The sequence below is a fragment of the Agrobacterium sp. Ap1 genome, from assembly GCF_017313375.1.
GTDB classification, from domain to species: Bacteria; Pseudomonadota; Alphaproteobacteria; order Rhizobiales; family Rhizobiaceae; genus Neorhizobium; species Neorhizobium cellulosilyticum.
On sequence record NZ_JAFLMY010000006.1, the window covers coordinates 1 to 111,450 of the forward strand.

Below are 111,450 nucleotides of genomic sequence, written 5' to 3' on the forward strand. Positions count from 1 at the left end.
CAGGTTCTCTCCGAAATGCAGAAATACGCACCGGCAGTGGCCGATGCTGCGACAGCCTCCGTTGCCAAGGCGCAGAAGGATCTCGACTTCGTGCGGCTCGATGCCGAGGCCTTTGGCAAGGCGACCGACATTTCCATCGACTACGCAATCATGGAAAAGACGGCCAATGCTGCGGTCGTCCCCTCCTCCTTCTCCTGGTCGGACATGGGAAGCTGGGATGCCGTATGGAAGCTCGGCAAGCAGGATACCGACGGCAATGTCGCGCTTGGCAATGCAACGGTGGTCAACACCCGCAATTCGCTCGTGATGTCGCGCACCAGCCATCTCGCAGTTCAGGGATTGGATGGCGTTGCCGTTATCGCCAGCGAGGACGCCGTTTATGTCGGCAAGCTGGACGAGAGCCAGAGTGTCGGCTCGCTGGTCAAGCTTCTGGGATCGACCAAGGGCACCGCAGCACTGACCCAGACCCATCCGACCTCCTATCGCCCCTGGGGTGGATATACGTCGATCCTCAACGGTGACCGGTTCCAGGTGAAGCGGCTGTTCGTCACACCGGGCAAGAAGCTGTCGCTGCAGAAGCATCATCATCGGTCCGAACACTGGATCTGCGTCAAGGGTACGGCGGAAGTCACGGTCGGCGACGAGATCAAAATCGTGCGCGAAAACGAGTCGGTCTACATTCCACAGGGCGAAGTCCATCGTCTCGCCAATCCCGGCAAGATCATGCTCGAAATGATCGAGGTTCAGACCGGTTCCTATCTCGGGGAAGACGACATCATCCGCATTGTCGATGAGTTCGGACGCGGGTAATAGCTGCTCTAACAAGAAGCCTAGCCGGCACTTATGTTGCCGGCTGCGGTGTCATCGATCTGTCGGCGAAAAGTCTTATCGATCGATTGGCATGATTTGATAGGAAGGCAGCTTTATGCGCATCGTCATGGTTGGCTCGGGTTATGTCGGGCTTGTGTCTGGGGCCTGCTTTGCCGATTTCGGTCACAAGGTGATCTGCGTCGACAAGGCAGAAGAGAAGATCGAGGCGCTGAGGCAAGGCATCATCCCGATCTTCGAGCCGGGCCTCGATGCGCTGGTCGAAACCAACGTCAAGGCAGGCCGTCTCTCCTTTACTACCGAGCTTGCGCCGGCTGTTGCCGAAGCTGATGTCGTGTTCATCGCTGTCGGCACTCCTTCCCGCCGTGGCGACGGCCATGCCGACCTTGGTTATGTCTATGCCGCTTCGAAGGAAATCGCCGAGGCGATGAAGGGCTTTACGGTTGTCGTCACCAAATCGACCGTACCGGTCGGCACCGGCGACGAGGTCGAGCGGATCATTCGCGAAAGCAATCCGGAGGCCGATTTTGCTGTCGTCTCCAATCCGGAATTCCTGCGCGAAGGTGCAGCAATCGAAGACTTCAAGCGGCCGGACCGTATCGTCGTCGGTATTTCCGACGAGCGTGCCCGTCCGGTGATGAACGAAGTCTACCGGCCGCTCTATCTCAACCAGGCACCGATCCTTTACACCAGCCGCCGCACGTCCGAGCTGATCAAGTACGCAGCCAATGCCTTCCTCGCGATGAAGATCACCTTCATCAACGAGATTGCAGATCTGTGCGAGCGGGTTGGTGCGGATGTACAGGATGTCTCGCGCGGCATCGGGCTTGATGGCCGTATCGGTTCGAAATTCCTGCATGCCGGTCCGGGTTATGGCGGCTCCTGCTTTCCGAAGGATACGCTGGCGCTTGCCAAGACCGCGCAGGATTATGAAAGCCCGGTTCGCCTGATCGAGACGACGATTGCGATCAACGACAACCGCAAACGGGCCATGGGTCGCAAGGTGATTGCAGCCGCAGGCGGCGATGTGCGCGGCAAGAAGGTTGCGATCTTCGGCCTGACCTTCAAGCCGAATACAGACGACATGCGCGACAGTCCGGCGATTGCCATCGTCCAGACGCTGAAGGATGCCGGTGCGATCGTTGCCGGCTACGATCCGGAGGGCATGGACAACGCACGTCAGATGATGGAGATCGATTTCGCCACCGATCCTTACGAGGCGGCCGAAGGCGCGGATGTCGCGGTTCTCGTGACTGAATGGAACGAGTTCCGGGCGCTCGATCTCGACCGGCTGAAAACGATCATGGCGACACCGGTGTTCGTCGACCTGCGCAATGTCTATCGCGCTCATGAGGTCGAGCCGCATGGGTTTACCTATCACAGCATAGGCAAGAACAACGGCTGAGAAGGCCCATATCGGCCCAAATTATAACGGTCAGAATGCGGTTTCCTGAAATTGTCGGCATTTTGGTTGGCTATTGCTAACCATTTCGGTTCACGTCGCGCAAACTTTCAAATGGCACATTGAGCCTTCATTCAAGAGGTTCAGATGTCGTCTCGTCTTCGCAATATGATCGTGGTGTTCGCCGTCTCGATTCTGATGTGGGCGGGCATGCTGCATGGAACTCTGGCGCTTTATGCCGGCCTGACCGGCGCGTCGACTGATGGCATGACGACCGCAAGCGTCCGCTAGGAGTTCTCAGCCTAGAAACCTTGGGCGCTCGGGTGAGCGAAAACGCCGGGCGAGAAATCCCGCCCGGCGCTAATGTTATGATCAGACCAGATCGAAACGGTCTGCGTTCATGACCTTGACCCAAGCGCTCACGAAGTCTCTGACGAACTTCTCCTTGGCGTCCGACTGAGCGTAGACTTCGGCGATAGCGCGAAGCTGCGAATGCGAACCGAAGATGAGATCGACGCGCGTGCCGGTCCATTTCAGTTCGTTCGAATGACGATCGCGCCCTTCGTAAACGCCGGTCTCGCCAGCCTTTGGAGTCCAGACTGTCGCCATATCCAGAAGATTGACGAAGAAATCATTCGTCAGTGCTTCCGGCTTGTCGGTGAAGACACCATGGGTTGGTGCACCGGCGTTCAATACGCGCAGACCACCGAGCAGGACGGTCATCTGCGGCGCTGTCAGGGTCAGCAACTGCGCCCGGTCGACGAGAGCTTCTTCAGCCTTGAGGAACTGAATGCGCCCGGTGTTGACGTAGTTGCGGAACCCGTCAGCACGCGGCTCCAATGCGGCGAAGGACGCAACGTCGGTCTGCTCTTGCGAGGCATCCGCGCGACCAGGCGTGACCGGAACGACGATGCTGTGACCTGCTGCCTTGGCGGCCTTTTCCACGCCGGCAGCACCAGCCAGCACGATCAAGTCAGCCATAGAGATCTTCTTGCCCGCCGTATTGGCGGAATTGAAGCTCTGCTGGATGCCTTCGAGCACACCAAGTACCTTGGCGAGCTGTTCTGGCTGGTTGGCTTCCCAGTTCTTCTGCGGCTCCAGACGGATACGAGCACCGTTTGCGCCGCCGCGCTTATCGGAGCCACGGAAGCTCGAAGCAGAGGCCCAGGCTGTCGAGACCAGTTCCTGAACGGAAAGCCCGGTCGCCAGAACCTTTTCCTTCAGGCTGGCTATATCGGCATCATCGACCAGTGGATGGTCGACGGCCGGAATGACATCCTGCCAGATCAGATCTTCGGCCGGCACTTCCGGACCGAGATACCGGACCTTCGGTCCCATGTCACGATGGGTCAGCTTGAACCAGGCGCGGGCAAAGGCGTCAGCGAACTCGGCCGGATTTTCGAAGAACCGGCGCGAGATCTTTTCGTAGATCGGGTCGAAACGCAACGAGAGGTCGGAGGTCAGCATGGTCGGGCGATGCTTCTTTGCACCGTCGAACGCGTCCGGCACGGAGGCATCCGCATCCTTGGCGACCCACTGATGCGCGCCGGCTGGGCTCTTTGTCAGCTCCCACTCGAAACCGAAAAGGTTTTCGAAGAAGTAGTTGCTCCACTGCGTCGGCGTCTGGGACCAGGTAACTTCAAGACCGCTGCCGATGGCATCGCGGCCAACGCCACTGTTGAACTTGCTCGACCAGCCGAGGCCCTGGGCCTCCAGTTCGCCGCCCTCGGGATCGATGCCGACAAAGGACGCGTCACCGGCACCATGCGTCTTGCCGAAAGTGTGACCGCCGGCGATCAACGCGACCGTTTCCTCGTCATTCATCGCCATGCGGGCGAAGGTATCGCGGATATCGCGCGCCGATGCGAGCGGATCAGGATTGCCGTTCGGGCCTTCCGGATTGACATAGATGAGACCCATCTGCACGGCGCCGAGAGGCTCTGCCAGTTCACGCTCGCCGCTATAACGCTCGTCGCCCAGCCAGGTGCCTTCCGGCCCCCAATATAGTTCTTCCGGCTCCCAGACGTCGGCGCGGCCGCCGGCAAAACCGAAGGTCTTGAAGCCCATCGATTCCAGCGCGACATTGCCGGTCAGGATCATCAGGTCGGCCCAAGATATGCTGTTGCCGTATTTCTGCTTGATCGGCCACAGGAGACGGCGAGCCTTATCGAGGTTGACGTTATCGGGCCAGCTGTTGAGCGGTGCAAAACGCTGCTGCCCCATGCCGGCGCCACCACGGCCATCGGTGATGCGGTAGGTGCCGGCCGAGTGCCAGGCCATGCGGATGAACAGGCCGCCGTAGTGACCAAAGTCAGCCGGCCACCAGTCCTGGCTATCGGTCATCAGCGCGTGGAGATCCTGCTTCAGCGCGTCGAGATCGAGCTTCTTGAACTCCTCGGCATAATCGAAGGACTTGCCCATCGGATCGGCAAGCGACGAGTGGGTGTGAAGGATCTGTACGTTCAGATGGCTGGGCCACCAGTCACGGTTCGAACGTCCACGCGGCGTGCTGCCGTGGGCGACGGGACACTTACCACTGTTTTCGCTAGACTTGGCATCCATGACGATCTCCTTCCGGTCATTGTTATATCTTGGCGAAGGACGGGATCGGGTGAGATCGCCCTCGCGCTCCATTGTGTTGCATGAGGTTAAGCTGGTGCAGATCCTCTCTTCGGCAAATCAAATAAACGGATTTCCCGATAGTTTTAAGTTGGATTTAAATATAATATCGATAGGAAAAAGATATCGAAATAAAGGATTGCCGATATGCGAGAGGAACGCATGGCGCACTTTGAACTTACTGAAATTCAATGATATAAGTATGGCGAGGAGATTTTCGTGGCAAACGTTTCGGCCGCGTCGGATCCGAACCCGCAACTTCACCCCGAGCCATGGATCCAATGGCCCCTCGTCCTTACTCCCGGATGGCCGCTTCACCACCTAGACCGGCGAAACGCTGGCCCCTGATCGTGTTGATGCTTGCGGTTATCGGCGGGGTAGCCGCAACCGTGTTGTTTGCCAACGATCAACGAAACCTCAAGACGCTTTCTCTGTTTCTCGGCATTCCCCTTCCGGTACCGGCAACAAGCGTAGCGACGGTATCAACCTCGAGTGAGGTGGCGAGGATTTCGAAACCCATCTCCCGGTGGCCTTGGCCCGGGTTTACTACGGCGCCCGGCCTTATAGAGGCCAACCCTACCCCGGCGGATATGTGCAGCAGACAGGCGGCAGGCGCGCAGGAAATACCGGCTTTTGCCGAATCGGAGCAACGCGGCTGGGAATGTTCTATGCTGCGGGATGGTCTCGGAGCGAACCGCTCTGCCTCACTTTTCCTGCAGGCCCGTGGCCTTATGCATGAACCAGCAGATAATATTCGCGTGAAGTTCAATCTCGCCAGCGGCAAACTGGATGGTGAGCTTGCGACGCAGGCTCTCGCCTTTTTCCGTCTGGCTGCCGCCATGCCGCGCGACCTGGCTCTTTCCGAAACCCTGACGAAAATGCTCACGACCCAGGCGGACTTCTACTTCTACGCAGGCTATCAAGGCCTGACGTTTCGACAGGAACTCGGCAACCCGGGTCGATATAATCTGATCGGCACAGACCGGGCATCGAAAATCCCGGCGGATCATCCAAGACTTTGGCCGACAAAACAAGAAACGGGCATGCCCACACAGGCAACGAAGACGGCAAGGGTCCCGCGTCTCTTAACCCTGCCTGCAGTAAACGATTGAAGACAGCCTGATTTGCGAATATCGACAGTATGTTAACCCTCCTTTAGGGGCGGGTTCCCATTGTCTATGGGACTTACCTGTCTGTGATTGGCGGCACTAAATGCGCAAACTTATTGGCTGGATGAAGGGTCGCCCGATGGGCCAGCCTTCTCCGCCTTCCCGACGCCGGATAGATCTGGGTGACGAACCCGCAAGCTATCCGATCTACGCGATCGGCGATGTGCATGGCTGTCTGAAAGAACTCCAGGAAGCCGAAGCCCGCATCGCAGCAGACATAGGCAGAACCGGCCGCCCCGGCCTGATCGTATTGCTTGGTGACTATGTGGACCGTGGACCAAGCTCCTATCAGGTGATCGAACATCTGCAGAAACCCAGTAATCTGGGCCTGCGCAGGCTTGCGCTCTGCGGCAATCACGACGACATTTTCAGCAAGTTCATCGAAGAACCCGAGCTTTATACCGACTGGCTCAGCCTTGGCGGCGAACAGACATTGATCTCCTACGGTATCGATATCCATCATCTTACCGCCAGGAGAAAAGGGCGATTGACCGATCTTAAAGGGGTACTTGCCGAGGCCATTCCGGCAAACCACAGACAGTTCCTGGCTAACCTGCCCATATGCCTGAAGATCGGCAATATCGTTTTCGTCCATGCGGGTCTGCGGCCAAGAGTGGCAATGGAAAAACAGAGTGACGAAGACCTGATGTGGATCCGGGAACCGTTTCTGAGCCAAGGCCCGGGTCAGCCGTTGCTGATCGTTCACGGACACACGCCGCAACCGACGCCGGATATCGGCATGGGCCGCATCGGCATCGACACGGGCGCCTATTACTCAGGCAAACTGACCGTGCTCAAGATAGATGGCAGCCAAAAGGCTTTCGTCTGAGGGTGACGGCTCTTTGTCCTATCTGCCCAATCTCAGCCGATACCAGATCTCGACAAATGGTCTTGCGAGAGGACCAAACAGGGCAAGCGCTGAGATCGACGCCGTGAAATAAACATGAGCACTGCGTCGGTCGATGCCGGAAACGAGTCTTTCCGCAATCTCTTGCGCTTGTCTCGGCTTGATACGACCCATCAGCAACTCAGCCTCCTTCGGCCGGCTTTCAAGCTCACGGGAAAGCTGAGGCGTGTCGGTATCGGGAGGGAAACAGACGCCGACCGTTACACCCTTCGGCACTGCTTCCAGTCTGAGGGAATCCGCAAACCCCACCAGGGCTGATTTTGAGCTGCAATAGGCGGCGTAGGCAGGGATGCCGATAAAGGCAGCAGCTGAGGAAACGATCATGATGCGCCCTGCTCCGCGGCTTCTCATGCCCGCATAAACGGCCCTCACGGCGTTGACCACCCCCACGAAGTTGGTCTGCCATTGGCTCTCGAACAGGTCAGGCGCCAGCTCGTGGAACCAGCCCGGCTCCACCACGCCGGCCGAGGCGACAAGAATATCGCATGGCCCATTGGCTGCCTCGCAGGCCATGATTGCAGACGACATCTCAGTGCAGACAGCTGCGTCGGCGGCCGCAACAAAGACCTTTGCCCTTCCGCCGGAAGATTTCTCTATCTCGCTGCGCGCAGTTTCCAGACGATCGAGGTTGCGGGCGATCAATGAAACGGACGCACCACGCCGGGCGTATACCTTCGCAACTTCAAGTCCGATGCCGCTCGATCCCCCGGTTACGACGACATGCATGGCCGTGCCCCCGAAGTCAGCTGTTGGGCGATTGAAGCAGTGGTGAAAGCTGCATCATCTGCTCCATGTTCAGCGATGCCAGACCGAAATTACGTTCCTGCAAGGCCTTCAGCCGACGCGCAGTTGCTTCAACGGCGTGTCTAATCTGATCGTCAGTGTGGTTGCAGGTAATGAAGAAACGCAGGCGCGCCTGCCCTTCCGGTACAGCCGGATGGATGATCGGCAGTGCGTTGACGCCATCTTCCAGAAGCTCGTTAGACAACTGCACTGCCCTAAGCGAGTCGCCCACGAGAACCGGAACAACCGAAAATCCGACGCTGAGACCTGTGTCGAGGCCAGCCTTCCTGGCTTCTTGCAGAAACAGCGCGCCGTTGCGGTGAAGCTTTTCAGTCCGCTCCGGCTCGCTGCGCAGAATGTCGAGACCAGCCTTTGCTGCTGCTGCCAAGACAGGTGCGAGCCCGACGCTGTAGACGAATCCTCCTGCCTCGGCCTTGAGGATATCCGCAAGTGCCTGCGAGCCGGCAATATAGCCGCCGCAGCTGGACGTCGTCTTGGACAGCGTTCCCATCCAGATATCGACTTCCTGCGGATCGACGTCGAAATGCTCGAACGTGCCCCTGCCCGTCTTGCCCAGAACGCCTAGCGCATGAGCCTCGTCCACCATCAGCCAGAAACCGTAACGACTGCGCAATTCCAACAGTCTCGGCAGGTCAGCAATATCGCCGTCCATCGAATAGACGCCCTCGACGATGACGAGGACCCGGCGGAACTCCGAAGACAGCGTCTTCAGCACGGTTTCGAGATTATCGACATCGTTGTGACGGAAGAGCCGGCGCGTTGCACCCGACTGCTTAATGCCTGCAAGCGCGCTATTATGGATGAACTCGTCATGCACTACGAGATCCTGCGGGCCAACGATGCAGCTGATGGCTGCAACATTGGTCAGATAGCCGCTGACGAAGCAAACTGCCGCCTCGACGCCATAAACCTCGGCCAGTGTTGCCTCAAGTTCTGTGTGGACGGGACGCTCGCCGGCAACGAGACGGCTGGCGGAAGCGGAAATGCCGTAACGATCGATCGCTTCCTTGGCTCGGCTCGTGACCTTCGGATCCGTATTCGTCCCGAGATAGTCGTAAGAGGCGAAGTTGGCAAAGTTCCTGCCAGCCATGACGGTGGTGGCACCAGCCGCCACGTCGTGGGACCGATAGAAGGGATTGTCCACCCCGATCACTTCCCCGACCTTCCGTTGGGTCAATACCCGCTGGTATTCGGGAAGCTGATCGAATTTCAGGCTCTGGCGAAGCGGAGCCTGTGGTTGACGGTTAAGGCGCGCTTCGCGATTGCGGCCGGACACTTCACTGGTCTGCCGCATTTTTTCCAGAAAACCAAGCTTCGCGCCCCCCGCGGGAGGCACTGTCGTTTCCGGCTTGTCTTTCTCTGTCACTGAGCAGCTGCTTTCTGGCTTTGGGTCGAGTGGCTCTTGACCAGACGGTCGAGCACCTCGTCCTGCGGAGCCTCCTCCTCCCCGCCACTACGTTTCGAAACCCTTTCGCGCAGGCGCGTGACAACGTCACTTACCGTCGTGTCCTCACCAACACCGCTCAAGGGAATATCAAATCCGGTCTTCTGCTGGAAGCTCATACCGAGTTCCATCGCCATCAGGCTGTCGAGGCCGACATCCTTGAGGACCTTTTCCGGCGTGATACTGTCTTCGGTAACACGAAGGATCGCGGCGATCTCCGCAGCCACGATCTTGTGCAGGATAGACTGAGCCTCATCGGCGGACTTGCCGTGGATCAGCGCTTCGAGATCTATCTGATCGCCATCGGCAGATGATTGCGCATTGCCAGCGGCCCGCATTGCGGTCTCAAACACGCTTGCCGTCGCGATCGGCAGCATGCGGACTGCGTTCCAGTCCACTTCCGCGATCATTACCGCCGCACCATCGATGCTCCCAGTCTCGCTCACCAGATAGTTCTCGACCTGCTCGAGCGCATCGCGCGCCTTCATTGCGGTCTTGCCTATCCTCTTCGAAAGAAGCTCGTTGACCTCAGCGTTGCGAGCGAGGAAACCAGTATCGGCAATCGCACCGAAACCGACTGCCAGAGCCGGACGGCCGGCCGCGCGGCGCATGCGTGCAAGCCCTTCGAGGTAGCCGTTTGCGATAACATAGTTGGCCTGTCCGGGGTTACCGAGCATGGTCGTGGCAGACGAGAACAACAGGAAAAGCTCAAGATCATCGTCACGGGTCAGCTTGTCCAGCAGTTCAGCACCGCGAACCTTGACGTCCACAACCGGTCGATTGCGGTCATCGGTCAGGTTCGACAGCAAGGCATCGTCCAGCACCATGGCGGCGTGGATGATACCCTTGATCGGAGCCGCGGCGCGCAATTCGGACAGAAGAGCGGAGAGAGCCTGCTCGTTGGTGATGTCGCAGGCATGCAGTGTCGCGACGACGCCGAGGGCAGCCCACTTCTCAATCGCCTTGATCGTCGCCTCATCGGCGATACCACGGCGGGAGCAGAGCGCAATGCGGCGCGCGCCCCTGTTGACGAGCCAATCGGCTGCAACGAGGCCGAAACCACCGATGCCACCAGCAACGAGAAAGCCACCCTCGCCACTGAAGCGCAATGTCCGGTCGCTGGCAACAACCACCCGATCCTTGCCACGAACTGGCGGACGAATGACGATCTTGCCGATCTGGCCGGCATTCTGCATCAGCCGGAAGGCACTGCCGATCTCGTCGTAACCGAAGGCACGATAAGGCAGAGGCACAAGTTCGCCGCTCTGGAACAGTTCACCGATCTCGGCGAAGATCCGCTTCGTGATCTTCGGCAAATTGACCAGAAGCTGATCGGCATCGATGCCGAAATAGCTGATGTTGCGGCGGAACGGACGCAGGCCGATCTTGCGGTCGGAATAATAGTCGCGCTTGCCGAGTTCAAGGAAGCGGCCGAAGGGCTTTACCAGCTCGAGGCTTCGCTCCATCGCTTCGGAGAAGAGCGAGTTCAAGACGAGATCGACACCTTCGCCATTCGTGACCGCACGAACGCGAGATACGAAATCCAGCGAGCGGCTGTCGAAGATATGATCTGCGCCGAGCGCTTCAAGAAAGCGGCGTTTTTCGACCGTACCGGCCGTGGCGATGACCTTTGCACCTTTCAGCTTAGCGATCTGCAGCGCGGCAAGACCGACACCGCCGGCAGCACCGTGAATGAGGATCGTCTCGCCCGGTTCGATATGGCCGAGCTGGACCATGGCATAATAGGCTGTCAGGAACGCGACGGGTACAGTTGCGGCGGCGGCAAAATCGAGCCTATCCGGGAATTTCGTAACCCCATCGCGGCGGACACGAACATGGGTCGAGAAAGCGGCCGGGCCGATGCCCATTACGCGATCGCCGGGCTTCAAGTCCGCGACGGCTGAGCCGACGCGCTCGACGCGACCGGCCATTTCCATCCCGATCGTCGCTCCGGCAAAACCGTCTTCAAGCGCTTCTTCAGGCAACAGGCCCATGGACCACATGACATCTCGGAAGTTGAGACCAGCAGCCTCAACAGTGATGATGACCTCGTCCGCACCAGGTTCCTGAAGCGCGCAGCTTTGCCAGATAATGCTATCGACGCGACCGTTGGTGAGCTGGTGGATGGTCGCAGCCTCGAAATCGAACGTGGTTCCATCGCGGCCAGCGGACGGGCCGGAGGCCGCGCGGATTTCCAGGAGGCCATTTTCACCCAGAAGCCACTCGCGATTGGCGCTTGTGAGCGTGGCGATCCGATCAACAAGGGCAACCGCTTCATCGCCTTCGGCATCGATCATGTGAATGTCGACGGCATCATACTCGTTCTGCAGAACACGCGCGAATGTCCACAAACCGGCGTTAGCCGCATCACTGTTTTCTCCCGCAAGCGGAGAGCCACCCGGTGCAAGCACGATAAGCCGTGGCCTGCCCGTAGAACCATTCGCCTGTCGCGTCATACCCTCGGCAAGAGCCTTGAAGCGCGATAGTCTTGCAATCTCAAGTGCCGAAACGGCCTGCTCGATGCCGCGATCGGCAAGATAAACCATGCAAACGGGTGATTTAGAGTCTTCCGGCACCAGTTCCAGCGCACGTTCAGCCTCGGTCGCCTGAACGATAGCGGCATCGACAAAGGAAGACGCCAGCATCTGTTCGGATGCCTGTTCGGCAACAACGATCAGCCTGCCCCTATCCGCTTCCGCCAGCACAGCCTCGGTTTTGGCGCGGGATTGGGCAATGGCGAGGACAAGAGCCCCCTCGTCCACCTGCATATCCTTCACCGACGCAGCCTCAAAGCCGAGATCAGACAGAAGTGTCTCGACCTGCGCTGCGGTGGCAAGTTGACCAACGGGGAAATCCGCAGACTGACTTGCCGCGAACCATCCGTCCGACAACCCGAATGCGAAGTCGTTGAACGCCGAGGGAGCGCGATCGGCGAAAACGATCGCTGCTCCTTTTGCTGCAGCGGAACGAAGAGCCTGGCGAACATCTTCGTCACCGGTCAACATAAGCTGGCTGGACAAGCCGCCGGCAACGATCAGATCAACGCGCTCAAGGCTGGCGAGAGCCCTAGGTTCCACAACGGAAACATGCACATTCCGCTCGAACGCCAGTTCGAGCATGCGACGCGAATTTTCCTTCGGTTCAGCGATCACCAGCGTCGCGCCGATGGATGCCGCCAGACCGGCAAGCCGTGTGCTGGCAGACTGGCTGGTTGTGCCGAGTTCGACGATAAAGCTGATTTTCCCGTGGTTCTCTTCACAGAAACGCTGCGTCAGATCGAAGCCGGTTTCAGCACGGCGATGACCGAGCGGAGAGTGGACGAGAACGTGATCCAATGTTGCTTCGCTGACATTGTGCGCATGTTCGTCTTCAGCATCGACTGATTTTCCGGACAGGGAAAGACGTTCGAGCGCATCACGGTAGACGTCGTTGACCAGGACGACCTCAGCGACACGCGAGGAGTCCTCCCGGTAGATTTCCTGGATCAGTTCTTGGATGCTCGGGAAAGAGAACTCCCTGGGCACCGTCCAGCCTTCTCCGGAGGAGACCGCGATACCCGCATCCTCCAATGTGAACAGGCAGGATGTCAGGAATGCACGGAAATCCGTGTCTCCCGGCAAAGTGGCAGAAAGGAGCGTCCCATTGTCACCGGCGAGCGACAAGGCAATCTCGTGGCATGCCCGATAGATGGCTGCATCGATCATCAACGATGCATTGTCCTTCGCATCCGAGGATGCAAAATCGGTCAGGGCCGGCAATTTTGTAGCTGGCGGTTCGGATATTGCAAGAAGCGCGCTCGGGACGGCGTCGAAATGGAAAGCGACGGTATCCAAAGTATGATGACGACGCAGAGACGTGCGGCGGAAACGGCAATCCGAGAGGATGGCAATCTGTTGACCGGCAGCGTCGAACAAGCGGAAATTCACCTTGATCGAGAAGCTGCTGAACCGTTCAATCTCTATCCTTGCCCTGGCAATCGCTCGTCCCTTGCCCGTGACCCGGATCGAGCCGAAGCGAACCGGAATATAGGGAGAGCCAGTCTCCGTGCCGGAAAGCCGGTCAAACAGTGCAACAAGGCCATGGAAGGCGGCATCGACAGAGAACGGATTGAGGTTGTAGCCGATATATGGATGCGCAGGTTCTGCTGCTTCTCTGAGTTCAACGTCGACAACGTTATCGCCCAAAGCCACAGCTCTCGACAGAAGCTGGAAGCGAGGCCCATATTGCAGGCCGAAGCGTTCGGCTGTTTCATAAACCTGAACAGACGAGAGGCGATCACCGCCTTCGGCAGATGTCGCGATTTCAACCTGATGGATTTCTTCATCCACCGGCCGCCGACAACGGCCGACAGCATGAATGGTCCAGTCATCACTGCTCAACCGTTCGCGGGAGCGGATCTCGATATTACCGGTTTCCGGAGAAAGAAGCGTCGAAAGCTCCAGCATCCGATCTGGGCGTAGCTCCAATGGCCGAACGATTTCCATATTGGAAACCTCGACCTCGTCGGTGCCGAAATGGGCTTGGGCAGCGGTAACCGCAATCTCCAGGAACCCGGCTCCCGGAAGGATCGCACGGCCATCGACCACATGTTCCGCCAGATCCGGGAAGAGCAAGGCGTCGACATGGTTCTTCCAATGCGAACCGTTCGGATCATTCCGCCAGCCGAGCAGCGTGTAGCTGTTCTTGAAATCCCGACCGAAAATGTCGATCTCATCCGTGGTGGCCGGCACTTTCAGCTCGGTCGGTTCGAATGGCAACGGCGGCAGATCGATGATGGGGCTGCGTTTCCCCGAATGTCTGGATTGTGCAGGAACCGCGCCGTGGGCGATGGCGCGGGCGAACGCCCGAGCGATCGGATCCCGCCCCTCGACAAGCGTTTCGCGCTGGAGCGAACCGATTACCGTGGCGGGCTGAGCCCTACTCTTGGCGATTTCCGAGACGTAGTTCGACAGGATCGTGCGCGGTGAAATCTCGATGAACAGATTACAGCCGAGATCGAGCGCAGCTTCTGTCGCCGAGCGGAAGAGCACCGGTTCGCGCACATTGTGCCACCAGTATTCGGCATCAAGGCCACGGCCATCATATATTCCACCTGTAACGGTGGAAATGAATGTGCAACCGGCCGCCTGCGGCTCAATCGCCGGCAGTTCCGAAAGGAAACCTTCACGGGCGCTGTCGATGATCGGATGGTGAAACGGATAATTGATATCAAGAATATGAACGACAGTCTGAGACTTGCGAGCAGCATCCCGAAAGGCCTGAATTTCCGTGGCCGGCCCAGAAATCGTGACCGAATTCGGCGCATTTATCGCCGCCACATGAATGCCGTCCAAGCCGTGATTCTTGGCGAAGGCCACAGCCGCCTCTTCGCCCATTACGGCCGCAGCCATCTTGCCTTGCCCGGCAAACAGATGCTGTGAGTGTGAACGCTTGGCGACGATCGCAACGGCTTCGGCAGCCGTCAACGCCTTGGACGCATAGGCCGCAGCAATCTCGCCGACGGAGTGACCGAACACAACATCGGGCCTGATACCGTAGGCGCTGAGGCTGTCCGAAAGCGAAGCCTGCACGGCAAACAGCAGCGGCTGCGCAATCGTCGCATCAGCCAAACGAACCCCGAGATTGTCCGCGACGATGAGGTCCGTCAGCTTTTCACCGAGGTGGTATTCGAACAAGGCGCTAAAGGACTGGAAATACTGGCGGAAATGAGGGTTTGCGCGGTAGGCCTCCACACCCATACCGGCCCATTGCGCACCGTTTCCGGAAAACACGAAGGCAATTTTGCCAAGCAGGGACGGAGCTTCGCCACGTTCCCCATCGGAAGCATCGCCGGCAAGATGCGTCTTGATCGCATCGAGAACGCCACGCTCGCCTCGAGTATCGACTGCAAACCGATATTTCAACGCATCACGGTTCGTCGTCGTCGCGGCGATGATGCGGCGTGCTTTTTCGGGCGTGGCGGCGGAAAGACGTGCCTGGTAGTCCTTTAACAGGCTTTCGAGCGCACCTGCGCTGTGCGCGCTCGCCAAGAACAGGAGATTGTCGCCCTTGGCCGGCGAATCCGCCTGTGTTGCAGGCTCTGGATCACCGATAACGACGTGTGCATTGGTACCACCGAAACCGAAGGAATTAATCCCCACGAGCCGCGCTTCCTTTGCCGGAAGCAGTTTGATGGCGGATGTGTTGACCCTTACGTTGAGTGCATCGAAATCGATGTCCTCATTCGCCGTTTCAATATGCAGCGTCGCAGGAAGATAATCGTTCTCCAGAGCCAGCATGGCCTTGAACAGACCAAACAAACCGGAAACCGGCTCAGTGTGACCGATATTCGACTTGATCGAGCCGATCGGAAGCGGAGCGCGGCGTTTCTGGCCGATGACATTACCGATTGCCCAGACCTCGGCGGGATCGCCGACCCGCGTTCCGGTTCCGTGACCTTCGATGAAGGCCACGCGGTTCACGTCAATGCCGTGGCCCTTGTAGATGGAATTGAGCAGGTCGGCCTGTGCCTCACGCGACGGAAGACTGATGCCGTTGGTGCGGCCGGAAGAATTGACGCCGGTCGCGTGGATTCTGGCATAACTGCGATCATGCTGCTGACGCGCGACATCGCTGCGGCGAAGAACGATGGCAGCGCCGCCTTCGGCACGTACATAACCTTGACCGTTGGTGTCGTAAGCACGGCAGAGGCCTTCCGGCGACAACATGCGTGCCTGAGCGAAGCCGACGAAGGAAAGCGGATGGACGAGAAGGTTAACGCCGCCAACAATTGCCGTGTCGATATCGCCACGTTCCAGCGCACGTGCCGCCTGGTCCAACGCGACCAGCGAGGAGGAACAGGCCGTATCGATCGTCATGCTCGGGCCGTTCAAGCCAAAAACGTGAGAGATGCGGTTGGAAACAATCGAAAGCGTATTGCCCGTCATGAAATACGGGCTGCCGGAAGCGGGATCTTCCGCCGAAAGGTTACCACTGTCCAGGCTTGAGGCTCCGATATAGACCCCAACCTTCTGCTTCGAGAGCGTGCTTACCGGCAGGTTAGCATCCTCAAGTGCCTTCCAAACAAGCGTCAGCAGGATGCGCTGCTGAGGATCCATCTGCATGGCCTCACGCTGCGAAAGACCAAAGACAGCGGGATCGAAATCATAGACCGCGTCGATGACACCAGCTGCAAAGGTGTAGGTCTTCCCGGGTGTCCCTTGAGTAGGATGCCAGAAACGAGCCAGTTCCCACCGATCAGCTGGGATTTGCGTGACGGTGCAACGACCGGTTCGGAGAACTTGCTGCAACTCTTCGATGGAGTTGGCACCGGGCGCAACGCAGGCTCGGCCAATTACTTCTATCGTCATCGTCACTCTTACGTTCGTCATAGCTATAATAGCTATTGCAGATTAAGCCGACACCGACTTTAACAACATACTTGCCCGCGCTTGTCACCAAAAAAGCAGAACAAACCACTACTTCTAGATGACAATCCGGACTTGTTACAATCAACAATCTCGGCGCGTATACGCCCGGCTTTACACTTAGTCACTCAGATTGGTGGAAATCGCTGCCCCCTGAACGGCAATCCCGACAGGGGCGCCGATGACTCGCAGGAACTTCGTCAAGTCGACCGCTGGATGGCGAGACGCGTAAATCACGTCACGACTTTTCACCGGGAAGGTCTGGCCGACAAGCATGCTGTCAGCATGGCTCATATCGAACCGGTAGACGATCGGATAGCGGCCATTCTTATCAGGCTGCATGCCCTTTCGTGTGAGCTCGTCGAACCGGCGCTTGCCTAGAAGCCCCACAACCACTTCCGGATCTTCGTAGCGAAACAGGAAGTAGCCCTTCGCATTGACGGCCTCGTCATTGCCGCCACGGCCGAGCGCGACCGCTTCGAGAAGGTTCAGGTCGTTGGCGCCGAATTCGATGCGCGAATTACTATTGACGGCTCCAAGCAGCGTAAAGGTCCGCGGATCCTGGGTTACGAAAATCTGGTCGCCGGGCTGGACATAGATGTTTTCCGACGGGTTCTCGATGATAGACTTCATGAGCGCCGTGCCCGTGCGCTGGCCGCGAACGAGTGTGACATAGGTCTCGTAAGGCTGCGCGGTCGGGCCGCCTGCCTTGGCGATCACATCGGAAATCTGCTCGCCATTCAGATTGAGCGGGATTTGCGCCGACTTGCCGACCGCGCCGGCAACGGTGACCGAACGGGATGGCGTATCGCCCATGGCAATGATGACATCCGGCTCGACAGCCTTGCTCTTCAAAGAAGACAGGATTTCCTGACGTGCCTGTTCGAGAGTACGACCGGCGAATCGCACTGTACCGACATAGGGTATCGCGGCAGTACCGTCCGGCTGCACGACGACATCTATTCCGGTCTGCTTTCTTTCGGTGGTCGAGAAGAGGCCATCCGCACCGGCTTCAAAGATCGTGACCTTCAACTGATCACCGATACCGATCACCGCCCTGCCCGGACCACCACCGATGCCGAAGCGACGCTTCAATGCCGTCGAAACATAATCCGAGACCAGTCTTGCCGTATGATTGTCGACCTCGACAATATCGAAAACAGCGGCATTTACACGGCCGATCTCGACCGGAGACCGACCTGCATCCTTGTTGATCGCGGAGGCCAGAGGCCCTTCCCCCGGAACCGCCTGACATCCAGCCAGGGCAGCACAGATAACGATCGCAGTTACTCGAACCAAATCTCGATACTCCAGTCAGGACCGCACGAGGCCAGAGCCGCCCCAGTTTGATCCGAAATTTGATGCCCTTGAAAGCACACCGGACGACGAACGACAAGCTGCATGGCTCGGGCTTCCCGGAAAATAAAATCCGGTGCGGTTTTAAAGCCATAGTCACCAGCGAACTGATATTCAAAAGCGAAACTAAAAAAGTTGACTTAAATGCTTACTAATTAATGTGGTTAACGGCGCTTCCGAATTTGCGTGACTGATGTGAGGAGGGCGCTTCCCGTTCACCATTGTCGCGAATCATACTTGGACACGAACCTGTCCAATATGCCAAAGCTTGTCGGCATATCGACTTGAAACGGAGCTATTTCCTTGGCGGACAAGGCGGAACTCTTAACGCCTCTGATGCGCCTTCGAAGACGGCATCGAGCAGCAAAGGCATTCGGCACCTTGCTGGCCGTCGGCCTTGCGCTGCTGTTTGGTATCGTTCTTTCCGTCAATGACGGACGCAACTACCAACGGCTGGTGACATGGCTTGGAATGGACAAATACCTCGCGCGGCCTTTTGCCGCTTCACCGCCGCCTGCTTTGCGCGCGCGCCGCACGACGCTGCTCATCGATGCGCCGCCGCGACTCATCCGGCCCGTTGCCGGCCTGCGCGACCGGCTGCGTATACTCCCGCATCGGACAGCCCACGAGCGATGCGAGCGTCTGGGTGAGGATGGCTTGGCCTCCAGTTTCCAGGCAGCCGGAGGTGATTGGGAATGCCTGTTTTCGACGCAACGCGGCACAACGCCGGAGCCTTCGGTGCTATTCATCCAGGTCAAGGGAGCATCGTCCAGCACATTCCGCACGTTTCGTCTCAAGCTCAGCCTACTCGACCCAGGAAAGGACGATGAAATGTTCAAGCTGGTGGCCCGATCAATCGATCGTTTCGGGCTCGAAATGGCGCCCGAAAACCTACATTACCTCTATGACCGGATCAGAACGGGTCTCAGCTTTTCGTCGCGATTCGACGGCTACCGTGTCAGCTACGAGCGTGAGAGAGACGATGATCGACGTTTCAACCTTTTGATCACGCAGTTGCCCGAGACCTCGACATGTGGCCAATCGGCAGTGTCGTCGAATGGTGCGTCGATGCACTCCTCGATCGTGCACTTTCCGATCGAATGCCTGCCTTTGCAGCAACGGACCTTGTCACGCCCGATCCAGCCTAACTAGATCAACATCATCGCCCAGTTCACGCCGCGCGGTATCCATCAAACTCGTCTGGTGGGTGAATAGGATCGACTGGAACGCGCCACTCGATTCTGCCAGCGTCCGAAGGCCAGCTGCCGTACGTTCATCATCGAATGTCTGGAAGATGTCATCCAGCACGAGCGGCGCCGGTTCATTGCGAGCGCAATAGTCCTGGAGGAACGCAAGACGAAGCGCCAGATACAGTTGATCGCCGGTTCCCTCACTCAATCCGGAAAGCGGCACCTGCTCGCCGGTCTTGCGCTCGACAACCAGTTGCAGCTCATCGTTATCATCATAGACCTGAATGAGGCGAGCGAACCGGCCGCCCGTCAAATCGGAAAACACCTCACCGGCGCGTGTCATGACAGGATCGGCCTGCTGCTGGCGGTAGGTTTCCATCGAATGGGAAAGCAGTGACCCTGCGAGCTTCAGCACCACCCAGCGACGGGCGAGCTCCTTGGCTTCCTGCTCGGCTGCCAGTTTTTCGAAGACGGCGCGTTCGGCGCCGGTGCCCTTTTCCAGCTCCTGCCTGCGCCGCAGGTTGTCCGCCTCGCCGGCGCGTAGGTCGGCAAGGCGATTGACCTGCCTGCTGTCCTCGGCCTCCAGCCGCTCGATTTCGACAACGGCGGATATCCTGTCAAAATCGACCAACGCGGCTCTCACCGCCTCTTCGTCCAGACCATCCGCCTGCTCGATAAAACGATTGCGGCAGAGTTCCTCGCTGGCGAGAAGCTTTCTGCGCTCCACAAGGTCCACAAGCACCGCAGTGAGTTGATCCGGCTGAACGGAAGCGGCACCTGCCAAGTTCTGCCGTTGGGCATCCAGCCCGACTGCCTCGGTGATGTAACGGGCATGGGCAAGCTCGTTGCGCTCCAGAGCAGTCGTCAGCGTCTTGCGCTGGTTATCGGCAGCGCGCGCCTTCGTCACACGGTCATTCAGCATGCCAGCCGCAACATCTGCCGGGATGGAGCAGAGATCCGGCGCAAGCGAGCCCGACAGGGTGGCTACCTCTCCCTCGAAGGCTTCCATGTCGCGGGCCATGCCGCGCACACGCCGATTGCGGTTCTGTCTCTCGGAAAGAAGGTCCGGCAGCGTGCGCCAGATATCCAACGCAGCATTGGCCATATCGATCGTCGCATCTTCGGCAAGCCCGGCTGATGCGGCAGCGGCAGCGGCAGCGAAACCGGATCGCCAGAGATCGACCTTTTTGCGCAGATCCGTCTTGTCGGCTTCCAGTCGTGCCAGCGTCTGGCTTGCCGTATCGCGCATCCGCTCGATGGTGCGTCCCTCGCTCCACTGACGGCTGATTTCCTCCAGGCGAGTCGAAATTTCCCGTGCAAGGCTACGCGGTGGCAGGACACCGGAGGATGCGCCCGTAGCGTCAGCCAAAGCGTCCAATGCCGGCCGCAACGCCTCTTCCCGTGAACGCAGGATCTCGTAGTCGTCTTCCGCGGCATTCAGGGTGGAGGAAAGCGCCAGCAATCCATCGACCATACGGCGCCATTCGATCATGCGCTCGGGCGCGCCGGGCGTCACCGGAACGGCGTGGAAAAGATCTTCGAATTCGGTGACCACATCGGAGGCAGCAATTGCTGCCTCTTTGGCCACGCGTTCGGCTGCGGCAATCGCATCGGCGACTTTACGCTGTTGAAGTGTCAGTTGTGCATGACGCGAAACGCGCTCGGCATCAGAAAGCGCCATATCGGCTAGCCGATCCGCGTCCTGCACGGAAGACTTTGCTGCCTGCAAAGCCACGTCTGAAGGGTTGGAGGCCAGAGCCTCGATGAGGCCATCGCGTTCCTGTCGTGCAAGCTCAATCGTGTCGCGCGAAACGATCCTGCCCTCGCCTTCGAGAAGCGCAAGCTGGGCCTGAAGCTCATCCGCGTCACCCTTCAGACTTAAGAGCTTTTGCACTGCCTGCGCATTTTCCTGCCTTGCAGCTTCGATCAGGCGGCGATGATGAACAAGCGTCTCCATGTCCGGCAGCGGAACGGATAGAAGAAGGCCCAGATCCCGCACAGGAGGATCAAGGCGTGCTGACGCTGTATCGAGATCGCTCCTGGCGCGGGCGGCGCGTACTTTCAGCGTTTCGAGATTGGCGAGTTCCTCGATCTCGGGACGCAGGGCGGCAAGCTGGTCGCTCAGCGGCTTGGGGTCGACAATGCGGGCGAGCGGCGCATCGGCTTCGAGCTTGCGGAGCGCATCGGCTTCCTCGTCGATGCGCTTGCGGAGCTGCCGCATCTCGCGATCGAGTTCGCCGCCCTCTTCCACCAGTTGGCGAAGGCGGACAAGATCGGCATCGGCCGGCTGCATGCGCTCAAGATCGGAAAATTCCCTGAAGCCGAGACGGCGCGAAGCCTGCAGCAGTTTCTGGTCAAAATCGTCCACTTCGGCACGAACCCGCGCGATGTCCTCCCTCGCCTTGAGATAGACGCCGCTGCGGCCATAGGCTGCCAGAATGTCCGGTGCAGCGACGAGTAGCGCGTCATCCACCTTGATGGCGTCGATCTCTTCACGAAGCCTTGTCAGCTCGTTTTCGGAGGCAACAAGCGCGTCGGCATTTTCCTGCCCGGCTTTAAGCGTCGTCGCTAGCTTTTCCTCGAAACCATCCGGCAGGCTGGCCAGCTCCTCGTGCTGCGCCAGAAGCGCACGTTCGCGGTCCAGTTCGCGTAATAGAGGTTCAAGCGCGATTTGCCGGCGCAGACGGTCGAGCGCGCGCCTGGTCTCTTCGCGCCCGTGCTGGAGCGTGTGGATCTCGGAGCCGAGTTCCGCCTCCTCCTTCAGCAGCGCCTTCCAGTCGCCAGCCTTCAGCTCATTGTCGCGTTCAGCCTTGCGGGCCACATCATGGGCATCGAGAGCCTGATAAAAGCTGCGGTCCTTCGACCGGCGCTGAGAATAGATGGCGTCCGCATCCGCATCCAGCGACTTGCGCAGGCTGGACAGGCCGGTCAGGCCCGAGGCGGCGGAGAACAGCAGGCTGCCGATCTCGCCGCCGCTTTTAAGCATGGCCTCGCCACCGGCGCGAAGCGAATCCGAATTGAGGCCGAAAGCCCGTTCGAACACGTCGTGGGAGAGATTTCCGAGATAGGGTGCGAGCGCATCGTCAGCGAGGTTCTCTTCCGCATCGGAATGTCCGAGCAGCGTGTTCTTGCGCCCCTTGCGGCGGCGGAAGGAGAGCTCCTGCCCGTCGCGTGCAGTCAGCTGCGCTCCGATGCGCAAGGAACCGACATCATGCAAGAAACCGTAAGTCGAGCGTTCGGGAAAACCGAAGAGCAGATCGGAGATGGCCGAGAGCGCGGAGGATTTGCCCGCTTCGTTCGGTCCGTAGACGATATGCAGCTTGGCGCCGGGGCGGAAGACGAGCTGGCGGTCAGTGAGCGCGCCATAGCGCAGGATGTCGAGACGATCGAAACGCATGGTCAGCCGGCCTCCGCCGCGCGGGAAACGAGAAGGTCACGCGCCTCGGCAAGAAGCACATCGATATCATCGCCAAGCGGCAGATCCCCTGCCCCGCTGCCACCCGGCAGTCTGGCGGCGATTTCGGCTATGCGGGCAGACGCCTCCTCCAGAAGTTCCGGCGGGAAGCCTTCCATGGTCAGAAGGCCATCGAGGCCAAGCGTGCCGGTGTTGCGCTCGGATGTTCGGTCATCGGGCTCAAGACGCAGGTCGAGCTTTTCGAGCCAGATATCGGCATGGCCGCGATGGCAGGCGGCCTGCACTTCATCGCGAAAATCCTCGGCCTTCGACAGGAGCTGCTTTCGAACACGGCTCTTGCCGGTGATGCGGACACGCAGCGCCAGCGGCCGGCCTTCCATGGCATCGGCGATAGGCTCGATTGCATCCTCGATACGGCGCAGCAGGGCTGCAGCCGTGTCGTCGCTTTCCACTGCGATCGTCAGTTCGGCAAAGCGGGCGCTGTCGGTGATCAGGCGCTCATAGGCAATGCGGCCATCCTCGACCGTCACGAGCACGGCGCCCTTGGCTCCGGTCTCGCGGATCGAGCGGCCCTGCAGGTTGCCCGGAAAGACCACGAGCGGGTCTTCCGCGACGATTTCGAAATCATGGACATGGCCGAGCGCCCAGTAGTCGTAACCGCGCGAGCGCAGGTCTTCCACGGAACATGGCGCATAGGGCGCGTGCGGCTCACGGCCGGTCAGCGACGTGTGCAGCACGCCGATATTGAACCATCCGGCCTCGGGCCTTGGATAGGCGAGCGCAAGATTTTCATTCGCCGAGCGTTCGGCGAAGCCTTGTCCGTGCAGCGCGACCTTCAAATGCTCCAGCCGGAAGGTGCCGGGCTTGCCGGTCGGGAACTCGCTAACATTCTTCGGCAGCGTGATGGTTCTGGTGATCACACTCTCGGCGTCGTGATTGCCCTTGAGCAGAAAGACCGGGATGCCGGCGCGTTCCAGCCGCGCCACTTCGCGGTTGAAGAACAGGCCGATCTTGTTGTCCTTCCAGTCGCCGTCATAAACGTCGCCGGCGACGATAAAGAAATCAACCTTGCGTTCAACCGCCTCATCGACAAGCGCCGAAAAAGCTTTGCGGCTTGCCTCGACAAAAAGCTCGGCGAGATCGGCATCCTTGAGGGCCAGTCCCTGGAAAGGGCTGCCGAGATGCAGGTCTGCGGCATGGATGAAGCGGAAGGAACTCATCGAATCGTCTCATGCGAACACATCAGGAACGCCAGACTTAGGATATGCACTTCAAATAAAAAAGGCCGGGTGCGCAAACACCTGGCCTTTTCTGTTGAATACGGCGGACCGTTTAGTTGGTGACCTTGAGGTTGACCGGCAGGAACAGGGTTTCGCCGGATGAATCGTCGACACCGTCATTGTCGGTGACCATGAAGGCCTTGCCGGACTTGTCGAAGGCAAAGCCTTCCAGCTTGTCGAGAACATAGCCGTTGGTGGCGTTCTTCAGGTCCGGAAGGAAGTCATGGACCTCTTCCTTGGCAACGAGCTGCAGTTCACCGCCGATCTTGGCAGGCTTCATGTCCTTGAGCGAAACGCGGTAGAGCTTCTTCAGCTTGGCGGCGTCGCCGATCAAGTTGTCGCGTTCGACGATATAGAGATGGTCGCCATTGGCGGTGATTTCCGAGAGACCGACCCAGCCCTTTTCAGCCTTTTCGAGCGGATAACGGACGGCGGCCCATTCCTTCGACTTCGGCTTGTAGGAGAGAAGCTTTACCTGGCCCTTCGGATCATCCTTCCATTCGCGCTGGATTGCCATCCAGAGCGTCAGGTCGTCGCCCGAACCGGTCGTGGTGATGCCTTCGAGGCCGTAACGGCTTTCGCCGGCCAGAAGTTCGGCAGGCAGGCCGATCTCTGCCTTGATCTCGCCCTTGGCATTGACGTTGCAGATGCCGTGGCCGACCAGCTTGGCGCTATCGCCTTCCGATGCCAGCCAGAAGCCGCCCTTGCCATCGAGCGCGATGCCTTCGATATCGAGCTTCTGGGCCGGCTGACCGTTGCGGGTGATGCGGACGACATTGGTGATCTCGGCCGGCTTGCTTGTCGTGTCGATGGTGAAGATCGACGGCTGCATGGCATACACGGAATCGTTCACCGCATAGAGGATGCCGTCCTTCTCGGCGTCACCAACGAGACCCGACAGCGCGCCCCAACCGATCAGCTTCCCATCGACATCCTTGGAAACGATGGTCGGATAGGCCTTCTTGCCTTCGGCAAGCTCATAGATCATCACATGCGAGCGGGGGCCGCCGTCTTCGCCGAGATCGGCTTCATTTGCGGATGCAAGCAGGTTGCGGCCCGGAATGGCGACAGCGCCTTCAGGCGATACGCCCGACGGCAGAAGCTGCACGAGCTCCGGCTCGCCACCGGTATCCTTGTAGACCGCAATCATCGAACCGCGCTCCGAGAGCACGAAGAAATACTGCTGGCCATTGAAGATCGCGGCTTCCATGCCTTCCGGCTCGATGCCCTTGTTCTTGGCGCGCTTTTCCGGGAAATGACCGTGGCGGGCAATCTCGTGCTCGAGCGTCATGCCCGCATCGTAGAGAACCTTCCCGGTACGGTCGAAGATGGTGAAGCCGCGCGAACCGCCCTTGTAATCGCCTTCATTGGCGATGACGAGGCGATCGGTGCCGAGCCACTTGACGGCGTCAGGCTCGCGCGGAACAGCGGTCAGCTTGCCCGAAAAATTCAGCGAACCATCGGTCTTGGCATCGACGCCTTCGAGATCAACCGTGCCGGCGGAGAAGTGGCTGGTGACCTTGGCTGTCTTGCTGTCGATGATGATGACGTGGTTGTTTTCCTGCAACGTCAGGGCGATCTCGCCATTGGCGTTGATGTTGACAAATTCCGGCTCCGGATCTTCCGGAGCGACTGTTGCAAGGCCGGTCACGTCAACACGCTTGATGCTGTCGCAGGCAGGAACGCCGTTTTTCAGCGATACGATCAGCAGTTCGCCGGCCGGAAGCTGTGGCAGCGCGCCATCGTTCAGGTCTTCATCGCGCTGGTTTTCAATGGCGATGGCAGCGAAGGAGCCATCGGGAGCCACAACAACGCTGTCGGGCTGGCCACCAAGATCACAGCTCGCCTCAAGCTTCTTCGAGACGATGTCGATAACGCCGAGCTGACCCGCCGGCTTGGTCAGGTCTTCTGTTTTGTCGATGGTGATCAGAACCTTCGAGCCTGCAGCGGCAACCGAGTTCGGTTCGCCGTCAATGGCGATCGAGCCGCCCGCCTTCGGGGCCTTGGCGTCAGTGATGTCGATGAAACCGATCGTGCCGCCCGGCGCGTCGGAATAGATCAGTGTATTGCCGTCAGCGGTCGCAGTGATGATTTCCGACGACGTTGCCTTATCCTTGCCCTTGGGCAGGTTCTGGGCGACCGGGAAAGAAGCGATGCGATTGAAGACCTGCTCGGCGCTGGCCGGTACGGCGACCGAGGCCAGAAGGATTGCCGTCAAGGCGGCGCGTGTCGAGAATGTCATGGGGGAGCCCTCCGTAAAACCACAAGTGGGCTTTTGAGGCAGTGGCGTGACAAGCAGATGACAGTTCCGCCATCCGGAACGCATCTCGAGTTGCATTGACTGCGGATGATCAAAAACAAAAAACCCCGGAGACGATCCGGGGTTTTGAGACCATGGCAGGGATACTGCCCGGTGAAGTCTTACTTGCCGTTTACGGCGTCCTTCAGGCCCTTGCCGGCCGAGAACTTCGGAACGTTGCGAGCCGGAATATCGACTTCTGCGCCGGTCGACGGGTTGCGGCCCTTGGAGGCTTCGCGGCGGGATACGGAGAAGCTGCCGAAGCCAGCGAGGCGAATGTCGCCGCCGTTCTTCAGTTCGCCCTGTACGGTTTCGAATACTGCGTCCACGGCGGATGCGGCGTCAGCCTTGGAGAGACCAGCCTTTTCGGCAACTGCGGAAACCAGCTCGTTCTTGTTCATGTTTCCATCCCTTTCTACGGTTTTGGAACGACTCGATTAGTCGGCGCCGACAATAGTTTTGCGTCGGTGCTTGGCAACCCAAAAGCTCTGAGATCGCCTGAAAAACAAGGGGTTTCATGCATTTTTCACAAAAAAAGCCGGCTTTCGCCGGCTTTCTCCACAATTCAAACTCGGTTGACCCGAGGGATCGCTCAATGGGCGATGCCTGTCACACCGTCCTCGGCCCCCTCGACCGTTGCGATAACGGGTGTCTCAACCGTACCATCCCACTCGATCGGTTCAGGACGACGAACCAGAGCATGCTTGATCACCTCGCCCATGCGGGACACGGGGATGATCTCCATGTTGTTCTTCACGTTGTCCGGAATGTCGGCCAGGTCCTTGGCGTTTTCTTCCGGGATCAGAACCGTCTTGATGTTCCCGCGAAGGGCTGCAAGCAGCTTTTCCTTCAGGCCACCGATCGGCAGGACGCGACCGCGCAGGGTAATTTCGCCTGTCATGGCGACATCCTTGCGAACCGGAATGCCGGTCATGATCGAAACGATCGCCGTTGCCATACCGACGCCGGCAGACGGGCCGTCCTTCGGGGTGGCGCCTTCCGGCACGTGAACGTGAATGTCCGACTTGTCGAAACGCGGCGGCTCGATGCCGAAATCGACGGCACGGGAGCGGACATAGGATGCCGCAGCCGAGATCGATTCCTTCATCACGTCCTTCAGGTTGCCGGTAACGGTCATGCGACCCTTGCCCGGCATCATGACGCCTTCGATGGTCAGGAGCTCGCCGCCGACTTCCGTCCACGCGAGACCGGTGACAACACCGACCTGATCCTCACCTTCCGCTTCGCCATGGCGATAACGCGGAACACCGAGGTAATCCGAAATGTTGGCAGCCGTGATGGCGACCGACTTCGTCTTGCCCTTTATGATCTCGGTCACGGCCTTGCGGGCGAGCTTCATCAGCTCGCGCTCGAAGGAGCGAACACCGGCTTCGCGGGTGTACTGCTGGCTAATCGCCATCAGGGCATCGTCGGAAACCGAGAATTCGTTCGGCTGCAGTGCATGTTCCTTGATCGCCTTCGGCAGAAGGTGACGCTTGGCGATCTCGCGCTTTTCATCTTCGGTGTAACCGGCGATGCGGATGATCTCCATGCGGTCCATCAGCGGACCCGGGATGTTGAGCGTGTTCGCCGTGGTGATGAACATCACGTCGGACAGGTCGTATTCGACTTCAAGATAGTGATCCATGAAAGTCGAGTTCTGTGCCGGATCCAGGACTTCGAGCAGTGCCGCCGACGGATCGCCGCGGAAATCCGAGCCCATCTTGTCGATTTCATCGAGCAGGAAGAGCGGGTTGGACTTCTTGGCCTTCTTCATCGACTGGATGATCTTGCCAGGCATCGAGCCGATATAAGTGCGGCGGTGACCGCGGATTTCGGCTTCGTCACGAACGCCACCGAGCGCCATGCGCACGTATTCGCGGCCGGTCGCCTTGGCGATCGACTGGGCGAGCGACGTTTTACCGACACCCGGAGGGCCAACGAGGCAGAGGATCGGGCCCTTGATCTTGGTGGCACGCGCCTGAACCGCCAGATATTCGACGATACGCTCCTTGACCTTGTCCAGACCGAAGTGATCCTGCTCGAGGATTTTTTCGGCGTTGTTGAGGTCGGCCTTGATCTTCGACTTCTTGGCCCACGGAATACCCAGCAGCCAGTCGAGATAGTTGCGCACGACGGTGGCTTCCGCCGACATCGGGCTCATCTGGCGCAGCTTCTTCAGTTCGGCATCCGCCTTTTCGCGGGCTTCCTTGGAGAGCTTGGTCTTGCCGATGCGTTCTTCCAGTTCGGCCATCTCGTCACGGCCTTCTTCGCCGTCACCGAGTTCCTTCTGGATCGCCTTCATCTGTTCGTTCAGGTAATATTCGCGCTGGGTCTTCTCCATCTGGCGTTTTACACGCGAGCGAATGCGCTTCTCGACCTGAAGGACGGAAATCTCACCTTCCATGAAGCCGAGCGCCTTTTCCAGACGCAACTTGATCGACACCGTTTCCAGCATTTCCTGCTTTTCGGTGATCTTGATCGACAGGTGCGAGGCGACCGTGTCAGCAAGCTTCGAGTAGTCCTCGATCTGGCTGGCGGCGCCGACGACTTCCGGCGAGATTTTCTTGTTCAGCTTGACGTAGTTCTCGAACTCGGAAACGACCGAGCGAGACAGGGCTTCAACCTCGACGGCGTCCTCTTCAGGCTCGTCGAGAATGTCGGCCTTGGCCTCGTAAAACTCCTCGCGGTCCGTATAATTGCTGATCTCGGCACGTGCTCGACCTTCGACCAGAACCTTGACCGTGCCGTCGGGCAGTTTCAGGAGCTGCAGAACATTGGCGACCGTGCCGATTTTGTAGATCGCGTCCGGCTCCGGATCGTCGTCGCTGGCATTGATCTGGGTGACGAGCATGATCTGCTTGTCGGAGCCCATAACCTCCTCAAGCGCGCGGATGGATTTCTCACGTCCGACGAACAGGGGAACGATCATATGCGGGAAGACCACAATGTCGCGCAATGGCAGGACCGGATAGGTCGCAGAGCCGGATGCTGCAGACGTTGAACTTGTCATCTTGTTTCCTTTCCATCGTCCCGTTTCCGGGATGGCTTGAGCAATTACCCAAGCACTTCACTCCCGCTCAAGGTGGAGTTTTCCTATGTCATTTTCAAGCCTTGCAGCAGCCCAGTCGTCGCCAACATGACAGGGATATTACAAAGCACTCGCATAAATGTTTGACGTTGCCATTATCCGCCGGACCAGCCCCGGCCATCGACGGAAACGTGAATCGCATTCAACTTCGCACAGAAGCCGAAAAACCGAAGCAGCGAGAACAACCATGATCTGCGTGCTTCACGTCTAAAGCAAGCTGAATATCGCGCAACCGTCCGCATTGGGAATTTCCCCAGAACGCAGCGAGCACCACAGCTTACCTACGAAAAGAGGCCCCAATACGGGGCCTCGATCAAATCTATACTACTTGTCCCGGATCAGGCCGAAACATTGGCTTTCTCGTCCTGGCGATCCGCATAGATGTAAAGCGGACGGGCATTGCCCTTCACCACATCGTCGGAGATGACGACTTCGCGGACGCCATCGAGTGCCGGAAGCTCGAACATCGTGTCGAGCAGGATCTTTTCCATGATCGAACGGAGGCCGCGGGCGCCGGTCTTACGCACGATCGCCTTGCGGGCGATCTCGCGAAGGGCGTCCTCGTGGAAGGTCAGTTCCACGTCTTCCATCTCGAACAGGCGCTGATACTGCTTGATCAGTGCGTTCTTCGGCTCGGACAGGATCTGGATCAGCGCATCCTCATCGAGATCCTCGAGCGTTGCCAGAACCGGCAGACGACCGATGAATTCCGGGATGAGGCCGAACTTGACCAGATCTTCCGGTTCCAGTTCGCGCAGCACTTCGCCGACGCGGCGGTCGTCAGCAGCCTTGACGGATGCACCGAAGCCGATCGAGGTCTTCTCGCCACGGGCCGAAATGATCTTGTCCAGACCAGCGAATGCACCGCCGCAGATGAACAGGATGTTCGTCGTGTCGACCTGCAGGAATTCCTGCTGCGGATGCTTGCGGCCGCCCTGCGGCGGAACCGAGGCAACCGTGCCTTCCATGATCTTCAGAAGCGCCTGCTGCACGCCTTCGCCAGATACGTCGCGGGTGATAGACGGGTTGTCCGACTTGCGCGAGATCTTGTCGACTTCGTCGATATAGACGATGCCGCGCTGGGCGCGTTCGACATTGTAGTCGGCGGCCTGCAGAAGCTTCAGGATGATGTTTTCGACGTCTTCACCAACGTAACCGGCTTCGGTCAGCGTCGTTGCATCAGCCATGGTGAAGGGAACGTCGATGATGCGGGCGAGCGTCTGGGCAAGATAGGTCTTGCCGCAGCCGGTCGGGCCGACGAGCATGATGTTCGACTTCGCAAGCTCTACGTCACCGCCCTTGGAGGCATGCGCGAGGCGCTTGTAATGGTTGTGAACGGCGACCGACAGGATGCGCTTGGCCTGCTGCTGGCCAATGACGTACTCGTCGAGAACCTTGATGATGTCCTGGGGCGTGGGAACGCCGTCGCGGGACTTGACCATCGAGGTCTTGTTCTCTTCGCGAATGATGTCCATGCACAGTTCGACGCATTCATCGCAGATGAATACTGTCGGTCCTGCAATCAGCTTGCGGACCTCGTGCTGGCTCTTTCCGCAGAAGGAGCAGTATAGGGTATTCTTGGAGTCGCCGCCGTTGCCGCTGCTGACTTTGCTCATATCACTTTCCTTCCAGCACTCTGCGCTCACGTAAAGACGGGCGCAGTCCACTCAACCGCTGCCGGCACGTGACACCGACGGGCTTCACGTGCCTGCCCTGTTCCGGGGGTACTCTACCGGTCCAGATAACGGTCCGGCGGCAACGAAACCCCTAAGAAACGAATGCTATGTCATAAAAGTTCAACACAGCATTAATAGTTACTAATAGCGCTTTCCGGTCGACTTGAAACCCCTTTTTGCTCACAACAGGGTTACAGTGACCGAAAGGCTACAACCCGATCAGCCTTCCGAGCCGCCTTCGAGTTCCTGGCGCGAGGTCAGGATCTTGTCGATGACACCCCATTCCAGGGATTCGTCGGAGGTCATGAAGTGGTCGCGATCGAGGGTCTTTTCGACTTCCTCGAGGGTGCGGCCGGTATGCTTCACATAAACTTCGTTCAGGCGGCGCTTCATCTTGAGGATGTCGCGGGCATGACGCTCGATGTCGGACGCCTGACCCTGGAAGCCGCCGGACGGCTGATGCACCATGATGCGGGCATTCGGCGTTGCAAACCGCATGCCCTTTTCACCTGCGCAAAGGAGCAGCGAACCCATCGAGGCTGCCTGGCCGATGCAAAGCGTCGAAACGGCTGGCTTGATGAACTGCATCGTGTCGTAGATGGCCATGCCGGCGGTGACCACGCCACCCGGAGAATTGATGTAAAGCGCGATTTCCTTCTTCGGATTTTCGGCTTCGAGGAAAAGCAGCTGGGCGCAGACGAGCGACGCCATGTGATCTTCCACCGGACCGGTCAGGAAAATGATGCGCTCCTTCAACAGGCGCGAATAGATATCGTAAGAGCGCTCACCGCGATTGGTCTGTTCGACGACCATAGGCACCAGGGCCATTGCGGTATCAACTGGATTTTTCATGTCCGTCCTTTGTCAAATGCCTTGCCGAAGGCAACGTGGCGCTCCGGAATCATTGGAATGGGTCAATCCCTACATAGAGTGTCAATGCCCGGTACTTCAAGACGGAGAGCCCGATATCCTTAACTCACGATCGTCCTGCCACCCATGCCGGGCTGATCGCATCTGCGCTGTCGCGAATAAATCGCTTCGGCTCAATGATACGGCGGCCCTGCCCACCGCCTTTTTTACCGCCAAGGTAAAGCGAAGGTAAATCACACCGGACAATATCGCCCCACGCCAACTATAACGCCAAAAGCGAGCGCCTGGCGCAAACCCGACCTTAAACTTTCGAGGTTATACACACGCCAAGCCGAGGTTCGGCGGGGAGTATTGCGTTGGATATTGTAACGGGTTTCATGATCTGGGCCGCAGAGGCTAGTACGATCGGTGTGCTTTTATGGACACGCTGGTTTTACGAACGCCAGCCGTTTTACTTCACCTGGGGAACCGGCTTCCTCTTTCACGGCATCGGCGTCGGCATGGTCGCGCTGCGCGGCACCCTGCCCGATTTCGTCTCGATCGAGATTGCCAATGTCATGGCGCTTAGCGGCATCGGGCTTTGGGTTGCCGGAATGCTGCAATTCGACAAGCGGCGTGTGGAAGCGTTTATCGCCATTCCATCACTGATCTTCGTCGCCGGCATGCTGCTCGAGCCGGTGCGGACCAACTTCAGCTATCGTGTCGCCCTGTTCCATGGCGCTGCATCGGTAGGATATCTGATGCTGATCGCCACCGTTCTTTGGGGCGAGAACGGCCGCTCGCAGACCCGCAGGGTTTTCGCCGCATGTGTCGGCGTCCAGGTTCTGTCGAGCACGGTAGTCGCGATATTTGCCCTGATCAGCAAGCCGCAATCCTTTGCGGCAGGCAACAATTCCTTCCTGCTGCTTCTCGTCGCCGCCTTGTGCTTCATCGCCGCTATCATGAGCGGCAGCAAGCTCATCAACGAGCGCAATGAAGCCAAGCTGAAACTGCTCGCCGTCACCGATCCACTGACCAACCTTCTCAATCGCCGCGGATTGATCGACCAGTTCCACACGCTGAAGCGAATCCACTCGGGCGAAGGCGGATTACTGGCTCTGATCCATCTGGACCTAGACGGTTTCAAGCAGATCAATGATCTATACGGCCATCAGGCTGGCGACGAGGTGCTGGTCGCCTTCGCAAAAATCGGCACGGCCGCGCAGCGGGGACGCGGATCATTCGGTCGCATGGGCGGCGAGGAATTCGCATCAATCATGTATGTCGCCAACATGATAGAGGCCGCAAGCGTCGCAGAGGCGATCAGGACTACGCTGAAACAGCAGCCGATCAACGTCGGAGACCATCAGATACCCGTCACCGTCAGTATCGGCATTGCGCTGGCGGAAATCCGATCGGCCAACCTGGACACGCTTCTCAGCACGGCAGACCGCGCACTCTATGTTGCCAAGACAAACGGCCGCGACCGCACGGCGATCGGCACCGAGAGTGATGTATCGATCGTTCCCGCGATCGACCACGCTGATACGCAGGATGCCCCGGTCCAGGCCAGCATGACGCAACAGGTAGCTGCACTGAGACGGATCGTGGCGATCGGCAAGTAAGCGTTATGCATCGAAGGAGGCGGCTCCGTTTTTCGGCGCCGCCCTCTTGTCTTCGTCTACCCGATCACCCAAATCCCTCCCACACAAAGATGAGAGAGCGGGACATGGCGAAAACACTTTACGGGGCTGTGGTCATCAGCCTGCTATCGATTTCGTCCGCACCTGCGCAGCAGGCCTCCGACACGGTTGCCCCCGAGAAAGCCACCGGCACTGCAAGCGCCAGCCGCGTGGAAGCGCGAGACTTCATGGTCGCAGCCGCCAATCCGCTGGCAGCGCAGGCGGGTCGTGAAATTCTCGCCAATGGCGGCAACGCCATTGATGCGATGGTGGCGGTGCAGGCCGTGCTCGGCCTTGTCGAGCCGCAGAGTTCCGGCCTCGGCGGTGGCGCTTTCCTCGTCTATTACGACGCGGCCGCGAAACGGCTGACCACATTCGACGCCCGCGAAACGGCGCCGATGGAGGCGACGCCGAAGCTTTTTCTCGACGATGCAGGACAGCCGCTGAAGTTCATGGACGCCGTTGTCGGCGGCAGGTCGGTCGGCACGCCCGGCACGGTGCGGCTGCTGGAGGATGTCCAGATCCGCTACGGCAAGCAAAGCTGGCCGGCCCTCTGGAAACCCGCCGCCAAGCTGGCCCGCGAAGGCTTTGCAGTCTCCCCTCGCCTCGCTTCGCTGATTGCGACGGAAGGCGACGCGCTGAAACGTTACGAAGGTGCAAGGAACTATTTCTTCGATGAGACCGGTGCGCCGCTGAAGGCGGGGCACATCCTGAAAAACCCCGAATATGCGAAAGCGATTGAGGCGATTGCGACGGGCGGTGCCGATGCATTTTATCGCGGACCTATCGCCGAAGATATCGTCAAGACGGTGCGCGGTGCGCGCGACAATCCCGGTATTCTGTCCCAGACCGACCTTGCCATCTATCACATCAAGGAACGGGAGCCGGTCTGCTTTACCTATCGCGCTCTCGACATCTGCGGCATGGGACCACCGTCTTCGGGCGGAATTGCTATCGGTCAGATGCTGGGCATGGCAGAGAATTTCGACCTCAAGGGCCTTGGTCCGGAGAATGTCGAAAGCTGGCGGATCATCGGCGACGCACAGCGCCTCGCCTTTGCCGATCGCGAGCGTTACGTCGCGGATACGGATTTCCAGCCGCTGCCGATCAAGGGGCTTCTTGAGAAGACATATCTCGGCGAACGGGCAAAGCTTTTGGATGGCGACAAGGCGCTTGCCAAGGATGCCGTCAAGGCAGGCGAACCCGAATGGGATCACGCCATGCTGCTCGGCCGGGATGCCGCGATCGAACTGCCGTCCACCAGCCATTTCGTCATCGTCGACAAGGAAGGAAACGTCGTCTCGATGACGACGACGATCGAGAACGGCTTCGGTTCTCGGCTGATGACGCATGGCTTTCTGCTCAACAACGAGCTGACCGATTTTTCCTTCAAGACCCATGATGGTGCACTCGCGGTCGCCAACCGTGTCGAACCCGGCAAACGGCCACGCTCCTCCATGGCTCCGACGATCGTGATGAAGGACGGCAAGCCGCTGCTCGCCATCGGCTCGCCGGGCGGTAGCCAGATCATCGGCTATGTGGCGCAGGCGCTGATCGCCTATATCGACTGGGGCATGCCGGTGGAACAGATCGTCGCCCAGCCCCATCTGATCAACCGTTTCGGTACCTACGACATCGAAGCGGGTACGACAGCCGAGAGGTTCGCCGAGCCACTGAAGGCGCTTGGCTATGAAGTCAAACCGGGCCAGATGAATTCCGGGCTGCATGCCATCGAGATCACCGGCACCGGACTTGTAGGCAGTGCCGATCCGCGTCGCGAGGGCGTTGCTCTCGGCGAATAACGGCAACCAGCTTATCCCGATTGCGCAGTGCCAAAATTTTGCGCTACGCATCGGGAATGACATCGCTTCCTGATTTTCTCCGTATCGATACCGCCAGCCGGCATGTTTCGCTTGATGGCCGCAATCCGGCTTTCTACAGCAACCCGAACCAGGTCTATTCAGCCCTGCATCAGCATTGTCCCACCTTCTACTGGGAGGAACAGCGGCAATGGTTCTTTACCGGCTATGAGCATGTGAACGCACTGTTGCGTGACAGGCGTTTCGGGCGACAGATCCTGCATGTGGCAAGTCGCGAGGAAATGGGGCTGCCCGAGCCGCAGGCGCATCTTGTAAATTTCGATCTCGCAGAGCGCCATTCGCTGCTGGAAATCGAGCCGCCGGAACACACGCGGCTTCGAACGCTGATCAACCGCGCCTTCGTATCCCGTCATATCGAGAAGCTGAGGCCGGAGATTGCCGATCTGGCGGAACGGCTGATCGACGGTTTCGAGAAAGATGGAAAGACCGAGCTGCTTTCCTCCTTTGCCGACATCATTCCCGTCACGATGATAGCGCGGATGATCGGCATTCCCGACGAGATGGGGCCGCAACTTTTGAAATGGAGCCACGTCTATGCCGGCATGTATATGTTCAAGCGTTCAAGAGAGGACGAACATGCGGCCGACCGGGCGGCGAAGGAATTTGCCGAATACGTCAAGACGCTGATCGCCGAGCGCCGCAGGACACCTGCGAAGGACCTACTCAGCCACATGATCCACACCGAGCGAAAGTCTTCCGATTCAGGGCGGGGCCAGCACCTTACCGACGACGAGCTGGTTTCGACGACAATCGTGCTGCTCAATGCAGGCCATGAAGCGACGGTGCATCAAATCGGCAATTCGGTTCGGGTCATTCTCGAAAACGGCCTCACTCCGGCCGAGCTTTTTCGAGATGAAACAGCCACGGAACGGATCGTGGAAGAAACGCTGCGCATCTGCGCGCCCGTCCATATCTTTCAGCGCTGGGCCCTGGAGGACGTGGAGATCGATGGCGTCAGCCTGAAGCGCGGCGACAAGGTCAGCCTGATCCTCGCCGCCGCTAATCTCGACCCCAAGGTGTTCTCCGATCCCCTCACCTTCAAGCCGAAACGGAAGGAAGCGCAGAACCTCTCATTCGGCGCCGGTATCCATTTCTGCATCGGTGCGCCGCTGGCGCGGCTGGAACTCAACACGGTTCTGCCGATCCTGTTTCGACGCCTGCCCGACCTGCGGCTTAAGGACAAACCAACGGTCAAAGACGTCTATCATTTCCATGGGTTGGAGCGGCTGGATCTCGTCTGGTGATGCAAAATCAGGCATCGAGCGACAGTACGCCACATCGAAAACACATGGCTCTTATGCAATCTGTTCGATTGTTTAGCGGAAACAGTACCTTATAGTACGGCTGAGGGAGGATCGTTGAACAGGACCCCTTCCGTGACCAAGCGCAAGACCGCAATTTTCCTGCATAAAAGCCTCCACGGCAACCGTTTTGCACAGGTTGCGCTGATCGTGCTTCTTTGGCTTGCCGGTGAAGCCGTGTCGCGCAGTACAGGTCTGCCGATCCCCGGCAGCGTGCTTGGCCTGTTTGCACTCCTCTATCTGCTGATCACCGGCACTATCCGTCTTTCCACCATGCGGCGCGGTGCCAATGTCCTGCTGGCGGACATGCTGCTCTTCTTCGTGCCCGCCGTTCTTGCCGTCCTCGACCACTCCGAATTTCTCGGCCTTGTCGGGCTGAAGGTTCTTGCGGTCATCTTTGCCGGGACGCTGATGGTCATGTGCATGACCGCGTTGGCGGTCGATGTCGGCTACCGGTTGATGCTCCGCATGGAGAGCAGACATGCCGTCTCTTGAGACGATACTGATCACCGTCTTCTGGTCGGCAGCAACGATCGCTATCTATCTTCTGTCCAAGCGAACCTATCGCCGCTGGCCGGCAATCTGGTCGTCGCCGCTGGTCTTGACCCCGGTCCTTCTCGCTGCGCTGGCGCTGTCGCTGCACACGACCTATAGCGAATATATCGGCGCCACCCGCTGGCTGATGGCCATTCTCGGCCCGGTGACCGTCGCGTTCGCAATCCCGATCTACGAGCAGCGGGCGATGATCATGCGCTATTGGCCTGTGCTGGCATTCGGCATCGTGGTCGGCAGCGGCACCGCAATCCTTACCGCCTGGGCCCTGGCGAGCCTGCTTTCCATTGATGGCACGCTTCGCCTGAGCCTGCTTCCCCGCTCGGTCAGCTCGCCGTTTGCCATGGCGATTTCGGAGAAGGTTGGCGGAGTGCCGGACCTGACGGCATTGTTCGTCGTCATAACCGGCGTGGCGGGCGCTGCACTGGGTGAGAAGCTGTTGCGGATCCTGCCGCTGAAATCCTCGCTGGCGCGAGGCGCGCTGTTCGGCATGGGAGCGCATGGCGCAGGCGTGGCCAAGGCCAACCAGATCGGCGCCGAGGAAGGCTCGGTCGCCGGACTGGTGATGGTGCTGGTCGGCCTCGTCAACGTCCTTGCAGCACCGATCCTCGCCTATATCCTGCGATAGAGCATTTCCGCCTTTCTTCGAAACGCGAAGCTGCTCTATCCTTTTGGCTCAGCGCAATTCCGCACGCAAAGCCGGTTTCCACTTTTGCTGGAATTGCGTTAGCTCGAAACGCCGTAACGGGCAGCCGGCTTGCGCAGCGACAGATGCGGGCCGAGAGCACCGCGGGCGGCCAAATAGGCATTCCAGATGCCGTCATCCGCAAGTGCCGGTATCGTTACAATCTCGCCCTGATCGAAACCTGCGAGCGCGGCATCCACCAGATCGGTTACATCCATGACCATTCCCTGATCCAGATCGTCGAAGGAGCGGCCGACACGATCGAAGATTTCGGTGCGCGTCAGGCCCGGCAGGACGGCCTGGATGCGGACATTCTTGTCCTTGAGTTCGGCGGCTAGAGATTCAGTCAGGCTCAGGACGAACGCCTTAGTCGCGGCATAAGTGCCGTTGAATATCTGCGGAGCAAGAGCCACGACGGAGGCCGTGTTGATGATCGCCCCTGCCCGGCGCCTGGCAAATGTCTGGGCGGCAGCGACGGCAAGGCGATTGGCGGCCGTGACGTTGAGCGCCACCATCGTGTCCAGATAATCGACATCGCTTTCAAGCAATGACGTAACAGGCCCAATGCCGGCGTTATTGACGAAAAGCGTGATCGCCTCATCCCCCCTCAACCGATCCTCGACCTTGAGGACGTCGGCGCGATCGCTGAGATCGGCGCGCAGTACATCGGCCTTTATGCCGTAGGCCTTTGCCAGCTTGTCGGCCAGCTCCCCGAGGCGAGCAGCATCACGCGCGACGAGGATGAGATCGTAACCGCGGCGGGCAAGCCGATCGGCATAGGTTGCGCCGATCCCCGAAGATGCGCCGGTTACGAGTGCAGTTCCAAGTTTGGATGTCATGGCAATTCTCCTGTTTCGATGATGACTGGAATTTACTGGTATATGCCACTATATTTGAGCGAGGATTTTGCGAGTGCAAGTAGGCAGATGAAATTTTGTGGAGCGTCGGATGGAACAGAGCTTCTCAGGCGTTGCCTGAACCGACAAGGTCGGGAATGATCGGAACATGGAAAAGCAGGAAGACAGTATCTGGGCGCATTGCAGCAGCAGTTCCGTCCGCCGGGCATCGCGCCAGCTCGGGCAACTCTATGACGACGCGATGGGTCCGAGCGACCTGCGCGGCACGCAGTTCTCGCTCATCACCCAGATAGCCTACCTCAAAGAGCCAACCCAGAAGGAACTGGCGAAGGCGATGGTCATGGACCTGTCGGCGCTCGGTCACACGCTGAAGCCACTGATCCGCGACGATTTGGTGGAACTGGTGCCGGACGAGAAGGATCGTCGCGCCAAGCGGGTGCGGCTGACGCCAAGCGGTCGCGAAAGGCAGGCGGAAATGGTGGCAAACTGGCAGGAGGCCCAGAGGCGCTTCGACGCCGTGCTGGGTGCGGAAAAATCCGCCGAGCTTCGCCGAACGCTTGCCTTCATCGCTTCGGAGGATTTTGCGAAGGCCTATGCGGCTGCGGGCAAGAAGGGCGACTGAACTGTCGCCCAAAATCTCAGAGACTTAAAGCCAGCTGCGCCCATCGTCACCGGCCTGGCAGCCGTATGGCGGCAGGACATTGCCGAACGTGGCATGCAGCCTGTCGCAGCCCCACTTGCGCAATGGCGTCGGGAGGCGGCTGTTGATCTCGATGCCGACCTCGTCATAGGGGCTGTCGGTATTGCCGACATAACGGTACCAGCGGAAGCCGATGACGACCGAGATGGCGATGACGGCGGTCAGGAGAAGTCTCAAAATGCGCATTGCGATGTCCGGATTGTTATCGATGCCGGATGTCTATCGCGATCGATATCGGGACAAAACCCTTGGCCCAAGCTTTCCCCAGTTCGCGCCGAAGCACGATAATTCTAAAGCCGGATGACGTAATCCTTACGAGTCGTTTCAACGACTTGCCAGGTTCCCTTGAAGCCAGGCCTGAGCACCATGCGGTCGCCGGCGCGAAGATGGAGCGGCTTGCCTCCCTCCTCCGTCACGATGGAATGGCCGGAGAGAATGTGGAAATATTCCCACTCGTCATAGACGATCCGCCAGGTTCCCGGCGTTGCCTCCCAGACTCCCGCATAGATACCGCCTTCGGCCTCATCGACATTCCAGGTGCGGAACTGCGGGGCTCCCTCGATGAGCCGATCGGGTGCCGGAGCGCCGTCTTCCGGCTCTATTGCTGCGAGATCGAATGTCGTCCAGGCCTGCATCGTCGCTCCTTGTTTCCGCTATTGCTTCCGCCCAACGCGGCCCACGGTCAGGCGGCGCTTTCCAGATGGCTTTTGAGACCTTCCGCGGCTATCGCAGCCATGACACGCAGGCGCGCTGTCGGCATGCCGTTGCGGGCGCTGGCCGACAGGCCGGCAAGAGACATCATCACATAGTCGGAGGCAAGATCTGCATTGCCTGCATCGAGGCTTAAAATCCTCTGATGGATATAGGACCGGCTGGCCTCCATGCGTTCTCGCGCCTTTTCGCCGGCGGCCGCATCCGCCGTGCCCCTCGCCGCCTCGATCACCATGCAGCCGCAGGCGTCTCCGCTTGCATATGCATCCGCCGCGTAACGCAGGAGCTTTGCCACGCCATCGGAAAGCGGCGTACCTGGCGCAAGAGCCGTATCGACGTCCAGCCCCTCGGTCTTTTCGTAGCGCCGTAATGCTTCATCATAGAGTTCAAGCTTGCTGCCGAAAGCGGCGTAAAAGCTTGGAGGGTTGATGCCGAGCGCCTGCGTCAGGTCGGCGACGCTCAGCGCATCATATCCCTTCGCATGAAACAGGGCCTGAGCCTTGGCCAGCGCCTCTTCACGATCGAACGCGCGGGGTCTTCCTCGCCTCGCCGTTGCCTGGGTATTTATTTTTGTATCACTCACTACAAAATCCTTGACGCCATCAATCTGCAGATTTATGTAATGCCCACTACATTAAATCTCAAGCCTGATACAGGGAGAATGACAATGACAGACTTCCATGGAAAGAAGGTACTGGTTCTCGGCGGCAGCCGCGGCATCGGCGCCGCAATCGTTCGCCGCTTCGCAAATGACGGCGCCGAGGTGACGTTCACCTATGCCGGATCCAAGGATGCAGCCGACGCCCTTACAGCCGCGACCGGTGCCAAAGCAGTGAAATCCGATGCAGGTGATCGCAGCCAGACGATCGAGACGGTCAAGGCCGCTGGGCCAATCGATGTTCTCGTCGTCAATGCCGGGACGCTGGTTCTCGGCGATCCGCTCGAAACCGATCCCGATGCAGTCGACCGGATGATCGACATCAATGTGCGCGCGCCTTACCATGCCTCGGTGGAAGCCGCCCGCCTGATGCCGGAAGGTGGCCGCATCGTCATCATCGGATCGGTAAACGGCGACCGGATGCCTTTTGCAGGTGGTGCTGCCTATGCGCTGACCAAATCGGCAGTTCAGGGCATGGCGCGCGGTCTTTCCCGCGATTTCGGTCCGCGCAACATCACCGTCAACGTGATCCAGCCCGGTCCGATCGATACCGACATGAACCCGGCCGATGGCCCGATGAAGGATACGATGCACGGTTTCATGGCGCTGAAACGCCACGGCCGCCCGGAAGAAATCGCAGGCCTCGCCGCCTATCTCGCCGGCCCGGAAGCAGGCTTCATTACCGGCGCGATGCACACGATCGACGGCGGCATGGGAGCCTGACCCGACGCCTGATCTTCAACGATAACAGGGTGTTCGACTATGCGGGAACACCCTGCCGAACCTGTCTTCTCGAAAAAATGAACAATGTCCCGATGCAATTGTGGCGATAATCGGCTATAGCGCTTCGCCATGGACAGCCGATTGCGTGTGTCCGGCCTGACTGTCCAATCGAAATCGACAAGGACATCGGACCGGACGTTCCACATTCCAGGTCGAGAGACGACCGCGCCCCGACGAAAGCCGGGAGCGCCCAAACACGCCATCCCCTCTATTCATAGTCTGCTGCCGTCCCCGTTCTGGGGCGGCATTTTTTGTTTTCCCTTTCAACCACAGAAGGATTGGCCACCAGAAACGGTGCGCCGCTTGTCATCATGATATTCGAATGGATGTCCGACCCCGCCGCATGGGCGGGTCTCGCCACCCTTATTGTTCTAGAAATCGTCCTCGGCATCGACAATCTCGTCTTCATCGCGATCCTTGCCGACAAATTGCCCGAACACCAGCGCGAGAAGGCACGCCTTATCGGCCTCGGCCTGGCGCTCGGCATGCGCCTTATATTGCTTGCCTCCGTCGCCTGGATTGTGACGCTGACGGCACCGCTTTTCACCGTCGCCGGCCTCGAAATTTCCGGCCGTGACCTGATCCTTCTGTTCGGCGGTCTTTTCCTGCTGTTCAAGGGTACGATGGAACTGCATGAACGGCTGGAAGGTCATTCCGGCCACAAGGACGGCAAGGTCGAACACGCCGTGTTCTGGCAGGTTCTCGTTCAGATTGTCGTACTCGATGCGGTCTTTTCGCTCGACAGCGTGATTACCGCGGTCGGCATGGTCCAGCATCTTTCCGTCATGATGATTGCCGTGATCGTTGCCGTCGGTATCATGCTTTTGTGCTCAAAGCCGCTGATGGCCTTCGTGTCGAAACACCCAACCGTGGTCATTCTCTGCCTCGGCTTCCTGATGATGATCGGCTTCTCGCTGATCGTCGAAGGCCTCGGCTTCCATATCCCGAAGGGCTATCTCTACGCCGCGATCGGCTTCTCGGTGCTGATCGAGGCATTTAACCAGATCGGCCGCCGCAACCGCGAGCGATTCATGAGCACGGGTGACCTGCGCGAACGTACGGCCAGCGCCGTACTCTCACTGCTTGGCAGCCGACGGGGCGAGAGTTCACTGGGTGAGACTGCCGATGTGATTGCCGAACGCGCCTCGGAAAACGAGCTGTTCACGCCGGTCGAACACGAGATGATCGAAAGCGTCCTGACGCTTGCCGATCGTCCAGCGAAGTCGGTCATGACCCATCGCCTCGACATCGATTGGCTGGATATCGAGGATAGCGACGAGGAACTTCGCCGCAAGGTTCTGGAATCAGGCCATTCCCGCTTCCCGATCGCCCGCGGCAGTCTCGACGAATTCCTCGGCGTGGCACTTGCCAAGGACCTGCTGCGCGACTTGATCGAAACCGGCAAGATCGATTTCGAACGCTCGCTGCGTCAGCCGCTGGTCGTGCATGAAAGCGTCAATGCGCTGCGTCTGCTCGAACAGCTGCGTCAGTCGCCGCTGCAGGTGGCGATCGTGCTCGACGAATACGGCTCGGTCGAAGGCATGGTCACGGCAACCGACCTGCTCGAAGCCATTGCCGGTGATTTTGCCGATGACGACGAGGAACAGTTGACGGTGGAGCGCGGCGACGACGGCTCGCTTCTGGTCGATGGCTGGATCGACATCCGCCACGTATCGCGTCTTCTCGACAGCGATCTGGTGGACGACGCCGACCGCTACTCGACGCTGGCGGGCCTCATCCTCTGGCGCCTCGGCCATCTTCCGGAACAGGGCGAGACATTCACCTTCGGCGGCCTGACCTACGAAGTCGTTTCGCTCGACGGGCGCAATATCGACAAGGTGCGGATCAGAGCGGCATCGCCTGTCGGTGCAGTCGCCGAAACAGCTTAAACAAGCATCTGAAAACAGAAATGCCGCGGAACGATTTCCGCGGCATTTTCATTTGTCGAGACAAAGATCAGGCGCTCTGACGCTGCGCCTGCCCGGCGGCACGTTCCTTGGCCTTCAGCACACTTCCGACGGTGGAAAGCAGCAAGGCTGCGGTGCAGGGCTTTGCCAGCTTGTGCGCGACATCCGGCAGGCATTCCAGATCACGGTGGCTGCGGGCCGACGATACTATGATGCTGATTTTCGGCGCGCATTCGGCAACCATTTTCGCCAAATCGATGCCGTTCAGGCCACCCGGCATATCGATATCGGTGAGGACAAGATCGATATGTTCGTGCTGGCCGAGCTTGCCGACGGCCTCCAGAACAGTTCCCGCCTCCAGCACCGCATAACCCGCATCCTCAAGCGCATCCGCGATCGCAAAACGGATAAGCGCCTCATCCTCCACGACCAAAATCGTCTTCTGCCGGAAGCTATCCATATGCAATGCCCTCGCTCTAGGTTCTGCCTATCAACGCACATGGATGGGAAAGGATTACGGCAGAGCCTGTGCCAATTCGAAACATGTTTAATAAAATGCGAATGAACGGCTTCAGTCTCTGACCACGATCGGGCCTAATCTGCCCATTCCGGATCGCCGGTGAAGACGATGGTCAACCAGCGATCAGGCCCCTCGCCGCCGATCGCCTCGCCGATCTCGTCACGGATAGCATCCCACTCGGAGAGATGACGCGGCGGCCAATCTGACGGGGCGATGAAGAAGAGCTCAATCTGCCGGCCGCGGCCGACACGGGCGACATAGGCGCGATAGGAGAGAAACTCGTGGCGCTCGACAATGGCTTCTGCGACCGCATCGACATGCTGTTTGAGCTCGACCGGTGTGACCAGAAGGATGTCGGCAACCGCCTGGCGCACATTCGAAAACGGCACCGGCGCGATGATCAGGCAGATGAGCGCGAGCGCACCCGGATCGATATAGGGGCTGAGCCATTCGAACTCCGTCCCCTCGATTGCGTGGCCGACCGCAAAGGCGACCAGCAAAGCCGAGGTCAGTGCCGCGGTCATCGCCCATGCCTGACTGTCGAGCGCGACGAAGCTGGAATTCAGCGCCCGGTTGGCGCGGCGGCAGAACAGCCACATGGCGAAGGAGACAGTCACGGTGACGATCGTGAAGATAACCGCGGGGCCGAAATCGATCGGCCGTCCGCCAGAAAGCAGGCTGCCGACGGCGCTGATGAAAGCGTAGACCGCAGCGCCCATCAGAAGCGTACCGTTCAGGCCAAGCACCATCGGCTCGAGATGCCAGAAGCCGACGCTGAAGCGATCGATCAGCTTTCCTTTTGCCGTCGGCTCCGCCGACGTGACGATCAGCCTTGAGACCAGCAGGGCCAAGATCGTCATGAAGGCGTCGGTCAGGGAATAGAAGCCATCGAAGACGATGGCGAAAGAGCCGGACACGAGACCGACGGTAATGCCGAATGCAGCCAATAAGGCCGTGACGGCGATGGACAGCCGAAGAAGTGACTGCTCGCTCACGGGTATTCTCCATTGGAGCAGCGGCGCACGCCCCTGCCCTTTCTCTGATTTTTCCTCTGCAGTCTGCCAATTCCCCTCTGGCCTGCCGGCCATCTCCCCCACAAGGGAGGAGAAAACCGCCGCAGCCGCCTTGGCTCATTTGAGCCTCTGCGGCGCAACGGGGTTAGCCCTCCCCCTTGTGGGGAGGGTTGGGAGGGGACTTTCACAGAACCGCACAGTCAGCCGATAGCGGCCGACCATGTAGAAATGATAACATGAGCGGCTTCTATAGAAGCGTCAGCTCACTTTCGACAAGGCCTGTTCGATGTCGGCAATGATATCGGCGGCATCCTCGATGCCGATCGACAGGCGCACGACATCCGGTCCGGCACCCGCCGCAATCTGCTGCTCTTCGGTCAACTGGCGATGCGTCGTCGATGCCGGATGGATAACGAGAGAGCGCGTGTCGCCGATATTGGCAAGATGGGAGAAGAGCTGCAGTCCTTCGACAAAACTCTTGCCGGCCTCATAGCCGCCTTCGATGCCGAAGGTGAAGACCGAGCCTGCACCCTTGGGCGAATAATGCTGCTGCAGCAGATGGTTGGGATTGTCCTCAAGGCCCGCGTAATGGACCCAGGCGATTTTCGGATGCTGTTTCAGCCATCTGGCAACCGCCAGCGCATTGTCGCAGTGCTTCTGCATCCTGAGCGGCAGGGTCTCGATGCCGGTCTGGATCATGAAGGCGTTAAAGGGAGAGATTGCCGGTCCGAGATCGCGCAGGCCAAGCACACGGGCAGCGATCGCGAAGGCGATATTTCCGAAGGTCTCGTGCAGGACGATGCCGCCATATTCAGGCCGCGGCTCCGACATCATCGGATATTTGCCGGATTTCGACCAGTCGAAGGTTCCGCCATCGACCAGAATGCCGCCCATCGAATTGCCGTGGCCGCCGAGGAATTTCGTCAGCGAGTGGACGACGATATCGGCGCCGTGCTCAAGCGGCCGCAACAGATAGGGACTTGCCATCGTGTTGTCGACGATGAGCGGCAGGCCGCGGCGGTGAGCGATGTCGGCAATTGCCGAGATATCGACGAAGGTGCCGCCCGGATTGGCGAGGCTTTCGATGAAGATCGCACGGGTCTCCCCGTCGATCGCCGCTTCGAAACTTGCCGGGTCATCGGTATCGGCCCAGCGCACATGCCAGTCAAAATTCTTGAAGGCGTGGCCGAACTGGTTGATCGAACCACCATAAAGACGCCGTGCGGCAACGAAATTCGCGCCGGGCTGCATGATCGTATGGAAGATAAGCATCTGCGCCGCATGGCCGGATGCGACGGCAAGTGCCGCCGTGCCGCCTTCGAGCGCCGCCACCCTCTCCTCAAGGACGGCCTGAGTGGGGTTCATGATCCGTGTATAGATATTGCCGAACTGCTGCAGGCCGAAGAGTGCTGCCGCGTGCTCGGCATCGTTAAAGACGAAAGACGTCGTCTGGTAGATCGGCGTTGCCCGCGCGCCGGTGGTCGGATCAGGCGCCGCACCGGCATGGACGGCAAGCGTGGAAAATCCCGGATTGAATGGCGGCATTAGACCCTCCCCAAAATGTGACTTGTTTTATCTTGTCGCAGCAAAGCGCGGACGTTGACGGGGATCAAGGAATATAATTCCGCCGGGCGCATCTTTCTCGAAACGAAGGAGGACGTCATGGGAAGGATGGCATACGAGGAACATACCAGCATTTCGCGGCGGTTCCTGAGCTGGTGCGCGGAGGCATGGTCGGCTGCCGCGGAAGCAGAGGAAATCGCCATGCTGGACGAAGCTACAATCCGACAGATATCCAAGGATTGCGCGATCGCGCCGGATGATCTTCTGCAGCTGGTCAAGGCAGGGCCACATGCGGCAGACGAGATGATCGAGATGATGCGTGCCCTCAACATCGATCAAAGCGATGTCGCGGTTCTGCATCCGGCTCTATACCGGGAGATGCAGCTGACCTGCACCAAATGCAAATCCAAGAGCCGCTGTCGCCATGACCTTGAGGCCGAAATCGCCGGCCAGGAGTTCGTTGGTTACTGCGGCAATGCGGTCAACCTGAACACGATGCGCGCCGACCCGGAACTGCTGCAAGGCTGAAACATGCTGCGTTCAATGCGAGCCGTGAGGTTGAATTAAAGCGTGCCGACGATCCGAGGAATCCCGGCACGCCTCTAACTTGTCAGCCAACAAGTCTCGGATATTCGATCGCCGGGCAACGGTTCATCACAACCTTGATGCCTGCCGCTTCGGCCTTGGCGGCGGCTGCGTCGTCACGTACGCCGAGCTGCCCCCAGATCGCAGCCGGCTGCGTTTCCAGCGCCAGCGTTTCATCGACCACGCCATCCAGATATTCCGGCGCGCGAAAAACGTCGATCAGGTCGATCGGCTCCGGGATATCGGCAAGCGTCGCATAGGTCTTGCGGCCGAGAATGTCCTTGCCGGCCTGCCCCGGATTGACCGGATAGACATTGTAACCCCGTTCGAGCAGGAAACGCATGACGCCATAGCTCGGCCGATCCGGCTTGGGCGATGCCCCGAGCAGCGCAATCGTGCGGGCTTCCTTCAATATCCCGGCTATATAGTCGTCGTCATAACGGTCATGGTTCATACACGGCTCTCCCGGCGGTTCTCTCCGCCTATCTGGTCGTTTGTTTGCTCTATCTAGTCTTTTGACTGCGCCATCGCCAACATGTTGCGGCGCTTCACATAGTCGCGAGGACCAACCAAGGGATGCATTCAGGAATTTGCCTCATTTGTTGCGGGAACATTCCAGCTTTGTTCGCAACACTTTAGCGGAGCCTAACAGTCTAACGAAAGATTACCGACATGGATGGATTGCCGCCGCTCTCAGTCCCCTTACAAGGATGAAAGGCCGGCAATCTCAAGTCGACAAAATTGTGGTATTAAAATACCACATAATTAACTACATGTTTTTGTTGGATTTATTTTTTGAAGCCCTGGATCCCCAACATTGACCGTCTGCGCGCGTCACGCTATAAGCGCGCCAGATTGCGGACCTTAACGGGCCCGCTTTCTTTTTGGCGCCTGAAAGGCTGCCAATACAAGCAACAAGAAACGCCCCGGCGACCGGTTTCCGGCCTCGGGGATCAAACGAAAGAGAAAACCATGTCTACCTTCGTTCAAAAGCCTGCAGAGGTGGAGAAGAAGTGGGTGATCATCGACGCCGAAGGGCTCGTTGTCGGCCGCCTCGCCACCATCGTTGCCAACCGCCTGCGCGGCAAGCACAAGGCTACCTACACCCCGCACGTTGACGACGGCGACAACGTCATCATCATCAACGCTGAAAAGTGCGTCCTGACCGGCAAGAAGTACACCGACAAGAAGTACTACTGGCACACCGGTTACCCGGGCGGCATCAAGGAGCGTACCGCACGCGCCATCATCGAAGGCCGCTTCCCGGAGCGCGTTCTCGAGAAGGCTATCGAGCGCATGGTTCCGCGCGGCCCGCTCGGACGTCGCCAGATGAAGAACCTGCGCGTTTACGCCGGCTCGAACCATCCTCATGAAGCACAGCAGCCGGTCGTTCTCGACGTGGCATCGCTGAACAGCAAGAACACAAGGAGCGCCTGATAATGGCTGATCTTTCCTCTTTGAAGGACCTCGCTCCGGCTGAAGGCCAGGCAGCACCGGTTCACGTCCGCAAGGTCGATGCGCAGGGCCGCTCCTACGCAACCGGCAAGCGCAAGAACGCCGTCGCCCGCGTTTGGGTCAAGGCTGGCTCCGGCAAGATCATTGTCAACGGCAAGGATTTCACCGCCTATTTCGCACGTCCGGTTCTGCAGATGATCCTGCAGCAGCCGCTGGTTTCGGCTGCCCGCAGCGGTCAGTTCGACATCATCGCGACCGTTGCCGGTGGTGGTCTTTCCGGTCAGGCCGGCGCCGTTCGTCACGGCCTGTCCAAGGCCCTCACCTACTTCGAACCGGGCCTGCGCTCGGTCCTGAAGAAGGGTGGCTTCCTGACCCGCGACAGCCGTGTTGTTGAACGTAAGAAGTACGGTAAGGCCAAGGCTCGCCGTTCGTTCCAGTTCTCCAAGCGCTAATCGCTTCGGGATTTATGCTTATCGAAAGGCGGGGCTTCGGCTCCGCCTTTTTCTTTGGGCGTTAGACAGCGCCGCAAGCGAGATCCAAAAAAAGCCGCCGCCCTCCTTTCGGAAGGCGACGGCCAGAATAACAGGCACGAGATGACGTGGTCAGTTGATCAACCGCACGGCGCTCGAACCCGAACTTGAACCCGGCTGACTGGAGGACGAGCCGCCTTCATAAGGCTCGATATTCCAGTTGGACGAGTTCATGATCATCGTGTTGACGACCATGTTGATGCGGCTCGTCTGGTTCGTCTTCGAATTATAAGTGACGTTGCGGTTCGGCAGATAGATGATGCCGCTCAAAGTCTCGCTCACCGATCCGTTGAAAATATACTGCTGCTTGTTCGAATTGTTGGAGGCGCTGCTGGTTGCCTCGTACATCAGCACCCCGCCATAAGGCCCCGAGGTGGGAGCCGATGCATTGAAGGTCAGGCCGCCATTGGCGCGAATCTCGCTGTTGACGTCGGGGAAATAGAAGGTCACGCCCTCTGCATTCACCGTCGCACCGGAATTGATGATCATCCGGCCCTTGATGATGTGAAGGCCGGGCAGGAAGGTGATCTTCGGGCTGCCGTTAAAGGTCACGTCACAATGCATGCCGGGCTTCAGGGTGAAGGTCGAGCCGTTCGGCACGCCGGACGTCTCACATTTCGATGGTAGCGTCGGCTCCGCAAACCTGCCGGCGTAAGGGTCGGCGGCGGCAGCACAACCGGTCTTCAAGTTGGTGAGCGTGCCGCCATTCTTGATGTAGTTCGTGCCCTTGACGCAGAAGCGCGGCGTCTCGATCTTGGCTCCGGCATTCATGATGAAGGCCGGGTTGGAGGTGGAAAGAACATCCACTCCACAGTTCTCCGATTTCACGTTCGCACCGGAATTGATCAGCACGGCCTGAGACGTGTTGGCAAGCACGTGAATACATGCCGCCCCGTCATTAACGGTCTCCCCTCCAGATTTGCTGGTTGCCATGGCCGTCGCGGTGACAACCAGCTTGAAATTGTCGATGCCGACAATGCCGAGAAAGGAATTCGGCATCGTGTAGGTATAGGTGCCGGTTACACTGCCATCGCTGTTATTGGTGACGACAAGAGGGTTTTCGCCCGTGCCGGCCGATGCAGGCATGAAACCTGCAGCAGTGGACTGGCGCTTGGCACTGTCGCTCTGACCGGCCGCGGCCAGAACGGCTGCATCGAGTTGCCCCTGGATCCTGCTTCGCTCGAAGTAGGCGGAAGATGCATCAACAGCACCGCCACCGGCCACAATCAGGACCGGCAACATGACCGCAGTGGCGATTGCAAAGTTGCCGCTACGATCGCCACCCAATCTGCGCACACCGGTCAAGGCTACATTCAAAAACGCTAACATTATCAACACCCAACCCGAAATCATGATATGATGTCCGAATAAGCGGGAGGCTTTAAATGTGCCTGAATGAAATATTTCCGATTTTAAGCTTCACTACATTTTAACCATCAGACACGCCGGAAACCGATGAAAAGGTCTCGCTCCGATACAGAAATCGAGGCGAGCAAGGCGGCGGTTTGCCGCTTCCGATCCATCAAGATTTGAGATTTGCTTATCACGCCCCGATCGCCAACGTGACGGATTACGAAACGATGAAAGAGCGATACATGTCCAGCCTGCCGGCCACTTCTTTTGCCCAACTTCCCGCGCCGCCCTATTATGTCGTCGCCTTCTCGTCCTGTCGCACCGAAGGCGACAATGGATATGGCAATATGGCCGATGCCATGGTCGAGCTTGCCAGCCAGCAGCCGGGCTTTCTCGGCGTAGAGAGTGCGCGTGGCATTGACGGTTTCGGAATAACCAATTCCTATTGGAAGGACGAAGACAGTATCAGGGCATGGAAGGCCGTGGTCTCGCATGCCGCGGCCCAGAAACTGGGCAGGGAGCGCTGGTACGAGGATTACCAGGTGCGGATCGCACGGGTGGAACGGGCATACGGTTTCGAGAGATAGGATAGGGATGGCAAGCAAATCGATCGACAACGCCTTCACGGCGAAAGCTTTTCGGGGCGCTGCGACCGACCCGACCTATGCGGGCGCACTTTCCTTCATGCGGCGGCCTTATTCCAAGGATGTAGAGGGTGCCGACGCGGTAGTGCTCGGCATTCCCTTCGATGCCGCCGTCTCCAACAGGCCCGGCGCCCGTTTCGGGCCGCAGGCGATCCGTCGCGCATCGGCGATCTTCGACAATGATCCGCAATATCCCTTCGCACGCGACCTGTTCGAAGCCATGGCCGTGGTCGATTACGGTGATGTCCTGCTCGACTATGGCAATCACCAGAAGACGCCGGGACTGATCGAAGAGACGGCATCAGAGATCATCACTTCCGGTGCCTTTCTGTTGTCGCTGGGTGGCGATCATTTTATCACCTGGCCTCTTTTGAAGGCCCATGCCGAAAAGCATGGGCCCCTCGCCCTCGTTCACTTTGATGCGCATCAGGATACGTGGGATGACGATGGCGAGCGGATCGACCATGGCTCGTTTGTCGCGCGTGCGGTGCGCGAGGGCGTGATCGATGCAGCGCACTCGATCCAGATCGGCATCCGCACTCATGCGCCGGAGGATTTCGGCATCCGCATCCTGCATGGCTACGATGTCGAGGACATGGGCGCACAACAGATCGCCGATGCTATCCTCGCCCATGTCGGCAACCGGCCTGTCTACCTCACCTTCGATATCGATTGCCTCGACCCGGCCTGTGCGCCCGGCACCGGAACCCCGGTCGCCGGGGGGCCGTCCAGCGCGAAAATCCTGTCGGTTTTGCGCAAACTCGGCAGCCTCGATATCCGCGGTGCAGACGTGGTGGAGGTGGCGCCGGCCTATGACCATGCCGATATTACCGCCATTGCCGGGGCAACCGTTGCAATGTATATGCTCGGGCTCAGGGCCGAGCGTCTGTCCCGGCTTTAACAAACTGATTCAACGGGCTGGTAAAGTGATTCCGGCTCCTTCTCCAGGGCACTGATTTAACAGGATAAAGGCAATGACACCGAAGATCTTCATCGATGGCGAACACGGCACAACGGGACTGCAGATCCGCACCCGCATGGCCGGCCGCCGCGACGTCGAGCTTCTGTCCATCCCGGAATCCGAGCGGCGCAACGCCGCGATGCGCGAAGATCTGCTCAACAGCGCCGATATCGCCATCCTCTGCCTGCCGGACGATGCTTCGAAGGAAGCCGTCGGCATGCTGTCCGGCAACAACAGCGTTCGGATCATCGACACGTCGACCGCCTACCGGATCGCGCCTGACTGGGCCTATGGTTTTGCCGAGATGGACAAAGCTCAGGCAGACAAGATCAAGGCCGCCCGGCATGTCGCCAACCCCGGCTGCTATCCGACCGGCGCGATCGGCCTCATCCGCCCCTTGCGCGCTGCCGGCATCCTGCCGGACGGCTATCCAGTCTCCGTCAATGCGGTCTCCGGTTACACCGGCGGCGGCAAGCAGATGATTGCACAGATGGAAGACCAGTCCCGCGAGGATGCGATTTCTGCCAACAATTTCGTCTACGGCCTGCCGCTCAAGCACAAGCATGTACCGGAAATGAAGACCCACGGCCTGCTCGACCGCGCACCGCTGTTTTCGCCTTCGGTCGGCCGCTTCGCGCAGGGCATGATCGTGCAGGTGCCGTTTTTCCTCGACGATCTTAAGGACGGCACGACGATCGAAAGCATCCATGCGGCGCTCGTTGCACATTATGCCGGCCAGGATATCGTCACCGTCGTGCCGCTTGCGGAAAGTACCAAGCTCGGCCGCGTCGATGCGGAAGAACTGGCCAATACCGATCGCATGAAGCTCTTCGTGTTCGGCACTCCGGGCGGCGCGCATGTGAACCTCGTCGCCCTGCTCGACAATCTCGGCAAGGGCGCGTCGGGTGCAGCCGTGCAGAACATGGATCTGATGCTGTCCGCCTGATGACAATTGCGGCCCCATCCCTCCCCGCAGATCTTGTGGAGCGATGGGGCATCCGGTTTTCTGAACTGATTGCGGATACGCGCACGAGCCTCGTCCATCGCGTTCTTCGACGCGATGGCTCTCGGGCGATCACCAAGCAACTGAAACCCGAAGGACTGCACGAACTCTCCGGCATCGACTTTCTCGACTAGCGTAAGAGGTGCGGCAGCGTGCTGGTTCTGGATCGCCGGAACACGGCCTGCCTGCTTGAAGACGCCGGAACGCTGATGCTGAAGGATTACAGGCTTCAGCATGGCGAGGATGCCGCCAACAACATCATTCTGTCGGTTCTGGGAGAGCTGCATTCGGCATCAGTCGACGCGCCGCCTGACAGCCTCATTCCGCTGCGGTCGCATTTCCAGCCCTTGTTCGAGCGGACCTCCAGGGAAGATAAACCCGATCTTTCGGCAGCTCTTGCCTATAGTGCATCGATTGCCGATGACCTGCTCTCGTCGCAGAGCGACATCCGCCCGTTGCATGGTGACCTGCATCACGAGAATATTGTCAGCGGATCGGAGCGAGGCTGGCTTGCCATCGACCCTCAGGGGCTTCTCGGTGATCCGGCCTATGATGTCGCCAATGTCTTCGGCAATCCGGACGGCGCTTTTGCGGATATCATCGACCCGCAGCGGATCACCCGACTGGTCGACCTGTTCGCGCCGGCCATCGGCTGCGAGCGGGAGAAAATCCTGCGTTACGCCATCGCGCATGCTGGTCTTTCGATCTGCTGGTCTCTGGAGGGTGGCGACAGGATTTCGGGAGACGGCAATGCGATGGAGCGCCTTGCCTTCCTGAACGTCGCAAACAGACTGCTCGACGAGCGCGCCTTTAGCCTCTGACTTCGATCGCTGCTTCCCGCTGATACTCGCCGAAGAAGGCGCGGAAATGCGCGACGGCGAAGCCGAGGACGATCAGCGCCATGCCCTGATGTGCAAGCGCCATGTCGAGCGGGACTTGAAAGATGAGTGTCGAGATGCCGATTACCGCCTGAATGAGGACAAGGATGAACAACAACACGGCACGACGGGCATGGGTCGTCGCCGGGGCCTTCGACAGCGAAATGATCATGTGCAGGAAGACGGCTGCGAGGAGAACGTAGGCGCCGCAACGATGCACAAACTGCACCGTCTTGGGGTTCTCGAAGAGATTGATCCACCAAGGGTTCTGGGTGAACAGGTCGCCGGGAATGACGGCGCCATCCATCAGCGGCCAGGTATTGTAGCTCAGGCCGGCATCGAGACCGGCGACGAGTGCGCCGAGATAGATCTGGAAGAGCACAAGGAAGGCGATCGCGCCGGTAGCCCATTTCGACCGGTCCGTCGGCGCGCGGTCCTTCGCATGGGGCGCTAGCCCCCGCATGATCCAGACACAGGCGGAAAAGATCAGACAGGCGATCACGAGATGGGTGGCAAGACGGTATTGCGAGACGCTGACCAGCTTGGTGAGGCCGGACGAGACCATCCACCAGCCGATGAAACCCTGAAAGCCGCCAAGCGCCAGCGTGCCGAGCAGCGGCAGGCGCACCCGCCTTTCGATACGGCCGGTCAGCCAGAAAAAGGCAAGCGGAAGAGCGAAGATGAGACCGATGGACCGGGCGAGGAAGCGGTGTGCCCATTCCCACCAGAAGATCGACTTGAATTCATCGACCGTCATATGGCTGTTGAGCAGCTGATATTGCGGAATGCGCTGGTAGAGTTCGAACTCTTCCTGCCACTCGGCAGCATTGAGCGGCGGGATGACGCCGTGGATCGGCTTCCATTCGGTAATCGACAGGCCGCTGTCGGTGAGCCGCGTGGCGCCGCCGACCAGGACGAGACAGAAAAGCGTGAAGATGACGAGACCCAGCCAGATGCGGACCGCCTTGCGGTTCCGGTCCAGCCGTCCGGTTTCGCGCGTCGCTTCGATGATGATCGTGTCCGTTGCCGACATGGTGACGACTCCTGCCATTCATGGCTTCATTCGGGCCGCAATCGGGGGTGCTCATCGGCCCGTTTTCATGGGACGCCGTGAGACAACGCGCCACAGCGGCAGATCGTCTCCGGTTTCCACGTTGCTTTGCCCCATGGACCCGTGCAAAACAAGCCCCAAGGCTTTGCGGCATCCGGTCGCGGCATGCACAAGAACGGGAGGGGCGTAGGTGCCGCGTTGGAGAAATTTTGTCGGTACCATCCTGATCATCATCCTGGTGATTACCTATGCGCTTGCGGCAACGACGATTGCAACGCTGACACTCGCCACTTCCCCGTGGTGGGTGCATTTCCTTTATTTTCTTCTGTCCGGCCTGCTATGGATTCTGCCTGCGATGCTGATCATCAAGTGGATGGCCGGTCCGAGACCGAAGCGATAGACGTATACCGCAGGTTAACCAGACCCGACGCTTCCGAGCGGCCTGTCAGGGACATAAACCCATTCTTCTTGCTCACCGCCCAATATAGCAGCGATCATATGGGTGATGGATGACCGCAAGGGCAAATCATAACGAGACGCATACTCCAGTGGCTCTCTCCGGGACGGCGGAGAAGCCGGTGGCGCATTTCGATGAACTCGACATCACCCTAGTACGCGACATCTCTTTCATCGAAAACGAATGGCGGCGCCTCGAAAACCGCGAATGGAATTCACTCAATCAGGGCATCGACTGGTGCCGTGCCTGGACTTCGGCGCATCAGAGTGCGCTTTTGGCCGTCACTGGCTCGGTCGGCTCCCGCATCCTGTTCCTGCTGCCGCTGGAGATCGCCCAAGGCAGGTTCGGGCGCATCGCGCGGCTACCGGGCGGGCGGTTCAACAATCTCAACACGGGGCTTTTCGACGAGGCGCTTACCTCTCCGGATGCGAATGTGCTGCGACGGTTCAGGGCCGATATTACAAGATGCCTGCGTGGTGTTGCCGATCTTCTGGTGATCGATGAAGTGCCACTGCACTGGATGGGCATCAAGCATCCTCTCGGTGATCTGGCCTCGATCGAAAACCAGAACCATTCGTTTCAATTGTCGCTTCTCGACACGATGGAGGCAACGCTTGCGCAGATCAACGCCAAGACACGGCGCAAGAAGTATCGCGTTCAGGTACGCCGGCTGGAAGCGATCGGCGGCTTCGATTATGTCGTGGCCACTACGCCGGACGAACAGCACACGCTTCTTGAGCGGTTCTTTTCCCAGAAAGGCGAACGGCTGAAAGCTTTCGGCCTACCGGATGTGTTTGCCCCTGCCCCGACACGTGATTTCCTGCACCGGCTGCTCGATACACCGGCGCAAGGCAATCACAAGCCGCTATCCATGCATGCGATACGCCTGAAGGGACAACATGACGGCCATATCGCGGCCGTGACCGGCCTTTCGCGAAAGGGCGGTCACGTGCTTTGCCAGTTCAGCTCCATCGACGACAGCATCGGAGCCGAGGCAAGCCCGGGGGAGCTGCTTTTCTGGCTGGCGATAGAACGCTGCATCGAAGACGGGGCGACGCTTTTCGATTTCGGCATCGGCGACCAACCTTACAAGCACAGCTGGTGCAATCAGGAAACCCTGCTGCACGATATGCTGCTGCCAATCAGCACCAAGGGCTCTGTGCTTGCTGGCTTGTATCTGGCGCAGACCGGCATAAAGACTGCGATCAAACGGAACCACAGGCTCTATGCGCTGGCCCAGCGCTGGCGTTCCCGCCGCGACGGTCAGGATTGACAGAGTTTCAAGCGGCGCTGCGGCGGCGTGATGACGGCGACTGGCTGTCGTCCGGCTGAGCCATGACGAGCAGGTTGCGGAAACCGGCATCGGCATAGGTGACGACAAGCTCGGCAATGGCATCTTCGGTAAAGCCCGGAACAGAAAGAATGATCTCCGTTCCATCGGCGCGCACAAGACGCTTCAGGCTGCCTGTATCGGCAGGACCACATTCGATCAACACAAGGTCATAGGCGTCGGAAAGCGCATCGATGATCATCGTCAGGCGATCTGCGGCACGCATCGCACGAACAGGATCGGAGATGCCCTGCGGCACGATATGGGCCTCTGAGAGGCGATCGGGATGGATGGCCTCGCCGAAGGCGGTTTCTCCGCAGAGAAGATCAGTGATCCCCGGTAGCCGGTCATGCTCGGCCATCAGACGCGTCGGGCAGGCCGATCCGGTCAGATCGATAAGGATCACGTTTCGGCCGGCTTCAGCCACTGCGCGCGCCAGCATGACGCTGGCCGTTGAGCCACCATCACCATTCGGAGATACGGCGACAGCAACAGGGACAGCGTGACGCTGTAGGTAATGGGCAACGGAGCCGATCGTGAAGCCGGTATCGACGACGGGAGCGACTTCAGTCTCGTCGGATCCGACAGATTGCGGGCTGGCTACATTGATCGCTTTTGCCGGTGGAGCGGCAGCCGGTGCGGGAGGCAGGACGGCGGTGCGAACCTCCTCCTTCCGTTCAATCACGGCTTTCTGTTCCGGCAGCGCCGTGGTTTCGACCCGCGTTTCGCGCGAGACGATGGCGGCGGCTGGCGCAGCGGCCGGCAACGGCGCTTCTGCAATCTTCTCCCGTTCCTGAACCGACGCAGGCTCCAACGAGACCTCGCGATTGATCGGCCGGAGTGCCCGACCACTGAACAGTTCGGAAATCATCACGATCAGGCAGCTGACGATCAGTGCAGCGAGCGTCACGACGGTGACGATCGGGATAACCTTGGGGAAATAGGGCTCGGATGGCTCAACTGCTTTCGAGACGACGCGGGCGTCGGCTGGCGAAGCATTGCCATCAAGCCGGGAAGTCGCCTCACGATAACGAGCAAGATAGGTCTCAAGTAATTGCCGCTGGGCGGCGGCCTCGCGCTCCAGCGCGCGAAGCCCCACCTCTTCCTCTCCGGCGCGAGCGGAATCTGCCTTCAACGTATCGAGCTGCGCCATCAACTGCTGCTCGCGCAGGCGAGAAACCTCGGCCTCGCTGTCGAGACTCGCCAGAACCTTACGGGTTTCGCTGGCAATCTGCTGTCGGATTTGCGCCAGCTGTGCCCGCAGGCCCTTGATCCGGGGATGGCCGTCGAGAAGCGATGTCGCCTGATCCGAAATCTGCGCCTGAAGATTTGTCTCAGCTTCCTTGAGCCGCTGGATGACCTGCGATCCTGCAACATCCGCGATTGTGTCGGGTGCGCGTCCCGCACCCAGCGCGGTGCGAACATTTTCCACTCTCGCCTCGGCATTGGCCCGCTCTCCACGCACACGGGTGAGTTCGGTCGAGATATCGTTCAATTGCTGACTGGAGAAGCTGTTGGTTTCATTCGTCCGAAACAGGCCATTTCTGGATCGATATTCAGCAACCTTGCTTTCGGCCTCCCTGACCTTCTGCGTCAGATTGGCGATCTCCGGCTCGAGCCACTTGGCCGTTTCCGAATGCGTATCGAGCTTGGCGCCACTCTGGAGCTGAAGATAGACCTCTGCCATCTTGTTCGGAATGGTCGAGGCAAGGATCGGATCGTGCGAGGAGAATTCGACGCCGATGACGCGGGAATTCTCAACCGCGTAGACTTCCAGCCTCTCGCGGAATTTTTCCACGACCCGATCTTCGGGATCGAGCGCCATGGGGTCCGGCTTCAGCCCCACCATAACCAGAAGATCAGGCAGAAGCGATCGCGCCGCCGGATCGAATTCCTTGTACTGAGCAAGGTTCAAATCGCGGGCAACGCGGCGGATCAGATCGGTCGATTGCAGCAACTGCGCCTGGCTGGTGATGTTGAGACTGTCCAAAACCGGATCGTTACCGGCAGCTGCGCCCGCCCCGCCCGTAAGGTTCGGGGAGCGGGATTCGATCAGAAGTCGGGTCTCGGCTTTGTAGCTCGGCGTCATCATGCTGGTAACAACAAGAGTGGCGACGGCCGCAAAGGCAGTAACAGCAATGATCCGCCCTTTGCGCGCCCATACCGCGGCGATCACGCGGCCCAGATCGATATCCACGTCCTGGTAATTGCCGTTGGCACCCGACATCACACACTCCAGCGTCTCAATTCAGCGAATGGTAAAGGACCATGGTAACGCTGCGGTTAACGACCCCACACTTGCGAAGTTGCTTATATTAAGCTCCACCTTTACCCGCCATTAACCCTAACAGATCCATAACGAACAAAATGATGCGAACAGCCGGAGCCTGAGTGGGACATGGTCGTTGCCCGACGCAGACAAGTGCAGACCCGTAAGGTGCTGGCAGCGGCCTTGGCCGTCACAGCCGCACTGCTGAGTGGCTGTGCCTCCAGCCCGCCGCCAGCAAAGGGCTTTGAGGCAGCTGCATTGCAGCCCTATCGGCTGGATAGCGGCGACCGTCTGCGCGTCACCGTGTTCGAACAGCCGGGGCTGACAAACACCTACACGGTCGATCAGGCCGGCTACATCGCATTCCCGCTGGTCGGACAGGTCGCGGCCCGCGGCCAGACCCTGCCGGCGCTCGAAGGCTCTATCGCGGGCCGTCTGAAGCAGGGCTATCTGCGAGATCCCGACGTCAGCATCGAAATCGATCGCTATCGCCCCGTTTTCGTCATGGGTGAAGTCGGACGGCCGGGCCAGTATTCCTACGTGCCGGGCATGACGGCGCAAAATGCGATCGCCATTGCCGGCGGGTTCACCCCGCGCGGCAACGAGCGGGACGTCGACGTGACACGCAAGGTCAATGGACAGGTGGCGACCGGCCGCACGGCAATCACCGCCCCGATCCTTGCCGGCGACACGATCTATGTCCGCGAGCGCCTGTTCTGACCCAAGATGCGACCCCTTCCCCCCTTGCGCATCCTGCATTGCTTCCGCAATCCGATAGGCGGGATCTTTCGGCATGTGCGCGATCTGGTGGAAGAGCACAGCGCCGCTGGTCATCAGATCGGCATTCTCTGCGACAGTTCTACGGGCGGCGCCTACGAGGACGCGCTGTTCGAGACCATCAGGCCGAAACTCGCCCTGGGACTGACGCGCCTGCCGATGCGGCGAGCCATTTCGCCTTCGGACATGATCGCTCTTGCCAAGAGCTATCAGCATATAAAAAGTTTGCAGCCGGACATCTTGCATGGACATGGCGCCAAGGGTGGCGCAGTGGCCCGGATGATCGGCTCAGTGTTGCGGGTAAACAGGTATCGCGTAGCCCGCGTCTATTCTCCGCATGGCGGCAGCCTGCATTTTACCCGGTCATCACCGACCGGGCAGATTATCCTCAGGCTTGAGCGCCTCCAGGAGAATTTTTGCGATGCCATAGCCTTCGTCTGCGATTACGAAAGGCGGACCTACGAGGCCAAGGTGGGAACACCAAGACCACATTCGCAGGTCATTTATAACGGTATAAACGAAGCCGAATTCGCGCCCGTCTCGCTGGAGCCGCAGGCTACGGACTTTCTCTTCATCGGCATGATGCGCGACATGAAGGGGCCGGACGTGTTTATCGACGCCTTCCTGCGCACCGAACGCCGCATCGGCCGGCCTTTGACCGCAATGATGATCGGCGACGGTCCCGATGAAGACAAATACCGGGCCATGATCTCGGAGCTCGGGCTCGATCGACGCATGCAGATGCTGCCCGCCATGCCTGCTCGCAAGGCTTTTGCGCTGGCCAGAACAATCGTGGTTCCGTCCCGTGCGGAGGCGATGCCCTATATCGTGCTCGAAGCACTCGCTGCAGGCAAACCCGTTATTGCATCCAGGGTTGGCGGCATACCGGAAGTGCTGGGTGAAAGCAGCGAGGCGCTTGCCATTCCGGGCGACGCTCAGGACCTCTCCAGCATCATGACAGCCGCCGCTACACAGCCTGATTGGCGTATCCGCACCATGCCGAAACCCTCCGCCTTCAAATCAGTATTCTCCGCACAGGTGATGGCGCGCGACATGCTCGGCCTCTATCGGGATGCCCTGCAGACCGGCAATCGAAAGCCAGCCTAAAGGCTTCCTTAGCATCTTCCTGATAAGCGATTTCTCATGATCTCTCCGTTGACAACCGGGAGACGAGGGACCGTTTCATGAGCGACTTGGGCAATCGGCCGGACCTGGACCTCGAGGCATTGCGCCGTAGCGTCGCGGAGGGCGGATCACATAATGGACCGGCAACGCCCGTCGAGCTCAATCCGTTCGCCAAACAGATAGCCGACCAGTTTCGCGACAACAATTATTCACCGACTATGCTGATCGGACAGTTTCGCCTGTTCGAATTCGTATCGCTTCTCGCGATAGGTCTGCTTGCATGCTATTTTCAGCCGGTTCCCGCTGACAGTCATTTCCTCACTCGTTTCGTTGTAACTGCCGTTGGCGCAGCGTTGACGGTGCTGTTCCTGCAGCTTGCCGATACTTATCTCATCCCCTCTATCCGCGCAGCGCGACGGAATGCCAGACGGGTACTCGCCGCCTGGGCGATGGGCTTCATTTTGACCTATCTCGGCGTCTCGATCGCTGAGGGTGTGCTTTACCCCGTCGGCGCTGCAACGATCTGGTTCCTCTGCGGCTGCGCCTTCCTGCTCGGCGAACGCCTTCTGACCGCCTATGCGATCCGCCACTGGGCGCGCAACGGCGTGATGGAGCGCCGTGCCGTCATCGTCGGCGGCGGCGAGCCTGCGAAGCAGTTCATCCGCGCATTGGAACAGCAGCCGGACAACGACATTCGCATCTGCGGCATCTTCGATGACCGCGGCAGCGACCGTTCTCCGAGCGTCGTGGCCGGTTACCCCAAACTTGGCACATTCGCCGAACTGATCGAATTCGCGCGCCTCGCACGCATCGACATGCTGATCATCGCCTTGCCGGCAAGCGCAGAGGCGCGAATCCTGCAGCTCCTTCGCAAACTCTGGGTGCTTCCCGTCGACATCCGGCTCGCGGCTCATGCGAACCGCCTGCGTTTCCGGCCCCGCTCCTACTCGCATGTCGGCTCGGTGCCGATGTTCGACATTTTCGACAAACCGATCCGCGACTGGGATTCCGTTGCAAAACGTTCCTTCGACATCGTTTTCACACTCATTGCTATCATACTTCTGTGGCCGATCATGCTGGCTGCCGCGATCGCGGTCAAAACGACGTCCGAAGGACCGATATTGTTTCGGCAAAACCGGCACGGTTTTAACAACGAAACCATCAAGGTCCTCAAATTCCGTTCCATGTATACGAACATGAGCGACCAGACGGCGGTCAAAGCGGTCACCAAGGGTGACCCGCGCGTTACCCCCGTGGGACGCTTCCTGCGCAAATCATCGATCGATGAACTACCGCAGCTCTTCAACGTGCTGAAGGGCGAACTTTCTCTGGTCGGCCCGCGCCCTCACGCCGTTCACGCCCAGACGGGCGAACGCAAATATGTCGATGTCATCGAAAGCTATTTCGCCCGTCACAGGGTCAAGCCCGGCGTCACGGGATGGGCACAGGTCAAGGGCCTGCGCGGCGAACTCGATTCGGATGAAAAAATCCGTGCCCGTACCCAGCATGACCTGGACTATATCGAGAACTGGTCATTGCTTTTCGATCTCAAAATCCTGTTTCTGACCCCGATCAGCCTGTTCAACACGGACAACGCGTATTGAGCACGGCGAATTTCGAAACCCGGGCCCAGCGCCTTTCCGCAGCACAGATTGCCCGGCTTCTCGGGGCCTGCCTGCTGGCGTTCGGTGTATTCCTGTCGGGTTTTGTCATCTCGGAACCTGCCCCATACGAACTCGTCATGGTGATTCAGATCGCCATCTGGTTCCTGCTTGGCCTGCGCATTTCGCGCACTGTCTGCCTTCTGCTTGCGCTGCTTATGGTCTTCAATATTGGCGGCATGTTCTCCATTACCGTCATGAAGGATATGAGCGGCGCGCCGATGTATATCGCCGTCTCGATTTTTCTTGCGTTAAGTTCGGTCTTCTACGCCGCGATCATCGAGGATGATCCGGGCAGATTCGAACTGATCTTTCGGGTCTGGGTGGTTGCGGCGATCATAACGGCGCTTCTCGGTATCCTCGGCTATTTCAACGCCTTTCCGGGCGCCCATGTTTTTACCCGCTACGATCGCGCCATGGGTGCGTTTCAGGATCCGAACGTGTTCGGGCCTTATCTCATCGCCCCGATCCTCTACATGCTCTACCGGCTGCTGACAGGTCGCCTCATGGAAGCGCCGTTTCTGATCGCCGGCATACTGGTATTGGTTATCGGCGTATTCCTTTCGTTTTCCCGCGCAGCCTGGGGGCTGCTGCTTTTCAGCGGCATTGCGCTTGTCGTCGCAATGCTTTTGAAAGAGCGGACAACCGCATTCCGGCTGAAGATCCTGATGATCTCAGCCATTGCAGCGCTGGCGCTCATTCTTGCCCTGGTCATCGCGCTTCAGATTCCCCAGATCTCAGACCTTTTCACCAACCGTGCCAAGCTGGTGCAGTCATACGACGGAGCAAGGTTCGGCCGTTTCGAACGGCACCGGATCGGCTTCCTGATGGCTATGGAGCGGCCCTTCGGGCTGGGCCCAATGGCATTCGGCAAGATCTATGGCGAGGACGAGCATAATATCTGGCTTAAATCACTCACGACCTACGGCTGGCTGGGTGCGGTGACCTACCAGATCATGATCTGGTCCACGATCTGGATGGGTTTCCGTTATCTCCTGCGGGAGCGACCATGGCAGCCCTATCTGATGATCTGCTGGGTCATGATCCTTGGCCATTCGCTCATCGGCAACGTCATCGACACCGACCACTGGCGACACTTCTATCTGCTTCTCGGCCTCCTGTGGGGCTGCTACGCGCTCGAGCATAAACATATGCGGCGGCAACGCGCCATAGATGCTACGGCAGGTGCCGCAGGCGCTTGACTTCAGCCGGAGTCATTCCAATTCATAAGCATGATTACCACATCGCAATTGCGCGCAGCCCGCGCCATGATCGGGCTTTCGATCGAAGAGCTTGCCGAGGCGGCCGGCGTCTCCGGCAACAGCATTCGTGATGCCGAGGCTTCAACAGGTAATGCCGAGCCGGAGCTTTCAAGAAAACTGAAGCAGGTGCTTGAATCCCGCGGCATCATCTTTGTTTCCGCCGGTCAGCAGGATGCATCCGGTCCTGGCGTCCGCCTGCATCACCAGCCAGTAGAAGAAGGCATCAGACCCCAGAATCTGAATTCGACCAATGACGACTAGATTCCATAAATTTTCTGGAACCATTTGAGTTGAAACGCGTTTCTCCGCCGAAATCTACATCGGGGACATGCATGACACGCAGCAACAACCTTTATCTCATCATCGGCGCACTGATCGTCGTTGTCGCTGGCCTTAGCTTCTATCTATACCGCGAAGAAACAAAGCCTGAAGGCGTTTCAATCAGCATCGGGGAGAATGGCGTGAAAGTTGAAGGACAATAAAAGTAAAATTGCGTATATAAACTTAACTACATAAGCGCATCCTTTATCTCACATTACCTTTGGCAAAGTCGCTGAACACGAAGAGGGGTTCACATTACATCGCATCTCAGCACTGCTGACATCGAGGAAAAAGGTTTGAGGAAAGTATGGAGCGTCGCCGATTTTTCGCGCCGCTACCGCCTCGATACCGAAGAGGAAGCAAGACTTCTGAAGCTTCTCGGGCCTTTCGCCACCCAGCAGGAACTGCTGATGAACGCCAGCCGGGCTCCTCGTTTCAGATAACACCAGGCAAAACATAGCGAAGCACTCATTAATTGAGTGCTTCCTGTCCTGCGTTTGATTATTTCACTATACTTAAAGGCAAACTCTCACCGCGGCGGAACTTTTTGATCCATCAGCGGGTTACTTCTCCGTGGATTTATAATTTATGCGCGACGTCACGGCTTACGCGCGGAGGAGAAGAGATGTTCAAGATGGTTTCAAAATTCGGACTTGCGGCGGCCCTGTCTGTGGCCACGTGCTCGGTCTTTGCCATGCCGGCCGCGGCGCAGGATATGGAGCTTCGCATCGGACCGGATGGGGTACGCCCGGTTATACGCGACCGCGACCGGGATCGTTACGGCGATCGCGACCGGGACCGGGACCGCGGCTGCAGCCCCGGCGAGGCACGTGCCGCGGCACGTGACGAAGGGCTTCGTCGCCCCGAGGTGGTTCGCGTGACATCCCGTAGCGTGACCGTTGAAGGCATGACGCGAAGCGGTCCGGATCGCATCACCTTCGCAAATCGGCGCGGTTGCCCAATCATCTGATTGGGATGCTTTTTCCAAAATTAATCTAGTCCTGCCCTACCTTGCGCGTGCGGCAGGACTTTTTCGTCGGATCATGTGCAACCAGCATCAAGACCGGGATTTTTCGCTTGCGCCAGGAATGTCATGCCAGTATGGAAGTCTTGCTCTCGAAGCAGGTCGGAATGTAGCGCAGCCCGGTAGCGCACTTGACTGGGGGTCAAGGGGTCGTGGGTTCGAATCCCGCCATTCCGACCAATTATCCCCCTGATATCGTTTGATATTATTGGATTTACCTACTTTGCCGGTTTCGGCAAATACGGAACAAAAAGCGCTCAAATCACCAGTTCCGGCGCATAAAGTCCCGAAAAAGTCCCGAACAGACGCAGTGCATGTTCTCGCTTCGTCCACGCGAGCGGTTCATCAAGCTTCTATTTTGATTCTGTTTTGTGCGGCATTTGACGTGGGCTGCGCGTATGGCCAGGATGTATTGCTCGAGGGTTCGTGCACGAAACTGGTAAAACGCGTTCTATGGAACAAAAAAAAGGGCCCCTGTGGAGCCCTTTTTCCTAAAATCTTTTACGCAACTCACTCGCAATCAAACTCGTAGTGGGTCGAGTCGAGCGTGAACTGATCCCTAAAATCTCGCATAGCGTCGTTGTAGGCGGTCTCACTCTTTTCGGCCAAGGACTCGAGACGTTCGAGCATCGATAGCTCCTGAACATCTACGTCCTTTTTTTCCACAACAGGTTGCATTGTCATCCCCGGATTTGAGTGTAAGTGTGAGTCTCAGTGTCACGTCCCACGCTTAACAAAAAGATAACCCAATGACCACCGATACGTTCCCTACAAGCTCGAGAACTTTTCCTGAAGTCGTGATTGGCATCGTTTCGCCCGTAGGGACAAGCCTCAAAAGCACACTCAACGCGCTAGAGGAAGAGCTTAAATCTAAAGGGTACAATTTTTACCATGTGAAAATTTCGAGCTTATTCGAGGAAATCGCTTCGACTGTAGGCTATGAGGCTTTGGACAACAGTTCGCGTTATAGCCGGATCGACAGCTACATTACATTTGGAAATCATCTTCGAGATCATCTCGGCGCACGCACGCTCACCTCATTCGCGATTTCCGAGATCGTCGCGCGTCGTCCAGACGATGAGAAAGATCGAGGCAATGTCTTTGTTGTCGATCAACTTAAGACCGAACAAGAGCTTGAACAATTGCGAGAAGTCTACGGCTCCTCGTTCTTGCAACTCTCAGTTTATTCTGCCCGCGACGTCCGCGTAGACAATCTTGCCAAGCAGATGGCACACGATAACAAGAAAAGAGACGCCAATTTTTTCCGAGAAAAGGCAGAAGCGCTCGTCGCTAGGGACGAAGACGAATTCAACGAACCAAACGGCCAGAAAGTTGGCAAAATATTCCAATTCGCTGATGTGGTGATCAACGACGATCGAGCGGAGGACCATAATAATGTGGCTGATCAGGTGAGGCGTTTCGTTGACTTACTCTTCGGCCACAACGGATATTCACCTAACCGTCAAGAATACGGAATGTATCTCGCGCATTCTGCAGCTCTTAGGAGCCTCGACCTATCGCGCCAGGTCGGAGCTGCTATCTTCCGTAAAACTGGGGAAATAGCGGCGCTGGGCGCTAACGAGGTTCCGAAGGCTGGTGGCGGTACGTATTGGGCTGATGAAGTGTACGACGCTCGCGAATATAAGCTTGACCAGGATAGCAACGACACTCGCAAGGATGAGCTTCTTGATGAGGTTGTTCAAATTTTAACTGGCAGCCAATCTCGGCTCACGGAAGAACAGCTCAAACTTCTGCAAAAGTCCCAATTTATGGATGCGCTAGAATATGGGCGCATCGTCCATGCCGAGATGTGTGCTCTAACCGACGCCGCAAGGCTTGGAATAAGCGTGCAGGATGGAACGCTTTACTGCACGACGTTCCCTTGCCACATGTGCGCAAAACACATAGTGGCTAGCGGATTGGCAAAGGTTGTTTTCCTCGAGCCTTATCCAAAGAGCCTAACATCGGACTTACACTCAGACGCGGTTAAAATCGAAGGCATGTCGCGAGGAGCTTACGGAAAATTCCCTCACGTCGAATTCACACCCTTCTTTGGAATTACGCCCAGAAGGTACCGCGAGTTCTTTGCTCGAGGGAAACGGAAAAAAGCCAACACATTCGCCCACTATAAAAACAATCGACCGTGGCCAATGACTAACGCCTTGCCTGCCACGTATCTCCACATCGAGAGGGCAACAATACAAGGCCTCAAGGAGACCCTAACGGCAAAGGTCTCAGATATGTCGCAGCGAAAATCCAGCTGAGACGCTTCCGAAGCTTCCTCGTTGCTACTATTGGCCACGATGTAGATCATCTCTTGAAGGACGCAAAACCAGAGCAGATTCTTCAAAGAGAAGTACGCGGATCGTTAGTCCGAAAGTAGTATTAGCGAGGCGTCGTCTCACTTCCCGAGGCCCCGTGACCAGCGGGGCTTTCCTTATTTTCAAACCTTTGCAATCGCCGAAATCATCGCTTCCTAGCCATCTCCAGGACGAGCGAGCCGATCGAGCGCGTGAGCCCTTGCATCTCGCCAGCAAGTGTCTCCAGACGCCGACACAGCATATGGACGTGATCATCCTTCTGCTCTCGATCCGCCTTCAATTCGGCGGCAAGCTCCTTCACGGCAGCCGTCGCATTATTGAGGGCGGTCGGGTCAACGATCACAGCCGCGACTTCGGCCGTCGACGCGCTTTTCTGAGGCGATGAGTTTGCGCCAGCAGAGATACCGGCATAACGCACAACGAAAATGATGGCGAGAGTTACGCCAAAGGCGATGACCGCCAGCGGCGGTAGCTCAGACAGTTGTTGTGCCATTGCGTGCTTCCCCTTGATCACGAGCAGCGCGATTGATGTTCACCAGCTCTCCGATTGCAAAGAACGGGTAGATGGCAATCCATGTGCTGACGACGTCAGAGGATGCGAAGCCATAAGTTATGCCTGTCCAGATGAGGCATCCGACAGCTGCAGAAATTTGTCGGATCTGCGGTGTCACCTGCTTCCGAGCACCATTGACCACCAGGCCGATGATACGAAAGCACCCCACGATCAGCATCGTCCATCCCAACGCGTCCTCGGAAGGCACCAAGTCGCGAAACGACATGAAGGCGGGTTGGTTGAACGTCTGCGACGGCAGCAACAGCACGCCCCCGAAGACAATCATATGGATGGAGTAGAACCACTCCATCATGCGAGGGCCGAAGCGATGCTGGATGCGTATCCAGACGCCTGTCCCCCGATAGCCATCGCTCATGAATTTCGTCCTTTCATCGCGGCATTGACTCTAATTGAAAATGAGAACATTTAAGGAACATGCAAGACATGAAACTCATCCAAGCCTTCGATGATTGGTGGGAGGCGCAACCCGAGAAGATCCCGACGAAGCGCGCTCGCGAGAACGCAAGGCTAGCCTTTCTCGCTGGCTGCAAGGCTGCAACCACGAAGAACAGCTATCGATTTCAGTCTGGCCGATGGGTGGTTACCGTCAGCGCATCGACGTTTGCAGAAGCGCAGCGTCTCGCGCTCCAGAGGCTTGACCAGCGGGCCGAGAAGTTCATGGCTTCTCGCCCGCCACAAGGCTGGCAGATCAGGCAAATATCGTCATGAACCTGCCTCGCCTCAAGGACTTTCGTGCCGACACGATCGACATGTCCTGCCGCAGATGCGATCGCCACGGCGTCTATGACCGAAAAGCCCTGATCAAGAAGTTCGGCGCTGCGACCGAATTCGTCGAGCTACGTCGGATCCTGGCCATCGGCTGTGATCGCCGCGGCACGGACGGCTGCGAGGCCTGCTTTCCTTGCCTGCTCAGTGCTAACGTCTTGATCGAGGAACACCGATGAGCGACGAAACCAGAATCACCCGCACAGATCCGGTAATCGTCGAACACTATTGCGACCACGACGGCTGCAAGAAGTGGGGCTGCTACGGCTTCGAGGAAAGCAGAGCCATCACGCTTTGGTATTGTGCCGAGCATCAACCGGGCGTCTACCGTGGCCTCCCTCGGCACGGAGAGGCAAGGTTAGCTGCGGCTGAGATTGCCGACATGCTGAGGTGACGACAAACGCGACTTGGGGCGGTATGGTCGCATTGAACCTGACGCTTCATGTCTACTGCCCCAGCTGCAATCGCAGTGTCGAGATCGACATGACAAAGATGCCACCTGAGGGCACATCGATCGGGCAGAAATTCCGCTGCAAGGAATGCGGGCAACAGGGACAGAATATCGTCAGCCACCGAAGCGCCAACCATTCCTACCCCGGCTCCAAGCGTCCTGCCAAATGATAATGAAGAGGTATCACGGAACATTTTCCTGCCCTCGCCGTTCCATAGCCGCCAGACTCTTGTTGCGTACACATCGAGAATAGGGCCGGCCCCGCTGCGATCCCAAAGCCGCAGCGGGGCTTTTTGATATAGAGGCGAGGGCTGATGCCGCCTCGATTTCTGGTGGAAATTAGTGTTGTGCTTTCCCATGTCTTACTGCACAGGGCGCGTGGCGGGATGATCAATTCGAGTCGGACCTTGTATGGAAACCTATTCGTAAGGCGCTGATGATAAATTTGATACGTCTTGAATTGACTTAGAACGCAACTTGTATCGTATAGAGTTGGCATATTCGGTGGATCACCGGGAGTAGATAATGAGTGACGACGAACCAAGTAATCGGCCTGCGAAAAAGGATGCTACGCTTTTCCCTTTCGGATTTGGGATCCAGCGTATCGACGATAGCATTCTGGTCATCGATTTCCTCGACGCTGATACCGACGACACTTCTGGACGAGTGATATCCTCGATCGCCATGCCGCGACGGAGAGCGGAACTACTCGCTCGGGCCATTCTTGAGATTGACGATGAAGTTGAGCAATCTGTACAGAACTAAAGATCAAGCAAAGATCAAAAAACATTACGACCTAGTTTCCGAGAGACTGGAGTTACTGTCTCGCGAAACAAAATCATCGTATTTCTACGGTGAGCGTAGCCGCTACGCTTACGTTAACAACAGCCGCCGGATTGACGCTGCTTCGTGGTGCGCGCTTGTTGATGGATTAGACATTGATTTTTCTTTTCAAAGTCAATTCCTCGATCATTTGGAGCCAAATGAAAGCGCGTTCTCTGAGTACAGCGATCTCGTCAGTAGGTTGATATCGGCAATCCGTGACTACATTGAACATAAGGCTGAAGTCGCAAGTGCCCTTCCAGTCTCTGAGGCCGCAGCTCGCAATTATTTTTACTTGATCCCAGTTTTGTTTAGGCGAGCGCATGAAATTACGATTGACGCTGATACTGGCTTTGTGTCGGTTGCGCTTCTGTGCAGCGACGACAGCGTCATGACAGCACTCATTACTGGTCGCGGTGATATACACTATTCTTATGTTGGCCGCGGCACAAAGATCGTCAAAATTTCGGGTGTCGCCAAGATAAAACACTCGAGAGATTTTGGCAGATTTGAACGAGTGCTGAGGATGCTATGAGCGAAGCGATCGTAGTGGCTATCAGCTCTGGCACGGCTTCCAGATATATCAAACCTGCTTGGTTAGGCGAGGCTGGCGATATACAGCCCATCGCATTCGATCTAAGAGATTGTGCGCCTCCCGAAACGTACGTTTCGTTCTTCCTGACTCAGGGAAATGATGAGGAGGAGCACTTTGAAGTTGCCTTCGCTTTGATCCGTCGACGCATTCGGATCAAAAGTGGCGCGGTAATATTGATGGATATTGCTGAATGCCTCGAAGAGGTCAACGATGAAGATCAACCGATCATTTCCTTCCGTGACCAAAAGCTTCCGCATTGCGGTCTATTTTACCACACCCCAGACCTGACGAAGATAACTGAGGCGAAAACGACTCTTTGTTTTCTTGCTAGGGAAAGGATAAGACACGCGCCATCAAATGACGATGGCGCCAACCTAGTCTGTGAGATTAGTGGGCAGTGAGTGGTGGTCTTCTTGACTGACTTGCGCCGCGCATCGTTCAGTCGAGCAGTCGATGTCAGGGCGGTGGGATTGAACATGGCACTTTTCTGCAATTTTGGCAGTCCTGTGAAAGCGCCATCTCCCACGCTGGGATGTTCTGTCACTGCTTCCCCAATTTCGAAACAAGGAAGCGCCCTCGTTGCAAGGGGTCAATGCAGACTGCCGCCACTGGTTTGGAAACGGTGGCGGTAGTTTTGGCAATGTCAGGGCGATGGGGTCAGCCTACTCGTCCCCGCGATCGACAATCACATTGCCCGGGTCATCAGCGGAGCCGTAAGCGAAGAATTCCGGAAAGCTTGAGTTTGGCTTTCGTCCTATCCGGATTTCACCTGTGTCAAAATTGATTTGGCACCAGTCGCTTGAGAACTGAACGTCTCGCACGATCAGCGGATCGTTGCCAAAAGCAAGACTCACTCGAACCTCTGTCCAAGCAGTGATGCCGCCGCCTTCAAAAAAGATACCGCAATCGTTCTCAGAGTGCTGAATCTCCAGCAGTGCTTTGCCAAGTAAGCGTTGTTTTATGAGATCCATGTCTAGTCATATCCGTTAAAGTGGACACCGATAACTCGATACATGCAAACAAGAAAGATGTCAGGGCGGTGGGCTACTTCACATCGAAGCCCCAAAGTTTAAGGCTCGATGTATCGTCGCCGACATAGCTGGTAGTGCCGGCCGCGTCAGACGCCATTCGCACGAACAGGAATGGGTTATTCGGCATCGTGGCATCGTAAGTGATCCTGATTATGACGCGCCAGAAGCCGTCAGGATCAAGGGTGGCTGTGGCGCTCTGATGAACCTGCGCTGTGCCATCGTCACCTGTGGTCCTGGCGGTCGCGCCGGTCGCGAGGTTGATGGCGTATTTCATCGCAGCGTAGTTGCCGCCGTTCTTACCTATCTCGATAACCGCATGACGAGATCCGGTGCCTCGCGCGATGCTGACAGAATACTCCTTCGTCGTACTGGCAAGCCCGGTGATCGACGACGTGAGAACGATGCTGTGATCGTTGTTCGCCGCAAGCTCACGAATGACTGCAGCCGTCAGCTTATGCTCGGGCGAATACACGTCCTGCGCTGCCCGGGCCGCGCCGGCGCTCAGGCTCCACCCGCTGAAACTCTTGCTGCGATAGGCTGTAGCAGCCGACAAATCGTACCCGACATACACGGCCGATGCGCCGGGGATCTTCGCAGGAACGTTAAAGCCTGCGCCTGCCGCTGCTCGCTTGTTACCTTGGGCGTTGAAGTGCGTGCCGTCTATCGTGTCACCGAGAACCTGCAGCGTACCTGGCGTGCCGACGCTTTCGACGCCTACTGCGATGTCCATCACGTTGCTGAGACCGCGCAGGGTCGTGTTTCGCGCACGACGAACCGTATCGCGCCCGGCGTTGTAGACATTGTTGGATGCCTGAGAGGTGACAACGGGCGGGATAGTCGGAAGGAATGCAAGGTCAAATCCCTGTCGGCCAATATACGCTGAGACATTGCTGTCCAGCGTGGCCTCGCTGTCAGAGTTGAATATGACGTCGTTAGTGCCGCCTACAGGGATCAGCACCTTGCCGCGTTTCCTGCCGCCTATCTTGTCACGGTAAACCGTCTTGGACGGATCAGCCATTTCCGCAGCACGTCCGCCGGGAACCGAGATATCGATGCAGGGCATAAACGGCAGGAGAATACGCGCTACCGATCCAATTGCACCATTGAGGGTGTCGGGGATGTCAGAGCGAACACCGCCGACGAGGACACCAGCATGGTTGCTGTCAATCCCAATCACGGCTGTCGGGATGGAGAGATCACCGCCAGACCAGCCAAAGAAGCTCGGCCCCCAAAAGTCGCCAGCCCCATTGTAGGTGTCGGTGTAGATGCTGTTGGTACCCACGTAGTTCGGCAAACCGCTTGCGGCGTAGCGCAGAGCCTCACCCTGCGCGTAGTCTGCCCTTGCATGGCTATAGTAGCCGCCGTTTGTGAACTCGGCGAAATAGGTCAGCATGGCATGGCTGCCGACCTTGGGGCGGATTGCCGCGCGATGCACGGTCTCTTCAAAACCCTGCGCCGTGTCCTTGATATTGTCGTAGGTCGTGAGCTGCAGCGCGCCGTTCGTGTCGGTCCAGATCAGCGAGCACGATGTCTTCATCGTGCCGCCAGTGTTCCACTCACCTTGCCCCGCCGAAGCGCCGCCATGCCAGAAGCGGACCTCATGCGACCCGTCCGACATATCGGCCATGATCGGAAAGTGGCAGTGTCCCGCCACCTGCTTGCCAGAAGCACCGAGACCGGCGCCACCATTATACTCGTTCGGGATCGCTTTGACGTAGGAAATGGGGCGAAGTACTGGCTCGACCACCCCGCCGCCCTGTGTGGGTGATAAAATCCGCGACCCTCCTGCCGAAAAGTCGAAACCAATGTTGAAGGGTCCCGGAATAGCGGCCATTACACGTTCACCTTCGCTTCCGCACCCAGGATGTCAGGGACTTTCGATATGATGATGTCTCGCAGGGCAGACTGGTCTACCCCGAGCTTTTCCAGAGCGTCCGGGTTCTTGCTTCGGACATAGCCAATCGCTTCCGAGATGATCTCGCCAGTGACAAGGCTAGGCGCGGCAGCTCGTACCCCTCCCCTTGCCAGAGCAAATTTGAGAGCGTTGAGAGCAGCCTGGTGGATCGCGTCGCGGAGCTTGCCCTCGACCTCGAGCCTCTGTTTTTCATCCGTCACCTTCAGGACGGCAAGCAGTCGCGCCGAAATCCATCCGACCAGGACAGGCCCGACGGTGGAAACGAGGAGAACGACGATCGGCTGCACAATCTCCCAAACGTCGCCCCAGATCGTATAGGGAGCGATGATCGGTTCGGCGGCTTGTGCGAAAGCCGGCTGGAACGTGAAGACGACAACCCAGATGATAGTCAAAACGGCAAGACCAAGTGCCAGCCAGTGTATGAAATTGCGTGTCATGGATGACGTCTCCTACAGTGCCCGCTTCGCTTCGCGAACGGCGGTCGAAATTGTGAGGGCCGCGGCGCTGGCAGCCACAAGCACGGTTGCGAGGGTGGCACTGTCAGTGCGCTTGCAAAGCGCCGCCTCCCCTTCGAAGAGACTGTCGTGTGCCGAGATCGCAGCCGCTTCGGTCTTGGCGCTCAATTTCCCGGCGACAATGAAGGGCTGCAGTACGGCGAATGCCGTCTGGGCGCCGTCGCAGATCTGCGGCAGGCTCTTCCGGATGCCGGCATCGATGTCGGTGGTAGTGCATGCGGACAGCGCAACGGCCGCCGCTGCGAGGATCGCAGTGCGTTTCATGGTGGTAGTCCCCTTTTTGAAAAATCAGGCAGCGATTTTCGAGAGCGCATCCTTGCGCACATCGAAGGACGGGCATGCCTTGGCGGCATACTCGTTATGCCCGGTCACTTTGGTGATCGGGAATTTCTTGCACAGCTGCTGGACCAGCCACAGCATGGACGCGCGCTGCGCAGCCGTCCGAGTATCCTTCGGCGTCTTGCCATCAGAAGACACGCCACCGATGTAGGAGATGCCAACCGTGCCGGTGTTATGACCTTCGACATGGGCGCCGACCTGTCCAATTGGCCGACCGACCATCACACGGCCATCCCGGTAGATCACGTAGTGGTAGCCGACATCAGAGAACCCGCGCAACTTGTGCCAGGCGCGGATGTCGTCGACCGTGTAATCTTTCCCCTCGGCCGTCGCTGCGCAGTGGACAATCAGCTCACGGATCGGCCGAGCAGTATCGAGTAGCTTCAGGCTCAGGACATTTGGCGGAGCTGATGCGACATCTCTGCCCGCAACGACCCCAGCCGTGTGCTGAAGCATCGCGCTCTTGTCCGGCTCAGGCCGCGCTGCTTTGGCCGGCATCGTCACCTGCTTGAGGGCCGCCAGCGTCTGCGGCCCAATTTTCCCGTCAACGACGAGATCGTATGCGGCTTGAAAGGTCCTCACCGACTTCTCGGTCTTCTCTCCGAAGTCTCCGTCGGTACCGAGAGTGGGTGTTGCTCCAGCGGCGTTGAGCAGGCGTTGAACATCCTTCACGGCAGCACCTTTGCTGCCGCGCTTTAGCACGGTTGCCATGATATTATCCTTTTAGTGGAGGCTCTTGCCGCCGATTGCTGAGAGGGCTTATCGTCCCGCGCGCGAATCAAGAGGCACGATGATGGATGACACCAATCCTGAGGATCAGATCCAATTGACCGAAACCGACAAAGCGAAATCGGAAGATATTGCTTCGGAGCTCAGAGAAACAGCGCGGAAGTTGCGAGAACTCTCTGATTTTTTGACTGATCTGGCTACGAAGCCGATCGAGCCAGGGCCGAAGACGCTTCATTAGACGCCAGCAGGGAGATCGGGCCAATCAATGGTAGGCATATCTCCTATAAATTCCTCAATCGTCGGCGGAGAGATCGTGCCGGCCCTAACAGCTGCTAGGCGGTCGAACATCTGACCGAGGCAGGCATCGCGCCACGCGATATATGCCGCAGCCTCGGCAGCCCATTGAGGATTGGTGCTCGCGAAATACGCAGGCACGGTGAGCCTGTTATCGTATTTGCGCTGCTGAGCGACATCATCGAGATGTGTATCGAAAGCTGATTTGTAAGCTGCCAAAAGGCTGGCCTGAGTTTCAGCAGCTTTTTGCTCTGCCGTGATGATGCAGGAAGCGTCAGGCATCCACATCGGCGACCTCCTGTAGTTCGGCTACCGGCGGATCGAACGGAACTTCGATAACGCCGTCAGGTGGGTCGATAATAGGTTCCGGGAATGCGACAGCCTCCGAAGGATTGGAGCCATGCGGCAGGATGAGTGTCAGGTGGATTTCGCCATCGATCCTGTCGACAGGGCCGACGATCCACGCGCATGGAACAGAGCCGGCCGGGATTGTCGCGCCATCAGGCACGCTCGAAAAGTCGAATTGCTCGCCGTTGATTGTGAGAACGTCGCCGGACTTCGATACCGTCAACGCGTCGTCGCGGCGCTGTGGGAAAAGATTGATTTTCATTAGAACCAAGTCCCGTGAGCTTTTGCGTGAAATCCCCTGCTCGTGACCGGAAGCGACGCACCAGCCGCAAAGCCGAGAAGTGCAGAGGTCGGGCTGACGCTGTAAACACCTTGAGCGATCAGCGCCAAGGTACTGCCCGCAGGAGTATAAGGTGAAAAACTGACGGTCGGATTCACTGCGAAGGCCGCCGGAAAAGACCACGGAACAGCGCTCGACCGATAAAGCAATCCAGAGTCACCGTACTCAGCGCCGAAGTTTGCGGTACCGTTAAACCGGCAAATCTGCGTTCCGTCAGCAAACCGAACATATTCACCGTTCGCGTTTATCCCGCGCTCGATTATGGCCCCTGACGGGACCCCAGAGGCTTGCGATACAGGGCCGACTACCCCTGCGGAATAACTTCTCCACGGCCGCCAAACTCCATCGACCTTCGATCTGGAGAACTCGACGTTCGTTCCAAAAACGGACGTGGCCTTCTGCTTCGCCTGTGTAAGGTCAGGCCAAAGGATCGTCTCGACAAGCCAATAGCCGGTGACAGGAGGGCGGTTTGCTGCCGTGTCATCGCATACGCTCCATCCATTCTCATTGATCGTATTGAGGTCTGTGACAATCGCCGGTGTCGATCGAATTCTAGGAGGAAGCTGCCCGTTCGGAATGGTCCCGAGATCACCATAGACAGCAGCACCCGTCGTGCGTGACAGAAGCGTCCTCGCCAGCAAGGTCAGCGCCGTTAGGCCCATCGTTCCTGCGCCGGTGAAAAACTGTAGTTTGTCGGCCGCACCCACCAATCCGGATAGCGCCTCAATATTCCCTGAGCCGCCGAGAAGCTCGATCAACTGACGCGCCTGTGCCGTCACCCGCGAATTGTCACCCTGATATCGAACGCGATAGGAGGCGCCGGAAAGTGCCGCGCCGCGAACGCCGATGGGATAAAGCGTCAGCGAAGTGTTAGATTCGACGCTCTGAACGATCCCGTGCCACCCGGGAGCGAAGAATTCGTCACCTTCTCTGAAGCCGGCGGCAAGCCAGGCTGTCCCGACCCCTGAAACCGCTGTTCCGCCGGCCGCCGCGGAGATGGTCCCGGCAACATAATCACTCTGGATTGCCATCGGCCGTCTCCTGAAGCTCACCGTTGATCCGTATCTCGTCGCGCAATTCGTCGAGCTCACTGGAAAGACGGTCGCGTTCGCCAATGGCCTCGTCGCGCTGCGCCGTCCGCTCGGCTAGCGCCTGCGCCAGCGTCAGGACACGTTGCTTGAGAAACTCCATCTGGATCAGTTGCTCATGATGAACGATTTTAGGATCTATTTGCATGGATTCAGTCATTTCGGATGTTTCCCTGAAAAGGAGCGGCGGCATCAGACCTCATCTTGGGAAGCCAAGAATGTAATATCGGATGCCAAGAACCTGCGCCGCGGCGAACGAGTACTGCCAGCCTGTAGAACTGCGGTAGATTTCGCGTTCGGCGTTGCCGTTGTGTGTGAAGAATGTCGCTTTACCCGCCGAGATCTGGCAAAAGGTCGACCGTCCCTGGTGATAATCGAACCCGTCGGTGTAATCGCGTGTGATCGCGCAAATCGGGTTTTTAACGTGCGGGCCGAGCGCCGAGGTATTATGGAAGGTGGCGTATTTGACGATGGGAAAAAAGCCCGCATCGTCGAAAGTCACCTCATAAGAGTCCTCGTAGATACCAATTCCGGTGCGGTTCGCGTTGGTTTTGGTGGTTATGAAGCCCTCTTTCAGGATTTGCAGGCAGGGCCACCGGCTGTCGACCACAATATCCCGCAGCGCCGGCGGGTTACCGGCGCCCGGGCGCAAAAACTGCACGACGTTCTGACCGCCGGCCTCGAACTGACGGAGAACATTGTTCGCACCGCTACTCAATGGCTCCTGGTCATTGGCGAGAACAAGAAACCTGACCCTCATGGCGAAGGTTTCCTTGTTATCGAAAAAGATGCTGTTCTCAGAGAACCAGTAGTCCAGACGCAATGACCGGCGCTCGCGAGCCATAGGAAACGTGATCACGCTGCCAGTGTAAGGGAACATGTCCGCGAGCATGTTCGGAGTGGTTGCAAAACCAATATCGACGGAGCTGACACCAGGTGCGATCGAAACGTCATCCGCGTAAATGATTGACAACGGCCGGCCCGAAGAATCGAAAGCGAGCTGGGTCGGCAGAGCGTTCGAAACGTCATATCCCGGTTTAGCCACCCGTAATGATGCGCTCTTGATCTCGACGGCTGTCTGGCCGGCTATGGGAGCCTTAGGCACAGCATCCAGCAACGGGTCGCTATTCCCAGGCAATCGCCAGATAATAGCCGTTGTCTCGTAAAGACGAGAATCCCCTGTCGTGCTGAGCAAAGCCCGATAGGCATGATACATCAGACCGTTGCCCGGATTGCTTCCTATGAGTGACGCGAGGCCGGAAACCGTCTCAGTGTAGTTCTGATACCATGCGGATCGCCCGGCATCGAACGTGAGGTAATATTCCGGTTCCCGTCCTGAACTGTCGTCGCCGTCGTTAATCGCGATACGATTGAACTCAATGTAGCGATTGTCGGAGAGGCGCCGCCAACGAATGTCGTAAAGCGGCATGGAATACGGCATGTAGCTGAAGAAAGAACTCTTTATAAAGATCTTGTATTCGTCTCTCTGGAAGCCGGCGTTTTCGTCAGCAACCGCCTTTTTGTAGGTGCTCGCGTTCGATCCGACCGGCGTGTAGACAGCGCTGGTTGATAGGCTTGCCGGTGAAAGGGTCGTCTCGATCGCATTCAGTTTGATGTCGGCCGACCACTTCGAATTGTAATAGAACGAAGCCAGATTTGCGTCTGGCTCCGTTACCGGGTCGATGGAGCCCTTCGTGATCTTCACGCTGGCGACACCTTGGCTATCCAAGCCGATAAGCGTTCTAGTCATGAGCTGATCACGATCGTTCCCTGATTGACATTGATGACCATCTTGCCGTTCGGGCTCTGGATGATCCCGGCATTGACCGTGCCGATGTCCGCAACATTCATTCGCACCGCAGTGCCGTCGACGACGAACGGATTATTGAGATTCCCCCCCGCCAGGACGATGAACTGACTTGCCTCGAAAACGACACGCGAGAGCCCCCCGGCGATCGCATCGAGATACATCGCGGCCGTGGCGGTAGTGCCTCCATCTGAAGCCGATACGCTGAGACCAATTCGCGCCAGCGCGCCTGATGGAGTAGCCTCGACCGTAGTTCTGAAACGACCTGCCGCGGCGAACCGCCCAACAGTCGCATCCAGATCCTGCACCGCGTCCGACACGGCCGTGACCTGACCATTGATCGTACTTACCTGCGTCGAAAGCGCGGTCACGGCGCTGGCGACAGAAGGCAGTCCGGTGAGAGGATCAAACACTGAAGCCTCTAGCTGCGTCACGGAGAGAGCCAAGGCCCGATCTGCCGCCGCGAGAACCGTCACCTCCTGCATGTAGGAGGCAGTGATACCGTCCCGCGTAGCCGTGATCTGCTCCCGCAATTGCTTGCGGTCCATCGTGTTCCCGAGATCCTGATCGGCAACGAGGAGAGCGATCTCCGCAAGCTGATCAAGGATTTCACGCCGACCGGAACCAAGCCACTCCTGGTAGTCCTTCAGGTCGTCGCCAAGTGTTTCGAAACCGATCACCCCCGCATATGGAGAGGTGAAGTCGCCGGTCGGGTCGTTGGTCGATACCCATGGCGTCCACTGCTTCAGCCGGTCGGGCACCGTCGTAATTGTCGCCCTCGCTGCATAGACCTTTCCCGAAACAACGTTCTTGCTGGTCCGGTACCGTCCCTCTTCCACACCACCAGTCTGGTCCTCAAAAACCTCTGTTGCGCCGTCAATCTTGTATTCAAAACGGACGGCAACAATGGTCGGGTCTTCCGGAGGCGTCCAGGTGAATTCCAGAACCGGGATCTGGTAACCCGCAGCGCCCGTAATCAGGCCAACCTGCACCCCAAAATTCTGCACAGTGAACAGAAGCGAAGGGTTTACCGGCGCAGTCGGAGGAATGACGATCGGGCCGGGCTCGATGTCATCGTCATCATAAATATCGGCGCCAGTTTCGGTCAGCGTCAGCGTGATCCGCAGTTGCGGGTCCATGCCCCACTCAGAAATCATCCATTGCCGGCCGCGCCAGGTGACCCATTCGCCTTCCTGGACACGCATGCCGACGGAACGGCTGACCGGCAGGGTCGCCCTGCCACCCTTGCGGTTTTGCCGGTATCGAATATTGAGCAGGTATTGCGCGATATCCGGGTCGGTAACCTGGAGGAAATCGTTCGACGTCTGACGATTGCGGCCATCGGCGGCTATATCGGCGTTGACGTAAACCGGCTTCAGGCTCTCCGGGTTCCACATCGCATCTATCGACAGGAACTGGCCAGACAGATGGTTGTAACGGTCGAAGGCCGATTTGCGGAACTGAATTTCCTTGGAGCGATCGGACGGGATATCCTTTGCAGTGATTTCCATGACCGGAATCTGCGGAGCACCCGGAATGACACCGGAGAGACCGCGACGATTGAGGCCGTAGCCGGCCATCGCATCGTCGAACTCTTTCAGAACTTCGGTATGATCGTCTTCACCGGTAACGATGAGCGAGCACTGGTAACGCTTTTTCCCATCGGAACGGGCCTCGTCGCAGACGTTCATAGCCACGAAATAGGTGGCAAGATCGATCTGCCCCATCGACTTGCCTTCACCGATCAGCGTGCGCCCCGAAACGAGCGCCTTCAGACCAAGCTGATAGTTCAGACGATGGACCGCCGGATTGACCGTGTGCGTCCAGGTCGCGGAATTGGCGAGACGCTGCGCACCTGAGCCGCCGGCAACCGTGGAATCTTTGCGAGGATCGTATTCGCGCAGGCCGCGCAGAACGAACTCAATATCTGGCTTGCCCTTGGTCCCGAACGCACTGTTCGAATAAAGACGCTCGACGACGACGTAGCAAATCCCGGCTCCAACGCTGGTTGCCTTCCACTTCTGACCGAGCGCCGAGGTGACATCGACCAGGCGCTGGTCAACCGGCTGATCGGGGCGACCATCGTAAAAGCGGATCTCGATCAGTTCGGCGTAGTCCTGGACAAAATACCGAGCGCTCTCGCCGCCGCGCGGAGCCTGCGCAATCAGCGATTTCTTTTCGCCGAACAGATAGACGTAATTCTCCAGCCCGTCGCACCAGCCATTGGACAACCCAAAGACCTCGGCATTGCGCTTGTTACCCTTGTCCCACTTGCAATAGAACAGGCGCTGACCCTTGGTCTTGCCGATCCCGAAAATAGCTTGGACGGAAATGTCACCGCCATATTGGGTCTCGCTCTGGACGGCGGTGTATTTCCGCTTCTTCGCCCGGTTGAGATACTGCATCCCGATCTGGGCTGCAAAAGCGAGCGTGCTGCCGATGATCGTCGCAGCCAGAGCCGAGCCGGCAAACAACGCACCGGCAATTGCCGTGCCGATCGCTGTAAAAATGGCCATGCAGGATTATCCGAGATGAAAGGCTTTGGTGACCTGCGACAGGTCGTGAAAAGTCCGGCCCTCCGGCGTCTTCGTGACGAACCGAATGCCAAGGCACACGCCGACATGCTCCGCGCCGTCTGCCAGCAACAGGACGACGAGGTCGCCGAAACGAGCCTCTGCCGGAGCGACGCCCGGCCGCCCGAGTTCGGCGGCCCAGAAATCGATAAGCGAGGTAAAGCCCCGCTTACGCAACGCGCGCTGCGCACCGGCGAGCGAGGAATAAGCGCCGGCATAGGTTTCGCTCATCCGGCGGCCCTCGATCGCATCGACGAGCGCGCAGCCCATCATGAAGCAATCCGATCGATCCGGATCACCATAGGCATAGGGCGTCGATAGCTCACGCTCGAGCGTGGCTTCGACGGTCCGAAATCTGTTCATGATCAGCCTGACCTTTGGCCCCATTCCTCGGGGATCGTGGCGTTGGTTGCGACATATTCAAGGATCGTGTCTGTCGCGAGATTATCGAACTGGTGTTCGGCAGCCGACCGTTTGACGCCGGTCGAGCCGCGGGCAGATCGACCCGGTGGCTGCAGGTCTATCGAGAGCGTCAAGGTTCTTTCGGAGCCTGAGACGGCCCCCTCGTTGAACCGGACCTGATCGATTTCGTACAATGACGATGTGAGTATCCCGAGCGCCTGGTTTGTCTCGGGGACACCAGCCAGATGCGAGATGATGACCGGAGAATTCTGGTAATTGAATTCTTCTATCCGCGCGATGGCATCTTCCGGGTTGGTGACAGGGATGTTCGAGAACTCGATGGTGCGGGTGGTGACCGACGTGCCGAGCGCGCTCGTCATATCCGCCATGGATAGGAACCGGTTCGGTAAGTAGATCATGCCGTTATAGGTGTACGGCCGGCCGCCGCGATGGTAGCCGACCGATTTCCCTGGGAGGTCGAACCTGATCAGGTCAAGGACCGAAAACCGCCCCTGATCCAGGGCAGCTTCAACCGCTGGATCAAGAGGCATAGGGGAACACCTCCGTTGCTGAGAAGCTGGCGCTGTAATTCGGCCACGATTTCGGCGAGCTGAAAGCCCCCTTGTCGATCTCCATCAGACACGTTGGCTTTTCGAACCGGACAGTATTGCCGACGGTAAACACCTGCGTGTCGAGATAGAAGCGGATCGACAATGTCACGACCCCGCCTGAATTTGCGGTCGCCGCAGCACTGATGCGATGCAGCGAACGTTCGTAGGATGACTTCCTCACCTCCAGATAATCACCAGCCGACAGTTTAAAACCTGCTGGCAGCCCGCTCACCACTATAGTGTTGGGGTTGGTGATGGTCTGGAGCGCTGCGTCGCCGACAAATGCGCCACCTCCGGCCCGCACGCCGGAAAGAGGCTGTGCACCGTAAGCAATCGGTCGCGGCCGATGAGGATCGTAAGCGGCAATTTGACAGCCATCTTCCGCATCCATCTCGAATGCATCGAGCAGAGCGACTTCTGCGGTTGTCAGCTTGTCAGCCGTCAGCTGCAGGGTCCAGTATGGTGTACCGGAGACAAGGCTTTCAGTCTTTCGACCTTCCATGCGATCGACGCTCGCCGGTCGGACCGGGCGCATGGCAGACTGCGAATAAATGACGTCCGGGAGCGAAATTATCGTCGCAGCCATCAGTATTCCCCGCCGTTCTGGCGATAGTTCTTCTGAGCAGCATTGTTACCCCTGATCAGGCTGATGCTCTGATCCTTGCTCTGCTGCAGGATTGTGCCGACGAGCCCTTCACCAAGTTGGATTTCGACCACGGATCGACCTGTTTCCCCGTCAGAGCCATCAGCACCACGGAGCTTGCTTGGCGCTATGATCCGGCCGTGATTCGTCGGCGCGAATATCTCGTCCTCATATTCGTTGATCCGGTAGATACGACCGGGTGAAACGTCGCCACCCGCAGCACGCGCGCCACCGTAACCGAGAACGTTGCTTAAGGTCGTGTTGGCCTTAAAGGATGAGGTAGCAGACGACCCACCGAACAGGTTGAAACCTGAGCCGCCGGAAATCGCGCTGAAGATTGACCCGAAAAGCCCCTTACCCTGTGTGCTGATGTTGATCATCTCCGACAGCAGCGATGCCAGCGCGTCACGCGCATCGAAAGTCCCATCGATCACCCGCAAGAGCTGATCGTCGAGCGTTTGCCCCAGGCGTTCGGCAGCTTCGGCGGCCCGTTCACGGGTTTCCTTGAGTGATTCCTCGGCCTTTTCCTGCTGCGATTTCAGGTCGATCAATCTCAGGATCTGCTGGCCTTCCGCAGAAGCAGCGTCCACGCCAGCCTGCCGGATGGCGTTCATCTTTTCCTTCTCGGAATCGCTGCGGCCAATGAGCAGGATTTCCTGCTGCAGACTGGCCACGACATCATCGTAAGCCTTCTTTTCCTTTGCGGCAGCTGCTGCCGCTGCGGATGCTGCCTTTTGCTGGGCAGGAGACGTGTTCGGAATTACCGGAGGCGTCCACTGCCTTTCCACCGTGCGCTCGCGCGTGTTGATACGATCATTGCGCACATTTGTGATCTTCGTGTCTTCAGTCTGCAGGACCCGCATTTGGTTTTGCAGGTCGCCGATTGCCTTATTTTTTTGCCGGTCACTCCAACCGGTACGGTTCCGAATCTCAAGGATGCGGTTTTCTAGGTCGAGTCGCTCTTTTGCATTTTCGATTTGGCGATTTTCGAGGGTGCTGTCTTGCTGGTTCTGGAAATCGCGCCATCCGTCTAGAAATTCGAACAAGCTGTCAGCTGCTGAAACAATGGCGCTCTTTAACGTTGTCCCAACAACGGTCGCGAGAGCGTTGAATCTCTGCTCCGCTTTTTCAGCCTTCTTAAGAAAGTCCTCATCCATAATCACACCAAACGCGCGCCCCTCTTCTCGAAGGGCACCAATCGAGCGAGCGCCATCTTGTAAAAATTGGCTAAACTGCTCCGCCCCAGTGCCACCAAACATCTCGTCGAGAACACGAATCTGCGCCGCTTTGTCGAGTTGACGAACACGATCGATAATCGTCTCAAACATTGCAGCCGGGTCTTTCAGACGCCGCGCAACCTCGTTAGCGTCCATACCGAGGCGGGCGAAGCTCTCAGCCGCTGACCCGGCACCTGTCTTGACGAACTCATCGGCCCTAAGCTGCATCTCCTTCAGGCCGTCAGTCAGAGCCTCGATGCCGATCAGGTTCTGCTCGGCGGCATATTTCAGCTCCTGAAACTTCTCGAAGTCGACGCCGGCCATACGCGCGGCCTTGCCAAGATCGTTGACCGACTGGATTGCTGTCTGCGTTGCCGCGACCAAGGCGGAGCCGCCGATCGCAGCAACAATGCCGGCCGCTCCGGCAGCCGCGGCTTTCACGCGCATGAAAGATGCGGCGACATCCGACGCAGTTGTCTTCGTGGCACGCCGCACCCTGTCGAGCGAGCGCTCGAACGCTCGCGGGTCGCCGCTGATGGTGACGGGAATATCCGGGCGGCTCATGATGACGCTCCACTGCGCTAATGCGGTCTTTTCCGCAACGATGGTTTCTTGCCGTGAGCCGCCGCTGCGCGCCGGACTTCTTCTCGTGAGATGTTGGCGCCGCCGGAGAAACGCCCCTGAAGCCCCTCGATCACAAGCTCCATTTCCGCAGCCGTCGCATCCCAAAACACTGCAGGCGACCAACCAAGCCGGTCAGATGCCATGGCGACCCGGAACAACGTACGGACGTAGTCTGCGATCAGGAGGGGCTTACGGGCTCCCCCAGCAGGGCATCCTCGGCAAACTGGTGAGCCGAACGCTCATCGCGAGCCGCCGCGCCCGCGGTGACGTGGCCGAGGAGCGCTTCTTCCATCCCGGCTCGCCAACTGTCCTGATCGGCAATGGAAATATTGTCGTCGGCGAGAATCTTGGCAGAGAGTGCAGCGGCCCGGTCCTGATCATCTGCAACGATCAAAGTACGGACTGCGCATGCCACGGTGAATGGCTCGAAGCCAAGAAGACGGCGATGAAGCTCATCGAGTGTGTCGACCTTCGTGGCCTTGGACAGGCGCACGAGGCCGGAAAACGTGACTGCGATCCTGAAAGTCTCGCGGCCTATCGTGATCTCCGCCTCACCGCGGAGGGGATTTGCAGGCGTTGTCATGGTCAGACAGCAGCCTCAAACTCGACTTCGCCAGTGAGCGCAAGCCGGATATCGGACTGCATCTCGTTCGTCTTGTCGCCCGAGAATGTCATGGAAATCAGGCCGTCACCCTCAAACACTCCCACGCCGGGAACGGTGATCTGATAGGCGCGCACGACCTGGTTGACCGCATCGGCAGAGACGCGCTTCATCGTCGCGTTATTGACGAATGCGCCCTGTCCCGTAACGCGAATGGACTGCATCCCGTACATCAGCGCGAGCACGAGCTTTGAGCCTGGGTCCATGCAGTTCGGCTTGGTGATGTCGATCTCTTCGTTATTGATCTCGATAGAGCGTTGCTCTGTTACACAGAGGAGATCAAAGGTGCCGCCGGTGTTTTCGCCGGCAATGGTGAGTGTACGGCCGAGCGCCATGGTATTTCTCCTGATGTATGAGGTTTAGGAAAGGGCGACGATGTTCGACGCCGTCGTACCGGTGGCGCGGACGCGGGTGACGATGCCGGGCATATACCCGACTGGATGATTTTTCAGGACGACAGTGCTGCCATCCAGCGTCACGACGGCGATATCACCGGATGTGCCGACGTAAAGAAGTGACGGTATCGCCAGGTCCGCGCTGTCGCTCGGGGTGACAGCAGCTGCGCTGCGGAAGGGCTCTCCCGCAGATCTTGGAATATTCGCCATCGGGATAGTCTCCTAGAGAGCTGAAATGCTGGGGCCCGTCGCCAGCGTTTTGTATCGGATCGAGTAGAGCAGGCTCCCGACACTCATCGGGATGCCGGTACGTGGATCGACGAACAGGCGTGTCGATTGCAGATCGAGATCGATTGTGATGCCGCCGAGCGAAACATCCGCCTCCATCTTCGCCTCGATCAGCGAGCAGATGCGGTCAAACTCGCCCTCAGGGTCGTTTTCACGAAGGTGGACGACGACAGAGAGCGGGAGCGTCCGGTCATATCCATCCTCGCCATTCGGTCCCGACATGGGCCGGCGGATGCTGATTTCGCCTGCTTCGCCCCAGGTCACAGTCAGGGCCGGCAAAAGCTCCAACGGAACGGCCGAAGCGCGCCCCCTTGCGCATTTGCCTGCACCTGCAAAATCAGGGATCGAAGAAAGCCGGGTCACCACTTCCGTGACAACGACTGATCGGCGGTGGGTCATCACCCGCGATGCCCAAGATCGCGCAGCGCGCGCTCTGCGGTAATCTCGGAATAACCCGCCTCGATCACGGCGGCCTTGCCCTTGCCTGCGGCAATGAACCGGCCAACATCCGTCCGGATCGCCGAGCGGATGCGGACCGGCAGATGCTCCCAGGTGCCGGTCATGGTCCTGACCGCGGCGCGGGCGTCTTTTTTTGCCTTGTCGTCCGTATCGGAGCGGAGTGCCTTGGCGATTTTTTCAACATCGAGCGTCTCGGCGGTGCTGGTGGCCTCTGCCGCTTTTGCATCGGTCATTTAAATGTCTCCTGAGAGATAGATGCGCAGCATGGCGCGTGCGTCATCCGCGTGGTTTTTGATCTCGTACAAAGTCCCGGCATCGATCCGGACACCTGCATCGTCGGTCATGAAGATCGTCACGCTGTCGCGCTGGCTGACCAGCCCGGGAACCGAGACCGCTGCAACCGACAAGCTATGCGTGGTCCCTTCTGCGCTCTGGCCGGATTCTTCCGACTGATCGACATCACGCCATCGGCGAAGGATGCCGCGCACGGGGATGAGTGCGACACCGTTGACCTCGAAGAGGCAGTCGCAGTTTCCGAACGCATCCGCAAACTGCGACCCCATTTCCTCGAATATGGCCGGTCGCAGGCTCACTGACGTGCGTCCGAGAGCGCCTGTTCGGCAGCCGTCAACTTGTCAGTTGCATCCTGGAGGGCCTTCTTTTCGGCCTCGCCGGCCCCCTGTTTCTGCGACGCGGCTTGAGCCTTCAAGTACTCTGCCTTCGCATCGGTGGCGGTCTTTTCGAGCGCGGAGATATCCGGCTCGTCTTTCGGCTCATTCTTGGGCAGGCCGGTAAACTTGACGCCCTTCGATTTGTAAAGGTCGACTTGCTCTTCGGTGAGCGGCAGTATCGGTTGGTTTTTCAGCTTGGCGCCCGGACGCACGGTCAACGTGCCGTCGATGGTGCGGACAACGACGGTCTCGCCGCCGGTATTGCTGATGCCGACCGTGACCGTTTCGATTTTCTGATATTCCATGACCTGATCCTCTGTTGGAAAGGGGCGGCCCGAGGACCGCCCAGCGATGTCTGGAGACGGTTACGTCAGGGTCGCCTTACGCAGCACTTCCGGCATGGTGCAGAGGTAAAGCGGGTAGGAGTAAAGCTCGCCCTTGGTCCAGGCCTGGCGATCCTTGTCGACGACGTTGATCGCATAGGTATCCTGGCCGCGGGTGTTGACGTAGGGGCCGAACTCCGCCGGCGCCATCGCCTGCTTGAAGACGTCCTGCGCACCGACGGGGAAGAACTTCGCCTGATTGGTCGGTACGGCTACGGTCGAATTGTCGTCGGTACCACGATAGTTGTGGAAGGTGATGCCGCCGAAATAGAAGCTTTCGAAAGCCGTCTTTTCGCGCAGCGCTTCGGCCGCCTGCCAGTTCAGATAGGTCTTTTCCACCGTCGGATGGCTGATCAGCGCATCGTAGAATGCGTCGCCGGCAATGGAATGCACCTGCGTTGCAGGCGTGAACTTGCCACCGGACGAGCGTGCCATGGAACGGATGACATCCTGGCAAAGGCCGCGAACGTTGGTGGAAGCCACGTCCAGCTCGAAGCTGATCGCAGGAGCTTCGGTGATACCGAACGTGTCGAAGTAGTCGTAGATGACCGTCGTGCCGTCCGCATCGAGCAGCTTGCCCTGCAGGGCGCCAAGGCGATGGAATTCGTGAGTGATTTCCATGTTGCCGCGAACCTTGGCCATGCGGGTCGCATATTCGGTCTGCAGAGATTCGAAATCAGTTTCGGTTCCGAAAGCGCGAATGCCTTCGACTTCGTAGGCGTACATGGTGAAGCTGTCGGCCAGGCGGGTGGTGCGAAGATCGACGATCTTGCGGCCATCGCGGTTCGTCTCCCGCGGTGGAGCCCCGAGTGGCGAGGTCGGGATAAGCGCGAGACCCTGGTCCTTACGCTCGACGCCGACGGTGCGCGTGTAGACCGGCTGGGGCTCAAAGATATTGAGCGAGCCAAGCAGGTTAGGGATATAAGCAACCTTCGCGACGGCCGCCGTAAGGCTGACCATCGAAAAGGCCTTGTTGTTGAATGCGTCCATAGAAAGCATGAGCGTTGTTCCTTAGCTGCGCGCGATGATGCCGAGCGCCTTGAGCCCGGTGATGCCGGCGGTGATCTGAGTGGCGTTGGCACCGGAGAACCAGACGAGCTTGGCCGTCTTCACCTCGGCGTCACGAGTAGTCGCGGTTCGCTTCTGCCCTGCCTTGCCTGCCTCGAAGAGAATGGCGGCCACGTTCTGGCTGCCGTCGGCATTGGCCGGGTTGTAGGTGGTGTAGGTGTCCGTGGCCGTGATCCGGCCAAGAACCGTCCCGGCCTCGAGCGTGCCGACGACGCCGGCAGCAAGGGTGATGACATCGCGCGAGCGATGGTCGTTTGCCTCCGAACGGAGGTATTCCGCTGTGCGCGGTCCTTCGATGAACGTCGTCATGTCACTTTCCCTTCAGCTTGCCGGACCTTGCGAGAGCGCCATCCCAGGCCGTGCCCGCGTCCTTGTTGCGTGTTTCAGTTTCACCGCCGCGACCCGTCCGGGACGCGCCGCGTGCGTTCATGCGGCCGGCGAGCGACCCCGATGCGGCGCTTGCGCCGCCATGTGCCAGCGTGCCCAGCGCTTTCTTCGCGCTGTCGGCGGTCTTAAATGCGAGATGAGCCGCAAGCGCCGGGTTGGCGTCAGCCTTCGGAGATCCAAGAATTGCGCCGATCCGCTTGCGCTCTGCGGTGCGGCCCTTGGCAAAGGCCTTTTTCTCGGCTGCGGACATGTCTTTGTCGGTCGCGTCATCTTCCGCCTGATCGCCATCGTCCGGCTGATCGTCTTCGGCATTGGTCTCGTCGTCGACCTCATCAGCGTTTTCGTCGTCACCCGTTTCCGGCTGATCGTCGGCGGCAGACGTCTCGGTATCGTCGTCTTCCATGTCCGGCTTCTCGTCATCGGACATGCGTGTTTTCTGTCCACCGGCTACCCGGCGGATCATCTGTGCGAGCGACATATCGCTTCCTTTCTGGTGGTGAGCCCGGGTCTGGTGGGCGATGGAGACCGGAAGACCGGCCTTATGCAGCCTTGCGGCTGACTTCTGCGACGAAGGCTTCCGCCGCGAGCAGTGGATCGGCGATCTCATCGACCAAGCCGATCTTCGCAGCATCGGCGCCAAGGTAGGTGTCGGCCTCGGTCGCCAGGAGCTGCTTCGCGTCTATGCGCCCCGAGCGGTAGCGTGCGACAGCGGTGACGAACATGTCCCTGACCGTGTCTGCCTCTGCTTTCGCCTTATTGAACACGTCCTCATCGAGTGCGCGGAAAGGCGAATAATCGTCCTTGTGCGCACCGGAGAAGATCGGGGTTATCACGATCCCTGCCTTGTCATAGGCTTTGGAGAAATCGGCGTGCAGCATGATGACCCCGACCGAACCGGCCAGCCCCGTGGCCGGCATGACGATCGCGGATGCCGCAGAGGCAAGGAGATAGGCCGCCGAGCACGCGTGATCGGTCAGAACCGCCAGAACCGGTTTTTCCTGGGCGAGACGATGGATGGCGTCGGCGCAAGAGAAAGCACCAGCGACGGATCCACCGAAGGAGTCCACCTCAAGGATTGCAGCCTTGATGTCGCTGTTTCGGCGGCAGTCGGTAATCTGGGCATGGATTCCTTCATAAGATGTTGCATCACACAGCGCACCGATCCATTTCCCCTTGGAAACGAGGGCTCCCTCTGCCTCGATGACGGCAACCGGACTTCCATCGACCATGCGCGGGCCCTGATAGACACGCTCACCATTCCAGTCACGCTCTTCGCGCAGCGGCTCGCCGACGATGCCGGCGGACCATTCACCTGCGTATGAAACCTGACCGCCGAAAATGCGAGGCGCCATCGACTGGGCGAGTGCCTGAGCGTGACCGCGATGAGCCAGAAGCGGCCGATTGAACAGCTGCGCCGCGACCTGAGGATAGTTCATTATGCGGCCTCTCTGTTCTCACGAGCATCGCGCTCGTCATTGGTTTCGCCCGCGGGCTGCTGCGGCTGCGCCGTATTCTGCTTGCTGGCATCCGGGTTGATCCCCAACGACACGAGGAAGCGGCGCTCGCGTGCCCGCTTGCGGGCAACCTGTTTCCAGTCGAGCCCCTGCTCGGCACATTCGCGCTCGAGGCTGGAAATGCCGAGGTCCATCCGCAGGCCGGCGGCCTTGGCTTCCTTCTCCGGATCGACCCAGCCGCGAGCAGGCCCAATCCAGTCGACACGCGACCAGGCCGCAGGCGCAGCCTCGAAGGAAGTAGCCTTCGGCGGCAGTTTGATGATCCGGCGATCGAACATCTCTTCGAGAACGGCCCGATAGACCTGGTTCATGAACTGCGCAGCGAACATGTCCTTACGAGCAGTGAGGCCCCGCCAGATGACGAGGATCGCAGCGCGAGCGCTCGAATAGTTCACCTGGCTCCAGTCCATCGTCAGCTGCTCGTAGGTGAGCCCGATAGAAGAGGCCATGTTCCGCAACGAGGCGCGGAAGAAGGCCTCGAACCCACTGTTCGGGTGGCCTGGTTGGGTCAGCGTTACCTGGTCACCCGGGTAAAGGAAGTGCGCCATGCCGGCCGGGATCTTCGGCGGAGCGGCGGTGTAAGCGCCGAACCTATCAGCAGTGAACTGCCGGTGTCTTTCAGCCGCTTCCTTGTCAGTCAGGGCTTCGGCAATCTCACCGTGATCACCTGGCGACGTGATGAACGCAGCGAGAACCGAATTCACCATCGCCGCCTTAAGCTCGGCCTCATCGTACTGCGTCATCTGGCGCAGTTTTCGCAGGATAGGTGCCAGCGGCGGCACGCCGCGGAACTGGCCATCGCGATCGGCCTCGAAGGCATGGACCATGACCGGGCGGCCCCACTCGGTTTCACGCGCGACCCGAACCCATTCCGGTGATCCGGAGCCCCAGACATAATCGTCGTCCGGATGCTGGGTCCTGATCCAATAGCCCTCGGCCGCGCCATAGCGGTCGATTTCGACGCCATCACGCTGGGTCAGAGTGTCAGCCTCATCGAACGGGTTCGAAAGGCGTGCTGGGTCGATAAGCTTGACGAAGGTGGCCAAGGGTCCTCCCCTGCCCTCATCCCAGCAGATCTCGGCCAACGCTTCACCATCGGCGATGCGATGACGATAGCCGCGACCGAGAACGGAAGACATCGGGCCTTGCCGCTTCGCATCGATCCAGAAACCAGGGTCATAGACGATATCCGTCCAGGCTTCCTCGATCTGGTCCGAGAGTTCGTCAGCCTCGTCGGTGGTGAGATTGAGCGCCTTCTCGCGAAGGTCGACGGCAATATCCCACCCCGAACCGATAACTTCATCCAGCTGCCGGGACAGAGCGGCCGAAGCCCAACCGTCATTACGCGCGATATCCTGCACACGATCGACGATCGTGTCCCGCTCCTGCGACAGTGCCGACTGGCCCGAGACCGAACGCGGAATCCAGTCCGCCATGTCCGGATGGCTGTAGCTCGATGCTTGCCAGGCGTTCCCGCCGTTAAAACCACGCTGCGTGATCCCCGATTTTTGCATCGGTCGACCGGTATGGTCGAGTATGGGCGACGTCATGCGCGCACTCCCGGGCGACGAACGCAGGACACGATGCCCAACGCGACTTCAAGTTCACCGATGTAGCGACGAAGCCGCCCCTCATCGGTTTTGTCGTAAGTGATCGTCTCCCCGTTGTAAGACAGGGTGACGGTCTTCTTGCCGATTGCGAGCTGGTGGAGCGCAGTCTTGGCCTGCGTCAACCATGACTGATAGAGCGCGGTCTCTTCCGGCGTGGTCGGACGTTGCATCATTTCACCTGTTCAATCGCTGCATCATTTCGGCGGCGGTAAGCTGCCGAGGTTCCTGTTTCTGCGCCGGCGGGGACGCGGGCTGCACACCGGTAAGCATGTCCTCGATATCGCCCTGCGCCGGCGGCTCTGTTTTCGCCAACCTCTCGGCAATCGTGTCCCACTCCTCATCGCCCCAGTAGGGAAGGCCCATGCGGATGGCGGCTGCGCGGGCCTGGTTCATCATGTCGAGCGCTTCGTTCCGCTGCCCCGACGGCAACGTCCAGACCGGGCGGGGATGGCCGCTCCGGCTCTTTTCGAGAACCCGAACTTCCGATGTCGCCTGCTGATAGAAGTCGTCACCGAGACCGCGAGCGAACCGCACGTATCCGGTCTGATCAGGTTCTGTTTTCTTGAAGTCGCGATAAAGCCCCATCTTCATCGCCGAGGCGTTGAAGCTGTAAAACCGGCTCGTCCACTTCTGTTTCTTTGGCCGACCGCGCTTGTCGTACTCGCGAACCTGCACAAGCATCGGAGCGGCTTCTCGGCCATCACCGCGAACCATGATGACGCGGGACCGCGGATGACGCTTGGCCCACATCCACACATCCTCGGTGTAGGCATTGCCGTCGATACCGACCATGTCGACCGGGCGCCTCACGCCGTTGTCGTCTGTCCACTCGCGAGCGATAAGCCGATCGAGTGCAGCAATCACCTCCGGCTCGGATATGTGACCGCTATGCTCCCGCCGCTCGGAAAGCGCCGCCTGATTGCCAGCGGTGCTGTCGATCTTGCCGCAGTCGATAACGCAACTGAACTTGTTTCGTCCCCATCCTCGAAGCAGCCACTCGACACGGTCGCCCTGCACGTCGATACCCATCGTCAGGACGAGAGCCTCAGCCGGCACCGTGCCGCGCTTGAAGCCGCTCTCCTCTCCACGATCGCGGAGATCTTCCCATGCGATGGCACGGTTCTCGGCTTCAAATGCAAGACCGAGCCAGTCATTCCAGAACACCTGCTCGGCGCCGGCAGACTTTTCCTTGTCGTCTGGCCCGCCAGACTGGACCTTGAACCACGCCCGGGCGATCGCCTCCCAGGATTCGAGCGGCGAATAGGCCACCCAGATATGGAACGACCTGTGGTGACGCGCCCGCTCGGGATATTTCGCAACCCACCTCGCACCATTTTCTGGACGTATCATCCATGAACGATGGTGTTCGTAGATCTCACTGCCGCACTTTTCGCAGCAGAAATGTGCTTTCTCCGGATGATCCACCTCGAGGTGGTCACGCATGTTCTCCCATTTGAGCTCTTGCAGCTCGTGGCAACCTTCATGCGGACAAGGAACGTGGTAGCGTTCCTGAGTGCCATCCAGATAGTTCGCCGAGATCCGGCATCCCGGCGCGATCAGCGGCGTCGAAATCTTGAACACCTTGCGATCGAAGAACGCTTTCGACCGGCTGTCGGCCTGGACCTCAGGGTCGCCCGCATCGTTCATCGACCATTTCGCAAGGTCATCCTGGACCTGGCGTCGTGGCGAGATCATCGAAAGACCGGCCGGCGAATTTGCCCCGGCTGCCTGCAAGGCGCCGCGCCCGTCCATCCGTTCCTTGTAAAGGATCGAATTTCCGCCATCGCGGCTCGATTCCGAGAACAGAGACCGGACAGCCGGCGTCTCGCGCAGCAACGGCATCAGCTTCTGCTTCGACCAACGACTGGCGTTTTCCTCCGTCGGGTGGACGTAAAGAAAATCGCAGGGCGTCAGCGCCGTGGTCCCGAGCAGGAAGATGTTCGCCAGCACCGTTCCGCCGACCTGCGCAGATTTGGCAAGCGTGACGATTGTGCATGGATCTTCCGGAGACAGCGCCCGCAAGATTTCCGAGAAGAACGGAAACTTGTCCTCACGGTACCGGCCGGGAATGGCCGATATGCGCTCGGAGAACACGATGTTCTCTTTTGCCCAGGCAAGGTAGTCGACGGCCGGCGGTGGCTCGGTGGCCTTCGCCAATTCTTGATAGGCCATCCGCGCCGGATTGAAGAGGATCGTCATTCCGGTTGATCCTCGACATGTTCCGCAACATCGTCGGCTTGAGCCGAGAACGCAGCGGCAGCATTGGCGCGCACCGTTCTGAACGACTTCGCCAGAGCGTGCTGGGCATCTCGTTGGGGTATGCCAAACTGCTCCGCCATCGCGGCAGCCATATCCTGCAGGCCCTGTTCCATGACGGCGTAGGCTGACGCCACAGCCTTCGCCATTTCCCGCCGGACATCATCGGTCAGCATGTAGCGGCCAACGTCGAGCATCTGCTCCCGCTCGGCGCGTTCCGCCTTGACCCGCTCCTGACGAATACGCAGCTCGGCGAGTTCGTCCATCTGCGGCGTCAGTGTCGGCGTAGGAAGCCTAGGCTTCGCCGTCTCTGCCGAGATCGGGAGCGGCAATTCTTCGACTTGCACCGTCGGCGGCTCAATGGCCGACGTGGCGGATCGAAGTGCAAACCCATTCGCCCCAAAACGCTGGCTAGGATCGAGGTTCCGCTTCAGCTGCTCAATCGCAACGGCTGTCCTGATCCTGGCCTTCCGGCCCTCGCCGTCGAGGGCGTCCGCGCTGATCTTGCCCTGCGCGATGTATTGCGAGACGCGCCCCGCTGTGATGCCTATGAACGCGGCGAAATCGCCCTTGCTCATCGTCTCGGTGGCGATGGTCATTTTAGGCTCAACTTTACCAGCTATTTAGTTTAGGCTCTGAGTTTAGGCTTCAAAACTCGGCTCAGACTGCTGACACAACGCGGTGCCAAATATCCGCAGGGGCGGTTTCTGCAGGAAGGACCCGCGATCGGCCGCCCCGGCCCTCCCCATCTAAGCGACCTCGGCCCTCACGATGCCGTTCCCTCGACTCGACTAGGCGGCATTGCCATGGTCTATCTTCCCTTTGTAATCAGATAGAAATTGACCAGGGTCACCGTCGTGTTGACTGTGATCAGGACGGTTATCGCTACATCGAAATACATGGGGAACACCTTTGACAAACGAGAGTGGAGAGAGATTGGTCGATCCAGATCCTTGGACGATCATCAATACCGCCGCCTGTGTGGTGGCATCCTTCGCGGCGATCGCTCAGGCGATCAAAATGTACATGCCAAACAAATTGGGAACGGCAGCCCCTCTTCCAAATGCGCACGTAGACCAGCTTGAGGACGGGCTCAAAGAAGGGGCAGACGCGATCACCAGACTTATAAGAATTCTATCTCGCAAAGACGTTCAGGATAAACCTGTGCTTTCGAGATTATTCTCTTTTGGTACTTCACCGATGCTCTTAACGCCCCAAGAGAACATCGAGTTTAACACGCTATTTGGCAGGTTTATCCAGTCCCTGATCAAGGTCCAAGGGTCCGCAAATGCTATTCTTGTGTTCCACCCGGATCTTGCCCAAACGCTTGGCTTAGCGACACTCGAAGAGTTCAACGACCTTCCCGGAGAAATAAACGGTTTCTTCCTTGGACAGAGCACAAACGGCGAAGTTCTCGACCGATGCCTACAATTGCTCCGGTCTTTCGAACAAATTCTTGGTCGAGCAACATCAACTAATTAGATTCAGCGTCAATCAAGAACCTATCGGTCTGATCAGGCGATTGAAGTGCTTCTCGAAGTTCGCAGGCATTTCAGCATTGGCATGACGCTCGACCACATCGCGCAACTTCAAGCGTATGCGGTAGCTTTCCCTCCTGAGGAAGAGCACGACGGGCTTGATGTCTTTCGTACTCGGGTCACGCTGCCAAACGCCAGGGAACAGAGATGATCCCCTTTTAGGAACAAAGAACCGGGCGGAACGATAGTTCTTGTTCCGCTTGACCGATGCATCCGATCTTACCCGCGTTGCACCTGCCCCGCGGTAATCGATCTGTAGGTCAGCCATGAAGCGATTGATGAAACCCTGGGTCATGTTGCCATAACGGTCGAGCGATATCTCGCGAGATGGCACAGCAACCTCATTCGGCTTCATCAAGCCACGCTGGATGAGCTGCCTCTCAAAAGCTTTATGGCTTCGGTGACCGCCTTCGATCTGCGGTCCGAGAAACGCTGTGGCAGGCAATGCACCTTTGGTCCTGTCACCAGTGACAACGACCGCAGCCCTCAGGTTCTCTTTCGTGGCCGCGTCATAGATCACACCGCGCTTTGCATAAGGCGTCGGGCGATCAAACACCCGATCCATTTCCTTCTGCACTTCGAGCCGGCCAGATTTCACGGTATCGTTCAGCGCATTGCGGATAACGCTTGGCATCCTGTTGCGCTCGACATCGCTCAGGTATCGGTCGAAGCCTGTCAGGTCGAATTTGACGGTCGCGTCAATCATGATGGCGACCCTTCATCTGCAATGTCGCCATTACAGCGACGGGTTTCATGGCTGCCTCCTACGACTGGAAACAAAAAACCCGCCGGGCGTTTCCGCCAGCGGGTTTGTCTAACCTTTTACAGTGTGCTCAATATGCTCCAAACACCCGGCGCAAGTCAATTACCTTTTCGTTAAATATTTAATAACAATTTCAATCACTTACAAATCCACACGTTCTTTTTCCATGGTCGCCCACGGAGCCCTGTTCGGGAAGAACGGCATGATATCATGGTCCGAAAGGCGGCCGGAGAGAGCGAGATGGAGTGATTCCAGCGCCGAAACCCACAGCTGCCATTCGAGGCGAGAGACAACGGCGGACCTGATGGGCATATCGAGCTTGTATTTGCGGTATGCGCCCGGCTTCTGGCGGCGCTTTTTCTGATCGTAACCATTGTCCTCATAGGAAACCAGTTTACCCGCACGATCACGCTGTTGGCGCATGACAAACCATGCCGGGCTGCCATTCACCGTCAGAGCAATTTCCTTTGGCTCGAAATCGACTGTCCAATCTGGGCCGCGACCCAGGATAGCCGAGGTCGTGACCATCTGGACGATGTAGCGTCCATTCATCCGGCCACCTCTTCCGCATTCAGCCTCAACGATCCGTGCCACCTCATCGCGAACCAGACCGCGCTCATCAGCCCATTCAGGGAAGGGCTTCCAACCAGCGGGTATGCTGAAATCTCGCTCTGAAAGATCTTTAACAGCCTCCCCGACCATTATTGCGTCTGCATGTGGCTCGCCTTCGTAAATGTAGGACGAAACGACCCCGAACATGTTTGGCGACTTGTCGACCATCGTTCCGAGTGTGATGACGTCAGAGAGAACATCCCAGGAAGATGGCGCCGCCGCGCCGCTGATCCGCTCTGGAGCGCCGATCTTCGGCAATTCCTGCACAAAAGCCCAGTTGAGTAGCTGCTTGATTGTTACGGTTTTCATGTCCAAGAGCCTTTGCGATAGTTTGCGATAGTTTAGAGATAGTTTCTGCGATAGTTTTGCTTAATGTTTTCAATGCGTTCGATAGTTGCGATAGTTTTCCCTATTACGTAGAGATTTTTTATTCCCCCTTCCCCCCGTTTTTACATACGTATAGCGCGTGAAAACTATCGCAACTATCGCAAGCCATTGATTTCATTCACCCCAAACCCCACCCCAACTGTCGCAAAACTGTCGCCAGAACTATCGCAACTGTCGCAAGGATTTCGCCAGTTTGGAGGCCGCTGGCGATAGCGGGTGGGGTTACGGGGCTCAATGGAAGTCATCTGGGAAAGGCTCATCAGACGCGAAGCGACCCGACGGCGGCTCTGGCGTGTGCCCTGGGGCATCTGGCACATCACGCAGGCGAATTCCATTGTAAAAGTGCAGCCGCTGGGTGGTGTCTTTCTTGAACTTCTTGCCCATGGCTCGCCCGAAGGCCGTCACGTTGATGGGCTTGCCCCCCTCATCCTCGGTAAACCTGCAATAGGCAGAGTAAAGATATTTCGCCTGTAATGGCTCTGCAGTCTCATCTCTGACAATACATCGAGCGACGAACGAAGAGGTCCGGTCCATATCGTCTCGATACTCCTGCGTCGCGCTGCGCACCGCGTCAGGGATGACGAGCCCTTCCTTAAGGTAGATGTTCACCCCTTCAATCAGCCAATTCAAGATGCCCGGATACTCCTCACGGAAATAGGAGAGCATGTCCTCGAATTCGCGCCGCTCCGCCTCCGGCACCTTCACCGGCCAATGAACGACCGCCATGCGTCGCCATATGCCATCGTCATTGCCCGAGATTTTGGGGTAACCATTGCCGCTCATGATCACGACGAAGATCGGATCAAAATCCATATATCCCGCAAACAGGTCACGAGCAGTGATCGTTTCGCCACCAGTCAACTCTTTGACGAGGTTCTCTTTCAGGTCCTCGCCTTCGGGAAGCTCTTTCACCCGCAACAGCCTGCGACCGAGAAGGCGGGCCAGATCTGGAGAAGCACCGCCTGACGACCCGCTCTCCCCGATCAAGCTTGTTGCAGGCAGGGTAACAGCCACCTCCCCCAGCAGACGGCAAATCGTTTCCATGTAGACGGATTTACCGTTTGCACCGTCCCCGTAATGGAAAAATAGATACTGCACGGTGATTCCGACCAGGCCGAGCCCGGAAGAAACCTGCACCAACCGTCTGACTTCCTTGTCGGGAAGCATGTTTTCGAGGAACCTTAGCCAGCGCGGGCACTGGGCACGCGGCTTGTATTCCACCGGCGCCACATGGGTGATGAGATCCTCGCGACGATGCCCGCGCTTGGCTTTGACATTCGCCTCGACGCAAACGTCAATCGTTTCCGGCACATTCGGCGTTTCCTCGCGGCTGACGAACTTCGGATTTTGCCTCCGCTCCATCTTCCGCTCGAAGGAAAGCGTCGCGTTGGTGGTCGCAAATTTCATGCGATCGGCGTTGAAATCGTCTGGGGAGCGGATCACATGCGGCGCGGCGCAGGTCAGCGCGGCGTTCATACGAGCAATGTTTTTCGATGAAACGCCATGATCCATGCGGCGCTTCACACGTTTGCCGAAGGCGTCGAGCGCTTTCTCTCTTGCTGCAATCAACCGCCTGGCCGGAACCGCAACTTCCTCGCCGCGTTCGTCGGCCTCGGCAGCAAGCTTTCCGGCATCGATGTCGCGCTGCTCATCATTGGTCGGCTTGATGAACATCCGCTCGAGCATGATGCGGTCGCCGAGCTGCTGCGCTATCGCGAGTGCCTTTGGGCCACCGTTGCTGATATCCCAGTGCGTGCCCGTCCAGACTGCGAACAAAGCCGTCTTCGCCTTCTCCTGCGAGACGACCAGCAGGTCCTGCCCGAAATGCTGCAACAAGCGCTTGCCGTTATCGGTATCGGAGTGATCGAGCCCGGCGCAGAATTCGAGCACACGTTTAAGCTCTTCCCCCTCTGGGGGTATAAGGCCACTGTCGTCGACAGTATGGCCCTCATCATCTTGCGAGGGTGGGGTTTCGGGGTCATCCAGACCGCGCTGGAGCATTGCTTCCTGCATGATCTGTTTCAGACCGTCCGGCATGTCAGTCGATAAATTGTCCTGCACTTTAAATCTCTATCCCCGGTTTTCCTGCAAATACGCCCGCCCAGTCCGATCCGGGCGGCGGCCACCAAACGCCGATCGAACGGCCTTCCTTGGCAGCGCGCGCCTTGGCTCTGGCCATGGCATTTGCGGTAAAGAAAAATTCGCTATCGCCATCAGCGAGCAAAACGAGCGACGTCACATGGTCTGGAATGGACACGCAGTCTGCCACGGCAGCTTTCGGAACAGGACCCGGCACCTGGACGCGACGGATGCGACCGGCGCTGTCGGCTTTGGTCAAACTCGGATGCGCAATCCTGCCGTCGGATGGACCGGCAAGGTTTCCCAGGTCGCCGGCCGCAAAATAAAACGTGTCCATTCGGAATCCGTCGTACCCGGCGATCGCCGCAACAGTCTCGATACCTTCGCCCCCGACCCAACGGCAGGCGGACAGGTCGCCAAACACCGGAATAAGGGATCCAGCCTTGGTTCCCCTCATCTTTTTCGTCGGGAAAGGCTGGCCTTTTTCGTCCATGCCCAGCAGCGGCCGAAATTTCGGCGCGCAGGACAGATCTATCCACGTCTGGTGGCAACCTGTGATCCTGGAATCCAGATCGACGAACGGAGCGACCATCGCATATCCGGAATGGATTTCGATCTGGTGACCTCGGTCGTCTCGCTGGTCGCTCCAATAGGTCAGCCGCGGGTTGAACCTGATATTCTCATATACGCCGGCCGGCATTCTGAAACCTGTGCGGCGATACAGATATTCGGCAAGAATGTCGTAACCTTCGGATGGCGCGGCAGATGAACCGAGATAAATGCCACGGGCGCGCATGACGGCCTTTTCCCGAAAGGCGTTCTGCTGCGCATCCTCATCGGCCCGATCGCGCTCAGCTTTTTCCAGTGCGGCTCGAAGTCTTTCCTCTCTCGCGGCGCGGTCGGCCGCGCTTTCGCGCTCCCCGCCGTCCGGGATGCTCTCATTGAGAAGGAACGACGACGCCTCGAGCAAATCGACCCTGTTGTGTAGATCATACCCCTGCACATGGCCGACGAGACCCAGGCCGGTCTTGCCACCGCCACAGCTTCGGCAGTTCCAGACACCCTTCTTCGGGTTGACCGCAAACCGGTCCTTTCCGCCGCATTTCGGGCAAGGCATTCCCGCATCGACGATGCGTGGCAACTTGAGCTGAAGCCGCGATACCGCATCCGATACAGGCAACAGAGAGGCGCGCTTGATGAAATCGGATATAATGTCGCTCACATCCGCGCTCCCGTAGCGAAGCGAGCGCGCTGCGCGGGCACGTTGGCAGAAAAATCATCGACGAGTTCCGAAAGATCGCGGTCATTGGCGATGCGGAGCTGTCCGCTCATGGTCAGAGCATCCAGGGCCTTGTCGAGCAGTTCAGGCCAAACCGAACGGTTGAGCGCGATGAACGGCGTACCGCGCGACCATCCCCTCAGGTGATATGGGTTCGATATGAACCGCATCCGGTCGACCTTGAGGAAATCCAGACTGAATTCCTTAGCGGTCGCATGGCATTCCAATTTCGTTGGGGCGACAATGAGGAGCAATTTCACTTTCTCTTTCATCATCAGATCCACTTCGAGGGTTTGGGGAAGTGCTTGACCAAGGAAGTCTCGGCAGCCTTTTTTGCGGCCTGCACCCGAACGAGCTCGTCGAAGGAAACGACACCTTCCTGATCGGCGACATCCTCGAGCGCACGTTTCAAGGCCTGGCGATCAGCTTCATCGCGCTTGTCGAGCCAGGCTGTTACGCGATTGAAATGGTGGCCGAAATCATCATCGAGCCTTACGTCCTGCCGACGTTCGCGCCATGTGGTCTCCGCCAGAGACACGAACCCGCCTTTTTGGAACCACAGCGCCATGCAAGGCGCGCCTTCTTCCAAAGCCGCAATTTCCTGCCAGTCGGTCATCACCAGAACCCAGGCAGGAAGGAGCGAGAGCGCCATGCCGAAGATGGCCGGCGCTGCACGGTTCGCGTCATCGGTGACGATCACAAGGCGAATAGGCTCGCTCATTCCGCCTCTTCCTGCAGGCGGACAAGTTTCCATCCGCGGCCCCAGACGGTTTCCAGCGCGAATCCATACGGACGAAGCTTTTTGCGCAGGCTGACAATGAAGACATCGATGATATTGTAGGTGTCAGGCTCATCGACCCGGTCGGAGTAGAGGATGCTGCGAAGGTTATCGCGGCTCGAAAGCCGGCCAAGGCTCAAGTGTCGAAAGATCAACAGTTCGGACGGTGTCAGATGGCATCCCTCAGGAGCATTTACTTCCGGCTTGAGAACGTCTTCGAGCTGCCGCAGCTTTTCCCGCAGCATTTCATTCTCATCACGAAGGCGCTCGACGACATCCATCAGCCTAGTCCCCGCTTACAACCCGAAGACCAGCCTTCACGCCGCCGGCGGCTTTCACGACAGCCAACGAATTGCGAAGCTGGCGGGCAGCCTCTTCCATCGACGCTGCGGCACGATCGGCAACGGTCGCTTCTGCCGGGGTCATGTGACCATCGGCAAAGGCGAGCGCCATCTGACCTGACAGCTCGGCAAATTCGCGAATGACATCGGCATGGCTCTGCATCACGCAGACGGCGGCTTCGCGCTCTGTTTCCGGATCGGTGAGACGGCGGCCAGTTACTTCGGCCATGACCGAGGTGACGAAGGGAATGCCGCAATCCTCTTCGAGCCGGCGGATCGCATCGATCGGCATCAGGTCGGGCGCCTTTGCGTCGCCCCAGCGTCCGACCTGGCTTTTCGAATAATTGAACTTCTCTTCGATGCGGCGAACGGTTCCGCAAGCCTCGATGAGGTCTCTCTGCGCGGCCTTGATGCGGGGCTGGAATGGATCGTGCATTTCGGGTCCTCGTAAAACGCAAAAAACCTAGTCCCGGCCCGGGACAACGGACCGAAATGTCCCGTGGCGGGACGTGAAAAAAAGGAGGATTGTCAAAGGGTCAGCAGATCAGGGCGGACCGCAGGCCAGAGCAAATGGCCGCCTCCCCGTCTCAGTGCAAAACCGCCGATACTCGGCATACAAACGAGAGGATGAACCACCATGAGCGAAACTGCTCTCAACTCGATGATCGCCAACTTCGCCGTCCTGGAGCAGATTGTCGTCGATCTGACGCATATCGTAAGCCGAGACTTCGACGATGAGCGCCATATGCGCGCCGGCATCGTCGACAACGTCCGCTTCCGGATGGAAAGCCTGCAGCGAAGCCCCAGCCGGGAAGCGCAGTCCCTCGCCTGCATGGCGCTGGAGCATCTCGATCGGCTGGAGCCGAGGATTCTGGGAGAGGCCGGCGATGACAGTCTGCAATAGGCGCTTCATTCCGCGGCCTCTGACGAAACATATCGATCACGCAAAGAGGACAACAGCTTTGCAGCTGGCCCATGAACCTTTCCACCATTCTCCATGCGGGAAATGGTTGATCGGTCCACGCCCAGATATTCGGCAAGTTGGGCTTGCGTCCAATCTAACTTATCACGAAGAGCTTTGATCTCGATGGCGTTCATGACGCAGAATGTGCATAACGCACGCCGCAATGTCAAGGCGAAACGCACATCGCTTTCGTGCTTTTTGCACACCATGGATTACGATGATAGGCCAGACACCGCGAAACGCCTTGAACTCGCACGGATTAAACGTGGGTTTGACGATGCAAAGAAGGCTGCGACTTTCTTCGGATGGAAGTACGACACGTACATCCAGCACGAGAATGGGACGCGTGGCATACATCGGGCAGTTGATAAATACGCTAAAGCCTACAGGGTCACCGCCGGATGGCTGCTCACGGGTGAAGGAACCGGCCCGACGGATGGTCGCCCAGCAACAGAGGTTGGCGTCTATGGCTATGTGGGTGCTGGCGCAGAAATATCACCTTACAACGACTTCGAACACGAACCGTTAGAAGTCGTGGAGATCGATTTTCCCGTGAAGCCCGGCACAGGCGGAGTTATTGTGCGCGGCGACTCCCAAATGCCGATTTTCGAGGATGGAGATCTAGTTGGATATCACCAAGATGGGCAAGACCCCTACTCGCTGCTCGGGCGAATGTGTGTAGTAAGGCTCAACGATGGTCGAATGTTTATAAAGCGACTTGCTCGCGGCTCAAGCGATGGTTTCTTCACGCTCGTTAGTTCGAACGCTCGAGATATCGAGGACGTAGTCGTGGACTGGGCGTCACCCTACAGATTCAAAATACCGCGCGAAGAATGGCGTAACATGTAGGGGGGAGCATGGGTAATCTCGTCAACGGTGACGACGGCTTGCCAGCGGAGGACGTAGGACCATGGGCGAAGCAAAAGCACGATTTTCTCTGTCGCTACATTGATATATCTCGCGGCGCGCGAGGTAAGTTTATTGGCCCAGGAAAGGCCGGAGCGACCTACATCGATGTGTTTTGCGGCCCAGGACGAGCCCTGGTAAGAAAAGGCGAATTCATTGACGGGAGCTGTGTCGCGGCTTGGCGAAAGAGTGTTGAGGGCGGCGCACCGTTCTCCAAAGTTTTTATCGCCGACAAAGACGAAACGCGGCTAAACGCTGCAGCGGAACGCCTCGCCGCGGCAGGCGCTCCTGTCGAGGCATTTGTCGGCGAGGCAGTAGACACGACTAGACTGATAGTGAGCCGCCTTGATGGATATGGCTTACATTTCGCATTCCTCGACCCTTACAACCTTGGCGTTCTCAATTTCGATATATTCAGGACCTTGGCAAAGCGAAAGCGCATGGACATCCTAGTCCACCTAAGCAAGATGGACCTCCAACGCAACCTGGGGAGAAACCTGAGAGCTGACGCATCTGCTTTCGATGCATTCGCGCCTGGCTGGAAGGACGCAATCGATGCTGCGCGAGCACAAAAGGGAATTCGGGTCGAACTTATCAACCACTGGAAATCCCTGGTTGCCAACGTGGGGATCGACGCTTCAGCTGACATGAAGCTTCTCAAAGGAGAGCAGGAGCAGCATTTGTATTGGCTTCTCCTAGTCGCCAGCCACGACCTTGCTCACAAATTCTGGAAGGTCGCCGCTAAAACAGATACCCAAGGCGAACTATTTTAAGCGGCAGCTGCCGGCATTTCATCCCAAGTTCTACCCTTATAGGAGCGGCCGGCGGCCTTTTTGTTCGCTCCCCCCCATTGCTTGAAGAAGAACGCGGAACGGCTCTCAGCGCACATCTCAAATATCTCGTCAATCCAATCCGGGTCCATAGGCCTCGCCTTCGGCCCGGACTCCCCACCTACTATTGCCCATTCGATTCCTTCTAGCCGTCCACCGGCGACAGAACCGATGAGTGGTTCGAAGGAAACAAAGCGTATAGCAGCCGGAACCCGCCTTAAATCATCCAGGCGATGAAGTACTCGGCCATCCTCTACGCTAGTGCCAAGCCAGACGTTAGGTAGAACGTCGAAGCCGTCACTAAGGACGAGCGACATGCGATCGGGACGTTTGGTGAGAATCTGAAAAGTGTGGCGTCGTGTCTGCGCCATCGCAGCCCACACCTTTCTCACAAACTCCACCGGAACGTCGGGGTGGAACAAGTCTGACATCGAGTTAACGAACACGTTACGTGGCCTCGACCATGACGATGGTATAGCTAAAGCTCTCTCGTCTAAATAGAGCTGGCCCGTCCACTTGGCCCGCCCACCCGACTTCCTCGTCAGGCCACGGTATTTATCGACGCCCATAGCCTCAAGGCGAGCCGCCATCCTCATCGCATAGCAGTTCGTGCATCCCGCGCTCATTATGGAGCATCCCGCAACCGGGTTCCACGTTGCGTCGGTCCACTCGATGGATGTGTCAGCCATGATGATTCTCCTAAAGTACCCACTAAAGCCTAAACTAGACCCCTTTAAGGAGAGGTTGATCCGTCAACGACGTTCTCCTCGATCGGCCGCGCACATTCAAAGCCCAATCTGGCTACCCCAGTCAAGAGGTTATGTGCGTTACGCACTTTAGTGGTTGACTTTTAAATGTGCGTATTGCACGTTTATTTCAGTACTCACTGGAGAGCTGGAATGATCCGCTTTGAACCCGCCCCCAAAATCACACAGCCAGTAGGCCGCTGCTTCCGCACGGTAACCGAGCGCATGGCGAATGATATGCGCGAGCTGGCCTTTGCAGGCCAGAACGTTTCCAACGAGACGCTCGCTTCGCGCGGTTATTCCGTCGATGTAGTCAAGCGCATCGGTCCGAAGGCCGTGGCAATGGCCCGTCGACAGTCGACGCGCCAGATTGCGGGGGCTTAGTCATGAGAAGCATGGCAAAAATCACCCCGACCAAGAATCCGGACCGATTAGGGATTGAACCAATTTCCGTCCGTAACGGTGCCAAGGCGCTCCTGCTTTCCTCCTTCGACGAAAACCGATCCTTTCCCTCGGCCATCCATGACCGTGCAGAAAGCAGAAATGCCGATCGATATCTGCGCGTCCCGCGAGGCAGCCTCCCATCGTCTGGAATCTACACTCACGGTGGCGACACCATCACCATATCGGATCCCTCTAAGGACGCCTTGACGGTACCAACTGTCCAGAATGGACTTATATTTGATTTTACCAGTGGTGCAGCCGTCGAAGATGCTCCTCTGGATGGTATCAGTGTAGCCAGGATGCGCTCCAATAATCACAAAGAGCGACACGAAGGCCGACACTCCCCATTTCCTTATGCTCATGACGCTCACCTCCAACTCAAGACACATCCTTCAGCAAGATACCCTGCCTCGAAGGATATTGTCGATCTTTTGGGGGAACGCGTTGCTATCCATAACCGCGCGCTGTCCTATCTGCTGTCCGCTGCGGTCGTCTTCGCCATCGCCTTTTATGCCGCGACGAAGGTGTGACTATGAACGCACCTGTCGCCATCCCCCAGCTTTGCAGCAAACCCGTCTGGAGCTTTAATTCCGACGGTACAGTGTTCGACCTCGCGACGCCGGCGCCCTTAAGCGTTTGCTTTCTGGAAGTTGCCAAAGGCCTTTCAGGCATCAATCGCTTCAACGGCCGTGGCATCTCGGTTGCGCAGCATTCCGTCATGGGCGCCAAGGCGGTCATTAACGAGCGCGGCACCAACCTTGAAGCCGCGCTCTTCCTCCTGCACGACGCGCATGAATGGGCTCTCGGCGACATCGTCCGCCCTGTGCAGAAGTTGTTGTCGCTACATCTCGCCCGCGCTTTCAGCTCTCAGCACGCCGCCGCGTTTGAGCAGGCTCTCGAAGGCCTGAAATCTCGTTGGGATGAGGCCGTTTATTCGGCTGCGAACCTGCCTCTGCCCGAATTCTGGACAGCGCGGCAGAGGCGCGTCGTGAAGGCCATGGATGACCGCATGTGCCGGGCCGAGGCGATGGATCTGTTCGGCGCGCGCGCAGCCACTCAATTCCCGGATTCCGAGCGACCGAAGACAGTTGGGGCGATCCGAATATGGGGTCCGGGGAAATCCGAAGAAGAGTTTCTGGCGCTTCTCCATCACCTGGCCGGCCCGGAGACCATCGCGCAGCATTCAGCCGCCGCGATATCCGCAAGGAGGGCTCGCGCATGAGCACGATTTTCCGCGTCCATTTTGAGGACGGAACCAAGATGAACATTCCGGCCAAGGACAGCGTCTCGGCCACTAAGCATGCGAAGCGCGCCGATGACGGCATCATCACCAAGGCGAAGCTCGTTCGCGAGAAGGAGCGCGCGTGATGGAAATCAGCGTTACCCCGATCAAGACCTTCCCTGTTTCTGGCCGCAAGATCTGCCTGACGGATGAAGGCGGCACTCTGACCGGCGGCGTCCGCAAGGATTACAGCCCGCTCGAGCGCTCCTTCACCTCCGGCGCGGTCGCGCTCGTTGATGCTGACGGCAGCGCCGCTGTCGATCCGGTCGACTTCGTGGCCGTCATGGAATTCTGCGAACGGATCATCGAAGGTGATCAGCGCGCCGCAACGCAGGCTGGAGCAATACTGATGCTCGCCACCGCCTTCGTCGGCGTCGTGATCAGCTGGCCGGTCACCGCCGAACCGTCATCGACGGAGGCTGCGTGATGGCCGGCTCAGTCAACAAGGTGATCCTCATCGGCCATTGCGGAGCCGATCCCGAAATCCGTCGCACGCAGGATGGCAAACCAATCGCCACCATTCGCCTCGCGACTTCGGAGACCTGGCGCGACAAGAACAGCGGCGAGCGACGCGAAAAGACCGAATGGCACTCCGTCGTCATCTTCAATGAAGGTCTCTGCAAGGTCGTCGAGCAGTACGTCAAGAAAGGCTCGAAGATCTACGTCGAGGGCCAGCTGCAGACGCGCAAGTGGCAGGACAACCAGGGCAACGACCGATACTCGACCGAGATCGTGCTGCAGGGTTTCAACGCCTCTTTGCAGCTGCTCGATCGCGCTCAGGGCTCCGGTTACCAGCAGGGCGGCAATGGCGCCGAAGACTACGGCTACGACCCGGACCGCGCCGCCGGCTCATCCTCAGGCTCGCAACGATCTTCGTCTTCCACCGGCGGCACGCGCTCGCAGGACCTCGACGACGACATCCCTTTTTAACGGAGAGAGAAGATGAAACTTATTCGCGACGTGCAGTCCCTCATGGGAATGCTGGAAGGCGGGGAGCTGAACGACGAAGCGTCGACGCAGCTCGCCGAGGTCTTGCAGAAGCTCTACGACCTGTCCAACGACCGGCCGAAAACGACCTTCAAGGGCGAGATCAACATCAAGATCAAGCTGGCCGTGAAGGACGGCATGGTCGAGATCGACGCGGAACTTGCGCCGCCGAAGCTGCCGAAGCTGGCTCGCAAGACGTCGGTCTACTGGGTCGTCGAAGGCGGCCGGCTGTCGACCGAGCATCCCCAGCAAAACGACATGTTTGGCGGTCCGCGCGAGATCGATCGCGGACGCTCCACCCTCACCTCCTGATCACTCTCCAGCCCTGAAGGAAAATCCTCGTGGACCAGCTATCCGAAACCGCCGTCAAGGCCATTGCCGACCTCGCCCACCAGGCCGACGTCGTCACCATCAATATCGATCCCCCGGAAGTAGCCGGCCTTCCGAAGTCCATTCCGATCCTTCTGGATTCGACCAACGGCCAAGCGCGCAGCGTAAAGTCTTTGTTCGACGAATGGAGACAGAAGCCGGATCGCAAGGTCGGCACGGCAATCGTCAACACGCTCGAAAGCTTCATTGACCTCGTCGACCGGCATAAGACCGAGCACAGCGCGATCTTTGCCGATATCGACTGGAAGAAGCCGTCACTGACCGGCGTCATCGACTATCACGACATCGCCAGCGACGGTCCCGCAAACAACGGCAAGCATCGGGTGCACTACCCGTTCCCGCTTTCCGAGGAGTGGCAGACTTGGGTGAAGTTCAACGGCGAGCCCATGGGCCAGTCTGAATTCGCCGAGTTCATCGAGGACCGGATCGCCGAACTTGCCACCCCGCACGAAGCGGAAGAAATCGACTGGAAGGAAAAACTCGGCGGCCGCGTCGCTCACCCGAACGAGATCTTCACCCTTTCCCGCGGTCTGAAGGTCAACGCCGAAACCCGCGTGGTCAACCAGGTGACGCTCGCTTCCGGCGAGGCACAGATCACCTTCGAGGAAGAACACAAGGACCAGAACGGCCAGAAGCTGAACGTTCCGAGCCTCTTCATCATCAGGTTGCCGCCGTTCTTCCGCGGCGAGGCTGTCCGCATTCCCGTGCGTCTTCGCTACCGCGTCAAAGCTGGCGCCCTCGTCTGGTTCTACCAGCTGTACCGACCCGATCAGTACATCACCGAGGAAGTCGAGCGTTCGCTTTTGCGCGCCGAGGCAGCGACCGAGCTGCCCACCTTCCAGGGCAAGCCGGAAATGTCTGCCTGACACCCGCCGGGCGGCGCCCCGCGCGCCGCCTCTCACCTCTATCGGGGATTATCATGTTCACCGCCAAAAAATCCGCCATTGTTGACGCCCTGAAACTGGTCGGCCACGTCGTCGAGCGGCGCAACACGATCCCGATCCTTCAAAACGTCCTGATCGAGAACGCTGGCAGTGGCCAGCTCGCCGCTCGCGTCACTGATCTCGACACCGAAGCAACCGTCCCCTTCAAGGCTGACGTCGATGCTTCGTTCAAGCCTTTCACCGTGCCTGCTCACCTCCTGAGCGATATCGTCCGCAAACTGCCGGACGGCGCGGATCTGGCAGTGACGGCAGACGACGACGCCCTGGGCGCTATCACCGTGAAATCCGGCCGGTCGAAGTTCAGGCTGCAGGTTCTGCCCGCAACCGACTTTCCGTCGATGGCAGCGGGCGAGCTACCGTTCGTTGTCGAGATGCCGTCGCAGGCACTGGCCAAGGCCATATCCGGCGTGAGCTTTGCCATCTCGACGGAAGAGACCCGCTATTACCTGAACGGCATCTATTTCCATGCGGCAGAGGGTGGCATCAAGCTTGTGGCGACCGACGGGCACCGCCTGGCCAAGCAATTCGTCCGCGTCGAAAACGCGCCGCAGGACATGCCGGGCATCATCATCCCGAAGAAAACCGTCGAGACCGTCGCAAAGCATCTGCCAAAAGACGGAAACGTCATCTTGCAGATTTCGGACGCCAAGATCCGGCTGATCATCGGCGATATGGTTCTTCTTTCGAAGCTGATCGACGGCACCTTTCCCGAATATCAGCGGGTCATCCCGCCTCATGAGCAATTCGTCGAGATCGAAGGCAAGCCATTAGCCGCGGCGATAAGCCGGGTGTCGACGGTCTCATCGAGCGGCCGCGCCATCAAGCTCACCTTTGCCGAGCAGATGCTGAAACTCGCCGTCAACAACCCGGACGCCGGCAATGCCGAAGACTACGTGGCATTCGAGGGCGAGATCGAGCTCGAGACCGGCTTCAACGGAAAATACATGACGGACGCCCTCGACCAGCTGGGCGAAGGCACGGTGCGCGTCCTGCTCGGAGATCCGGGCTCGCCGGCCATCTTCCGCGCCGACGGCGACCACGCTGAAAACCTTATCGTCCTGATGCCGATGCGGGTGTGAGGAGCGATCGATGATACAGACATCTTCTCCATTAATCGTCGACAGTTTTGCAGGTGGCGGCGGCGCTTCTACCGGCATCGAGATGGCACTTGGCCGTTCCCCTGACATCGCCATCAACCACAATGCCGATGCGCTGGCGCTGCACGCTGCAAACCATCCCCATACGCTGCAC

At 58.4% G+C, this 111,450-nt stretch carries 120 protein-coding genes and 1 tRNA gene (1 of these 121 only partly in view); 56 read left to right on the forward strand and 65 right to left on the reverse strand.

Features of this window, described 5'->3' with window-relative positions:
• From JZX87_RS13500 to JZX87_RS13510, 3 genes are all read left to right on the forward strand, one after another.
• Positions 1-810: cupin domain-containing protein (locus tag JZX87_RS13500; RefSeq protein ID WP_206826136.1), on the forward strand; the 810-nt coding region annotated here is incomplete at its 5' end.
• Positions 811-925: 115 nt separating this feature from the next.
• Positions 926-2,233 (forward strand): UDP-glucose dehydrogenase family protein, encoded by a 1,308-nt coding sequence (locus tag JZX87_RS13505; RefSeq protein ID WP_206826137.1) that lies wholly within the window; start codon positions 926-928, stop codon positions 2,231-2,233.
• Positions 2,234-2,377: 144 nt separating this feature from the next.
• Positions 2,378-2,521: a hypothetical protein gene (locus tag JZX87_RS13510; RefSeq protein WP_183685031.1), complete on the forward strand. Its 144-nt coding sequence runs from the start codon at positions 2,378-2,380 to the stop codon at positions 2,519-2,521.
• Between the two features lie 81 nt (positions 2,522-2,602).
• On the opposite strand, the gene katG is transcribed toward JZX87_RS13510, so the two are convergent.
• A complete protein-coding gene (katG, locus tag JZX87_RS13515; protein WP_206826139.1) occupies positions 2,603-4,792 on the reverse strand; it encodes a catalase/peroxidase HPI in 2,190 nt (729 codons plus the stop codon).
• A 413-nt stretch (positions 4,793-5,205) separates the two neighbouring features.
• Here katG and JZX87_RS31310 point away from each other — a divergent pair, with 413 nt between their 5' ends.
• Positions 5,206-5,961, forward strand: a complete 756-nt coding sequence (locus JZX87_RS31310) for a DUF6030 family protein (RefSeq protein WP_286194617.1) — start codon at positions 5,206-5,208, stop codon at positions 5,959-5,961.
• A gap of 100 nt (positions 5,962-6,061) precedes the next feature.
• A complete protein-coding gene (locus tag JZX87_RS13525) occupies positions 6,062-6,847 on the forward strand; it encodes a metallophosphoesterase family protein (protein ID WP_206826142.1) in 786 nt (261 codons plus the stop codon).
• 18 nt (positions 6,848-6,865) lie between these two features.
• Here JZX87_RS13525 and JZX87_RS13530 read toward each other — a convergent pair whose 3' ends face one another.
• The 4 genes from JZX87_RS13530 to JZX87_RS13545 all read right to left on the reverse strand — a co-directional run bounded on the left by JZX87_RS13530 (position 6,866) and on the right by JZX87_RS13545 (position 17,878).
• The gene (locus JZX87_RS13530; protein WP_206826143.1) at positions 6,866-7,651 is read right to left on the reverse strand and encodes an SDR family NAD(P)-dependent oxidoreductase; all 786 of its coding nucleotides are present in this window, start codon (positions 7,649-7,651) and stop codon (positions 6,866-6,868) included.
• 16 nt (positions 7,652-7,667) lie between these two features.
• On the reverse strand, positions 7,668-9,023 hold the full coding sequence (locus JZX87_RS13535; RefSeq protein ID WP_183993054.1) for an aminotransferase class I/II-fold pyridoxal phosphate-dependent enzyme: 1,356 nt from the start codon (positions 9,021-9,023) through the stop codon (positions 7,668-7,670).
• A 68-nt stretch (positions 9,024-9,091) separates the two neighbouring features.
• A complete protein-coding gene (locus JZX87_RS13540; RefSeq protein ID WP_206826145.1) occupies positions 9,092-16,522 on the reverse strand; it encodes a type I polyketide synthase in 7,431 nt (2,476 codons plus the stop codon).
• A 177-nt stretch (positions 16,523-16,699) separates the two neighbouring features.
• On the reverse strand, positions 16,700-17,878 hold the full coding sequence (locus tag JZX87_RS13545) for a polysaccharide biosynthesis/export family protein (protein ID WP_206826146.1): 1,179 nt from the start codon (positions 17,876-17,878) through the stop codon (positions 16,700-16,702).
• A 360-nt stretch (positions 17,879-18,238) separates the two neighbouring features.
• On the opposite strand from JZX87_RS13545, the gene JZX87_RS13550 reads away from it, so the two are divergent.
• Complete coding sequence (locus JZX87_RS13550; protein WP_206826149.1) at positions 18,239-19,087, forward strand: DUF6030 family protein; 849 nt, start codon at positions 18,239-18,241, stop codon at positions 19,085-19,087.
• Here the strand turns inward: JZX87_RS13550 and JZX87_RS13555 are convergent.
• The 7 genes from JZX87_RS13555 to clpP form a co-directional block, all read right to left on the reverse strand.
• Positions 19,064-22,522 carry a YhaN family protein gene (locus JZX87_RS13555; protein WP_206826156.1) on the reverse strand — a complete coding sequence of 1,153 codons (3,459 nt, stop codon included), beginning with the start codon at positions 22,520-22,522 and terminating at the stop codon, positions 19,064-19,066. The genes JZX87_RS13550 and JZX87_RS13555 overlap by 24 nt on opposite strands.
• Positions 22,523-22,524: 2 nt before the next feature.
• Positions 22,525-23,760, reverse strand: a complete 1,236-nt coding sequence (locus JZX87_RS13560) for a metallophosphoesterase family protein (RefSeq protein WP_183827031.1) — start codon at positions 23,758-23,760, stop codon at positions 22,525-22,527.
• Between the two features lie 112 nt (positions 23,761-23,872).
• Positions 23,873-26,062 (reverse strand): esterase-like activity of phytase family protein, encoded by a 2,190-nt coding sequence (locus JZX87_RS13565; RefSeq protein ID WP_206826157.1) that lies wholly within the window; start codon positions 26,060-26,062, stop codon positions 23,873-23,875.
• A gap of 179 nt (positions 26,063-26,241) precedes the next feature.
• Positions 26,242-26,520: a DNA-binding protein HupB gene (hupB, locus tag JZX87_RS13570; RefSeq protein ID WP_112457241.1), complete on the reverse strand. Its 279-nt coding sequence runs from the start codon at positions 26,518-26,520 to the stop codon at positions 26,242-26,244.
• 191 nt (positions 26,521-26,711) lie between these two features.
• Positions 26,712-29,132, reverse strand: a complete 2,421-nt coding sequence (lon, locus tag JZX87_RS13575) for an endopeptidase La (protein WP_206826158.1) — start codon at positions 29,130-29,132, stop codon at positions 26,712-26,714.
• Positions 29,133-29,548: 416 nt separating this feature from the next.
• Positions 29,549-30,826 (reverse strand): ATP-dependent Clp protease ATP-binding subunit ClpX, encoded by a 1,278-nt coding sequence (gene clpX, locus JZX87_RS13580; RefSeq protein WP_148147344.1) that lies wholly within the window; start codon positions 30,824-30,826, stop codon positions 29,549-29,551.
• 279 nt (positions 30,827-31,105) lie between these two features.
• Entirely contained in the window at positions 31,106-31,738 is a 633-nt protein-coding gene (clpP, locus tag JZX87_RS13585; protein ID WP_206826159.1) for an ATP-dependent Clp endopeptidase proteolytic subunit ClpP, read from the reverse strand.
• A 374-nt stretch (positions 31,739-32,112) separates the two neighbouring features.
• On the opposite strand from clpP, the gene JZX87_RS13590 reads away from it, so the two are divergent.
• The 5 genes from JZX87_RS13590 (at position 32,113) to JZX87_RS13610 (ending at position 37,778) form a co-directional block, all read left to right on the forward strand.
• Entirely contained in the window at positions 32,113-33,360 is a 1,248-nt protein-coding gene (locus JZX87_RS13590; protein ID WP_206826160.1) for a GGDEF domain-containing protein, read from the forward strand.
• A 104-nt stretch (positions 33,361-33,464) separates the two neighbouring features.
• The gene (ggt, locus tag JZX87_RS13595; RefSeq protein ID WP_286194622.1) at positions 33,465-35,219 is read left to right on the forward strand and encodes a gamma-glutamyltransferase; all 1,755 of its coding nucleotides are present in this window, start codon (positions 33,465-33,467) and stop codon (positions 35,217-35,219) included.
• Positions 35,220-35,275: 56 nt separating this feature from the next.
• On the forward strand, positions 35,276-36,541 hold the full coding sequence (locus tag JZX87_RS13600; RefSeq protein WP_206826163.1) for a cytochrome P450: 1,266 nt from the start codon (positions 35,276-35,278) through the stop codon (positions 36,539-36,541).
• 132 nt (positions 36,542-36,673) lie between these two features.
• Entirely contained in the window at positions 36,674-37,093 is a 420-nt protein-coding gene (locus JZX87_RS13605; RefSeq protein WP_206826164.1) for a CidA/LrgA family protein, read from the forward strand.
• On the forward strand, positions 37,080-37,778 hold the full coding sequence (locus tag JZX87_RS13610; RefSeq protein ID WP_148147338.1) for an LrgB family protein: 699 nt from the start codon (positions 37,080-37,082) through the stop codon (positions 37,776-37,778). The genes JZX87_RS13605 and JZX87_RS13610 overlap by 14 nt, the downstream gene beginning before the upstream one ends.
• 98 nt (positions 37,779-37,876) lie before the next feature.
• Here JZX87_RS13610 and JZX87_RS13615 read toward each other — a convergent pair whose 3' ends face one another.
• Entirely contained in the window at positions 37,877-38,674 is a 798-nt protein-coding gene (locus tag JZX87_RS13615) for an SDR family NAD(P)-dependent oxidoreductase (RefSeq protein ID WP_206826165.1), read from the reverse strand.
• 166 nt (positions 38,675-38,840) lie between these two features.
• On the opposite strand from JZX87_RS13615, the gene JZX87_RS13620 reads away from it, so the two are divergent.
• On the forward strand, positions 38,841-39,314 hold the full coding sequence (locus JZX87_RS13620) for a MarR family winged helix-turn-helix transcriptional regulator (protein ID WP_206826166.1): 474 nt from the start codon (positions 38,841-38,843) through the stop codon (positions 39,312-39,314).
• 24 nt (positions 39,315-39,338) lie between these two features.
• Here JZX87_RS13620 and JZX87_RS13625 read toward each other — a convergent pair whose 3' ends face one another.
• From JZX87_RS13625 to JZX87_RS13635, 3 genes are all read right to left on the reverse strand, one after another.
• Complete coding sequence (locus tag JZX87_RS13625) at positions 39,339-39,578, reverse strand: hypothetical protein (protein ID WP_206826167.1); 240 nt, start codon at positions 39,576-39,578, stop codon at positions 39,339-39,341.
• 104 nt (positions 39,579-39,682) lie between these two features.
• On the reverse strand, positions 39,683-40,027 hold the full coding sequence (locus JZX87_RS13630) for a cupin domain-containing protein (RefSeq protein WP_183827061.1): 345 nt from the start codon (positions 40,025-40,027) through the stop codon (positions 39,683-39,685).
• Positions 40,028-40,074: 47 nt separating this feature from the next.
• Complete coding sequence (locus JZX87_RS13635; protein WP_206826168.1) at positions 40,075-40,686, reverse strand: TetR/AcrR family transcriptional regulator; 612 nt, start codon at positions 40,684-40,686, stop codon at positions 40,075-40,077.
• 84 nt (positions 40,687-40,770) lie between these two features.
• Here JZX87_RS13635 and bdcA point away from each other — a divergent pair, with 84 nt between their 5' ends.
• Both bdcA and JZX87_RS13645 read left to right on the forward strand, forming a co-directional pair.
• On the forward strand, positions 40,771-41,484 hold the full coding sequence (gene bdcA / locus JZX87_RS13640; protein ID WP_206826172.1) for an SDR family oxidoreductase: 714 nt from the start codon (positions 40,771-40,773) through the stop codon (positions 41,482-41,484).
• 371 nt (positions 41,485-41,855) lie between these two features.
• The gene (locus JZX87_RS13645) at positions 41,856-43,433 is read left to right on the forward strand and encodes a TerC family protein (protein WP_183685074.1); all 1,578 of its coding nucleotides are present in this window, start codon (positions 41,856-41,858) and stop codon (positions 43,431-43,433) included.
• Between the two features lie 67 nt (positions 43,434-43,500).
• Here the strand turns inward: JZX87_RS13645 and JZX87_RS13650 are convergent, their stop codons facing one another.
• The 3 genes from JZX87_RS13650 to JZX87_RS13660 all read right to left on the reverse strand — a co-directional run bounded on the left by JZX87_RS13650 (position 43,501) and on the right by JZX87_RS13660 (position 46,529).
• On the reverse strand, positions 43,501-43,911 hold the full coding sequence (locus tag JZX87_RS13650; RefSeq protein ID WP_148147331.1) for a response regulator: 411 nt from the start codon (positions 43,909-43,911) through the stop codon (positions 43,501-43,503).
• Between the two features lie 134 nt (positions 43,912-44,045).
• Complete coding sequence (locus JZX87_RS13655) at positions 44,046-44,966, reverse strand: cation diffusion facilitator family transporter (RefSeq protein WP_353654193.1); 921 nt, start codon at positions 44,964-44,966, stop codon at positions 44,046-44,048.
• 276 nt (positions 44,967-45,242) lie between these two features.
• Positions 45,243-46,529 (reverse strand): O-acetylhomoserine aminocarboxypropyltransferase, encoded by a 1,287-nt coding sequence (locus JZX87_RS13660; protein ID WP_206826178.1) that lies wholly within the window; start codon positions 46,527-46,529, stop codon positions 45,243-45,245.
• 117 nt (positions 46,530-46,646) lie between these two features.
• Between JZX87_RS13660 and JZX87_RS13665 the strand changes: the two genes are divergently transcribed.
• Positions 46,647-47,075: a DUF6455 family protein gene (locus JZX87_RS13665; RefSeq protein WP_206826180.1), complete on the forward strand. Its 429-nt coding sequence runs from the start codon at positions 46,647-46,649 to the stop codon at positions 47,073-47,075.
• Between the two features lie 82 nt (positions 47,076-47,157).
• Here JZX87_RS13665 and JZX87_RS13670 read toward each other — a convergent pair whose 3' ends face one another.
• A complete protein-coding gene (locus JZX87_RS13670; protein ID WP_148145306.1) occupies positions 47,158-47,586 on the reverse strand; it encodes a CoA-binding protein in 429 nt (142 codons plus the stop codon).
• 518 nt (positions 47,587-48,104) lie between these two features.
• Here JZX87_RS13670 and rplM point away from each other — a divergent pair.
• Complete coding sequence (rplM, locus tag JZX87_RS13675; protein WP_148145307.1) at positions 48,105-48,569, forward strand: 50S ribosomal protein L13; 465 nt, start codon at positions 48,105-48,107, stop codon at positions 48,567-48,569.
• Positions 48,570-48,571: 2 nt separating this feature from the next.
• Entirely contained in the window at positions 48,572-49,039 is a 468-nt protein-coding gene (rpsI, locus tag JZX87_RS13680; RefSeq protein ID WP_148145308.1) for a 30S ribosomal protein S9, read from the forward strand.
• Between the two features lie 150 nt (positions 49,040-49,189).
• Here rpsI and JZX87_RS13685 read toward each other — a convergent pair whose 3' ends face one another.
• Positions 49,190-50,446 carry a TadE/TadG family type IV pilus assembly protein gene (locus JZX87_RS13685; RefSeq protein WP_206826182.1) on the reverse strand — a complete coding sequence of 419 codons (1,257 nt, stop codon included), beginning with the start codon at positions 50,444-50,446 and terminating at the stop codon, positions 49,190-49,192.
• Between the two features lie 266 nt (positions 50,447-50,712).
• On the opposite strand from JZX87_RS13685, the gene JZX87_RS13690 reads away from it, so the two are divergent.
• The 5 genes from JZX87_RS13690 (at position 50,713) to JZX87_RS13710 (ending at position 53,899) form a co-directional block, all read left to right on the forward strand.
• Positions 50,713-51,057 (forward strand): antibiotic biosynthesis monooxygenase family protein, encoded by a 345-nt coding sequence (locus JZX87_RS13690; RefSeq protein WP_148145310.1) that lies wholly within the window; start codon positions 50,713-50,715, stop codon positions 51,055-51,057.
• 7 nt (positions 51,058-51,064) lie between these two features.
• On the forward strand, positions 51,065-52,015 hold the full coding sequence (gene speB, locus JZX87_RS13695) for an agmatinase (protein ID WP_206826190.1): 951 nt from the start codon (positions 51,065-51,067) through the stop codon (positions 52,013-52,015).
• Positions 52,016-52,088: 73 nt separating this feature from the next.
• Positions 52,089-53,021, forward strand: a complete 933-nt coding sequence (gene argC / locus JZX87_RS13700) for an N-acetyl-gamma-glutamyl-phosphate reductase (RefSeq protein WP_206826192.1) — start codon at positions 52,089-52,091, stop codon at positions 53,019-53,021.
• Complete coding sequence (locus JZX87_RS13705; RefSeq protein WP_206826194.1) at positions 53,021-53,212, forward strand: hypothetical protein; 192 nt, start codon at positions 53,021-53,023, stop codon at positions 53,210-53,212. Before argC ends, JZX87_RS13705 begins: the two co-directional genes overlap by 1 nt.
• An 18-nt stretch (positions 53,213-53,230) precedes the next feature.
• The gene (locus tag JZX87_RS13710) at positions 53,231-53,899 is read left to right on the forward strand and encodes an aminoglycoside phosphotransferase family protein (protein ID WP_206826199.1); all 669 of its coding nucleotides are present in this window, start codon (positions 53,231-53,233) and stop codon (positions 53,897-53,899) included.
• Here the strand turns inward: JZX87_RS13710 and JZX87_RS13715 are convergent.
• Positions 53,889-54,989, reverse strand: a complete 1,101-nt coding sequence (locus JZX87_RS13715) for a COX15/CtaA family protein (RefSeq protein ID WP_206826558.1) — start codon at positions 54,987-54,989, stop codon at positions 53,889-53,891. The genes JZX87_RS13710 and JZX87_RS13715 overlap by 11 nt on opposite strands.
• A 208-nt stretch (positions 54,990-55,197) precedes the next feature.
• Between JZX87_RS13715 and JZX87_RS13720 the strand changes: the two genes are divergently transcribed.
• Positions 55,198-55,407, forward strand: a complete 210-nt coding sequence (locus JZX87_RS13720) for a DUF2842 domain-containing protein (protein ID WP_206826200.1) — start codon at positions 55,198-55,200, stop codon at positions 55,405-55,407.
• Positions 55,408-55,585: 178 nt separating this feature from the next.
• Positions 55,586-56,737, forward strand: coding sequence for a GNAT family N-acetyltransferase (locus JZX87_RS31780; RefSeq protein WP_353654194.1), 1,152 nt, complete (start codon positions 55,586-55,588; stop codon positions 56,735-56,737).
• Between the two features lie 7 nt (positions 56,738-56,744).
• Here JZX87_RS31780 and JZX87_RS13730 read toward each other — a convergent pair whose 3' ends face one another.
• A complete protein-coding gene (locus JZX87_RS13730; protein WP_206826203.1) occupies positions 56,745-59,021 on the reverse strand; it encodes a GumC family protein in 2,277 nt (758 codons plus the stop codon).
• Between the two features lie 171 nt (positions 59,022-59,192).
• Between JZX87_RS13730 and JZX87_RS13735 the strand changes: the two genes are divergently transcribed.
• From JZX87_RS13735 to JZX87_RS13780, 10 genes are all read left to right on the forward strand, one after another.
• The gene (locus tag JZX87_RS13735) at positions 59,193-59,783 is read left to right on the forward strand and encodes a polysaccharide biosynthesis/export family protein (RefSeq protein ID WP_148145317.1); all 591 of its coding nucleotides are present in this window, start codon (positions 59,193-59,195) and stop codon (positions 59,781-59,783) included.
• A gap of 6 nt (positions 59,784-59,789) precedes the next feature.
• Positions 59,790-60,947 carry a glycosyltransferase family 4 protein gene (locus JZX87_RS13740; protein ID WP_206826205.1) on the forward strand — a complete coding sequence of 386 codons (1,158 nt, stop codon included), beginning with the start codon at positions 59,790-59,792 and terminating at the stop codon, positions 60,945-60,947.
• Between the two features lie 77 nt (positions 60,948-61,024).
• Positions 61,025-62,569 carry an undecaprenyl-phosphate glucose phosphotransferase gene (locus tag JZX87_RS13745; protein WP_206826206.1) on the forward strand — a complete coding sequence of 515 codons (1,545 nt, stop codon included), beginning with the start codon at positions 61,025-61,027 and terminating at the stop codon, positions 62,567-62,569.
• Positions 62,566-63,828 carry an O-antigen ligase family protein gene (locus JZX87_RS13750; protein ID WP_206826208.1) on the forward strand — a complete coding sequence of 421 codons (1,263 nt, stop codon included), beginning with the start codon at positions 62,566-62,568 and terminating at the stop codon, positions 63,826-63,828. Before JZX87_RS13745 ends, JZX87_RS13750 begins: the two co-directional genes overlap by 4 nt.
• 30 nt (positions 63,829-63,858) lie before the next feature.
• On the forward strand, positions 63,859-64,149 hold the full coding sequence (locus tag JZX87_RS13755; protein WP_206826209.1) for a helix-turn-helix domain-containing protein: 291 nt from the start codon (positions 63,859-63,861) through the stop codon (positions 64,147-64,149).
• A 71-nt stretch (positions 64,150-64,220) separates the two neighbouring features.
• Positions 64,221-64,370, forward strand: coding sequence for a hypothetical protein (locus JZX87_RS13760; RefSeq protein ID WP_183685025.1), 150 nt, complete (start codon positions 64,221-64,223; stop codon positions 64,368-64,370).
• Between the two features lie 93 nt (positions 64,371-64,463).
• Positions 64,464-64,652 (forward strand): hypothetical protein, encoded by a 189-nt coding sequence (locus tag JZX87_RS13765; protein WP_112457211.1) that lies wholly within the window; start codon positions 64,464-64,466, stop codon positions 64,650-64,652.
• 182 nt (positions 64,653-64,834) lie between these two features.
• A complete protein-coding gene (locus JZX87_RS13770) occupies positions 64,835-65,179 on the forward strand; it encodes a hypothetical protein (RefSeq protein WP_183827115.1) in 345 nt (114 codons plus the stop codon).
• Between the two features lie 157 nt (positions 65,180-65,336).
• Positions 65,337-65,413, forward strand: a tRNA-Pro gene (locus JZX87_RS13775).
• Between the two features lie 569 nt (positions 65,414-65,982).
• Positions 65,983-67,497 carry an anti-phage dCTP deaminase gene (locus JZX87_RS13780; protein ID WP_206826210.1) on the forward strand — a complete coding sequence of 505 codons (1,515 nt, stop codon included), beginning with the start codon at positions 65,983-65,985 and terminating at the stop codon, positions 67,495-67,497.
• A gap of 202 nt (positions 67,498-67,699) precedes the next feature.
• Here JZX87_RS13780 and JZX87_RS13785 read toward each other — a convergent pair whose 3' ends face one another.
• Both JZX87_RS13785 and JZX87_RS13790 read right to left on the reverse strand, forming a co-directional pair.
• Positions 67,700-68,047, reverse strand: coding sequence for a hypothetical protein (locus tag JZX87_RS13785; RefSeq protein WP_206826211.1), 348 nt, complete (start codon positions 68,045-68,047; stop codon positions 67,700-67,702).
• Positions 68,028-68,483 carry a hypothetical protein gene (locus JZX87_RS13790; RefSeq protein ID WP_206826212.1) on the reverse strand — a complete coding sequence of 152 codons (456 nt, stop codon included), beginning with the start codon at positions 68,481-68,483 and terminating at the stop codon, positions 68,028-68,030. The genes JZX87_RS13785 and JZX87_RS13790 overlap by 20 nt, the downstream gene beginning before the upstream one ends.
• Positions 68,484-68,551: 68 nt before the next feature.
• Between JZX87_RS13790 and JZX87_RS13795 the strand changes: the two genes are divergently transcribed.
• From JZX87_RS13795 to JZX87_RS13825, 7 genes are all read left to right on the forward strand, one after another.
• Positions 68,552-68,836 carry a hypothetical protein gene (locus tag JZX87_RS13795; RefSeq protein ID WP_206826213.1) on the forward strand — a complete coding sequence of 95 codons (285 nt, stop codon included), beginning with the start codon at positions 68,552-68,554 and terminating at the stop codon, positions 68,834-68,836.
• Positions 68,833-69,072 carry a hypothetical protein gene (locus JZX87_RS13800; protein WP_206826214.1) on the forward strand — a complete coding sequence of 80 codons (240 nt, stop codon included), beginning with the start codon at positions 68,833-68,835 and terminating at the stop codon, positions 69,070-69,072. The genes JZX87_RS13795 and JZX87_RS13800 overlap by 4 nt, the downstream gene beginning before the upstream one ends.
• Positions 69,069-69,287 (forward strand): EsV-1-7 cysteine-rich motif-containing protein, encoded by a 219-nt coding sequence (locus JZX87_RS13805; protein WP_206826584.1) that lies wholly within the window; start codon positions 69,069-69,071, stop codon positions 69,285-69,287. Before JZX87_RS13800 ends, JZX87_RS13805 begins: the two co-directional genes overlap by 4 nt.
• An 89-nt stretch (positions 69,288-69,376) precedes the next feature.
• Complete coding sequence (locus JZX87_RS13810; protein ID WP_206826216.1) at positions 69,377-69,514, forward strand: hypothetical protein; 138 nt, start codon at positions 69,377-69,379, stop codon at positions 69,512-69,514.
• Between the two features lie 355 nt (positions 69,515-69,869).
• Entirely contained in the window at positions 69,870-70,109 is a 240-nt protein-coding gene (locus tag JZX87_RS13815) for a hypothetical protein (RefSeq protein ID WP_206826217.1), read from the forward strand.
• A complete protein-coding gene (locus tag JZX87_RS13820) occupies positions 70,081-70,701 on the forward strand; it encodes a hypothetical protein (protein WP_206826219.1) in 621 nt (206 codons plus the stop codon). Before JZX87_RS13815 ends, JZX87_RS13820 begins: the two co-directional genes overlap by 29 nt.
• Complete coding sequence (locus tag JZX87_RS13825; protein WP_206826221.1) at positions 70,698-71,162, forward strand: hypothetical protein; 465 nt, start codon at positions 70,698-70,700, stop codon at positions 71,160-71,162. Before JZX87_RS13820 ends, JZX87_RS13825 begins: the two co-directional genes overlap by 4 nt.
• A gap of 261 nt (positions 71,163-71,423) precedes the next feature.
• Here JZX87_RS13825 and JZX87_RS13830 read toward each other — a convergent pair whose 3' ends face one another.
• From JZX87_RS13830 to JZX87_RS13850, 5 genes are all read right to left on the reverse strand, one after another.
• Positions 71,424-71,732, reverse strand: a complete 309-nt coding sequence (locus tag JZX87_RS13830; protein WP_206826223.1) for a hypothetical protein — start codon at positions 71,730-71,732, stop codon at positions 71,424-71,426.
• 73 nt (positions 71,733-71,805) lie between these two features.
• Entirely contained in the window at positions 71,806-73,626 is a 1,821-nt protein-coding gene (locus JZX87_RS13835) for a hypothetical protein (protein ID WP_206826225.1), read from the reverse strand.
• Entirely contained in the window at positions 73,626-74,144 is a 519-nt protein-coding gene (locus JZX87_RS13840) for a hypothetical protein (protein WP_206826227.1), read from the reverse strand. The genes JZX87_RS13835 and JZX87_RS13840 overlap by 1 nt, the downstream gene beginning before the upstream one ends.
• A 12-nt stretch (positions 74,145-74,156) precedes the next feature.
• Complete coding sequence (locus JZX87_RS13845) at positions 74,157-74,486, reverse strand: hypothetical protein (protein ID WP_206826229.1); 330 nt, start codon at positions 74,484-74,486, stop codon at positions 74,157-74,159.
• A 24-nt stretch (positions 74,487-74,510) separates the two neighbouring features.
• On the reverse strand, positions 74,511-75,272 hold the full coding sequence (locus JZX87_RS13850) for a peptidoglycan-binding protein (protein WP_206826237.1): 762 nt from the start codon (positions 75,270-75,272) through the stop codon (positions 74,511-74,513).
• A gap of 82 nt (positions 75,273-75,354) precedes the next feature.
• Between JZX87_RS13850 and JZX87_RS13855 the strand changes: the two genes are divergently transcribed.
• Positions 75,355-75,528, forward strand: a complete 174-nt coding sequence (locus JZX87_RS13855) for a hypothetical protein (protein ID WP_206826238.1) — start codon at positions 75,355-75,357, stop codon at positions 75,526-75,528.
• Here the strand turns inward: JZX87_RS13855 and JZX87_RS13860 are convergent.
• From JZX87_RS13860 to JZX87_RS13985, 25 genes are all read right to left on the reverse strand, one after another.
• Complete coding sequence (locus JZX87_RS13860; RefSeq protein ID WP_206826239.1) at positions 75,525-75,872, reverse strand: hypothetical protein; 348 nt, start codon at positions 75,870-75,872, stop codon at positions 75,525-75,527. The two genes, JZX87_RS13855 and JZX87_RS13860, sit on opposite strands and share 4 nt — an antisense overlap.
• Positions 75,859-76,194: a hypothetical protein gene (locus tag JZX87_RS13865; RefSeq protein WP_206826240.1), complete on the reverse strand. Its 336-nt coding sequence runs from the start codon at positions 76,192-76,194 to the stop codon at positions 75,859-75,861. Before JZX87_RS13865 ends, JZX87_RS13860 begins: the two co-directional genes overlap by 14 nt.
• The gene (locus JZX87_RS13870; RefSeq protein ID WP_206826242.1) at positions 76,194-77,303 is read right to left on the reverse strand and encodes a pyocin knob domain-containing protein; all 1,110 of its coding nucleotides are present in this window, start codon (positions 77,301-77,303) and stop codon (positions 76,194-76,196) included. The genes JZX87_RS13865 and JZX87_RS13870 overlap by 1 nt, the downstream gene beginning before the upstream one ends.
• On the reverse strand, positions 77,287-77,520 hold the full coding sequence (locus JZX87_RS13875; protein ID WP_206826244.1) for a hypothetical protein: 234 nt from the start codon (positions 77,518-77,520) through the stop codon (positions 77,287-77,289). The genes JZX87_RS13870 and JZX87_RS13875 overlap by 17 nt, the downstream gene beginning before the upstream one ends.
• A 39-nt stretch (positions 77,521-77,559) precedes the next feature.
• Positions 77,560-79,110, reverse strand: a complete 1,551-nt coding sequence (locus JZX87_RS13880; RefSeq protein WP_206826245.1) for a hypothetical protein — start codon at positions 79,108-79,110, stop codon at positions 77,560-77,562.
• The gene (locus JZX87_RS13885) at positions 79,107-81,683 is read right to left on the reverse strand and encodes a phage tail tip fiber protein (RefSeq protein ID WP_206826247.1); all 2,577 of its coding nucleotides are present in this window, start codon (positions 81,681-81,683) and stop codon (positions 79,107-79,109) included. The genes JZX87_RS13880 and JZX87_RS13885 overlap by 4 nt, the downstream gene beginning before the upstream one ends.
• A 6-nt stretch (positions 81,684-81,689) precedes the next feature.
• Entirely contained in the window at positions 81,690-82,103 is a 414-nt protein-coding gene (locus JZX87_RS13890) for a DUF6950 family protein (RefSeq protein WP_206826249.1), read from the reverse strand.
• Positions 82,104-82,105: 2 nt separating this feature from the next.
• Entirely contained in the window at positions 82,106-82,693 is a 588-nt protein-coding gene (locus JZX87_RS13895; RefSeq protein WP_206826251.1) for a DUF2163 domain-containing protein, read from the reverse strand.
• The gene (locus JZX87_RS13900; RefSeq protein ID WP_206826253.1) at positions 82,683-83,339 is read right to left on the reverse strand and encodes a hypothetical protein; all 657 of its coding nucleotides are present in this window, start codon (positions 83,337-83,339) and stop codon (positions 82,683-82,685) included. The genes JZX87_RS13895 and JZX87_RS13900 overlap by 11 nt, the downstream gene beginning before the upstream one ends.
• The gene (locus JZX87_RS13905) at positions 83,339-85,177 is read right to left on the reverse strand and encodes a tail tape measure protein (RefSeq protein WP_206826255.1); all 1,839 of its coding nucleotides are present in this window, start codon (positions 85,175-85,177) and stop codon (positions 83,339-83,341) included. The genes JZX87_RS13900 and JZX87_RS13905 overlap by 1 nt, the downstream gene beginning before the upstream one ends.
• Before the next feature lie 238 nt (positions 85,178-85,415).
• Positions 85,416-85,820: a hypothetical protein gene (locus tag JZX87_RS13915; protein WP_206826258.1), complete on the reverse strand. Its 405-nt coding sequence runs from the start codon at positions 85,818-85,820 to the stop codon at positions 85,416-85,418.
• Positions 85,821-85,822: 2 nt separating this feature from the next.
• Positions 85,823-86,233 (reverse strand): phage tail tube protein, encoded by a 411-nt coding sequence (locus JZX87_RS13920; RefSeq protein WP_206826259.1) that lies wholly within the window; start codon positions 86,231-86,233, stop codon positions 85,823-85,825.
• A gap of 24 nt (positions 86,234-86,257) precedes the next feature.
• Positions 86,258-86,503, reverse strand: a complete 246-nt coding sequence (locus JZX87_RS13925) for a spike base protein, RCAP_Rcc01079 family (protein WP_206826260.1) — start codon at positions 86,501-86,503, stop codon at positions 86,258-86,260.
• A gap of 12 nt (positions 86,504-86,515) precedes the next feature.
• Complete coding sequence (locus JZX87_RS13930; protein WP_206826261.1) at positions 86,516-86,980, reverse strand: hypothetical protein; 465 nt, start codon at positions 86,978-86,980, stop codon at positions 86,516-86,518.
• Positions 86,980-87,273 carry a hypothetical protein gene (locus JZX87_RS13935; protein ID WP_206826262.1) on the reverse strand — a complete coding sequence of 98 codons (294 nt, stop codon included), beginning with the start codon at positions 87,271-87,273 and terminating at the stop codon, positions 86,980-86,982. Before JZX87_RS13935 ends, JZX87_RS13930 begins: the two co-directional genes overlap by 1 nt.
• Positions 87,274-87,633 carry a head-tail joining protein gene (locus tag JZX87_RS13940; protein ID WP_206826263.1) on the reverse strand — a complete coding sequence of 120 codons (360 nt, stop codon included), beginning with the start codon at positions 87,631-87,633 and terminating at the stop codon, positions 87,274-87,276. It lies immediately after the preceding gene.
• On the reverse strand, positions 87,630-88,016 hold the full coding sequence (locus tag JZX87_RS13945; RefSeq protein WP_206826264.1) for a hypothetical protein: 387 nt from the start codon (positions 88,014-88,016) through the stop codon (positions 87,630-87,632). Before JZX87_RS13945 ends, JZX87_RS13940 begins: the two co-directional genes overlap by 4 nt.
• A 60-nt stretch (positions 88,017-88,076) precedes the next feature.
• Positions 88,077-89,093, reverse strand: a complete 1,017-nt coding sequence (locus JZX87_RS13950; RefSeq protein WP_206826266.1) for a major capsid protein — start codon at positions 89,091-89,093, stop codon at positions 88,077-88,079.
• Positions 89,094-89,105: 12 nt separating this feature from the next.
• The gene (locus JZX87_RS13955; RefSeq protein ID WP_206826269.1) at positions 89,106-89,471 is read right to left on the reverse strand and encodes a head decoration protein; all 366 of its coding nucleotides are present in this window, start codon (positions 89,469-89,471) and stop codon (positions 89,106-89,108) included.
• 1 nt (position 89,472) lies between these two features.
• Complete coding sequence (locus JZX87_RS13960; protein WP_206826271.1) at positions 89,473-90,027, reverse strand: hypothetical protein; 555 nt, start codon at positions 90,025-90,027, stop codon at positions 89,473-89,475.
• Between the two features lie 61 nt (positions 90,028-90,088).
• Complete coding sequence (locus tag JZX87_RS13965) at positions 90,089-90,985, reverse strand: S49 family peptidase (protein ID WP_206826273.1); 897 nt, start codon at positions 90,983-90,985, stop codon at positions 90,089-90,091.
• Positions 90,985-92,613, reverse strand: a complete 1,629-nt coding sequence (locus tag JZX87_RS13970; RefSeq protein WP_206826275.1) for a phage portal protein — start codon at positions 92,611-92,613, stop codon at positions 90,985-90,987. Before JZX87_RS13970 ends, JZX87_RS13965 begins: the two co-directional genes overlap by 1 nt.
• Complete coding sequence (gpW, locus tag JZX87_RS13975) at positions 92,610-92,843, reverse strand: gpW family head-tail joining protein (RefSeq protein ID WP_206826277.1); 234 nt, start codon at positions 92,841-92,843, stop codon at positions 92,610-92,612. Before gpW ends, JZX87_RS13970 begins: the two co-directional genes overlap by 4 nt.
• Positions 92,844-92,847: 4 nt before the next feature.
• The gene (locus tag JZX87_RS13980) at positions 92,848-94,872 is read right to left on the reverse strand and encodes a phage terminase large subunit family protein (RefSeq protein ID WP_206826279.1); all 2,025 of its coding nucleotides are present in this window, start codon (positions 94,870-94,872) and stop codon (positions 92,848-92,850) included.
• On the reverse strand, positions 94,869-95,528 hold the full coding sequence (locus tag JZX87_RS13985; RefSeq protein ID WP_206826281.1) for a hypothetical protein: 660 nt from the start codon (positions 95,526-95,528) through the stop codon (positions 94,869-94,871). The genes JZX87_RS13980 and JZX87_RS13985 overlap by 4 nt, the downstream gene beginning before the upstream one ends.
• A 337-nt stretch (positions 95,529-95,865) precedes the next feature.
• On the opposite strand from JZX87_RS13985, the gene JZX87_RS13990 reads away from it, so the two are divergent.
• Positions 95,866-96,411, forward strand: a complete 546-nt coding sequence (locus JZX87_RS13990; RefSeq protein WP_206826283.1) for a hypothetical protein — start codon at positions 95,866-95,868, stop codon at positions 96,409-96,411.
• Between the two features lie 12 nt (positions 96,412-96,423).
• On the opposite strand, the gene JZX87_RS13995 is transcribed toward JZX87_RS13990, so the two are convergent.
• The 8 genes from JZX87_RS13995 to JZX87_RS14030 form a co-directional block, all read right to left on the reverse strand.
• Positions 96,424-97,173, reverse strand: a complete 750-nt coding sequence (locus JZX87_RS13995) for a hypothetical protein (protein ID WP_286194625.1) — start codon at positions 97,171-97,173, stop codon at positions 96,424-96,426.
• Between the two features lie 198 nt (positions 97,174-97,371).
• Complete coding sequence (locus tag JZX87_RS14000) at positions 97,372-98,151, reverse strand: hypothetical protein (RefSeq protein WP_206826285.1); 780 nt, start codon at positions 98,149-98,151, stop codon at positions 97,372-97,374.
• 309 nt (positions 98,152-98,460) lie between these two features.
• Entirely contained in the window at positions 98,461-100,290 is a 1,830-nt protein-coding gene (locus tag JZX87_RS14005) for a DNA primase family protein (RefSeq protein ID WP_353654195.1), read from the reverse strand.
• A gap of 1 nt (position 100,291) precedes the next feature.
• Positions 100,292-101,530: a DUF7146 domain-containing protein gene (locus tag JZX87_RS14010; protein WP_206826287.1), complete on the reverse strand. Its 1,239-nt coding sequence runs from the start codon at positions 101,528-101,530 to the stop codon at positions 100,292-100,294.
• Positions 101,527-101,871, reverse strand: coding sequence for a hypothetical protein (locus tag JZX87_RS14015; protein ID WP_206826289.1), 345 nt, complete (start codon positions 101,869-101,871; stop codon positions 101,527-101,529). Before JZX87_RS14015 ends, JZX87_RS14010 begins: the two co-directional genes overlap by 4 nt.
• On the reverse strand, positions 101,862-102,308 hold the full coding sequence (locus JZX87_RS14020; protein ID WP_206826291.1) for a hypothetical protein: 447 nt from the start codon (positions 102,306-102,308) through the stop codon (positions 101,862-101,864). The genes JZX87_RS14015 and JZX87_RS14020 overlap by 10 nt, the downstream gene beginning before the upstream one ends.
• The gene (locus tag JZX87_RS14025; protein WP_206826293.1) at positions 102,305-102,646 is read right to left on the reverse strand and encodes a helix-turn-helix domain-containing protein; all 342 of its coding nucleotides are present in this window, start codon (positions 102,644-102,646) and stop codon (positions 102,305-102,307) included. Before JZX87_RS14025 ends, JZX87_RS14020 begins: the two co-directional genes overlap by 4 nt.
• Positions 102,647-102,650: 4 nt before the next feature.
• Positions 102,651-103,142, reverse strand: coding sequence for a hypothetical protein (locus JZX87_RS14030; RefSeq protein ID WP_206826294.1), 492 nt, complete (start codon positions 103,140-103,142; stop codon positions 102,651-102,653).
• A 201-nt stretch (positions 103,143-103,343) separates the two neighbouring features.
• On the opposite strand from JZX87_RS14030, the gene JZX87_RS14035 reads away from it, so the two are divergent.
• Positions 103,344-103,610, forward strand: coding sequence for a hypothetical protein (locus JZX87_RS14035; RefSeq protein WP_206826296.1), 267 nt, complete (start codon positions 103,344-103,346; stop codon positions 103,608-103,610).
• A 5-nt stretch (positions 103,611-103,615) separates the two neighbouring features.
• Here the strand turns inward: JZX87_RS14035 and JZX87_RS31785 are convergent, their stop codons facing one another.
• A complete protein-coding gene (locus JZX87_RS31785) occupies positions 103,616-103,879 on the reverse strand; it encodes a helix-turn-helix domain-containing protein (protein WP_353654196.1) in 264 nt (87 codons plus the stop codon).
• On the opposite strand from JZX87_RS31785, the gene JZX87_RS14045 reads away from it, so the two are divergent.
• Entirely contained in the window at positions 103,803-104,519 is a 717-nt protein-coding gene (locus JZX87_RS14045) for a S24 family peptidase (RefSeq protein ID WP_206826300.1), read from the forward strand. The two genes, JZX87_RS31785 and JZX87_RS14045, sit on opposite strands and share 77 nt — an antisense overlap.
• Before the next feature lie 8 nt (positions 104,520-104,527).
• Entirely contained in the window at positions 104,528-105,349 is an 822-nt protein-coding gene (gene tcmP / locus JZX87_RS14050; protein ID WP_206826302.1) for a three-Cys-motif partner protein TcmP, read from the forward strand.
• Here the strand turns inward: tcmP and JZX87_RS14055 are convergent.
• Positions 105,346-106,095, reverse strand: a complete 750-nt coding sequence (locus tag JZX87_RS14055) for a DUF5131 family protein (protein WP_206826304.1) — start codon at positions 106,093-106,095, stop codon at positions 105,346-105,348. The genes tcmP and JZX87_RS14055 overlap by 4 nt on opposite strands.
• Positions 106,096-106,305: 210 nt before the next feature.
• On the opposite strand from JZX87_RS14055, the gene JZX87_RS14060 reads away from it, so the two are divergent.
• The 10 genes in view from JZX87_RS14060 to JZX87_RS14105 are tightly spaced (at most 53 nt apart) and all read left to right on the forward strand, a layout consistent with a single transcriptional unit that may run on beyond the window.
• Complete coding sequence (locus JZX87_RS14060) at positions 106,306-106,536, forward strand: hypothetical protein (protein WP_206826306.1); 231 nt, start codon at positions 106,306-106,308, stop codon at positions 106,534-106,536.
• 11 nt (positions 106,537-106,547) lie between these two features.
• Positions 106,548-107,126, forward strand: coding sequence for a hypothetical protein (locus JZX87_RS14065; protein WP_206826308.1), 579 nt, complete (start codon positions 106,548-106,550; stop codon positions 107,124-107,126).
• Positions 107,127-107,128: 2 nt separating this feature from the next.
• Positions 107,129-107,818 (forward strand): hypothetical protein, encoded by a 690-nt coding sequence (locus JZX87_RS14070; protein ID WP_210349045.1) that lies wholly within the window; start codon positions 107,129-107,131, stop codon positions 107,816-107,818.
• Complete coding sequence (locus JZX87_RS14075; protein WP_206826309.1) at positions 107,815-107,964, forward strand: hypothetical protein; 150 nt, start codon at positions 107,815-107,817, stop codon at positions 107,962-107,964. The genes JZX87_RS14070 and JZX87_RS14075 overlap by 4 nt, the downstream gene beginning before the upstream one ends.
• Positions 107,964-108,305 carry a hypothetical protein gene (locus JZX87_RS14080; protein ID WP_206826310.1) on the forward strand — a complete coding sequence of 114 codons (342 nt, stop codon included), beginning with the start codon at positions 107,964-107,966 and terminating at the stop codon, positions 108,303-108,305. Before JZX87_RS14075 ends, JZX87_RS14080 begins: the two co-directional genes overlap by 1 nt.
• Complete coding sequence (locus tag JZX87_RS14085) at positions 108,305-108,808, forward strand: single-stranded DNA-binding protein (protein ID WP_206826311.1); 504 nt, start codon at positions 108,305-108,307, stop codon at positions 108,806-108,808. Before JZX87_RS14080 ends, JZX87_RS14085 begins: the two co-directional genes overlap by 1 nt.
• 12 nt (positions 108,809-108,820) lie before the next feature.
• Positions 108,821-109,177, forward strand: a complete 357-nt coding sequence (locus JZX87_RS14090; RefSeq protein ID WP_206826312.1) for a YfdP family phage-associated protein — start codon at positions 108,821-108,823, stop codon at positions 109,175-109,177.
• Positions 109,178-109,206: 29 nt separating this feature from the next.
• Entirely contained in the window at positions 109,207-110,121 is a 915-nt protein-coding gene (locus JZX87_RS14095) for a DUF2303 family protein (RefSeq protein ID WP_206826313.1), read from the forward strand.
• Between the two features lie 53 nt (positions 110,122-110,174).
• On the forward strand, positions 110,175-111,278 hold the full coding sequence (dnaN, locus tag JZX87_RS14100; RefSeq protein ID WP_210349046.1) for a DNA polymerase III subunit beta: 1,104 nt from the start codon (positions 110,175-110,177) through the stop codon (positions 111,276-111,278).
• A gap of 10 nt (positions 111,279-111,288) precedes the next feature.
• Positions 111,289-111,450 carry the 5' portion of a DNA cytosine methyltransferase gene (locus JZX87_RS14105; protein WP_206826314.1) on the forward strand. Its footprint extends 1,755 nt past the window's final position, so only the first 162 of its 1,917 coding nucleotides appear in the window; its start codon is at positions 111,289-111,291; its stop codon lies off the right edge, out of view.

What these genes read in the sequence shown, in the direction of transcription:
- ggt (WP_286194622.1), top strand. Translation starts at nt 33,465, where the DNA reads ATGGCGAAAACACTTTACGGGGCTGTGGTCATCAGCCTGCTATCGATT.
- JZX87_RS13505 (WP_206826137.1), top strand. Translation starts at nt 926, where the DNA reads ATGCGCATCGTCATGGTTGGCTCGGGTTATGTCGGGCTTGTGTCTGGG.
- JZX87_RS31785 (WP_353654196.1), bottom strand. Translation starts at nt 103,879, where the DNA reads ATGGTGTGCAAAAAGCACGAAAGCGATGTGCGTTTCGCCTTGACATTG.
- JZX87_RS13540 (WP_206826145.1), bottom strand. Translation starts at nt 16,522, where the DNA reads ATGACGATAGAAGTAATTGGCCGAGCCTGCGTTGCGCCCGGTGCCAAC.
- JZX87_RS13530 (WP_206826143.1), bottom strand. Translation starts at nt 7,651, where the DNA reads ATGCATGTCGTCGTAACCGGGGGATCGAGCGGCATCGGACTTGAAGTT.
- JZX87_RS13780 (WP_206826210.1), top strand. Translation starts at nt 65,983, where the DNA reads ATGACCACCGATACGTTCCCTACAAGCTCGAGAACTTTTCCTGAAGTC.
- JZX87_RS13890 (WP_206826249.1), bottom strand. Translation starts at nt 82,103, where the DNA reads ATGAACAGATTTCGGACCGTCGAAGCCACGCTCGAGCGTGAGCTATCG.
- JZX87_RS13610 (WP_148147338.1), top strand. Translation starts at nt 37,080, where the DNA reads ATGCCGTCTCTTGAGACGATACTGATCACCGTCTTCTGGTCGGCAGCA.
- JZX87_RS13895 (WP_206826251.1), bottom strand. Translation starts at nt 82,693, where the DNA reads ATGCCTCTTGATCCAGCGGTTGAAGCTGCCCTGGATCAGGGGCGGTTT.
- JZX87_RS13565 (WP_206826157.1), bottom strand. Translation starts at nt 26,062, where the DNA reads ATGACATTCTCGACACGCGCCGCCTTGACGGCAATCCTTCTGGCCTCG.
- JZX87_RS13900 (WP_206826253.1), bottom strand. Translation starts at nt 83,339, where the DNA reads ATGGCTGCGACGATAATTTCGCTCCCGGACGTCATTTATTCGCAGTCT.
- JZX87_RS13790 (WP_206826212.1), bottom strand. Translation starts at nt 68,483, where the DNA reads ATGAGCGATGGCTATCGGGGGACAGGCGTCTGGATACGCATCCAGCAT.
- JZX87_RS13615 (WP_206826165.1), bottom strand. Translation starts at nt 38,674, where the DNA reads ATGACATCCAAACTTGGAACTGCACTCGTAACCGGCGCATCTTCGGGG.
- bdcA (WP_206826172.1), top strand. Translation starts at nt 40,771, where the DNA reads ATGACAGACTTCCATGGAAAGAAGGTACTGGTTCTCGGCGGCAGCCGC.
- gpW (WP_206826277.1), bottom strand. Translation starts at nt 92,843, where the DNA reads ATGCAACGTCCGACCACGCCGGAAGAGACCGCGCTCTATCAGTCATGG.
- JZX87_RS13625 (WP_206826167.1), bottom strand. Translation starts at nt 39,578, where the DNA reads ATGCGCATTTTGAGACTTCTCCTGACCGCCGTCATCGCCATCTCGGTC.
- JZX87_RS13810 (WP_206826216.1), top strand. Translation starts at nt 69,377, where the DNA reads ATGACAAAGATGCCACCTGAGGGCACATCGATCGGGCAGAAATTCCGC.
- JZX87_RS13795 (WP_206826213.1), top strand. Translation starts at nt 68,552, where the DNA reads ATGAAACTCATCCAAGCCTTCGATGATTGGTGGGAGGCGCAACCCGAG.
- JZX87_RS13800 (WP_206826214.1), top strand. Translation starts at nt 68,833, where the DNA reads ATGAACCTGCCTCGCCTCAAGGACTTTCGTGCCGACACGATCGACATG.
- JZX87_RS13630 (WP_183827061.1), bottom strand. Translation starts at nt 40,027, where the DNA reads ATGCAGGCCTGGACGACATTCGATCTCGCAGCAATAGAGCCGGAAGAC.
- dnaN (WP_210349046.1), top strand. Translation starts at nt 110,175, where the DNA reads ATGTTCACCGCCAAAAAATCCGCCATTGTTGACGCCCTGAAACTGGTC.
- JZX87_RS13955 (WP_206826269.1), bottom strand. Translation starts at nt 89,471, where the DNA reads ATGACGACGTTCATCGAAGGACCGCGCACAGCGGAATACCTCCGTTCG.
- JZX87_RS14055 (WP_206826304.1), bottom strand. Translation starts at nt 106,095, where the DNA reads ATGGCTGACACATCCATCGAGTGGACCGACGCAACGTGGAACCCGGTT.
- JZX87_RS14035 (WP_206826296.1), top strand. Translation starts at nt 103,344, where the DNA reads ATGAGCGAAACTGCTCTCAACTCGATGATCGCCAACTTCGCCGTCCTG.
- JZX87_RS13685 (WP_206826182.1), bottom strand. Translation starts at nt 50,446, where the DNA reads ATGTTAGCGTTTTTGAATGTAGCCTTGACCGGTGTGCGCAGATTGGGT.
- JZX87_RS13825 (WP_206826221.1), top strand. Translation starts at nt 70,698, where the DNA reads ATGAGCGAAGCGATCGTAGTGGCTATCAGCTCTGGCACGGCTTCCAGA.
- JZX87_RS13950 (WP_206826266.1), bottom strand. Translation starts at nt 89,093, where the DNA reads ATGCTTTCTATGGACGCATTCAACAACAAGGCCTTTTCGATGGTCAGC.
- JZX87_RS14065 (WP_206826308.1), top strand. Translation starts at nt 106,548, where the DNA reads ATGGCAAAAATCACCCCGACCAAGAATCCGGACCGATTAGGGATTGAA.
- JZX87_RS13650 (WP_148147331.1), bottom strand. Translation starts at nt 43,911, where the DNA reads ATGGATAGCTTCCGGCAGAAGACGATTTTGGTCGTGGAGGATGAGGCG.
- JZX87_RS13845 (WP_206826229.1), bottom strand. Translation starts at nt 74,486, where the DNA reads ATGAAACGCACTGCGATCCTCGCAGCGGCGGCCGTTGCGCTGTCCGCA.
- JZX87_RS14000 (WP_206826285.1), bottom strand. Translation starts at nt 98,151, where the DNA reads ATGAAAACCGTAACAATCAAGCAGCTACTCAACTGGGCTTTTGTGCAG.
- JZX87_RS13745 (WP_206826206.1), top strand. Translation starts at nt 61,025, where the DNA reads ATGAGCGACTTGGGCAATCGGCCGGACCTGGACCTCGAGGCATTGCGC.
- JZX87_RS14060 (WP_206826306.1), top strand. Translation starts at nt 106,306, where the DNA reads ATGATCCGCTTTGAACCCGCCCCCAAAATCACACAGCCAGTAGGCCGC.
- JZX87_RS13960 (WP_206826271.1), bottom strand. Translation starts at nt 90,027, where the DNA reads ATGTCGCTCGCACAGATGATCCGCCGGGTAGCCGGTGGACAGAAAACA.
- JZX87_RS13805 (WP_206826584.1), top strand. Translation starts at nt 69,069, where the DNA reads ATGAGCGACGAAACCAGAATCACCCGCACAGATCCGGTAATCGTCGAA.
- JZX87_RS13860 (WP_206826239.1), bottom strand. Translation starts at nt 75,872, where the DNA reads ATGTGGATGCCTGACGCTTCCTGCATCATCACGGCAGAGCAAAAAGCT.
- JZX87_RS13970 (WP_206826275.1), bottom strand. Translation starts at nt 92,613, where the DNA reads ATGACGTCGCCCATACTCGACCATACCGGTCGACCGATGCAAAAATCG.
- JZX87_RS13510 (WP_183685031.1), top strand. Translation starts at nt 2,378, where the DNA reads ATGTCGTCTCGTCTTCGCAATATGATCGTGGTGTTCGCCGTCTCGATT.
- JZX87_RS13885 (WP_206826247.1), bottom strand. Translation starts at nt 81,683, where the DNA reads ATGGCCATTTTTACAGCGATCGGCACGGCAATTGCCGGTGCGTTGTTT.
- JZX87_RS13770 (WP_183827115.1), top strand. Translation starts at nt 64,835, where the DNA reads ATGTTCAAGATGGTTTCAAAATTCGGACTTGCGGCGGCCCTGTCTGTG.
- JZX87_RS14030 (WP_206826294.1), bottom strand. Translation starts at nt 103,142, where the DNA reads ATGCACGATCCATTCCAGCCCCGCATCAAGGCCGCGCAGAGAGACCTC.
- JZX87_RS13915 (WP_206826258.1), bottom strand. Translation starts at nt 85,820, where the DNA reads ATGACAACGCCTGCAAATCCCCTCCGCGGTGAGGCGGAGATCACGATA.
- JZX87_RS13985 (WP_206826281.1), bottom strand. Translation starts at nt 95,528, where the DNA reads ATGACCATCGCCACCGAGACGATGAGCAAGGGCGATTTCGCCGCGTTC.
- JZX87_RS13705 (WP_206826194.1), top strand. Translation starts at nt 53,021, where the DNA reads ATGACAATTGCGGCCCCATCCCTCCCCGCAGATCTTGTGGAGCGATGG.
- JZX87_RS14020 (WP_206826291.1), bottom strand. Translation starts at nt 102,308, where the DNA reads ATGAGCGAGCCTATTCGCCTTGTGATCGTCACCGATGACGCGAACCGT.
- JZX87_RS13600 (WP_206826163.1), top strand. Translation starts at nt 35,276, where the DNA reads ATGACATCGCTTCCTGATTTTCTCCGTATCGATACCGCCAGCCGGCAT.
- JZX87_RS13740 (WP_206826205.1), top strand. Translation starts at nt 59,790, where the DNA reads ATGCGACCCCTTCCCCCCTTGCGCATCCTGCATTGCTTCCGCAATCCG.
- JZX87_RS13855 (WP_206826238.1), top strand. Translation starts at nt 75,355, where the DNA reads ATGGATGACACCAATCCTGAGGATCAGATCCAATTGACCGAAACCGAC.
- JZX87_RS13920 (WP_206826259.1), bottom strand. Translation starts at nt 86,233, where the DNA reads ATGGCGCTCGGCCGTACACTCACCATTGCCGGCGAAAACACCGGCGGC.
- JZX87_RS13905 (WP_206826255.1), bottom strand. Translation starts at nt 85,177, where the DNA reads ATGAGCCGCCCGGATATTCCCGTCACCATCAGCGGCGACCCGCGAGCG.
- JZX87_RS13980 (WP_206826279.1), bottom strand. Translation starts at nt 94,872, where the DNA reads ATGACGATCCTCTTCAATCCGGCGCGGATGGCCTATCAAGAATTGGCG.
- JZX87_RS13840 (WP_206826227.1), bottom strand. Translation starts at nt 74,144, where the DNA reads ATGACACGCAATTTCATACACTGGCTGGCACTTGGTCTTGCCGTTTTG.
- lon (WP_206826158.1), bottom strand. Translation starts at nt 29,132, where the DNA reads ATGACAAGTTCAACGTCTGCAGCATCCGGCTCTGCGACCTATCCGGTC.
- JZX87_RS14085 (WP_206826311.1), top strand. Translation starts at nt 108,305, where the DNA reads ATGGCCGGCTCAGTCAACAAGGTGATCCTCATCGGCCATTGCGGAGCC.
- JZX87_RS13660 (WP_206826178.1), bottom strand. Translation starts at nt 46,529, where the DNA reads ATGCCGCCATTCAATCCGGGATTTTCCACGCTTGCCGTCCATGCCGGT.
- JZX87_RS14090 (WP_206826312.1), top strand. Translation starts at nt 108,821, where the DNA reads ATGAAACTTATTCGCGACGTGCAGTCCCTCATGGGAATGCTGGAAGGC.
- JZX87_RS13645 (WP_183685074.1), top strand. Translation starts at nt 41,856, where the DNA reads ATGATATTCGAATGGATGTCCGACCCCGCCGCATGGGCGGGTCTCGCC.
- JZX87_RS13995 (WP_286194625.1), bottom strand. Translation starts at nt 97,173, where the DNA reads ATGATTGACGCGACCGTCAAATTCGACCTGACAGGCTTCGACCGATAC.
- tcmP (WP_206826302.1), top strand. Translation starts at nt 104,528, where the DNA reads ATGGGTAATCTCGTCAACGGTGACGACGGCTTGCCAGCGGAGGACGTA.
- JZX87_RS13620 (WP_206826166.1), top strand. Translation starts at nt 38,841, where the DNA reads ATGGAAAAGCAGGAAGACAGTATCTGGGCGCATTGCAGCAGCAGTTCC.
- JZX87_RS13760 (WP_183685025.1), top strand. Translation starts at nt 64,221, where the DNA reads ATGACACGCAGCAACAACCTTTATCTCATCATCGGCGCACTGATCGTC.
- JZX87_RS13820 (WP_206826219.1), top strand. Translation starts at nt 70,081, where the DNA reads ATGAAGTTGAGCAATCTGTACAGAACTAAAGATCAAGCAAAGATCAAA.
- JZX87_RS13730 (WP_206826203.1), bottom strand. Translation starts at nt 59,021, where the DNA reads ATGTCGGGTGCCAACGGCAATTACCAGGACGTGGATATCGATCTGGGC.
- JZX87_RS13735 (WP_148145317.1), top strand. Translation starts at nt 59,193, where the DNA reads ATGGTCGTTGCCCGACGCAGACAAGTGCAGACCCGTAAGGTGCTGGCA.
- JZX87_RS13525 (WP_206826142.1), top strand. Translation starts at nt 6,062, where the DNA reads ATGCGCAAACTTATTGGCTGGATGAAGGGTCGCCCGATGGGCCAGCCT.
- JZX87_RS13875 (WP_206826244.1), bottom strand. Translation starts at nt 77,520, where the DNA reads ATGACTGAATCCATGCAAATAGATCCTAAAATCGTTCATCATGAGCAA.
- JZX87_RS13785 (WP_206826211.1), bottom strand. Translation starts at nt 68,047, where the DNA reads ATGGCACAACAACTGTCTGAGCTACCGCCGCTGGCGGTCATCGCCTTT.
- JZX87_RS13925 (WP_206826260.1), bottom strand. Translation starts at nt 86,503, where the DNA reads ATGGCGAATATTCCAAGATCTGCGGGAGAGCCCTTCCGCAGCGCAGCT.
- argC (WP_206826192.1), top strand. Translation starts at nt 52,089, where the DNA reads ATGACACCGAAGATCTTCATCGATGGCGAACACGGCACAACGGGACTG.
- rplM (WP_148145307.1), top strand. Translation starts at nt 48,105, where the DNA reads ATGTCTACCTTCGTTCAAAAGCCTGCAGAGGTGGAGAAGAAGTGGGTG.
- speB (WP_206826190.1), top strand. Translation starts at nt 51,065, where the DNA reads ATGGCAAGCAAATCGATCGACAACGCCTTCACGGCGAAAGCTTTTCGG.
- JZX87_RS13670 (WP_148145306.1), bottom strand. Translation starts at nt 47,586, where the DNA reads ATGAACCATGACCGTTATGACGACGACTATATAGCCGGGATATTGAAG.
- JZX87_RS13835 (WP_206826225.1), bottom strand. Translation starts at nt 73,626, where the DNA reads ATGGCCGCTATTCCGGGACCCTTCAACATTGGTTTCGACTTTTCGGCA.
- JZX87_RS13880 (WP_206826245.1), bottom strand. Translation starts at nt 79,110, where the DNA reads ATGACTAGAACGCTTATCGGCTTGGATAGCCAAGGTGTCGCCAGCGTG.
- JZX87_RS13850 (WP_206826237.1), bottom strand. Translation starts at nt 75,272, where the DNA reads ATGGCAACCGTGCTAAAGCGCGGCAGCAAAGGTGCTGCCGTGAAGGAT.
- rpsI (WP_148145308.1), top strand. Translation starts at nt 48,572, where the DNA reads ATGGCTGATCTTTCCTCTTTGAAGGACCTCGCTCCGGCTGAAGGCCAG.
- JZX87_RS14070 (WP_210349045.1), top strand. Translation starts at nt 107,129, where the DNA reads ATGAACGCACCTGTCGCCATCCCCCAGCTTTGCAGCAAACCCGTCTGG.
- JZX87_RS13665 (WP_206826180.1), top strand. Translation starts at nt 46,647, where the DNA reads ATGGGAAGGATGGCATACGAGGAACATACCAGCATTTCGCGGCGGTTC.
- JZX87_RS13870 (WP_206826242.1), bottom strand. Translation starts at nt 77,303, where the DNA reads ATGGCAATCCAGAGTGATTATGTTGCCGGGACCATCTCCGCGGCGGCC.
- JZX87_RS31310 (WP_286194617.1), top strand. Translation starts at nt 5,206, where the DNA reads ATGCTTGCGGTTATCGGCGGGGTAGCCGCAACCGTGTTGTTTGCCAAC.
- JZX87_RS13560 (WP_183827031.1), bottom strand. Translation starts at nt 23,760, where the DNA reads ATGAGTTCCTTCCGCTTCATCCATGCCGCAGACCTGCATCTCGGCAGC.
- JZX87_RS13945 (WP_206826264.1), bottom strand. Translation starts at nt 88,016, where the DNA reads ATGGAATATCAGAAAATCGAAACGGTCACGGTCGGCATCAGCAATACC.
- JZX87_RS14025 (WP_206826293.1), bottom strand. Translation starts at nt 102,646, where the DNA reads ATGGATGTCGTCGAGCGCCTTCGTGATGAGAATGAAATGCTGCGGGAA.
- JZX87_RS13690 (WP_148145310.1), top strand. Translation starts at nt 50,713, where the DNA reads ATGTCCAGCCTGCCGGCCACTTCTTTTGCCCAACTTCCCGCGCCGCCC.
- JZX87_RS13535 (WP_183993054.1), bottom strand. Translation starts at nt 9,023, where the DNA reads ATGCGGCAGACCAGTGAAGTGTCCGGCCGCAATCGCGAAGCGCGCCTT.
- hupB (WP_112457241.1), bottom strand. Translation starts at nt 26,520, where the DNA reads ATGAACAAGAACGAGCTGGTTTCCGCAGTTGCCGAAAAGGCTGGTCTC.
- JZX87_RS14045 (WP_206826300.1), top strand. Translation starts at nt 103,803, where the DNA reads ATGACGCAGAATGTGCATAACGCACGCCGCAATGTCAAGGCGAAACGC.
- JZX87_RS13755 (WP_206826209.1), top strand. Translation starts at nt 63,859, where the DNA reads ATGATTACCACATCGCAATTGCGCGCAGCCCGCGCCATGATCGGGCTT.
- JZX87_RS13930 (WP_206826261.1), bottom strand. Translation starts at nt 86,980, where the DNA reads ATGACCCACCGCCGATCAGTCGTTGTCACGGAAGTGGTGACCCGGCTT.
- clpX (WP_148147344.1), bottom strand. Translation starts at nt 30,826, where the DNA reads ATGAGCAAAGTCAGCAGCGGCAACGGCGGCGACTCCAAGAATACCCTA.
- katG (WP_206826139.1), bottom strand. Translation starts at nt 4,792, where the DNA reads ATGGATGCCAAGTCTAGCGAAAACAGTGGTAAGTGTCCCGTCGCCCAC.
- JZX87_RS13965 (WP_206826273.1), bottom strand. Translation starts at nt 90,985, where the DNA reads ATGAACTATCCTCAGGTCGCGGCGCAGCTGTTCAATCGGCCGCTTCTG.
- JZX87_RS13865 (WP_206826240.1), bottom strand. Translation starts at nt 76,194, where the DNA reads ATGAAAATCAATCTTTTCCCACAGCGCCGCGACGACGCGTTGACGGTA.
- JZX87_RS14080 (WP_206826310.1), top strand. Translation starts at nt 107,964, where the DNA reads ATGGAAATCAGCGTTACCCCGATCAAGACCTTCCCTGTTTCTGGCCGC.
- JZX87_RS13935 (WP_206826262.1), bottom strand. Translation starts at nt 87,273, where the DNA reads ATGACCGATGCAAAAGCGGCAGAGGCCACCAGCACCGCCGAGACGCTC.
- JZX87_RS13555 (WP_206826156.1), bottom strand. Translation starts at nt 22,522, where the DNA reads ATGCGTTTCGATCGTCTCGACATCCTGCGCTATGGCGCGCTCACTGAC.
- JZX87_RS13815 (WP_206826217.1), top strand. Translation starts at nt 69,870, where the DNA reads ATGAGTGACGACGAACCAAGTAATCGGCCTGCGAAAAAGGATGCTACG.
- JZX87_RS13715 (WP_206826558.1), bottom strand. Translation starts at nt 54,989, where the DNA reads ATGTCGGCAACGGACACGATCATCATCGAAGCGACGCGCGAAACCGGA.
- JZX87_RS13830 (WP_206826223.1), bottom strand. Translation starts at nt 71,732, where the DNA reads ATGGATCTCATAAAACAACGCTTACTTGGCAAAGCACTGCTGGAGATT.
- JZX87_RS14075 (WP_206826309.1), top strand. Translation starts at nt 107,815, where the DNA reads ATGAGCACGATTTTCCGCGTCCATTTTGAGGACGGAACCAAGATGAAC.
- clpP (WP_206826159.1), bottom strand. Translation starts at nt 31,738, where the DNA reads ATGAAAAATCCAGTTGATACCGCAATGGCCCTGGTGCCTATGGTCGTC.